We start from the raw sequence: 115,343 nt of genomic DNA on the forward strand, positions 1-115,343 counted from the left end.
AAAGCGGGTGTGTAGCTCAGTTGGGAGAGCGTCGCCCTTACAAGGCGAATGTCGGGAGTTCGAACCTCTCCACACCCACCACTTATTTAACAGTGGACTTACGAAGGTAAGTAAAAGTTAAAGAGGTATGGAGCGGTAGTTCAGTTGGTTAGAATACCTGCCTGTCACGCAGGGGGTCGCGGGTTCGAGTCCCGTCCGTTCCGCCATCTTCCTTAGAGGATGTAAAACGCAAAGCTAGAAATAGCTAAAGCGGGTGTGTAGCTCAGTTGGGAGAGCGTCGCCCTTACAAGGCGAATGTCGGGAGTTCGAACCTCTCCACACCCACCACTTATTTAACAGTGGACTTACGAAGGTAAGTAAAAGTTAAAGAGATATGGAGCGGTAGTTCAGTTGGTTAGAATACCTGCCTGTCACGCAGGGGGTCGCGGGTTCGAGTCCCGTCCGTTCCGCCATCTTCTTCCTCAGAAGGTGGATACGCAAAAGCTAGCGATAGCTTAAGCGGGTGTGTAGCTCAGTTGGGAGAGCGTCGCCCTTACAAGGCGAATGTCGGGAGTTCGAACCTCTCCACACCCACCATTCTTTATTCCTGATATAACCTTTCTTGTTTAATTCTTTATACTAATTAATCCTCTCTCATTCTCTGTGCATATTATTTGTATGTAATCTCTATCTCTATCTCTATCTCTATCTCTATCTCTATCTCTATCTCTATCTAAGTGATTTATTTATCTGAAACAGGAAATAAATCGGTATAAGTTGTTGATATTAATATTTTTATATCTATAATGCCTATCATCTTTTGAACGCAGTTCTTAAGGTATAATGGTTTATATAGCGTGTTCTAAATAAGCTATAGAAATGGAGCGGTAGTTCAGTTGGTTAGAATACCTGCCTGTCACGCAGGGGGTCGCGGGTTCGAGTCCCGTCCGTTCCGCCATTTCTTTTTATATTCTTCAAATATACCTACTTTTATTTTCATACAGTGTCCGATTGGCGCCTGCTGTGATTAATTCAATATTTTTTCATTTTGAACTGTCTAATCCCTCCCAATTATGTGATTTAATAAGTTAGATTTTCTTTACGGTATGGCTATATGAAGTTGCTTAAAAAATGCGGTGTGGTTGTGATTGTTACGAGCCTGAGTGTGTCAGCGTACGCAGGCGACTCCTGCACGCCAAAGCTGATGAAATACGTTGAAACGCTAACGAATAACACAAATAATCAGTATGTTTCTCAGAAGCAAAGAGAGACCTCTCAAAATCTATTGAATAAAATTGCTAGATTAAAATCTGATAAGCGCAACAGTGATTGTGCTGTGTTTGATAAAATGTTTCCTTGATGCAGGCGCTGGGCTTTTAAGTCGAAGTGAATCCATCAAAAATAAAAAAACGCTCGCCTTTTCAGCAAAGACGAGCGTTTTTTATTGTTTGGAAATTTAGAGCTTTTAGTAGATTAGAATGTCTTATTGACAGCTAACGAGAATACTTGTGCTGTTGTGTCATAGTCCGCATTAAGCTTTCCTCTGGCGCTATCTTCGGCCAGTGATCCGTCTCGCATGACATTGACCTTTTCGATTTCTACATAAGTGTATGCAAATGACATATTGAGTGTGTCTGAGAAGTTATATGTCCCACCTAGAGAATACCATTCACGGTCGCCGTCAGGCGTTCGAGCAGAGCGGTATTGATCAGAAGAAGGTGAGTTGTCCTGTGCGTAGCCAATGCGCATGGTGAGATTGTCAGTAAAATTATACGCTAAGCCTGTTGAATAAAACCATGTGTCGTCAAAGCCAAAGGTAAGTACAGAATCTTCTTGTTTGTTGCCGTCTTCACCGACATCAAAGTGGATTCTAAGCTCTGGCATCGAGCTCCAACCTGTTTTTATAGCTGAGGCGCCAAGAGTTAACTTGTCTGTTATATCTTGTTCTAGACTGATGGTTAGTAGATCTGGAAGCGTATTTTCAGAATAAATATAGGCATTATCGACACCATTAGCGGTCAATATTGTTCCCACATCATTGTAGGTAACGTTGCCTTCTATTGTTACATCGACCTCACTCCGATAGCCAACGCCAAATCGAGTGCCATCAAATGGAGTAACAATGAAGCCGATCGCGTAACCAGCACCTATGTCATCTCCTTCAATTGACCCGTAGCCATCACCGTCTCCTGTACCACCAGAAAGATCACTAACGGCTGCATCCAATTTTAAAGAAGCGCTGTGAAGCTGGAAACTTGCGCCAACTGAAAGCCACGACGTAGCATTGGCTGCAATCGAGAATGCGAGAGCGATGTCCTGAACAGAGGTTTCAGCTGAGTGATATCGTCCAGCCCAGTCATTCTTATAATCTCCCGCTAGTCCAAACGGAACATTTAAGGAAACACCGGTTACGATGTTGTTGCTGACCGGAATGGCCAAGTAGAACGACGGAATGTAGGATTCACCAATCACATCGCCGGATTCGCCGCTTATTTCATTGCCACCTGCATCTGAAGCAGAATTGACTGTGACATTCATATCAGGCACGACTGCAGCGCCTGAAAGAAATAAAGTTGTTTCTTTTGCGTTGGTTAATAGTGCAGGGTTCCAGAAACTAAACGAGATGTCTTCACGGCTTGCAGCTGCGCCTGCTAGGGCGTTGCCTGATGCCGTTGCACTGTGATCGTTTAATGCGAAGCCGGCTGCGATGGCTTGTTGGCTACTGATGAAAAGCGTTGCAGAAAGACAAGCGATCACGGATTTTTTAAAATTAAACATAAAGGATCCTCATATTTTTATTATTCCACAACATTTGAGTTTGTGATCGACAGTGTTGTTCCGCCTGTTGCCAGAAAGGTTGTCATCTGAGTTTGCATTTCTGTTGTCGCTGCCGCTGCTTGTCCTGTGGTTACTCCGGATTCTTCGGAGCTGCTCAATAAAGAACCGTGTTTACCGACTAAGAAGTTAGTGTAGGTATGAAGCCCTGATGAATTCATTGTACTTTGTGATGATTTTGTTAGATTGAGAGCGTTGATCCAAGGTGTGGTGCCACCCAGCGGAAACCCATTGCTTGAGATTGAGTTAGGGATGGTTTGGTCACTTAAATTGACGCCATTCCCTATAACTTGCATCGCCAAAATGGGAGTGGTGGTTATTTTAGAAGCCCATACCAATGAATCGCCCGCATCTAGAACCGTTTGCGCCCCGTTAGCAAACCCTTTTAGAAAGGAGTCATAGCCTAACGTTATCATAGTGTTAAATTTTGCCTTAGCTTGTGCTTGTGCGGCTGTCAGTGTGGTCGTAGTTTGAGCAGCAGCTGCCGCTGTCGCTTGTAAGGTAACCGCATTTGTTGGTGTGTAACCAAAGGCTGAAGCGATCGCGCGAGCAAAACCTGTAGTACTTGTAAGAGATGACTTAACAAGGCTTCCAAAACTGTTCGAGTAGCCCATAATAGGCGCGGTTTGTGAGCCGCCTACATTTAATACGGCAGCACTGTAGTTGTAATTGTCATCAGTACTTTTATCGTCGTAGCTTTCTGCCATTCCCAATACTTGGGTGGCGACAATCGAGCCAAGCGATAGGCCGATCAGGCCAGTTGTAGTATCGGAGCTGGATCCTCCATACGTGCTAAGGTCTGTATTGGCTAGTGCATACTTTAATGCAAGCTGATCGCTTGCTGCTTGGCGCAAATTATCCCGAGCGGTTAGTAAGCTTGATAGGTTGCCAAATACAGCGGCATTTCCGTTTATATACTTGGTGCTGCCATAACTCGATGAAGTCGCTGTGACTTCATATTCTCCGTCACTGTTTTTACCATACGAACGGCTACCATGTAATGGATGATCGATCATGACAGTAATAAACCCGGCTTTTGCAAGCGGGCCAGCAACTAAGAGCCCAGTTTCTTTAATGCCTGTAATGCCGTGAACAAACTGCGCGACTTTCATCGAAGTGAGAGAGAGGCTGGTTCGCAATGTGGCGTTAGGAACGGCCAATAAAACAGAGACTTGCCCAGGAGTTAGTCCAGTAACTGGCGTGGGGGCAATGGGAATAGGTGAGCTTTCCCAAGGGGCTTGATTGCTGCTATTTAACCAGTTGCCACAAAGAGAGCTGAAATTACAAGTTAAACTTGTGTTGACACTAGGCAATCCCGGGTAGGGTAAATAGTAGGGAAGAGTAAGAGTTGCCGTGTAAATATCGATATTATCGAGCAATGTAGCCGTATCACTACCGTCTTCAAAGGTAGCATCAAAGCCATTCATAAGTGCGGTTCTAAGTGTGTAACCGGCGCTGGTTATGCTGGATATTGAGGTCGTCGTCTTGATATCGTCCATTACCGCTTGAGCTACTGCATCTACATTTTGTGTGGTAAACGTTGCGGAGTACATAATATCGGAGATTTCAATACTACCTAATGCAGAAACTAATGTATTTGTACCTGCTAATAGAGAGTTGATGGCGACTTCGGTAGATGACCCTTGACCTGTTGACGTGCTATAGGTGTTGAAGGCAGTAGATCGGGTGACTGATTGACCAAGATTGTCTTTTACTTTGTTTGTTACAGCGAGAAAATATCCGGTATTGCTTTCAAATGCTTTTAGCGGTGTTACAACGATGCCGTCGTCAGAGACATCGGTTGAGAAATCAGTGCCGTAGCTGAGGTTAGAAATACCTGAAGTGCTGCAAGTGCTGGTTATTACAGATGTACCAGTAGGGCACTTAAAGAGTAAGACTGCACCGCTTTGTTGTACGCTGCTCATGTCCAATGACGTATTAAATTTCTTCTGATCGGGCAATTCAACTTTTATTGTAAAAGGTTGTCCAATGCCCCACCCGTCTAATTGAGCAGTGGCTACATAGACGTCGGCACTGTCATTGTTCGCTCTTTGTAGGCGGCCAACGGTAGTAGAAGAGGTGTCTGTATCGTATAGAAGATCGTTGGGAGTCGAAATTACCGCAGAGCTTCCTGCTGGCGTGAACGAAATAATCGGGCTATCAACATTCTGCGCTGACGCAGGCTGTGCTGTACTCGATACACTGTCGCTGTCGACAGCATCCGCAATGTCATTACAAGCAGATAGCACAAACGTGCTGGTCACGAGCGCCGTGAGCATTGTCTTTTTCATTATAATCTCTCTTTTTATTTTTATACTGCGTTGCTTAGTTGAGATTAGAGATATTACATTAATGTATCTCATAAGAACGATTTTATGCTCATGCAGTATAGGAATAAAACAATATTTTTGCATTTACAATATAGAGCGTTTTTACTATCAAATAACGTTATTAAATGTAGTAAAAATCAGTAATGCGTTGTCTATATGTAGGGTATTTTTGATTGGATTGTCGCGTAGTTACTTTATTAATCCCTTAGTAAACCATCCTTAGTTCTTTCGCTTTTTCGTGGCTGTTATCGGTCCACTCCTCAATAGGAGAAGGCTTTCCGAAGTAATAGCCCTGAAGCGTGTCACATCCTAGTGCTGTAAGCAATGTTGCTTGTTCTTTCGTTTCGATCCCTTCTGCAATCACCTTCATATTGAGTGATTTGGCTAAGGTAATAGTCGATTTAACGATGTCTATATGGCGAATATCATCAGGCAAGGGGGAAACAAAGCGACGGTCGATTTTGAGAATATTCGCAGGGATGTCGACAAGTTGGCCAAGAGAGGCCTGACCAGTACCAAAGTCGTCTATTGCGATTGAGTAGCCGTAGCTTGATAAGGCTCTTAATCGCTTATGAATGAGAGGGTTGGTCATAACAGGGCTTGTTTCCGTAATCTCCAGCTCTAGCATATCTCCAAGCCATGGGTGTTCGGCCGTGAGCGACATAAGCAACGCAAAAAATGCGTCGTTCATTAATTCTTGTCCTGCAAGGTTAAACGCCACAGGTGTTCGAATGTGTTCATCATGCCATTGAGCTAAGATCGATACAATTTCGCGAAGGAGGTTCTCAGCAAGTTTTGGAAGTAACCCAAGGTCTTCGGCAATTCGAATGAACACAACAGGAGAAACAAAACTGCCGTCGTCAGTACGCCAGCGAGCAAGTGCTTCAAATGAACGAATCTGTCCGTCGGAGTGCACCTGTGGTTGCAACCATAAATCGATCTCTTTGTTCTGAATCGCTTGAACAAGCTTTAATCCAATTTGATGTTCCTCCATCAAATTGTGCTCTAATTCTTTATCGTAGTAGGCGATTCGGTCGGCGCTCGTCGAGTATTCAAGTGCCATTTCACAGTGTTCTAAAAGCTCTTCTGCTGTCGCTCCATCATTGTTTAGATAAACGACCCCGACTTGGTAATCCATGTTCAGCTGATGGCCATCAATTCTAAGTTGTCCGGGTAATGCTGAATTGATCAAAGTAGACAGGTTTCTCTGAATCAAATAGGTCTGCCCGAGCGGCAAGAAACAGGCGAATTTAACGCCGCGTAAACGCGCTAAAATGGTCTGATCTGACAAACGAGATTTTAACGATTTAGAGAAGTTTAAAATAATTCGATTGGATTTGTCCTTGCCATATTGCTTATTCAATAGCTTGAATTGGCTTATTTTAATGATCGCTACAGCACCAGTGAAATGACTGTTTTGTGCTTTTAATCGCTCGTCAACCAACTTACTAAAGTAAAAGTGGTTAGGCAGTGAGGTTAATAAGTCCAGTTGAGATAAACGAGAGTTGGTTTGCTGCGTACTTTCCAGCTCTTGTGTTAATGCTTTTAAATGGGTGGTGTTTTGTAAATGAAGAACGTAGTGCCCGTGGTTGGTGAGCTGAGATCGATGTACTTCGACCGACATCTTGCTGTTGCTTTTTAATAGGCATTCAGAAGCGTTGCTCTGCCAGAAAAAGCGGTTTACTGAATCGCTAATGGGTTTTAGCCACTTGTCAATCGATGTACCTTCTAGCCGTTTCTTGCTGTTTGAATTTAAAAGATCGCTGGCTTGCTTGTTTAACCTAAGGATTCGACCGCGCTTATCACAGAGTAATGTCGGTGTGCCTGTGTGTTCAAAAATTTCTTCATAAAGCAAATTGTTGCGGTTTAAACGGCTGTACATCTTTTGCATGTGCTTTGCATTGACTTCAAGTGCATGTAAAACACGTGAGACAGCTAGAGGGAGCGTTACGTTCAGTATGCCAAATACGAGAATGTTTAGAAGAATGGCTACCTCAAACGGCAAAGTAACCAGATTGTCGTTAAGAAGGTCGATTGAATAGATGAGTGTGCCGATATTCAACAAACTTGCAACGAGAGCAAGTCGGAAACTGAAAAATAGTCGAATGATCAGTGGCAAGGAATACAGCGAAACGATGCCAAATTTAAATGCAACGACTTCATTTTCTTCTAATAAGAAAGACAAACCCGTGGCAAAGAGTAGTAAACAATAGCCACCTGCAGCGATTTGCGTTTTAGACCGGCTTAGATACAACAATACCAAAAGCACTCCAAAGGCAAGAGTGCTCGATACGGCATAGCAAAGTGACTCACTTAAGTCGCAGTATAGCCAGCTTTGTACACTAAGCCCTGCAAAAATAAGTGTCGTAAACGATAAAAAAATACGTAAAGCACTTTTCTCGAATGCGCTATTAATGCTTTGCAAGGACTGGTTATTCACCAAAAAAAAGCGTTTTAGATACTCGACAAACATTTATATACAGCTAATTCAAAAAAACAGCGTCTTCCTAAAAGGAAGGTGAAACTTACCATATCGAAAAAAATGCTGTGTGACTATCAATATTCAGCAATTTTTTCAGCTAAAGCGACGTGGATTAATTTTTTCTAAGTGGTTATCCCAAGAAATTCCAACATGTTGATTTATTTGGTAAATATTAGACTTTATCGGGTCGGAAATCCATTGTTTTCCTGTTCCACCGGTTAACATTAATACACCTGGTCGGTCTGTTTGGCTCACACCACACACATCGCGGCAATTATCGGCACCTAAAAATGAATGATCTTGCATATTCCAGTAAGCAACTAGGCCACCGCGCGGTGAACTAACGGCTAAGATTTGACCCGATTTATCAAAGCAAACACTGCCACAATATTGCTTGAATCTAAGGCGTATTTGCTCAGGCATTGGGAGGTATTCAATCGAGCTGCTATTCAAATTTGAGATACCAACCAATGGAACTTCATCCCATTTTTCACCCTTATACTGAAAGCCAAGCGCAACCACTCCTTGAGCGTTAACATCCAAATGTCGAATACTCAGTTGATGTTTGCCTTTTCCGTTATCGACCGAATGGACAACAGAGCCTGTATCCAGAGATAGGTAAGTGACATTGGGTGCCATCGTTTCTAAATTTAATATGTCTCTATCGTGATCTGGGTGTGTTTTTAGTCCACCATTTGCGATAACGAGCGTGTTCTCATCCATCAAAACGGATTCATGAGGACCAATACCATTACTGTCGTATTCCGCAATCACCTCAGCATCAGGCCAGCTTCGAATAACAATCCGGCCTTTACCGCTGGTGTAATGGTTTTCCTGTGAGATGAGTCTGTCGCCAGTCTTGTTGAAAATCGCGTGACCATAAAAGTGATGATCTTTTAAAGGCGCGATTCTCTTAAGACGTTCTCCAGATGTCAGCTCAAAAAAGTCCATATAGTATCCTGGCCTGCGGGCGATAATACCCACAATGCTGTGAACAGGATGAACAACGGGTGCATGTGCACGGTTAAGCAATTTACTTTCCCAAAGCATTTTGCCCTGAGCGTCGAACACGCCAAGATAATAGGAGCGCTCTAAGGTCTTATCTTGGCGACTGAATGCTGAGACGTATAGCTCGCTGCCTTGAGTCATCGATGCAAAAGCCGTTTGCCAAGTTGGCAACGCAGCGATACTCAATGCTCCGCCTTTTAACAGACAGCTTTTAAGAAAATCACGTCGATCAAGCATCGTGCTTAGTCTCCGTCACGACTGTTAAAACCAATTTGGAAACCCAAATTAGTGACGACTTTCGTGAGTAGCTTTTGAGACTGAGAGATGGAAGCGACCAGAGGACGGGCTAACTCAACTTTCTGCTCCTGAGAAAGCGTCTTAGAAAAGTATTGGCTCGGTAGATCATTAACTAATTCTTGGTTTTTTATAAGCTGTTCGTCTAACGCGTTGGCGTTTTCTGGATTTTGTTCGAGCGCAACGGCAAAAAGCGATGGGTTTCCGGAGTGATATAGCGCTTGGTAAGACTCCAAATTAGTGCGCATGGAGTCAAGTGACAAACTGCTGCGATAAAACTCGGCAAATTTAGGCTTAGCTTTGCCTTTATAACCAATCGGTGTTTCCAACTTAGCGTCTTTTACAACGGACATGTGTTCCAGCCATTGTTGGATAACTTGTTCCATGGCTAATTTTTCGGCGCTTTCAGAGCTGCCTTCTTCTAGATAAACCCAATCGGATACCGTGCTGTTCGTCCATTGGGTATACACAGATTGAGTTGTTTCAGCATGGTGCTGAGCAATGGACTTCAACAAATGACAATCAGCAGGCTTCGCAACCGGATCAAAATCTTTTCGGTACAAAAGGGATTCAATTGCCGTTAGACCGCGTACAGCGATACTGGCAGATTTCCAGAATTTCGGTTGATCCATCGAATCCGGATCTTTTTTCAACGAACGCAATTGGCGTTGTGTTACGCCTTTTTTATCGGGCCAATATTGAAAGGCGTAATACCGCATAAAATACGTAACAGGGCCAAAGTTTAGCCATTGTATCTTTTGCCAATCATCGACATTTTTAGCAAAAAGGTCTTTGCTTGTTGAAAGTGCGGTGCTAGAAGGCGAAAGACACAAAGCATCGATGCTTTTCGAGAGCTTTTCGCCGCTGTTTGAAAATGCTTGATAGCTGGGAAGAATTTGCCCGTCTTTGACACCAGCAAGGGTTGATTTCCAATCTTGGGCGTAGACGGAGGTGCTTAGAACAAGTGAGGCCGTCATCGAGGCTTTAAGAATATAGGATTGCATGTTTTTCTGTTGACTAAAACGCATCGTTACAACGACTCCAAAAACTTCATGAATAGATCTCTATTGGCTTTGCTAAGTGCTTTATAAGCATTTTTATGAGGCTCGGCCTCGCCTCCATGCCACAAAATGGCTTCTTCAATCGTCGCTGCTCGACCATCATGAAGAAAGCCTTTTCGTCCCGATACCGCTTCGGATAACCCTATCCCCCATAAAGGCGCAGTACGCCATTCTTGAGGCTCAGCGTTGAAAACGGGAAACTCATTTGCTAATTCTCTTCCCATGTCATGTAAGAGTAAATCCGTAAATGGGTAAAAACGACGATTTTTTAGCGCATCGTATTTCACATTTGAGCCAGAGGTCATTTTTGGTGTGTGGCAACTAGCGCAGGCCAATTTATCGAAAATAGCTTTACCCTCAATAAACCAAGGTTCCTGCAAATTTCTCATCGCGGGTGGGCGAGAAAGCGCTACAAACTCATCGACCCGATCTGATTGGAAGTGCCCAACTTCCAAGTCCTCAATATGCGCAGTATTGCCATTCGGAGCTTGAATGCACTTCAATTGTTTGGAAGTGCAATCGCCCGAAGGCTTAGGAAAAAGTGGAGTGGATAACCCAAGATCACCGTTAAAAGCAGACTGATTTTGGTGTGATAGATCGGAAACGTGGGCTTTGTGTCCAAATCGGCCTATTACACGACGCCCATTTTCATACACCCAATTGGCTTTCCCACTGATGCCATCGTTGTCTCGGTCGTCAGCGTCTTCATTGGCCAAAATGGTCTCAGGATCAATCGCATCGATGAGGCCCATACCCACGAGAGGTGGCGTCACACGTAATGAAATCCCCGTAGTGGGTTGAAACTCACCGTAGTGCTTCGCGCCCCATTCTATAGACGGCTTTTTGAGGGTGACTTGAGAACCATCTTTAAAGGTTTCAACTTTCGTTTCCCAATGGATCGTATAATCACCCTCCGAAGGAACCGAAGACGAACCAAGTTGTTGGAACTGACGTCCATATGTTTCATCTCCCATGATCTCAGTCAACGGGCTTGTCTTATTGCCCAATCGAACAAAAAACGAAGGCACTTCAGAACCCAATTGCCCTTCTTGTGGAGCATGGCCTCGGCCGCCGTTCATATGGCAACTGTGGCAAGAACGCGCATTAAAGATCGGCCCCAATCCATCGCTGGCAGTAGTAGAAGAGGGGGAGGGTACCCAAAAGCGCTCAAATATACTTCGACCTAATTCAAAATCTAACTTTTCTTCCGCTGAAAGCCCACTAAGAGGAGTGGTATAGGACATCTTATCAGCAACGGCTTGAATGGAAATCGAAGAAAGCACAACGCTTACCGCAATTGTGCATTGTCTAAAGTGAAACAAGCTGTTTAAGGAGCCAGAAAATCGATCGTGCATCTAACAATTCACTTAATTATGGAACACAGTAGTGGTGTCATGAATAACATAACACATCTCTAAAACGACAAAACCGCGAGCCAGACATTTATCTAACCCCGCGGTTTTAATTAGGAAAACGACGTTATCCACGTTTTCCTATAGCGTAAGTATCTTATTCAAAAACAGCGCTTGGGTTATCCAAGCTATCGGAACCTTCAAGAGAAATATCTTGTAGACCCAATGTTTGAATAATGTCTTCAGTGACACGAGTTTCCACAACCAATTGATCAACGAAAGTTTGAACCAAAGCATTACCTGCCTCGTTGTTCATCGCAATCAACACATCAAAGGTTTGACCTTGTGCTGCTGCGTCTGTCATTGCTTTACCAGCAGCGTCAGTTTTCATAAGCTGAGCTTGCATCTTAGCATCAAGCGCCGCATCTTTATTCGCTACAAGGTTAGAAAGAGAAGGGCCTTCTACCCAAGAACCGTCTACGCGTTGGTATTTGCCCAAGTAAACGTTTTGAATGCCTTTAGCATCGTAGTAATGTGACCAGTGCGTGTTATCAGAAAAACAATCGTGCTCTTCTTCTGGATCATGCAGCATAAGACCAAGTTTAGTACGCTCACCGCCTAATTCACCGTACGCCAAGCTACCCATGCCTGTTAGCATTGTTGCTAGACCGCCATCAGTACCTTTATCTGCAAGCTCGACACGAGCGGCGCCGCCAACTTTCCAGTTACCTGCCATTTCTTCAAGATCAGAAACAAGCAAATCAGTCGCTGCTTTTAGGTAATCACGGCGACGATCACAATTGCCGTTTGTGCAATTTGCTAAATCGTAGTCTGTCGCTTTACGTTCACCCGCTCCAGGGTTCGTACCGTGAAGATCTTGACCCCAAAGAAGAAACTCAATCGCGTGGTAACCGCTGGCTACGTTAGCTTCAACGCCGTCAGCTTCTTGAAGAACATCGCTGATCAAAGAAGGTGTAATGTAAGTTGTGTTTACTTTTTCACCGCCAATCATCAATGTTTTGTTGGCAATAACGTTTGCCGAGTAGAGATCGTTAACGTCAGATTCAGTGCCGTAAGCTTCTGTATCAACATAATCGATAAGACCTTCGTCTAGAGGCCAAGCGTTTACCTTGCCTTCCCAATCGTCAACGATGGCATTACCAAAACGGTAAACTTCACTTTGTTGGTATGGAGCACGAGACGCGATCCAAGCGTCTTTCGCCTTTTGAAGATTGGCTTCGCTAGGATCAAGAAGAAAAGCATTTACTTCAGATTGTAACGTCTTCGCGGTCGTTAAAGAGTCACCATAAATGGCTTCAGCGATATTGGCGTATTGAGTTACAACAGATTCAGCACTTACTGCTTTTGAAGAATCAGTAAGAGATTGGCTTCCACATGCTGTTAGTAAGGCACCCGCAATACATGCAGCAACCGGAGTAATTAGCTTTTTCATAGTACTTATCGCGCTCCATAGACTAAATTGTTTAGCCATAGTATTAAAAATGAAAACGATTATCAATAAATTAACGTTTTCAATTTCGCACTAATTGTTAAGAAATGAAATTACTCATAAATATTATTTATCTCTCCGGTTACATAGAGGGTGTTCCGCTACAAAGTCCTATAAACACTGGTTGTTAAAACTGCTCATCGCATTTTGTGGAAGCGAGTAATCACACGCTGCACCGCGCATCTTGTTTTGCTTTTCCCAAGAAATTGAAACCGATTCAGGTGTGCTTGCGCTGTAACCGGGAATGAAGCGATACGCAGCCAAGACCTCTATTTTGCTGTTTGGGCCAACTTCAACACTTTGGCCAATGAGACGTTGGCGTGTATTAGGATCGTAAAGAGAATAGTCCGTAGTGTATTCTTCCGCGCCACTTTCATGGGCAAAAGTAAGCCAAATTTTACGGTAGGTTATGACTTCGTTTGTAGGGTTTTCAAACACCAGCTTCGTAAAGATTTTTTGAGGGGAAGAAAGTGAAGCGCTGGCTTTCACAAATCCAACCTGCTGTGCGCTCTGCCAAGGGAAGGAATTACCAAACGAAATGCTCTTCAAAGAAATGCTCTCAGTCGCCACTTGTGTACGACCAAATTTTATTAAATCTTTTATCGGCGCATACAGCGCAGCAATAAGAGCAATAAGAAGAAGAGATGTTTTCACTTTGGGTAATTGGATAGAGCCAGTCATTGCAAACCTCACCTACAAAATATAAATACTGTTTGGATATACAGTACTGTAGCTTTATACAGTACTATTTGGCAACCAATTTGTTCATAATTTCTACAAAATTTTTTCTATCGATCTGTGTCAATAAGTAAAAATAAAAAATAAAAAATCCCTTGATTTAATTTAGTGCGCTGAAAAATAAAGAAAAAACAGAGATTCCCACAATTTTTTTCACTGCTTTTGTGGAAATGTAATAGAGAGGAAAAATTGTGCACATCTAACGTTATTTTACAGAGGTCAAATGTATTTAAAGCTCTGTTTAACTTAATAAAGTAGACGGGGTTCTGTTACTTTTGGATGGATTTTAGTCGTGTTTCAATTACTTTATCCGCGCTAATCTATATAATGCCGCCTTAATTAAAATTGGGGGTTATGTGGAAAAGTTTGATGTTGTGATCATAGGGGCTGGTGCGTCTGGACTATTTTGTGCGACTAACGCAGCGTATCGAGGAAGAAAAGTACTCATCCTTGATCATGCCAATAAAGCCGGTAAAAAAATTCTCATGTCTGGTGGAGGGCGTTGCAACTTTACCAATATGGATGCTTCCCCCAAACATTTCTTGTGCAACAACCCACATTTTTGTATCTCTGCATTAAAGCGCTATACCCCCAGTGATTTTGTTGAATTGGTAGACCGACACGCGCTCGACTATGTTGAAAAAACACCGGGACAACTGTTCTGTAAAGACTCAGCAAAAGACCTATTAAGCATCTTATTAACGGAACTGGAATGGTCTGGTGCAGATCTACGATTGAATACCAGCGTAAAGTCAATTGACTGGCAAGAGCAGGGTGCAAAGCTCACCATTAATCAGAACAACACGCAGTCAGAAATACAATGCGAATCGCTCGTTATCGCGACCGGTGGTTTGTCGATTCCCTCAATGGGTGCGACAGGGTTCGGTTACGAGATTGCCAAGCAAGTCGGGCACAGTGTCTACCCAACACGAGCAAGCTTAGTGCCGATCACCGCGCAACCTGATCGCAAGGCGCAATTGGCTGAATTGTCCGGTGTCGCATGCGACATTGAAGCAACCGCAGGTGGAGCCGTCTTTAAAGAGCCGATGCTTTTTACGCACCGAGGAGTTAGCGGCCCCGCTATATTGCAAATCACCAACTTCTGGCAACCGGGCGAACCGCTGAAAATTCACATCGCGCCTGAACTCACGCTAGAATCACTGGTTAAAACGCGTGAAGAGCAACCCAAAAAGACCGTCGAAAACTACCTCGCGAACGAGCTGCCCAAACGCCTAGTTGAACTCATGGGAAGCGAGCTTACATGGCTTAGCCAAAAGTTCGCACAAGTCTCCAACGAACAGCTAGAGAGCCTCGTGAATTATTTATCAAACTTCGATGTTGCGCCCAACGGCACCGAAGGCTACCGCACCGCAGAAGTGACCCTAGGAGGCGTCGATACCAACGAAGTGTCCTCGAAAACCTTCGAATCACAAAAACAAAAAGGACTCTACTTCATTGGCGAAGTCCTCGATGTGACCGGATGGCTAGGCGGCTACAACTTCCAATGGGCGTGGTCGAGTGGCTTTGCGGCAGCGCAGTTTGTTTAGAGTCAGTCGAGCGTAAACATTACTTTGACTAAAAAAGTCTCAGACTCCTTCCCCTTACCAAGGGGAAGGTTAGGATGGGGTTAATTACTTTCCTAAACCTACATAACTTGCTCTGCAAACGATCTTACCTCCAATCGTCACTACATTCTCCATAGCGAAACCCACACCTCAACCTAAAAACACGTCAAACGGAACAGGTCACTTTTACTACTGGTTAGGCTTGCCAATCACCTGTGATCTGGGTAAAACTACTAAGATGGACGATAAAAAAACGCACAGAAAAGAGTCTTTTTAGCCTGATTTAGGGGCTAGAGCACTCAAATATACACCGCAAAGACACAGGGAGGTTGCATCATGAAAAAAGCAAATCCCCTATATAATACGCGGCAGTTCAACAGACGGTTATAACTGCGGCTGCGCCGCCGTATAGCCCTTAATTGTTAGCACCCCACAAAACAAAGCAGGGAGTAAAAGTTGGGATTCAGGGATATAAAACACAACAATATGGATCTTACGGTTCATAAGGCTATTACAGAGCCGCGTTTCAACGAAAAGACTGTACTGGTTACAAGTACGTGGGATTATGTCGATTTATGGTTGAAGAGAGCCGGAAAGCATGAGGCAAGGTTTTTCTGGAATCAAGCGCATAGTTTCTATGATGCGACCATGTTACTACCGAAAACCTCTGCGCCACTTACTGGCTACTATTGCTTTCTAAATGCCACTAAAGCACTACTGCTAACTAAAGGAGTTGCATTCAGTGATGAGCATGGCGTTTCTGGATATACCATTGGAACACAAACATCTCTAAGCAATGAAAAGGTGAAGTTTAAGCGTGGAGGGATACTCCCGGCTTTATGTCAGCATTTAGGTGAGCCATCGGATGAAGAGATTTATTCCCTAAAAGACCTTCTTTACAATATGCCGATCATTCATAGGGCATTTGATCTTACGTATAGTGCAGATCCTGAGCTTTTCATTCCAATTAAAAATCCAAAGATAGTACGCTCGGATACAACCCACGAAGCATGGTTTTGCGGGGAACTTACGGATAAATACGCAACTCGGCGTACTATAAATAAACTCTCTAATTTGTATGAGCAGGATTTGAGCGAAGAAGCTAAATTCATAGTTCGATCAACTGCCCGCTTTAATTGGCGCCCTAGTGACAGGACGGCTAGCCTAAATCGTTACAAAAACTATCATAAAAGATTACGCACAGACCTTCTCTATATTAATGGGCCTTCAAGGTTGTGGTATTTGAAACGGTCTGGAAATAATGATGGCATCATATTGAGGAATACCATGGCCTTGATGTTTGCTGCAATGCACAAACTTTCAGAGATGGCACGATATACCCCAGACGTTTTATCTAAGCATTTCGATTGTCAGCACAACTGGTTGCTATCAGAGTTTATAACATCTGCTCCAACTCAGTTTATTGATGAAATATCATCAGAGTTAACGGGTCATGAATTCATGATTCCCGGCAGGAATTAAAGTGCTAACAAGCACGTCAATCAGGACGCTCGCTAGCTAGCTCGCGTCTATTACGCGGGCGTTGGTATGACTCCCCACGTCAAGTAAAACGCAGAGGTTCAGGCCTAATTTAATAGGCTAAATTTTCACTTCAAAATAGATGAATGAACACGTCAAAAGAAGCCAGTAATGTCGTCGGTTATCATGCTGGTATCCGTAGATTAAATGACATAAGCCATTCAGTATTTAACAAGACATTTATTCGAATTGAGATCATACAATTTGAGTGGTGTGAGGTCATTTCTTGCGTGAAAATTGAGAATAGTCTCCGGCTCACCGTGAACTTCTAAGATAGGCGGTTTAACCGCTGGTTATAAATCGATAGATTTGATTGTGGAGCTGGAAAGTGTTCCGTGATTCTATGTAGTGGGTGTATGTTAGTATGGCGTTTTGGGAGAAAACGATGGAATTCAAGCTAGAAATTTACGCACCTGAAACAGAAGTTATAGCTATTCGAGATGCACTTAACTCAGTTGGGGCAGGCGTTGTGGGTGACTATGACAGTGTTATTTCTATTGTGAAAATTTCAGGGTTCTGGAGACCAACGGAAAACTCGGAACCTGTTACTGGCGAGAAAGGTAAAATTAACTTTGGTGAAGAGGTCAGAATTGACGTTAGGTGCCAAGAGTCTTTAGTTCAAGCTACTCTTGATGCGGTTCGAAACATTCATCCTTACGAAGAACCCTTAATCAATATTTTACCTCTATACAATAATAAATTTATCTAGCCTCGTCTGCTAAAGCGTCGAGGCTCAGACCTAATTTAATAGGCTAATTTTCACTTCAAAATAGATGAGTGAAAACGTCAGAAGAAACCAGCAATGTCGTCGGGGTTATACAGAACCCCCAATTAATTGTTACTTCAACATAGTGATTCATCTACTTACTATGTTGGAGAGGCGAAGCAAATTCTTCGAAGCGACAACGGATAACGTTAGGTTAACCGGCGCTCACTAGTGTAATCATTCAAGTAATAGAAAAACCATGATCAGTCGAAAGGTTCTGAGGAGCCAGACTTGCCAATCACTTACGATATAGGTAAAACTACTGAGATGGACGATAATACACCGCAAAGACACAGGGAGGTCGCATCATGAAAAAAGCAAATCCCCTATATAATACGCGGCAGTTCAATAGACGGTTATAACTGCGGCTGAGCTGCTGTTATAACTCTTAATTTATATATTTCTCATGAGGAAGTATGCAAACTCAACCTAAAGGACTAATTTCAGTTTTGTTGAACGAACTTGCGGACTTTGGCGAAGGCTTAGTTTTTAAGAGAAACAAAAGGCGTTAAGCGAAATGATCACGTTCAAAAAATCATGCGACATATCCTTCGCTAAAGCCTTAGTAAAGCTAAACATGGCTTCTTACTATGAACAATATAATATCGTATGGAGTGATGAGCGCTTTGAGCAAAGTTGGAATGAGTTTGAGAACATTCAAATTCTAAAAGGCGGTGCTAAGGTGGGAGTTCTTAGATTATGGATAGCCGGAGATGCTCTATATATTAGGGATCTTCAAATATCTAAAGACCACCAAAGTAATGGAATTGGAACATCCGCAGTAAGCTATTCCCAGAACATCGCCAAATTAGAAAATTTAAAGTTCCTGAAACTTAGGGTATTTGAAAGCAACCCAGCTAAAGAACTTTATAAACGGCTAGGTTTTGTAGAAAGTAAGCGCGAAGGGTTCATCATCTCAATGGAGCAAGAAATTGCTTAAAAACGCAGGTAAGTGGAGGGTTACGCTAGAAAATATTGCAGACACGCCTGAAACCTCTCTCGCGTTAAAACTGAGAATAGTCTCCGGTTCACCGTGAGCTTCCAAAATAGGCAGATTAACCTCTGGTTTTAAATCGATAGATTGGATTGTAGAGCTGGAAAGCGTTTCCTTATTCTATGTAGTGGGTGTCTGTTAGTAAGTATGCGCGCAGTTTTGCGTCCGGCTTCCTGCGGACCAGACCTCATGGTCTAGCCCTTGCCATTCGCTAGTAGTTATCGTCTAATCAAAACATGGTTTTCGACAGTGATCTTCCTACAGAGGACTTTCACCTCATAAGTTCATGCCCATGATGGGCGTTTACAAACGCGTCAAATGAGACGCTCGTACCTCGCGAGCTTTACGCGGGCGTTATAACGATAAGGACAGTCAAGATGCTTATTACCTTTCACAATATTAAATATATACTAATCATGTGTTTTAAAATGTCCGTGGCAATATTTTTGTTTCGCGGGTTTTTTTCTGAAATCGAATTGAATATTGTCAATTTGATCCCATTTTTGTTGTCCTCAGTTATCGGAGCAACTTTAGCTTTTTTATATCTATATTTATTTCCTAGTCAGCGAAAATATAAGTTTCTTACATTTTTTATTCCGGGGGTTGTCTTAGAGGTGTTGATAATAACAACAGGGTTATCTAATTTCTGGCTGATTGATGAGTTAATATTAATGTTGTGTTTTATTATTGGCGGCCAAGAGCTTTCAAAGCCTGAGTCAAAATCGTTATAACAAGTGACTATGGTTCTGGAATTTAACAAGGAATTAAAATTTAACAAGACACTCATTCGAATTGACGGTGCATATATTTAACTATATTAATAAACAGTATTTTATCTGTTAAGGAAAAGGAGTTTCCGTATGCAGCGTCCAAGAAGTTAACAGGTCAGTTTATCTGACACCCCTTACTATCATAGTATTGCGAGATGTGTTCGCCGTGCTTTTCTTTGTGGGGAAGATGTCGTCACGGGCAAAAGCTTCACAGCACACACTGAAGACAGTCTGCATTACCTTAAATCGATGACGAGAAAGCACATCACTCATAAAGTATCGACGGTTTCTAAACACGTTTTTACCAGCATCGCACTTAATGTGTTTGACTTGCTCATCATGCCCTAACTCTTTTAATTCTTGAGCCGCATTAAAGGTAATATCTTGGATCACTTCTTCGTTTTGCTAGTTACCATATTTTTCTTTTTAACTGCTTCGTTTGCTAATGCAGAGAATGATTATATTTGCGCTCAGTCTGATAATTTGTTTTGCGGGAAAAACACTACATTTAGCCCGCTTGGTAAAGTAGCTGGTGCTTTTCAGGTTTATAACTATTCATTTGTTTTTGGTAGCGCTCAGCGTATGAGTAAACGGGTTATCTTTTTAGATTTGTCAGGCAAGCTCATAGGCATTTATGCAGTCCCTGAAGCTGCTATAGCAATTCAAGGTAGCTGTGTCATTTTCCCTTTCGAAGCCAGAACAGGCAATTCAATTTGCCTTAAACAGGGTGAGCTTCCACACGTAACATGGCTAGATGGCGAACATTTTGAATTATATCAGTAAGCAAATGTGGTGGCTGTTTTAGACCTCCCTGTCGCGATAATGTGTAGGCTTCACTAATAGACAATCTTGAATTTCTCAGCGAGCGGGGCTAGAAAGGCGATGGATGGCATGACTTATACCGACCCAAACTCTTTTTGTTGATGACAAATCGACAGCTCGCAAGTCCCAAATACTCAAACAATACAGCTAACCCATCACTCAGTTGTGTGGGTTAAACTGTCTTACTGATTAAAAAACACCGTTCTCGTTTTTAATATCACCACCGCTCATGAATGCATAGAATCTCATGAAGGTATCGAGCGCTTGAATTGAATCCCAATGTTCGACAATCCGTCCGTTCTCAAGACGCCATGTATCAATAATATTCATCCCTTTCTTTTCGTTCCCTCTGTCATCTTTCTTTAAGGTTGCGTGAGAGTGAAAAATGACAAAGTCTCCGTCAACATAGATGTGTTTTACGTCGTATGTGTAATCCGGGTAATCCTCAACGAATTCTTTTAAAAAGCCGACGAGCCCCGTGATTTTATCGGGTAGGTTGCGGTTGTGCTGCACATACGAACTGTCGTTATAGTGCTCTAGTATGTAGTCGAAACGATGGTCGTTCATTAGGTTTTGAACAAAATCTACCACTACGGTGGCGTTGGCCAGCTCTTTCTCTGTCCAGTTGTTTTTTTGTAGTGAATTAAGGTTTATGTCTAGCTTGTCAGGGTTTTGTGCGAAGGTTGAAGTGCATGCCCATAGTAGTAGTGTGGATACGATGATTTTCAACATGGTTTGGTCCTCTCGTGGTTTCTATTCTAAGTAGGTATTGGTTCTGCATTATGGTATTCATTAGTAACCTAGACTACAATAAGGCACTGGAATGTTATCTAGGCACATTTTGGTAACTCATAGAATAAGATCGATAGGGGTTGTAAAGTGGGGAGTAACGAAGTGAAAACGAAGGTTCAAAGTGGCGATAAATCCGAGAAAAGGGTATTTCACAACACTGATGACTGCCCCATTCGCAATGTGGTAACTCAGATTGGTGATAAATGGTCTGTGCTGCTTTTATTTGCGCTCGTTGAAGGGCCTGATAGGTTTAACGCTTTGAAAGCTAGGGTGGTCGGGATATCGCAACGTATGCTCACGCAAACTCTGCGTGACTTGGAACGAGAAGGGTACGTAAACAGAACGGTCTACCCTGAAGTGCCAGTAAAGGTCGAATACGAGCTTACTGCATTAGGAAGGAATTTAGTCCAACCCTTGTATCAGTTGGTTTCTTGGGCGGAGACGCATCATGATGAAATCAAACAGTCTCGAATAGAGTACGATAATCGGGGTTAAGGTTCTAAAGAATCTGCTTATAATTGGCTTATTAACACACAAGAGCAATTGGCGAACTTCTTGGGTGTTAAGGCTCAATTTCAGGATTTAGGGTACGATTCCTAGCACGCTGAAACACTCTGTGTGTCTTACCGAACTATATGAGGCGTGCGTATTACTGATAAGGCTATTAGACAATCTTGAACTTCTCAGCGAGCGTAAAATGTAGTGGGTGTCTAGTTGGCTATTGGTCGTGTTATTGGTCAAGAGTTGGCTAAATCCATCGCGGATGCATTTTTACAGGAAGCCTTTGATGAAAATGGACGTTCTGCGAATAATGTAAAAGCGATCAATGCGGTAGACAGTAAGTATCACGCGCTTTCTTAGGCATCTCTCATCGGCTTTAGATCTTTCTAAAAGAGCTTTAACTCTTTAGAAAGGTCTTGCCATCTTTTAGATCGTTGGTTGGCCTTTGTCGATTTATTCGCCACGGCATCAACCAGTACGTTTGAAGCCAGAACCAAGCCCCATGTGGATTCTAAAAACAAGCCAGACTTTGATTTCGCATAAATGGAACACGCATTGTATTGCCTTGCCCAATGACAGAATTCATCGGTGATGATGACTAACTGAATGCCCAACTCTTGAGCAAGTTGGCAGAGCTTTTGACTCTCTCCCGCGTAGGGAACAACGTCGAAGATAACGAGAGCATCGTACTTTGAGCCTCCTAATGTTGGATAGTCGATCCATTCCGCCAGCATACCGTCGTGCGGTGAAAGGTACTGTACGTTGCTTCTCGCCAGCAATAAGCGCCGAGCAAAATCCTCGGCGGCACCACGAATACTCTGAAAGCCGGTGACATAGACTTTATTCGCTGCGCTTACTCGTCGAACCAGTGTATCCCATTCTTCTGTTTCAAACTGTTCGTACAGTCGTACCATGGCTTGAAGTTCACTCTTGAGCTGCCCCGAATTTTTATTTCGGCTTTCTTTTAGGTTTGCCTCTGACGCATCGAGGTGAACGGGAATGAACTCTTTTTGCAGTGTGCTCTTTAGTGAAGCGATTCCTTTAAAACCGGCCCGCTTTAAAAACCGACTGACGGTTATCTGGCTAACGGAGGCTTTTTCTGCGATCGATGCGCCGGTTTCATAGGCAATGGAATCTAAGTTCAAGAGAATGTATTGCGCTACCCGCGCTTCAGAATTGCTAAGAGTGGGGATGAGTGCTTGTATGGTTTGCGCTGTTTTGGTCGCTATGTACTCAGGCTTTGACGAAAAAGTATTTTCCATATCTCCTCACTTTAGCTTCTGCATTTATTCGGTGCATTAAGTTATAACCTAATTCACTCTTTGGTGCATAAAATTCGATACAAAGATGCAATACCAAATAAATCGTTGTTTTTTATGAAAATATTTATGTTAGAAAACTAACATAAATTGATATTGTAAGAATTACAACATTCCTTAGAATAAAAATTAGTCAATGTTGATGTCACCTTAACCAACGAAGGATTATTTTATGAATAAGCTATGTTCCAAGTTAGTGAGTAGAAAAATCAAAAAATCAATCGCGATGGCGGGTTTAGCTGCGACGTCTGTTGCATTCAGTTCAATGTCCTATGCAGACGAAACGCTAAACCTATATAACTGGGGAGAATACATAAACCCAGAAGTTCTAACGAAGTTCACAGAAGAAACTGGGATAAAAGTGACGTTAGACACTTACTCTTCAAACGAAGAAATGCTGGCAAAACTGCAAGCGGGTGCTAAAGGATACGACATTGTTTTTCCGTCTGTTCACATGCAAGACATTATGGCTAAGTTGAGCCTTCTTGAGAAAACAGATATTAGCCAGTCTCCTAAATTTAAAAACATTGATGCCTCTTTTTTAACGGCAGAATCTGACCCTAAAGGCGAGTACTGCTTGCCTTATGCATGGGGTAACGTTGGGATTTTGTACAACAAGAACAAGGTGAGCGAGTTGTCGTCTTGGGAAGATTTTTTTGCACTTCCTGATCAAGGCCAAAACATTGCGATGCTGGATGACATGCGTGAAGTTATAGGCGTTGGCTTAATGATGGACGGTAAGAGTGTAAACAGCGTCGAAAAAGATGAGTTGAAATCCGCTCAAGAGTTTTTGATCTCTAAGAAAGACAAGGTGTCTGCTTTTACATACGACAGTATTCCAATGGTGCAATCTGGTGACATCGCAGCAGCTCAATGGTATGTAGGTGCGATGCTATACGTCTTTGATAACCCAGAAACATTGGCTTATGTTATTCCTGAAGAGGGTGCAACCATGTATCAGGAAAACATGTGTGTGCTTAAAGGCGCACCTAATAAAGCCAATGCGAAACGCTTTATGGAGTTTTTCATGACGCCTGAGATTGCCGCACTTAATACTAAGCAGCAAACCAACGGGTCGATGAACACCGAAGCGATCAAGTTATTGCCTTCTTATTTGCGTGACAATCCAAACATCAACCCACCAAAAGAAATGAAGGCTAAGCTGCAAATGTTTAAAGAGCTGGGTCGAGGCATTAAGTTGTATGATCGAGTGTGGACCAAAATTCGCACATCATAATCTTACTGTTGCCTTATATTTCCACCGCCCCTTTGGTGTTTGCTAAAGGGGCTTGAATTATTCAATGAGACATCCAACGAGACGTAAATGACAAACCGGCAGCCACTTCTCCAAATAAAAAAGGCATTCCGTCAATTCGTTACGCCGGAAGGCGGAATAATAAACGCGCTAGACGGCATAGACCTAACCATTGATGAATCTGAGTTCATTACGCTTCTCGGTCCATCTGGGTGCGGAAAAACCACGTTGCTCAATATTATCGCGGGCTTTGAGACTCTCGATGCCGGAGACATTGCGCTGGTTGATGAATCCTTATTAAAGTCGCCAGCCCATAAACGTCCTGTTAATACGGTGTTTCAATCTTATGCTTTATTCCCGCATTTAAGTGTGGGAGACAATGTTGGGTATGGGCTAGACATTGCGAAGGTCGAAAAAAATGAACGTAATAAACGCGTTGCCGCTGCGCTGACGTTAGTTGGCTTGTCTGGTATTGAAGCGCGTTCCCCAGAGCAATTGTCTGGTGGCCAAAAACAACGTGTCGCACTGGCGAGAGCGATCATTAATAGGCCTAAAATTTTGTTGCTCGATGAGCCTCTTTCAGCGTTGGATAAAAATCTTCGCTTGAAGATGCAATACGAGCTAAAAATGCTGCAACGCGAATTAGGCATTTGCTTTATCTTCGTTACTCATGATCAAGAAGAAGCATTGACGATGTCAGATCGTGTGGTGGTGTTAAACGGTGGCAAGATTGAGCAGGTAGATGCGCCTGCGAAGCTCTACAATACGCCAAAAAGTCGTTTTGTCGCCGAATTTGTCGGCGAAAGTAATTTGTTCGAAGTGACCATAACGAAAATGGACGATACGAGTGTTACTTTCTCAAGCTTTGAGTTAGGGACTGAAATCGCCATGGATCAGAGTATGTTAAATGGCGAAGTCGGAGATACCGTCGACGTTTTGTTACGCCCTGAGCACTTGTTCCCTAAACCCACAAATCCAGATGACGTATTTTTGGACGTTCAAGTTACAAAAAACACCTTTGTAGGAACGGATTTCCAAGTGGTGGGTGAGCTGGATAATGGCAAGACGGTAAAAGCACTGGTACGTGATCAAGATTTTGACGCACAAATCGGAGAACGTTTAAGGCTTTTCTTTTCTCGTTCGCGCCTTCATATCATCCCGAACAAAAAGAATCCCTAGAGAGGCTGATTATGAAACAGACAAAGTCTTATCTTACTCTTGCGTTTCTTTTAGCTCCGACCACATTGTTTCTCGGCATTTTCTTTGTCGGGCCTTTATTGATAATGGCGATCTACAGTTTGCTTGAGCCCGGTCTTTATGGTGGTGTGGAGTGGGCATTTTATCATTGGAATTACGGCCGAATCTTTGGTTGGGCAGACGGCTTTTACGAAGAGTTCGATTTTGTTTATTTAGAGATCTTCGGTCGCTCAATCGGGTTGGCGTTAATGACGGTCTTGGGAACGTTGATCATCTGCTACCCTGCGGCGTTTTGGGTCAGTACGCTTTCACCCAAGCGTAAAGCATTGTGTATGTTTTTGATTACATTGCCGTTCTTTGCAAGTATGGTTGTAAGGTTGTATGCGTGGGTTCTTATTCTGAGAGATTCTGGCTTTTTAAATCAGTTCCTAATGAGTACCGGATTGCTGTCTGAGCCTTTGCACATTATGTTTTCAAGCTCCGCGGTCATCATCGGTATGGTTTATATCTTCATTCCGTTTATGTTTCTCCCCATTTACACCAATGTTGAAAAAATAGACAAAGGCTTAATCAAAGCATCGCAGGATTTAGGTGCAACTCATCTACAGACTTTTTTAACGGTCATTCTACCGATTACGCTTCCCGGTGTTATTGCTGGCTCGATCTTGGTGTTCATCCCCAGTTTAGGAAACTTTGTTGTGCCCGATTTATTGGGCGGTGCCAAAGTGCTGATGATAGGAAATATGATCGAGCAGCAGTTCTTATACGCGCGAAATTGGCCATTTGGAGCGGCATTATCCATGATGATTATTCTCTTTATGTTGATCGTTCTGGCTTGGTATTTACGCAAAGCTAAAAACAGTGCCATTGCTCTGTAGGAGACATTTATGAACAAGAAATCCATATTGAGTCGCCTGTTATCTATCTATGGCGTTCTATTTTTTATCTTTTTATACGCGCCAGTTGCGCTGATTGTGCTTTATTCATTTAATGCAAACCCGATCAATATCATGATATGGGATGGGTTTACTTTAGATTGGTATCGCAGCATCTTTGGTTTTTCTACGTCTTTGAACGACAGTGCCAGCTATGTTGATTCAACCGATCAGCTGTTAAACGCAGTTGTGAACAGCTTAATTGTTGCGCTCAGTGCGACGGCCATATCCACGGTTCTTGGAACATCGACTGCGCTGGCGGTTGCTCGGTATCGGTTTAAGTTCCAAGGTTTTTATCGCATGTTGATGTTTGTTCCTATGGTGATGCCTGACATCGTACTGGGGATCGCGCTCTTGGTGTTTTTTATTGGCGCGGGATTTTCGCTTGGCAACACTACCATTGTTATTGGCCACTGTACGTTTTTGACGAGTTATGTGTTTATTGTTGTCAGTGCGCGATTAAGTGGGATGTCATCCAATATTGAATATGCCTCTTCAGATCTGGGAGCCAATGCAATAACCACGTTTAGAAAGGTGACATTGCCGCTAATTTTGCCGGGTGTCGTCGGCGGTGCCTTACTCAGCTTTATCATCTCGATGGACGATCTTGTTATTACTTACTTTATCAGTGGTGTCGATTCAACGACGCTACCTGTGTTTATTCTCAGTATGATTCGCCGAGGCATCAAACCCGAAATTAACGCCATCGCTACCATGATGTTGTTGTTCTCGGTGGTCGTCGCCAGTGCTGGAATCTACTTCCGTTCAAAGAAAGTTAATTGAATTCAGTTTTCTTGAGGATGTATCTATGAAAACGAAATTAAGAGCTCGTGAAATGGGTTTGCCTTTTTCAGGGAAAACAGGCGTGAATAACAATATTACCGATGTGGCAGGGGTCCAAGTCGGGTACAAAACTCTGATTGATCACGAAAACGCATCGCAAAAACAAACGGGCGTTACGGCCATTTTACCTCGCGGAAGAAGCAACACGCCGCAGCCGGTTTGGGCAGGAATGTATGCACTAAATGGTAATGGGGAAATGACAGGAACCCATTGGATTCAAGATGGGGGATACTTTACAGGCCCGATCATGATTACAAATTCTCATGCTGTTGGCATTACCCATCACGCTGCCGTGAAATGGACAATCAATCAGTATAAAGAAGCGTGGACAGAGCATCATTTATGGGCGATGCCAGTTGTAGCAGAAACCTTTGATGGGATCTTAAACGACATCAATGCGATGCACGTAACTGAACAAGATGCACAAGATGCCCTTGATGATGCGCAAAGTGGTCCGATTCAAGAGGGCAACGTTGGCGGTGGAACAGGGATGATCGCCTATGATTACAAAGGTGGCACCGGAAGTTCTTCGAGACTCATTAAGGTTGATGATCGTGAATACACCGTCGGGGCTTTGGTTCAGGCTAATCACGGGGTTAGAAAATGGTTTAACGTGCTCGGTGCTCCGTTTGGGCTGCATGACAACGAAAATCTTATTCACCCTTTGCATGAACAAGGCTCTATCATTGTTGTTATTGCAACGGATGCGCCCATGCTCCCTCATCAATTAAAACGCATGGCGAAACGTGCCGCGATAGGCATTGGGCGTAATGGCTCACCCGGCGGCAACAATTCCGGTGATATATTTTTAGCGTTCAGTACTGCAAACTCTAAAAACATGCCGCAATTGAGTGAATCACACCAAACGATGGATTACCTTAACGATGAGGTTTTTGACGATTTTTACCTTGCCGTGGTGGAATCCATAGAAGAAGCGGTCATCAACGCCATGTTCGCCGCCGACGATGTACCTGTCTTTAAAATGGCCGAAAGTGAAGTGTGCAGAGCCATCGACACACAAAAGCTCTGCGAATTTGTGTCCGCTTCCCGTGTGATGAGTTAGTTTTTTACTGAGATTTTCTTCTTTGAGTCGCCATAGGAATGGGGTAAGAAAACACTACCATTCCTTTTGGCTTGCCGATAGAATATCTGCCCATAAAGCAGGATGCTTTGATGCGATTTTATTATTTAGATCGCGATAGATTGTTTTCGATTCGATAAGGACATCACTTTGACAGATCATTCTCGCACCCAGATTTTTCTACATCTGGACTCTGGCGTTTTTCCTATTCAAACCTTAGAAGGCTCTGAAGCAGTCAATGACTGTCTGGACCTTTGCGTTACAACCTCCAGTCGTTTGACATCCGGTTTTACAGACTCTGAATCTCGCGCTTTGATTGGTACGTTTGCAACGCTCCAAATCCGTTCGGGCGATACGGAACGCTGGTGGTACGGTGATATCGCAGCTGTTCACGAATCGTGGGATCGAGGTCGTCATTTTTGGAAGGTAAAGATCACCAATAAATTGCAGCGTGGCACCTTACAAACTCGCACCAAACTCTGGATGCAGTTGTCTCGTAAAGAGCTGATCTATCGCTTGCTTGAAGATATGGGCTACTATCGATATGAGATTACGTGGTCTGTGGATGAGGTTTCTGCGCCTAATGGGCCATTTCTTCAAGCGCAAGAAAGCAATTATGATTTCTTTAAACGATTGCTTGCTGAAGTGGGCGCGAACTTTTGGTTCAACCACGACGCAGACATGCTTCATGAGCAATTGATTCTTTCCAATTCGCCTTATTTATCAAAGTACTTACCAAATATAGAATGGGTGCAACGTGTTTCTGGCTTGTCTCCTTCGCATAGACGCAATCGTATTGTGAGTGTGTTGCCTGAATTTAATGCGGTTTCTACACGTTACGGAGCGGCGACGAATGCGGCATTGCATCATTCAAATCGAGCGGATGCATCGCAAAATAGCCTTACGCCTACACATGTAAATCACGAACTGTTTACTCCGCCAAGACCTGAAGCCGAAGCGACACAGCGGGCTTTATTTGCCCAACAGCACGCTAATCAAAAAGCACTTTTATTAGAGATAGTCAGCCATCAGCCTCTTTTAACCGCGGGTCATAGTTTGGTGATGGAGAGCAGTCGATGTCTGGGCTACCAGTTAGAACAGGGCGATATACGCTTAGTCAGTGTGCAGCATAAAGCCAGCACGTTGAGTGATGGTTCAGGGCTTCAGTACTCTAATACTGCAGTTGCTCTTCCCAGAGAAACGCCGATTCGACCAGAGCGTATTGAACCACAGCACTTGCCTCAATTTTTTGCTGCTCGTATTGAAAGTCAGCATGAATACGCTCAACTTACTCAAAATGGCTATTACCGGTTCCGTCCAGAATTTGAAACACCGACCGAACGTTCTGAATACAGTCATGCGCAAGCGAGTCCATTGGTAGAGCGTATTTTGCCGTACAGCTCTCCGAAAACGAAAGAGGGCGAAGCGGTAGGGTGGCACTTTCCCATGCTGAATGACAGCAGCATCTTGGTTACGTGCTTGAATAATGATCCCAACCGTATGGCCATAGTGGGCTTTATCCCGAGTTTGGGGAAAGACGGCCCTGTCAGTGACAGCAACCAAACTCAACACCGTATTGTTACTTCATCGCAGAATGAACTTTTAATGGATGACAGTCCGAACAATCATCGGTTTGCGCTCTTCACTTTTGATGGCCAAACAATGCTCGACCTGTTTGGAAGTGACAAAGAACACTACATTCGTCTGACCTGCATATACGGGGGCATTAACCTTAATGCCAGCCTAACGGTACAAATGAGCGCTCAAGAATCCATCGTTTTCGAAGCAGGGCAGCAGATAGACATTAAAGCCAAACAACAGGCCAGCATCATTACTGAAAACGATGCGATAACGTTTCAATCTGCTGAAGAAATGAATTTGGAATCCAAAAATAACCTCTCCATTACAAGTACCGAAGGCGATGTTTCGATTTGGGCGCAAGCGAAACCGATTACTCAACACGCTAAAAATGGCCTAATGCAAACTGTCAGTGGCGGTAATGCTGAAACGTTGATACAAGGGGGCTCAACGACGGTTCAAGTTAACGGTGGCGAAATGCAGCTCGAAAGCCAAGGAGACATCGTTATCACCGATGGTACAGGCGGTATAAAAATCGATCAGCAAGGTAACATCAAACTGTGGGGAAGCAATGTCTATTTTGATTCTAACAGTGTCACATTTGATGGCGAGATCGAATACGACTCTGGCGGCAATGAATCAGAAAGCGCCCCAGAACTGCAAGTTACTGAATTGACCGAGACCGCTTTACTCGAATTGGAACCAGTGGAACACACTGAAGGAGAGCCTGCTCGATACGTGAGAAGTGCCCCGGTTGTGAATGAAAAAAATCAGTGGACTCCTTCTAGAACGGTTCGACCTCTGCCACCATCCAACACTCTAAAATCGTCACTTTTAAAGACGTCGACATACCTTGAAAAACTTGCCAATGAAAACGAAGCCTGCGTAAGTAGGGGAAGTAAGCGAAAAGGAGATGTTAAGCGCATACAAAGAGCACTTATCGCAATGAACTTCGACCTTGGTCGCGCAGGCGTCGACGGCGACTTTGGGCCGACAACTCAGAAGCGAGTTGAAGATTTTCAAAAGACATTCAAAGAAACTCATACCATCCACTTGGATTACCAAATCGGTGAAAGTAATGGCACGGTCAATAGAGGAACCCTTCTTGGGCTTGACGAAGCCTTAGTTGGTGAGTGGAAAAATAACGATGATGAAATGGATATGAAATGGTTAACCGTGCCGAAAGGGGCATTAACGTTTGATTCAGAAGGCGATGATATAGAGGGAAGTATTTACTTTACACGCGTCGCACACGTTCCCAATAACAATGGAAAAGTCATAGACAATTCTGGTATTACTATTGGCCGAGGGTTGGACATAGGGTGTCGTGATGCTAATGAGGTGGCTCAACTCTTTGCGGCCGCAGCGAAAAACGCCGAGCCAATTAGCGATAAACTATTAAATTGGCTAAAAGGTGGTGCAGGCAAGAAAAAGAATGCTGCGTATGATTACTGGCTAACACTGGACAAAAATGTGCCTAAAGATGAGCAAACAATCACGCGTAAAATGCAGCATTATCTGTTTTTAGAGATTTATGCGGATTACCAAAAAAAGGCCAAACACCTAACGACAAAAGCCGATGTCTGTAAAGAATACTTGGGGGATGAGAAGAAGAAAGTCGATTGGGATGCGTTGCCGCAAAATGTAAAAGACGTGCTTATTGATTTGACCTACCGAGGGGACTATACAGGCTCCAAGGATAAGCGTGGTAATACCAGAAAACAGATTGTTCCGGCGATTTATAAAGATCAACAGGAAGGACTCAGTGGTGAAACATCCAACTTTTATGGAGTGATGTTGAATAAAAAAGAATGGACTACAAAGTTTAAAGTGGATGAAAATCGTATTATTTCTAGAATAGGTACTTTAGAGTGAATATTTATATGTCGTCGTTTTTTTTGATTTTTTTCTCGATAGGCGTTTTTGCTGATGATATTGACCAATATAGATACTATCAGACAGACCAAATTTTACCGAAAAGAAAGTCAGCTCATTATATTGTCTATATAAAAAATAATGACCCCTGTATTTATACGTATAACTTAAGAGAGAAAAAGACAGTCCGTTTTTGTGAAATGGGTGATTCTGGGTTAAATTTAGAAAGAAATTACCCATCTATTTACCCCGTTGACTTGACTCTAAGATTAGGTGGATTTGATTTTAAGGTCGCAGCACCGTGGAGCGAACAAAAATGTCAAATTTACTTTCCCAGAATGAAATTAACCTGCGAACCAACTGGAAACTGACTTTTTATAATTGTTGAATAAAGAACTCTCAATCTCGGAAAAATAAAGGCGTTCCAGATGGCTTAGGGAACCTTCGAATAACTCAGTCTATTAGTCGCTCAGCTGTACTAGCTCACCGTTGATATTTTACATTTGCGCTCTATAAACATAAATTTCGAGCGCTTTTAACGCCATTTTGGGATTTTCACTCCCATTTTTGGAGCCGCTAGACGGACTAACCCCGTGCAGATCGTATCATTTGGTCGACTCGCAGTAAGTTTCCAAGCGCAAATAAGACGGCAAGCTTATTGTCATTCTTCGACAAGCCTTTGTAGACGACTTTTCGGAAGCCAAACTGGCATTTTAGTATTCTAAACGGGTGCTCGACTTTGGCTCTGATACTGGCCTTTAAATACTCTGTTCGGATGGGGTTCTTATTTATACGAGGACGTTTCTTCCAAGCTCGTATCTTACTGGGCATTTCAGCAATCATTCAATCCAGCTTCTTTCCTTTAGTTTCCTCTCGTTTTTTTACACCACATTAGGAGTCTTAGTCGGCTTAAGTCGTTGAGATTGTCTCATGTTGCCGACTTATTCGCAGGTTCCCTTACCCCTCACTCATTCCGAAGTGTTTTTTCCATTTCTCACTTTTAACGTTTTCTGATTTCTTGAGCCAGTCGATGGCTTGGGTTAAGTTGATCGTTTGATCTCTCGTGGAAGTGGTGATGTACTCACTTGTTGCGATATCTGTTAAACGCTGAGTATACCAAGCGGTGATGCCACCTGGAGGAGGTTGACGAAAGCTTGGAAATTCAGGATCTTTGATTGGGGTGTCGGTGTTTTTCCAATCATTCGCTAATTGTGGGTTTAATGCGAGCGCACGTGCGAGACCGACTGCATCGGTACTTTCATTAGCCAGAGCGTCGATGGCCTGTTGTCTGTTTTTGAATCCGCCGGTTACTACGATAGGAATGCTTGTTAGGTACTTGGCTTGCTTTGCAAATTCGACAAAGTAAGGGCCGCTAGATACCTTGTCGGAGCTAGATTCAGCACCCGGAAAGTATGAACCACCGCTGATTTCGATTAAATCCAGTGATGTTTTGTCGAGTAGCCGTATGGCACAGAGAGAGTCTTGTTGCGTTAGGCCTCCTTCTAGCTGATCGGAAGAATTTATTTTTATGCCAATTGGGAAGTTAGGGCCGACGCTAGCACGTACTTTTTCAATGATCTGTATGATGATCCAAAGTCGATTTTCAATTGATCCGCCGTATTCATCTTGGCGGCGATTGAAGAGGGGAGATAAAAATTGGCTGAGAAGAAAACCGTGTCCCGCATGGATTTGTACTCCAGTGAAGCCGGTCTTTTGTGCTATTAATGCTGCGTTTGCATACTGTTTTGGGAGATTTTGTATTTCTTCGTTGCTCAATGCGTCGCATTGTAACTCTGGTAGTTCAAGAGCCGAAGGGCCTTTGGTTGAAGGCGTTATGGATGCCGCAGACAAGCATCCCGCATGACCAAGTTGAGGCCAAATGTGCATTTGATTGGTTGAGGCTTTTTTTGTCAGCCGCTGAAGGGACTCGATATCTGTTTGTGCATTTAATACGAGATTGGCTGGGGATTCGGGAGCATCAGGTAGGATTTGAGCTTCTCCTATAAGAGCCAGACCTACGCCACCGAGTGCCCATCGCTCATAAAGTCTCGCTTGGGCTTCTGTCGCATTGCCTTCTCCGTCGCCTAAACAATCTGACATCGCAGATTTGACGATGCGGTTTTTTAAGACCGTGCCACATGGTAAGCACAGAGGCTGGTAAAGCAAGCGGATCGATTTACTCTGTGGCGTCGTAGTCATATCGAGTCCTACCTGTTTCAGATTGATGCACTCATGCTATCAGACTTACCAGTAAAATTGTAAATGAATCGGGTTAAGACATGATCAACCCGCCATCGACATTGATAGCTTGCCCTGTAATGTATGCTGCATCGGGTCCTGCTAGAAACGCAACGAGTCCAGCGACTTCTTTTACGCTTCCAGCGCGTTTCATGGGGATATTTTCCACCCAGGAAGCCATCAGTTCACCCGGTTTAAAATCGCCCATAAGTTCGCCCCATACTTTGTCATTGTAATCCCACATGTCTGTGTGGATGATGCCGGGGCAAATGGAGTTGACGGTGATGTGGTCGGCTGCGACTTCTTTCGCTAAGCTCTGAGTTAACCCCATAGCACCAAATTTACTGGCTGCGTAGTGAGGGGTGTAAATGAAACCTTCTCTGGCTTGCCCTGAGGCCGTGTTTATCAAACGGCCACCTTGGCCTGCTAGCTTCATGTAATAAATGGCTTCTTTACAGCAGAAGAACATGCCTTTTGTGTTCACGTCTAGCGTAATGTCCCAATCTTTTTCGGTGACTTCTTCAAGTTTGGATATGCGGATCACCCCTGCGTTTTGAACCGAGACATCGATTGACCCCATTCTTTCGTAAGCACTTTTGTAGAAGCTTTTTATGGACGCTACATTACTAACATCACATTGCACAAAGTGAACGATCTGCGTTGGATACTGTTCCTTCAGTTGTATTACTGTTTCATCGTAATTTTGGTCGATCGTACCGACAACGACGTTGTGTCCATCCTGTAAAAAGCGCTCTGTAATGCCTAATCCTATGCCTTTGTTACCTCCGCATACGACTACATTTTTGACGTCAGTGTGCATGGTTCGCTCCATTTTTTGTTTTATTTTATGAGTAAGGGTTCTAAAAACGATCTGTATTTTTCACGTTTAATCTTTCGGTTTTTTAGACTTTTATTGGCAAATTGAAGTTTCCTGTTTTTTTATCATCCCATAAGTTGACAAATAATAGAGTACAAACCAGAATGTTTAAAGAATAAAAATACTTGATTGAATAAATATTCAGTCGCAACATTGTAGTGCGTTAAAATAAAAAATATTAAACGCCTTTTAGGAGTGATATCCATGATGCGAAGCCGACAAGGTGCTCCATTATCTCTTGGTGGTACGTCTTTCTCATTCATCAGTGGTTCAACAGGCCCGTTGATTGGCTTGTTACTACTGTGTGCTTTCCTTTCTTTCTCAACAGAATCTTTTTTCTCACTAAGAAACTTCGTCAACATTCTCGATCAGATCACGGTTCTTGGCATCCTTGCGGTGGGAATGACGTTTGTCATTTTGATTGGCGGAATCGATTTGTCAGTGGGCTCGGTGCTTGCGCTGGCTGGAATGGTGATGGGGTATCTCGCTAAAGAAGCGGGGTGGCCGATGGGATCAGCCATCTTGTTTGGATTAATCGTCGCGGGTATGGCGGGATTGGTCTCTGGTTTACTCATCGCATTCTTTCGGGTGCCTGCGTTTATAGCGACGCTTGCAATGATGTCTGCCGCGCGTGGATTAGCCAATATGGTGACAGACGGCCATCAAATCATCAGTTTTCCTATTTGGTTTAACTTAATGGCGGTGATTCGTTATGGCGGTGTCATCACCATAACGGTTGGCATCATGTTAGCGATTTTCTTAATCTGCTGGGCGTATCTTAAATTTACGTCAGGCGGCCGCAGCTTGTACGCGATTGGTGGAAACGCTGAGGTTGCTCGTTTAGCGGGAATCAAAGTTAAGCTGCATACCGTTGGCGTCTATGTATTTGCCGCTGTGTTGTCAGGTGTTGCGGGAGTGTTACTCGGCGCACGGTTAGATTCGGTTCAGCCTCAAGCGGGTGTGTCTTATGAATTAGATGCCATTGCCGCAGTGGTGATCGGTGGTACGAGCCTATCAGGTGGTACGGGAAGCTTAGTCGGAACTATTATCGGCGTGTTGATCATTGGTGTCTTGAGAAACGGTTTGAATTTACTTGGCGTCTCTCCCTTCATGCAGCAAGTTGTGATTGGTTTTGTGATCGCTTTGGCGGTCGCAATTGAAGCGCTGAAAAAGCGTTAAAAAACGAATTTTATCATTGGCTTTTTAAGTAGCCATGCAGGGCGGATGTGATCTAAGCAAACCTTCGCCAATAGAAAACCAACCGATGAGTTTGAGTGTCGGATATCCTTAGAACCCGCAATTTTGTCGTACGCGGATTTTAATAAAAATAAAAACGTAGGAGGGTTGTACCCGATGAAGATCCAAAAATTGTTATTAGCTGGTGCTGTTGCTACTTCATTTGTTGCTGGTGGAGCGAGTGCCGCTGAAGTCACGAAAATTGGCTTAGCTGTACCTAACCTTTCAGCAAACTATTTTATCCAAATTAAGGAGTCGGTAGAGGAGTACGCAAGTAAAAAGGGAATTAAGGTTATCACGGTAAATGCAAACGATGACAGCTCGACTCAGGTCAGTCAGGTCCAAGATTTGATGACACAGAACATCGATGCGTTCTTATACATCCCTGCGGGTGCGGCTGCAGCGACTGTACCTCCTCGTTTAGCGCGTAGAGCGGGTATTCCGGTTGTCAATGTTGACCGAAATGCAGAAACGGAACCGGGTGATACTTTTATTGCTGGGGAAGGTGTGAAGTCTGCTTATAAAGTATGTAGTCACATCATTGATCTTGCTGGTGGTAAGGGCGAGATGATTATGATCCATGGGCAAAAAGGGGTGACACCTGAGGTTAACCGTACTAAAGGTTGTAATCAGGCCATCGCTGAAAATCCCGGCGTTAAATTAGTTGCGGATCAATGGAGTGAGCGTTGGTCACAGGATGAAGGTTTCTCAATCGCTCAAAACTTATTGCAAGCCTATCCTAATGTAAATTTGGTGTTTGGTCAGGCAGACGGTTTGGCAATGGGGGCTGCAAAGGCTGTTGCTGCATCGGGTGCAGATCATAGAATCTTTGTCGGTGGCTATGATGGTGATACGGGTGCATTAAAAGCCATTAAACAAGGCGTGTTTGATGTAACTGCGACTCAAAGTACACGTGCTATGGGACGTTTAGCGGTGGATTCTGCAATCAAACTTGCTGCTGGCGGAATGGTTCCAAAAGAGCAAATTATCGACGCTGTGCTGACGACTTCTGCAAACGTAGATGCGTTTATTAGCGATCACCCATAACTTCTAAGTTATTGGGCTCTACTGGCAGCTATTTGATATGGCTGCCAGTCAGTCTCTCTAGTTGATGAAGGTTTTAAAACCTAGCGTAATTTCAAATCACAAGACAGTCGAACGAATGGCTCGGTGAGAGACTGCATAACTTAAACGACGAAAGTTCTTTTGCAATGGATAAGTTTGCAAAGGATAAGAGAGAAGCCTGTTATGACAGTGAACAACAAACCCATACTCACGTTGCGAAATATCCGGAAGAGCTTTGGTCCAACTGAAGTGTTGCATGGGGTGGATCTTGAGGTTTATCCGGGCGAAGTCGTTGCTTTTTTAGGTGAAAATGGTGCAGGTAAGTCGACAACATCCAACATTATTGCAGGCGGATTTCATCAAACGTCTGGTGAGATGACTTGGTTGGGTGAGCCGTATGCGCCAAACAGCCCGCGTGAAGCGATCAACCAAGGTCTCGTCTTGATTCATCAGGAACTGCGATTATTGGAGCATTTGTCGGTTGCAGAAAATGTGTTTATCGGTAGGTGGCCGGGGGCCGGGGGCATCATTAGCCGGAAGAAGATGGAAGAAGAGGCTCAGCTTCAAATCGATAAACTTGGGTTGACGGTCTCTCCCTCCTCTTTAGTAAGAGGTTTGTCGACGGCCAATCAACAGCTAATAGAGATTGCCAAGGCGCTGGCATTGAATGCCAAGTTGCTTATTCTCGATGAGCCAACTGCTGCGCTTGGCGGCGCTGAAACAGAGCTGTTGTTTCAGCAGATTGAGCGTTTGAAGGCCGAAGGTGTTGGAATTATCTATATCTCTCACCGATTGGAAGAAATACGAAAAGTAGCTGACCGGATTGTCGTCATGCGCGATGGCGATTGCGTTAAGCAGTTTGATTCTGCGGACATTCCCGTTAAAACCCTGGTAGAGAGCATGGTGGGGCGTGATCTTGATCGCATGTTCCCTGCGATCCCAACGCCATCCGAAGAGATTAGTTTGGAAGTAAAACAACTCTCTTCACCGAGTGGTCGTTTTAGCGATATTAATTTCGCGGTGAAAAAAGGCGAAATATTTGGTATTGCAGGTTTGATTGGCGCGGGTCGTACTGAAGTGGTACGAGCTATTACAGGGGCGGATCCTATTGCCTCCGGGAAAGTGATTCTTGATGGTGTTGAAATTACGCCGAAAACACCAACGCGTTCTATAGAAAGTGGCGTTGTGTTGGTACCAGAAGATCGAAAACTACAGGGCTTAGTGCTTGATCACTCCATTGAAGACAACATTGCGTACGCTAATTTGTCGACTATTTCTCAGTTGGGAGTTCTGAACCCGAGGCGTATTAAAAAATACGCGAAGGACGGAATCGCACGTTTTGGCGTAAAAGGAACAGGTACTCAAAATGCGGGCGAAATGTCAGGCGGCAACCAGCAAAAAGTGATACTCGCAAAGTGGTTGGCAAAAGACCCAAAAGTTGTGGTTTTAGATGAACCAACAAGAGGGATAGACGTGGGTGCTCGATCTGCGATATACGAGATTATTGTTGAGTTAGCCCAGAAGGGCATTGCTGTGATTGTGGTTAGCTCGGATCTTGAAGAAGTGTTGGGTATATCGAACCGCATAATGGTCATGGCAGAAGGCAAAATGACGGGAATACTTAACCGAGAAGACGCAAACGACGTGTCGGTCATGGAACTGGCAACGGCGTTTGGATAACTTCTTCTAACGGACGATTTGATGAGGAAAGGTATGCAAAATTTCAGTGTAAATGCGGCGAAATTGTTCGACCTTACGGGACGTGTTGCGTTTGTAACGGGTGCCGGAAGCGGTATTGGTCAGTGTATTGCTCATGCTTTGGCCAGTGCTGGCGCAAAAGTAACCTGCTTTGATATGCGAGAAGACGGTGGCTTGAGTGATACGCTTAAAAGCATCCAAAGTATCGGTGGAGAAGCAATAGCCTGCACTGGTGATGTATGTGATGTAGCGTCTTTGGAAGCGGCGATTTCACAAACAGAGACAGCATTTGGTCGGCTTGATATCGCTGTGAATGCAGCAGGGATCGCAAATGCAAATCCTGCGCTGGCAATGGAGCCTGTACAGTGGCAAAAAGTCATTGATATTAATCTAACGGGCGTTTGGAATTCGTGTAAAGCGGAAGCGACATTGATGGAAAAAAGCGGCGGTGGTTCCATCGTCAATATTGGTTCTATGTCAGGTGTGATTGTTAACCGGGGCTTAGAGCAAGCTCATTACAATACGTCTAAAGCGGGCGTCATTCATATGACAAAAAGCTTGGCGATGGAGTGGGTGGATAAAAAGATTCGTGTGAATTCGATTAGCCCAGGGTACACGGCAACGCCGATGAATACGAGGCCGGAAATGGTTCATCAGACAAAAGAATTTGAGAGTCAAACCCCAATGGGGCGAATGGCGAGAGTGGATGAAATGGCTGGGCCAGCGATCTTTCTTGCTTCTGATGCGGCGTCCTATTGTACAGGTGTGGACCTTTTGGTTGATGGTGGCTTTGTCTGCTGGTAACGCAAATTTAAAAAAACACAGCGCTTAGACGCGTGTGTTTTTTTAAATTCTATGAATAAATATTCTTGATGGAAAATAAATTCCTGATGGTTTGCTGATAGGAGGATTTATGAATCCTTTTCAATTTAGTATCGACGAGTTAGAGAAGAAAGCTCGATCGATAAGGCGAAAAATTATACGGTTGAATGCTGGTAGCCCAGCAGGTGGGCATACTGGTGCAGACTTGTCTCAAGTTGAAATTGTCACTGCTTTGTACTTTCGTATATTGAATTGCGCACCGGATCGGACAGCGGACGATAATCGTGACATTTACATTCAATCCAAAGGTCATGCGGCAGGTGGTTACTATTGCTGTCTCGCGGAAGCCGGCTATTTTTCCCCCGATTGGTTACCTACCTATCAGCACAATGATTCACACTTGCCCGGGCATCCTGTTAGGCAAAAGACGCCCGGTGTTGAGCTGAATACCGGAGCATTAGGCCATGGGTTGCCCGTAGCAGTTGGCATGGCATTAGCGGCAAAACGTGATGGTAGCGCTAGAAAAGTGTTTGTTTTAACGGGTGATGGCGAGTTAGCAGAAGGCAGTAATTGGGAAGCAGCGCTAGTAGCTGCGCATTATCAGCTTGATAACCTCATTGTGATCAATGATAAAAATAGCCTGCAACTCGCGGGTGCGACGCAAGACATTATGAAGACAGATCCGTTAGAAGATAAGTGGAAAGCTTTTGGTCTAAACGTCACCCATTGTGAGGGGAACGACTTAAGCTCCGTGGTAAACACGTTGGAAAGTTTAAAAGCCGAGAGCAGCCCCAACGTCGTGATTGCCAATACGGTGAAAGGGGCGGGTGTGTCGTTTATTGCAGGTCGTCCTGAGTGGCATCATCGCGTACCAAAAGGCGATGAAGTTGAACGTGCATTAAAGGAGCTTGAAGATGTCTAATAGCGAACATTTTGCCAATATAATGGTTCAGTGTTTTATCGATGCGGTAAAAGCGGGCGTGGATCTTGTTCCTGTGGTGGCTGACTCGACATCAACGTCTAAAATTAAACCTTTTGTTGCCGAGTTCCCCGATCGCCTTGTGAATGTGGGCATTGCTGAACAAGTGATGGTAGGCACAGCAGCAGGGCTTGCATTATCTGGCAAGGTCGCGGCGACTTGTAATGCAGCGCCATTTTTGGTGTCGCGCAGTAACGAGCAAGTTAAAGTTGACGTGTGCTACAACAATACCAATGTAAAACTGTTTGGGCTTAATTCTGGTGCGAGCTACGGCCCGCTGGCCAGTACTCACCATGCCATTGATGACATCAGCACGATGCGTGGGTTTGGCAATATACAAATTTTTGCGCCCAGTTGCCCGATTGAATGTAAGCAAATTATAGAGCACGCCATTCGTGAAATGGGTCCAGTTTATATTCGAATGGACGGTAAAGCATTGCCTGAGTTACACGATACGGATTATCGTTTTGTTCCGGGTGAACCTTCGTTGCTAAGAAAGGGAAGTAAAGTGGCTATTTGTGCCCTCGGATCGGTCGTCCATGAGGCAGTAGCAGCGGCGGATTCTCTTATTGAAGCGGGTCTTGATGTCGCAGTGATCAACGTTTCGTCTATTCGCCCGCTTAATCGTGAGTTGTTAGGGAATATGTTGTCAGGTATGCCGCATGTCGTCACGGTTGAAGAGCACAATATAAACGGTGGGCTAGGCAGCATAGTAGCAGAAGTGGTCGCTGAACAAGGTTTGAAGTCTCAGTTAACTCGGTTAGGTGTTGCTGACGGTAATTACGCTGCCGCTGGCGATCGACCCTATACACGTAAAAACTTATCCATCGACAGTGCGGGAATTGCATTGGTTTGTCAGAACTTGATGGGGTAAGGCGTGATTTATTGTCACGTTCGTTAATAGCAATAATATAGTAAATACAGCGAGAGAGTTGATGCGAAAGGTCATTTTGGCAATAGATGAAGGTACAACGAATGTTAAGTCCTTACTTATGGATAAGCAGGGTGATGTGATTGGTAAGGGTTCTTCCCCTTTATCTATTAGTTACCCTTCTGCGGGGCATGTTGAGCAAGATCCGCTTGAAATGATCGAAAGAGTGAAAGCATCAATTGAGCTTGCGTTGAAATCCACTGCTGAAAAAGTGGATATAGAAGCCGTTGCTATTAGTAATCAGCGTGAATCTGTTCTCTTGTGGGATCGCCAAACAGGGAAGCCGCTATCTAATGTGATCAGTTGGCAATGTCGTCGTTCTGAATCTTTATGTGAGTCATTACGCGAAGATGAGATTTTTAGTCAGTATGTTCAATCCGCAACGGGATTGACGTTGGATCCTATGTTTCCCGCGACCAAGGTATCCATGGTTTTAAGTCAAATTTCGATGGGCGAAGAGCGTGCAGGGCAAGGTGAGATATGCATCGGTACGATTAACAGTTGGCTGATTTGGAATATGACCGATCAAACATTTGTTACGGATGTTTCTAATGCGTCTCGTACTCAGCTTTTCAATATTCGAGACCTCGTCTGGGAGGCAGGAATTCTTAAGAAGCTGCATATTCCTGCAAAAGCATTGCCCACAGTTGTTGGGTCTTCATGTGTGGTTGGAGTAACTCGTGAATTCGGTATGTTAAAGAGTGGCATTCCGATCGCGTCGCAAGTGGGTGATTCTCACGCTGCTCTGTTCGGCCACGGCGGTTTTAATAAAGGCGTTGTAAAAGCAACCTATGGCACCGGTAGCTCTGTGATGGCTGCGGTGCCGAAGCTTCCTGCGATTCGTAGTGAAATTAGTACAACGATTGCATGGCAAGACTGCGACCTATTTTATGGGCTTGAAGGCAACATTACGCATACAGGGTCGGGCATTGATTGGGTTCGACGCATGTTGGGTGTGGAAGACATTGAAGCTATGTGTGAGCTTGCTGCAGAAGCAGATAAGGATCACTCTGTGTTTTTTGTCCCAGCGTTATCTGGACTCGGTGCGCCGTATTGGGATTTAGATGCAACGGGAATTTTTAGCGGTCTAAAAAGTGGAACCGAGCGAGCGGACATTGCTCGTGCTGCATTTGAAGCCGTGATTTTTCAGGTGGCCGATGTATTCAATCTGATACAAGAAGAATTACCAGAGCCGATAGAGTATCTCAGTGTAGACGGAGGTCCCACACATAATGACTGGTTGATGCAAGCTCAAGCGGATTTACTAGGAGTGACAATAAGACGAGGCGATGTTGCTGAAGTGTCGGCGATGGGAGCTGGCTTTTTGGCCGGCTTAGAAATAGGTTGGTGGGGTGATAAAGAAGCATTAGCCAACCTCAAACGTCATGAAGTATTGTTTGAACCGAAAAGAGCGAAACATGAATACTGGCAAACGCGTTATCTCGGTTGGAAGGCCGCCGTGCTGAAATGCAGGATGCCTTCGTAAGGACAGAAAGACAAATTGTGCGTCATAGATGATGAGTCGAATTATTGGGCGATGGCTTCAGCTGTCACTCTATCCGTAATTAATACGTCTATGTAGCCTCCGCGCAGTGCGCCTTTAATCGCTTCAACTTTGTCTAAGCCGCCAGCAAGTGCAACGACATGCTCACAAGCATGGAGTTGTTCGAGTGTCATGCCAATAACAGGGTTGTTTTCATTTTCTAGAACGGGCTCACCTTGTTGATTGTAATAGTGTAAGCACATATCTCCCACAGCATTGCGTGTTGCTAACTCTTTCAGTGTTGTTTCATCGAAGTAATTTCCAGAGTTACGCAGCAGGTTTGATGGCTCCAACATGCCTATTCCGACAATCGCTAAATTAACCTTATTGAACATGCTGACGACTTCGGATACACCCATTGTTGCAAGAAGCTTGTCCTTTTCTGCAACGGACTGTTCGATACTTTGCGCGGGCAACATGTAGGCAGGACAAGAAAGTATGTCCGCCATGTTTTGTGTGAGAATCGTCGCTTGAATACTGCCATTGTGACCCACGCCACCTAAGAGTTGAATAACGCCGTCTGTTTTCGTTTTTGACGGTGTTAGGTAGCTGATCATAGAGCGGATCGTGTCGCTCCATGATGAAATACCGATTAAATCACCGTCTCTCAGAGTGGTATCAAGGTAATGTGCGCCAGATGAGCCAATTGCGCGTTTTACTTGCGTGTCGGATGGATTGTCTTCCACATCGACGACAATGACGTTTGATACACCAAAGGTTTTTTGGATATGGGACTCAAGCGCAATAAATACATTGGGCGGCTGCACGACGTTAATTTTGACAATACCTTCTTTTAGGCATCGTGTGACAGAACGTGACACCTGCGATTGTGACAGACGAAGTGTTTTTGCTATTTGGGCTTGTTTTAAACCTTCTTGATAATAGAGTGTGGCTATTTTTAGTAATAGCCGAGTTTCATCGTGTTTCGACATGTCTTTGTGTCTCTAATTTTTCACTTTGCGTTATTTCTTCGAACTGACGGGTTATGTAAAGCTAACGCCCGATCTATTATGTTTTAGATCATGTAATGTTTTGGCGAACTATTAATTCCATGTTGAATAATAATTCATGCGAGAAGATTGTGATAGCTTTACAGTCGGATAATTCATTTTGACTTAAAAAGGAATTCATCTTGAATGGGAGCATGAGGCAAGACTCAGCAGTCGTTGCAGACACTGCTGGTGAGTTTTTCTGTCTATAGACATGAATGAGCGCGCTTAAAATGTAAGGAAATATTTCAAATTAATGAAGCCTGCAACCACATTTGTCAAAAAAACGTGAAATCAAATCGTCTATTTCGCAAATAATTGATCCAAATCAATTATTTGCGAAATAGACGATTTGATTATTGTAAACTGAATGATAGTCTTCTTTATTTCTAGGAGGGCTAGAAAGGTATCTGCGCACACTCTCATCTTAATCATCATTTCCTTTATTGGCCGACGTTTTAATGGCTGATTTGCAGCTTATCTAGATTCAAACATGTTTCTTTAAACTCAAATATTAATAATTTCTTAGTCTAATGGAGTAATAATGGCAGTGAATAAGTGGTCCTTAACGCAGCAGTTGCGTTTGGGTGCGTTTTTGTTAGTGAGTACCGTAATGGCAGTTTTTATTGTTGTTGTCGGTTTTCAGTCTGTTGGTGTTCTTACCTCTTTGCAAAGTGACGAACAAAATCGAAAGGTTGATATGCTTTCGTCACAATTATCAACCATATACGGCTCATTTCTTAGAAGCACTGGCATGTTATCGTCTGTGTTTGAGAGTTACTACAGTCAAGGGTTTCAGTTGGATGAACGCAATCCAATATTGGTTGGTGCCAATAAAGCGCCCAGTTTATTCTATGAAGGAAAGCAAGTTGCATTGGATTTTTCCAAAGTGGATTTGTTTACTAGCGTAACGGGTGGCACAGCAACGGTATTTGCTCGCAGCGGCGATGACTTTATTAGGGTGACGACATCGCTTAGAAATGCACAGGGCAAACGCACCATTGGAACGTATTTAGGTAAGTCTCATCCAGCTTATGGGAAGCTGATGAACGGTCAAGAATTTGTGGGTGAAGCACAGCTATTTGGTAAAGCATATTTAACCAAATACGTTCCAGTAACAAATTCTTCTAACAAGGTTGTTGCTATATTGTACGTCGGTTTTCCGATTACGAAAATGTTGGCTGAGCTTCGGGACAACCTTGAAGAGGTTAAGTTTGGCAACAGTGGCTACGCTGCCCTTGTCTACAACGATACGTCGCTAAAAGGTATGTTGATTGCGCACAAAACTCACCACGACGGGTACCTTAAGGATTTGTATAGCAATAATAGCAATCTCGATGCAATGCTGTCTGATAAAAGAGGTTCATTTGAAACAGAGCGCTCGAAATACGGTGACATCTATGTAAGCTTTGAAAAAGTGCCTAATTCTCCTTGGACAGTTTATGGTGTCAGTATGAGGAATGAGAGGCTCGAACAAATGAAGCCCCTACTTTTAGCATTACTCGGATTTTCAGTGATTGCGGTTGCGGTATTGGTCTCGGCGTTAGGGTATTTTCTAAGTCGCTCGTTGAAGCCATTACAAGGTATTACTCAAATTTTGGAACGTGTGGCTCAGGGTGAGTTAACAGACCGTTTAGAATCGGATGACGATGAAGATACGCGTAATGAAGTGGCTCGCCTAAGATTGTCGACATCTAGAATGTTAAGCAGCTTTGTTTCTCTTATAAAGAATGTTCAGTCATCAGGCTATGAAATTTCATCCGCAGCGACTCAGGTAGTTGAGTCCAGCAAAGGAATGCGAAATGTTGCAGAGAAGAGCAATGAAGAGACGGAGCAAGTGTCTAGCTCGATTACGGAAGTTTCTCATTCCATCCAGCATGTAGCAAGCAATGCCTCTGTTGCATCTGATGAGACTGCTACGGCGACTACGCTTGCAGACAACGGGTCTGATGCTGTAAATGGCGTGTCGAATTCGATCATTAAGTTGAAAGACGAGTTTGAGCGGGCGACGCAAGCAATAAATCAAGTAGAGCAAGACAGTACGGACATCGGTAACGTGGTGGAAGTGATCAATACGGTTGCAGAACAAACAAACTTGTTAGCGCTTAACGCCGCAATTGAAGCTGCGCGTGCTGGAGAGCAGGGAAGAGGTTTTGCTGTTGTTGCAGACGAAGTGCGAGGGTTAGCTCAACGAGTGCAAGAATCAACCCAAGAAATTCGCGATGTGGTTGAAAAGCTTCAATCCAATACAAATAATGCCTCAGAGCGAATGGAGCGTGGCGGTCTTCAGGTGCAAGAAACGGTAACTCAGGTTGAAAATGCCAGTAAAGCACTTGATGATATTCGTTCTGCCGCTGAACAAGTCCGCGGTAGAATGCAAGAAGTTGCTAGCGCTACAGAAGAGCAAAGTGCTGTTGCTGAGCAAATTCGAGTAACCAGTGACTTGCTTAAAGAATCCTCAAAAAATACTGCAATTGAAGCAGGGCAGAATGAGGAGGCAAGCACCCAGATGTTGGGCTTTGCTACAGACCTACAAAAGCAGGTAAGTCGCTTTAAGTTACAGTAATGTTTGTTACTGACCTTTAGTTAGGTAAAAAAAGGGCGCTATTCTAGGCCCTTTTTTTTATGCTAAATAATAGTTCGTTGGTCATGTTCTTTTGGTCTTGTCTGTCTTACGTTATGACTTTTAAGTAGCTGCTGGCTATAAAGGTGATTTACTAAGTCAGAAACAAAGAAAAAGCATATCAATTGAAGGAGGGAGACGAGAAAGCTCAAATAGATAGGGGAAGTAGTTCTGTTTAGTAGGTCTGGCTATTGGATCGTATTAACGATCAGAAAGAAGCGCGGTGTTTTTGTTTTGATCGACGCTGTATATTGTCCAGCGTTTTACATTCGCAGTTTTTCTAGCAAAGATTTCGGCGACAACACGACGGTTCTGTTCACGGCCTAACACTGTATCATTGGAAGAAACAGGACGGCTTTCTCCGTAACCTACGCCTTTCACACGACTTCTACGAATCATAAAGCTGTCTGTTAGCACATTAGCGATAGCAGATGCTCGGCGTTGAGAAAGGTCTAAGTTCAGCTCTTCACTGCCTACGTCGTCAGTGTGACCTTCTATGACAATTGAAGAGTGAGAGTTCTTGCGCATAAAATCTGCAAGCTTTTTGACTTCCGAGAAATAGCGAGGCTTCACCACATCTTTACCTGAATCAAAAAGGATGTTCAGTTCAACAGAAAGCAGTTTTGTAGATTCTGCGCTACAGCCAACATTGTTTACATTGGCTCCGAGTGGAGTATTCGCGCATTGGTCTCTCGCATCAATAACACCATCGCGGTCACCGTCGGCTAAACGAGCAACAATATTCGGATTATATATAGACTCCGCAAATACAGATGCACCAAACCCTGCTAGAAGCAGTGCTGTTGCAATTTTGTATTTGAAAGAAGGTCTAGACATCTACATGTACTCGTTTATTTGACTATTCGGATAAGTTAATAATATTCCTTAGCGGCACTTAATGCTACCTTAAGTTTGTAGCTTTCTGCACAGGCAATTAATTTTTTGTAATTATGTGTAAAGACGCTACCAAGATCCGGTACTTTCCATGCTTGCCCAAGGCTCTTGTGGGGAAAGTGACTCTCCGGCCTGAAGCAGTTCAATGGATATACCATTAGGGTCTTTAACAAATGCCATGTGCCCATCGCGAGGAGGGCGTAATATGATTACCCCCATTGATTCTAAATTTGCACATACCGTGTAAATGTCGTCTACACGAAAAGCGAGGTGCCCAAACTGGTCTCCGTTTTTATAGTCTCGATCATCCCAATTGTAAGTGAGTTCGATCTCCGGAGCCCCTTCTTCGGACGCATAATAGATCAATGAAAACTTTCCTTTGTCACTGTCATAGCGTCGCGTTTGAATAAGGTTTAAGCCCTTGGTATAAAAAACGTGGCTAGCGTCAGGGTCTGTCGTTCTGATCATTGCATGTAAGTATTGAGTAGTCATGGCTCTCTCTCGAAGATTATAGGTTCCTTTTAAAGTGTGCGTTTATCTTGAGAGCCTAAAATCGATTTGTTGTGTCCTCTACAAGGCAGGCTCGTCTTAGGAGTGCTCTTCACACACTACTTTTCGCACTCTACTCTTCCCAAACCCAACGAATCGGATCGCCAAAATCATCGTAGATGATTTTTTTCTTCGGCTGTTTAGGTTTTGTTGGCGTTACTGGTGCTTTTTTGGCTGCGTTTCGTTGTTGCATTTCCACAATAACGTCATTTAATGGCGTACGTTCTTTTTTAGGCTCGATAAATCCTAGATGGCTCGTGTTATACTTGCCGTCTTGAAGGCCTGACTCTCCCATTTTTACCTGTTGAATTTCGCCTTTTTGTTGAAGGAATTGGTCTATTTGAGAACTAATCTCTTCACGCGTGTCGGCTTTCGACTTAGGTTTAGAAAATTTGTGTCGGCGTGATGCCATAATACGTGCTTTTTTAATCATTTAGAAAAAGTCGCTATTTTCTATTATGCGATCGTCGGCATCATTGCCAAAATCAAACGTCCAATATTTTCATTATAAGACGTGTAGGCGTTGAAATACCGAAATATTTTTTGTAACTAACCATTCATACTAAACGCAAGAGGTTGTGAGTGTCTATTGTCAACTTAATTGTACACGAAGTACAAAAGCCAGTGAACGAGTCTAAAGCCATGTTGGTTGCTCGCCCAAATGAAAACCCAATAGACGATGATGCCCTGTCTTTAGCGGCTCAGGTAACCAATTTGTTTAATCGCTCAGGTATGAACACTGGGCGTTTCAGTAACGAGGAAGGCAGCGACGAAGGCGCTAAATTACCCGCATTGCTTCATCGTCATTTTGATGGATCGTCTTTTGATGATTTTTCTGCTTTTACTAAAGCGGTTGCTACTGATTTTGTACGACATATTGAATCCGTTGAGGAAACAGAAGGTGGTTTACTTTGGTTTAATCACTATGAAGTGGAAGGAACTCACTTTCTGTTCATTGTACTTTTGAAGAGAAAGCAAGGATTAACGCTGGGTTCTGATTTAACGTTCGCGCAAGTAGAGCAATTAGAAACTGAAAAGTTGCATATGGCTATGCGGGTTAATTTAAGTGCCTATCATGACCGCGACGAATCCAGATACATCGCGTTTCGCTTTGGTCGAGCTCCAAAACAGGAAAGTGAGTACTTTACTAAATTTATTGGCTGCAATGAGCCAAAAGTGGCAGCGAAAGAAACTCGTCAATTGGTAGAAGCAGCAGCGGCTTTTTGTCAGGCTGCGTCGTTACCGACGAAGGAAGCCAATGAGTTTCGTAAGAGTGTTTCTGAGCAATGTATGGAGCGGGCAGAAGAACGTCAGCCTATTGAGATAAAAGAAATAGCGAAGCAAATTGAAAACCGTTTCTCTCCTGAACAAGCGAGTCAATTTTTAGAAATTGCTGAATCGGACGCATTTAATATAGAGAAGGAAGTCTTTGTAGAAAAAGCGGCGCTTAAAAAGCTTACACGAGTATCAGGTTCGAATAGAACGATGACACTGAGTTTCGATGCAGACCTTATTGGGCAGTCGGTAGAGTTTGATGAGCAAACCGGTTCCCTCACTATAAAGGATTTACCGCGCAGCCTGTTAAAGCAATTGCAAAAGCTATAGCACAAGACTTAACACTGCAAAAAGTCTTGTTAGCGAGGGGAGTCGTTTCCCCTTGCTGTTTCTGTTTTTTATGTCTTTTACTTGCTCGCTAGCCCGAGTAATGTTTCGAGTGCTTTCATTGAAGTGAACGTTTCTGCCGCCCCTGCATTTATCTGCGCTGAAGAATCTACCATTGCGCTGTATGCGTAGACCGTTGCTCCGGCTGCCACTCCTGCAGTAATACCTGCAATCGAATCTTCTATTACAATGCACTTGTTCGGTGGGATGTTAAGCGCTTCAGCCGCTTTTACGTACATATCGGGTGCAGGTTTCCCATGCACAACATCGTCTACACAAAAACGTGTTTTGAACTTCTCGATCAGACCAATTTTATTCAGCTTGTAATCCATTTCTTTACGAGTGGCGTTGGTCGCCATTGCGATGGGTGTCTGAATTTTGCTTAAGACTTCTGTAATTCCTTGAATCGGTTCTAAGTAGAGGTCGATGTGCTTTTGGAATCTTGCTTTATACTCGGATAAAAAATGATCAGGGACTTTCTTGTGAGTTAACGCTTCTATTGCATCGAGGTTATGTTGAGTCGTGTAACCTGTGAATTCTTTATGAATGGTCTCTAAACTCACAGCGATGTCACTTTCTTGAAGGAGTTCGAACATGACTCTGTTGGAAATAGTTTCGGTATCGACAATGACGCCGTCGCAATCAAAAATTATGGCGTGATAGTCAACTGGCATCGTATTACCTCATAACAAAAAAATGGAATTGCATAGTGGATACAATAGGAGAAAACCCTATTGAACGTTGTCAATGATAGTATCGAAGAAGAGTGTTACAAAGAAAGGAAAGAGGGGGTATTATTTTTTTTCTCCCCGCATAAACTAAGATTGGCTAAAAATTGCAGTATAATCGTTCATGCTGCGAATAATGCTGTAATGAGTCTATTGTTTAGTGCGTAGTTTGTAGAGAAGATGGTTTTACAGTCATGTGCAATGCACTTTTAATAAAACCCTTAAATAACGACGCTACGTTCGCTAACTGCTCTTTTTGTTTTTGACGACGTTTTTGTGTCTCTAGGCTGCGATCTTCAAAGCCCCAACGCGCTAGCAATGCTTCATATTTTTCTTGAGAGTCCATAGTTTGCTCCTAACTCAATTGAGTTGTTGATTTTGGTGATGTTGTTTTATTACAACAATTTAAGATTACTCCCCATGAATCGTGAGCACAAACGAAGGTTTTTCATCGTTTAGGTTATTTTTTTTCATCTATTTTTTAGGTTTGTTACATGTCGAATTACATACCATTATCTTCTTTTCCAAAATCATGGGTTTTTAATCGTCGTGATCCTTTTGTGTCCGAAGAGGATAAGCAGGAAATTAAGTGGTTGTCTGAGTCGAGCGCGGCGGATATTTGGCGAGATTACGTGAGTGCTGACCACCTTCATCCAGAGTTACTAAAAGAGAGCGATTGGGTTGTGGATTCTGCCAATGAAATTGGCCGTGAAGCATGGGAAGTTCGATGGGAATCCGACGACGAGACTCTTCCTGAATTTATCTTAGAGCATTTAGGAAACTGGGGTGAAGACACCAAAGTATTTTATTGTTGCAGCAATGAAATTGTGTTTGAAACAACTTGGGGCGTGTTTAAGCGAACCTGGAAAGCATTTTTATTCTTAGAAAATGGGCCTGTATTAATTGGGAGAAAGAAAAAACAAGCCGTTCAGTTCTGTACCGACGGTTTTGCAAGAACGCTTAACCGTCCTGTATAACGAGAAGCCGAGATGATCGTAACTTATAGATCATTTCCGCGCTTTCTACTTTTGAGACATTGCCTATTAAATGTTTGGTAGTAATGTAAAAGTTGATCACTCTGTTCGGTTAATTCCAATTGAGAAAGTAGCATACTTACGACTTCAGCCGTGGCGAATTGCATATCATGGCCAGAATGGCGAACAAGAAAAGTACGCTGAGAAGCTTCATTGATTGCCAATGTAGGTATCGAATCTAGCCAACGGCTTTGGTGGAGCATTTTGCTGGCTTGCTTCCAAGTGCCGTCAAGTACGATAAAGGTGTGCTCTGCGCGCCTTTCGAAAAAGGACGCCTTTTCGCTTTCGATTATCGTCTTGTTTAGAGTTCTTCGCTCCGTTTCGGGATAAAGAATAGTAACTTTTCCTTGCAAGTTACTTATGTGGTCGAGTAGCTTAATGTCCGGCTCTGTGCGACTCCATAAATACGCTTGAGTTTGCTCTGGGAAAAGATCTGCAATGAGCCTTCCGCTGTTGGTTGGCTTGAAAATTTCATCTCGATGATAGAGTAGAATGAAATTTATAGGGCTTGTTGTGGCTTTGCGTTCAAGACAAAAGCATGCGTTTTCTGCCATTAAGCATGTTGAGCATCTTATCGCCGAAGAGCCTCGTGCGAGAAAGGGACGTCTTGAAAGGGAAGTGCAGTGTTCTCGCAAAATATCGACAGTATGAGGTGTATGTTTCATTATTGTGCTGTAGTTGAGTTATCGTGCAATTTAGAAGCATTGTAAGGGATGAATAGGCGAAATAACTTAATTTTATTCGCTAATTATGCAAGAAACTAGGAATCAAAACAGAACGCCGATTTGTGCCTTGTTCATTACCGTTTGTGCAAGCTACAGTTGCATCAGCATTAACTTTTCAGGAACCTTATGAGTCGTTATATTTCTCCTTTCTTATACTTTTCGATGATTGTTGTAGGATGTATAGCGTTTTTTTCTATTGCGGGCGTGCGAGTTGGCATGATCGAACCCATAACAGGGTTTTCCTTCCTAAGAAAAAGTGTTTTTGCAGCACTTATTTTGTCGTGTATTGCTGCTCTATCAGCGCTCCTGTTTAGAAGACGTTCAGACGGCAGTAAGCTACGCTTTTGCAGTATGGTTTTAGTGGTGTCTCTTGCTTATAGCACTGTTTGGATCGCCTTTTATCTGCAAAAACTGGGTTTACCTAAAATCAGTGATGTCACCACTGATACTGAAGTTCCTCCTACCTATATTAATGTGCCCTTTATCCGTAAATCCTCTGATAATGATCTGACGTACAATGCGGAATGGGCAGAACTACAGCAAGCGTTCTATCCAAATGTAGAACCTTTATTCTTATCAAAACCAAAAACAAGAGTATACGCTGCGGTGCTTGCATTGATGGATGCAAATGGTTGGCAAATAGTGTCTGAGTTCCCAGAAGCCGGGATTGTTGAAGCAACCGCCCGAACACCTATTTTTGGTTTTAGAGACGATGTAGTCGTGCGAATCATAGAAGAAGACAACCATATACGTGTGGACATGAGATCGTGTTCACGTATGGGTGACCAAGATTTTGGTGAAAACGCTGAGCGTATTACAACTTTCCTTAAAGACCTTAAAAATAAACTCACAGTGAGGAAAAAAGTGGCATTGCGCTACTAATCGAGCTTTCACTTTTATTTTCTATTTCACAGCCCACTTAAAATTTACTTAAAAAAATCTCTTTATTGTTCTTATTTTAACCGCTTATAGATTCGTATAAACTCGTTCGTATCAAGACAAAGAGGCGAACCCGAGTGAATAAACGTACACGCCAAAAGCAGCAAACTAAGGAAGCTATAAAACGCGCCGCAAAGCGGTCGTTTTTTGAAAATGGAATAGACGGCACGACGACCCGCGAAATTAGTCGTGACGCTAATGTTGCAGTAGGAACTTTTTTTGTTCACTACTCGGACAAACTGGAATTGGTCAAAGAGATTTTCTTTGAAGAGTTGGAGGATGCGTTAACCCGACACGCAGAAAAAGAGGAGTTTACCGAGTCTCCAAGCAATTACTTGCAGCAAGTCGCTCAAACTCTGTTTCACTTCTTTGGTGACTTGGAAGAATTTACGAAAAATGTCGTATTGGACAGCCTTGTAACAGACGGCTTTCACAGCCAACAAATGAAGATTGTTTCATCTGGCATTGCGAGTCGATTTGAGCGCGTTGGCGTCAATTCTGAGATGGCTCAGCTATTTGCGGACAATATGATTGCCAACTATTGGTTTGTAATGATGTCTTGCCTGAGCAGTGGAGATTATCATTCAAAAGCCAATTTATCCCGTTTAAAGAGCTTAAACTTGCCGTTTGAAGTGTCCTATCAAAACGCAGCGAAATGATGCTTTCTCTGCTTTAATGTAAGCTTCGTTCTTTTATAGCTCGTTCGCTTTTCGGTACGGGCCAGCGTAGTCAAATAGCCGTTCTGTTATTTGCCAAAATGACCCTTTTTGCTTTTTTGCAATCACAAAGTCGGGTGTTGGAAGATAGTCTAAAAAGGGCGTAACGTCGCTTATTGTATCGAAGGTAACGGGAACCGATCCTTTACCTAATCTGCGGCCAAATTCGTCATTGAAGCGTTTAATGGCTTTTTTTGTCTTGAACTCAAAGGATTCTACTAACGTTTCCCCGTCTTCATCATGATAGGTAATGCGCACTTTACTGCCCTCTATTACCGCCGAGCTTGCTTGACATCGAAGTACTTTGTGGTCTTTTAGGTTAAGTGCTTTTCTTAGTATGTCATCAGGATCGATCAGCTTGTGTTGGCAATGCGCACAATTGCGTGCAGCAATGTCGTTTTCTTCATTGCATTGCGGGCAGCGTTTGAAGACAAACCGATAATCACATTGCAGTTCACCATCTAGTGTTTCAACTATGGCCTGACAACGGCGACCGTAGTGTTCGAGAATGTCTCCTTCCGCGTTTTTTTTGCCCCAAAATAGGTTCTGAAATTCACATTGAGGGCAGGCAACCTGAACCAACTTAACGTGTGGATTAGGTTTCTTGGTTCCGATTTCTGGTTGATAGAGATCATAGCCTTGATGAGTGTAATCCAGAATCAAGCAATCTTTTTTATGATCGCTAAGTCGTAGACCTCTTCCTACGATTTGTTGATATAGACTGACGGATTCGGTGGGTCGTAATATTGCAATGACATCTACGTGCGGTGCATCAAACCCTGTTGTTAATACGGAGACATTTACGAGAAATTTTAACTGTTTCTGTTTAAATTTCGCTATTATTTTATCGCGCTCTTTTGAGGCAGTTTCACCCGTGATTAAGGCTGAATCGCTTTCTGGGAGATAGCTCAATATTTCCGTGGCATGTTCTCTTGTCGCAGCAAAAACCATAACTCCAAGACGGTTTTTGCTCAGCTCGATGATTTGTTCACAGATGGCCTTGGTTACGCGTGGGTGCTTAGACACCAGCTTGTTTAAGGCTAGATCTGTTGAATCTGTCTCACCGTCGAGCGATTCAGAGAGAGCGCTAAAGTCGTATTGCTCTATTGCGGCGTCGTAAACGATCGGTTTTGTTAAATAACCGTCGGTTACCAAGCGGCGTAGCGGTAGCTCGTAGATACATTTTTCAAAACATGCTTTCGGAGCATCGCGATAAAACCCCCAATAATGTTTTTTGTAAATCCAACCTGCATCGAGCCGATAAGGCGTGGCTGTTAGGCCAAGTATACGAACGCGCGGATTTAGGCTTTGAAAATGTTCGATGACCTTTTGATATTGGCTTTCATTGTTGTTTGAAATTCTGTGGCATTCATCAACGATCAATAAGCTAATTGGATCAGAAAATAATTCAATATTAGGAGCCAAGCTTTGTACGCTGGCAAAGGTTGTTTTTTTACTTAATTCTCGCTGCCCTAATCCTGCGGAGAACACCCCTGTTTCAACGCCAAGTGCCGCCAATTTACTGTGATTCTGCTCTACCAGCTCTTTGACGTGTGCTAGACAGACTACTTTTCCTCTAGCAAGACGTCCCAACTCTGCGATTACAAGGCTTTTCCCCGCTCCGGTTGGCAGTACTATAACGGCACTGTCATCACTTTCACGAAAATGACTGAGGGTTGCATTGACAGCTTCTTGTTGATAATTACGCAGAGTGTACATGTGAGGCGTGTAAATATCCTGATTTTTAATTATACGCATTACAATATAGAACCGCAGGGCGAACATAACGGGTTCAATTTTTCGGTATGTAACGTCAGAAAAAACGGGTGAGTTGTTCGGCAAGCTACAGTAAGATGGCGCAATTATCAATATTGGCTTGAAGTGTCGCGAGGTTAGAGTGGATCAGTCGGTTATGTCAGAGAAGGTGTCATTGGATGAGATTGTTCACAATATTCGTCTAAGAGGCTGGTGTGTTTTGGATGAGTTCTTTAAAAGCGAATTGATTGAAGAGTTAATTCAAGAGGCGAAAACACTTAACCCTGAGACTATGAAGCAAGCAGGAATAGGCCGTTCATCGGATCATCAGGTTTCGCTTAATGCTCGCGGAGATCGCATTCAATGGATTGAGCCTGATACGCCAGCTACAAAGCAGTTTTTAGAGGTCATGGAGCAACTCCGTCTTGAGCTAAATCGTAAACTTATTTTAGGTTTGTGGGATTACGAGGCACATTTCGCGCGCTATGAAGAAGGTGCTTTTTATGAAAAGCACCTCGATTCTTTTATCGGGAAATCAAATCGCTTACTGTCCACCGTTTTGTATCTTAACTATGATTGGGAAGTGCCAAATGGCGGTGAATTTGTGCTGTACGACGAAGAGGACAATAACGCAGAAATCGGACGCTATTTACCTAAAAAAGGTCGTTTTGCTATTTTCCTCAGCGAAGCCTTCCCGCATGAAGTGAAGCCAGCAAAAAGAACGCGCCATAGTATTGCCGGCTGGTTTCGAATCAATAATACGACTGGAACACAACTTGATCCATATCAATAGACTCGTTTTTTGTGTGTGAATTCTCTATAATGCGCGCCGAGTTTAATTGCTCTGGTTTTACGTTCCAGATCGCATAGGAGAAGAATATGTCGAACGTTGTTGTATGTGCCCTTTATAAATTTGTTCAGTTGGATCACTTCGAATCCCTTCGTGAGCCTTTGTTAGACGTTTTAACCCAAAACGAAGTACGTGGCACTTTGCTACTTGCCAGTGAAGGGATCAATGGTACAGTCGCCGGATCTCGTGAGGGAATTGACGCGATGTTAACTTGGTTAGATCAACAGCCTGGTCTAGATAACATTGTGTATAAAGAGTCTTTTGATGAAGCGATGCCTTTCTATCGTACGAAGGTAAAGCTTAAAAAAGAGATCGTTACCATGGGCGTAGAGGGAATTGACCCGCGTGAAGTGGTAGGAACTTATGTAAAACCAAAAGACTGGAATGACCTTATCTCAGATCCAGATGTTGTGTTAATTGACACACGAAACGATTACGAATATCAAATTGGTACATTTGAAAATGCCGTAAACCCTGTGACAGATACATTCCGCGAGTTTCCTGACTATGTTGAGAAAAACATGGATCCGGCAAAGCAGAAAAAAGTCGCTATGTTTTGTACTGGAGGCATTCGTTGTGAGAAGTCTACCGCTTACATGAAAGAGCAAGGCTTCGAAGAGGTGTACCACCTAGAAGGCGGCATTCTTAAATACCTTGAAGAAGTGCCTGAAGACGAATCTATGTGGAAAGGCGAGTGTTTTGTTTTCGACAATCGCGTATCTGTAAATCACAAGTTAGAAAAAGGCGAATACGATCAATGCCACGCTTGTCGTATGCCGATTACCGAAGAAGAGAAACAGGACGAGCGTTTTGAGCAAGGCGTAAGCTGCCTTCATTGTTTCGATAAGTATACTGATGAGCAACGTAAGCGTTTCATAGAGCGCGAACGTCAGGTTCAGCTTGCTAAATCGCGTGGCGAAGCTCACATTGGTTCCGAAGTACTGGACGCAGTGGAAAAAAATCGTCGTGAAAAAGAGCTAGAACGCGAGCGCCAGCGCAGCATTCGAAACCAAGCACAGTCATAACGCTCTATATTATTTCGCTAAAAGCTCTGCGGTTGCAGAGCTTTTAGCTTTCTCTCCTTACTTATTCCCCCATCAAATTCGCTATTCTTTACAGCCCCTTATATTGAATAGGAATAATCCCGCCAGTTTAGTGGAAATGGTGTCCCATTCAGTCTATATAATAGTGAGAAGATAGCGCTCGAATAGGCGTTTGGCCGCGATACTTGAAATTTATTCTCGGCGCAATTTACTTGATAGAACATCCGTTTTTGCTTGAAGAGTGATATGGTTTTCTGTGGCTTCATCAGAATGAACAGCGAGAACAAAAAAAATTATTTACTCATGGAAGGTATTGAGCGTAAGCGTAACTTCCCTTTGAACTCTTCTAGTCGGACGGCTTTCGTTTTTATGATATTTGAGGGGATTTTTTGTTTTCATTTAAGGCACATTACGCCAATACTTGGTCAGCACTCGCTGCAATTTTATTAACCGGCCTGTTTTCGATGGGATGTTTGATTGCTTTAACCATGTATCAACTCGATACGCTTCTAAGGGACGAGCGTTATAAACATGTTCAAGCTCAAGTCTTAACAGCGAAACATCTTGTTGAACTGATGTCCTCTAAGCCTACTAACCTATCGAAGGACGAGTTGAAGGCACATGTACTAGAAATGCTGTCAGAACTTCGCTACCCAGAGGGGGGCTACTTTTGGGTCTTGGATAAACAGGGCACTATGATTATGCACCCATTTTCGCGAGGCGTAGTAGGAACCTCTACATTGGACCTGCTTGATATTAACGGAAAATTTTTTGTGCATGATATGCTAGTAACTGCTGAATCGGGTGGCGGTTTTGTGACCTACTCTTGGATGAAGCCAAATGGTGAGAAACATTACCCGAAGGTCGCCTATATTACACCGATTGAACAATGGGGCTGGGTTCTTGGGTCAGGGTCTTATATCGACGATTTGGAAGAAACAACAAAAAGTGAAGTCTATCGCAACACGTTTATTTCGTTGTGTTTGGTGCTTATAAACTGCTTTGTTTTATTGATGGTATCGCGAAAATTCATTAATCAATTTCATAACAATGCGATAAAAGATCCCCTAACGAGTCTATTGAACCGACGCTATTTGGATGAAATTAGCACTAAAGTGGAAGAAAAAGCCAAGCTGAACCGTTCCCCCATCTCCATTTTGTTTTTCGACATAGATCACTTTAAAGTGATAAATGATAAACATGGCCATCGTGCCGGTGATTTGGTGCTAAAACAATTGGGTGGTATCGTGAATGACTTTACTCGGATGAACGACTTGTCGTTTCGTTATGGTGGGGAAGAATTCATACTTGTATTAGAGAGCGCATTAAATGAAGCCGAGCGTATCGCAAATGATCTAAAAGCTTTGGTCGAAGAGACGCCGTTTGATATTGGAGTAGGGCATATCCACATTACACTAAGCATTGGCATATCTACGAATTTTCTAGACCAGACACAATCTCTTAAAGACCTTATTTTTAGATCTGATTCTGCAATGTATCAAGCGAAGGCCGCAGGACGAAACTGCATACGGGTTTATAACTAACTCGACTACCGATCGAACGAATACGTAACTATACGTACTCGTTCTTTTTAAAACCTTCTTTTCCAAAAAATGTTATTTCGGAATCGTTTTTCATATGAATACATGGCATTTCGTTGTAATAGATAGTTTTTTCGACCTTTTTTAACCGCGTCAGCGTATTTTTGAAGAGCGCTGTAGTCGTTGGCTAGGTATGACTCGACGATTTTTGGACATTGTGCTGCCGCCCAAAATGCGGTTGTCATTCCATGCGCAGAAAGCGGGTCAAACGATGCAGCTGCGTCACCTATGGCCATCCATCCTGCTTTGTACGCAGTACCTGCGGCTGGGGTTAACCAACGCGTTGCAGCGCTTGTAATTTTGGGGGGCGAGTCGATCTCAAACTCCGCGTCTTTAATCCAAAACGAGATGTGTTCTGTTTGATTGATTAAATTCCGCCATGTCGCAATATCGTCAGTGAGTCCTTTGGGCATAAGATCCGGGTCAGAGTAAAAATTGACAGACAGTGCGCCGTTAGCAAGTAAAGACGCGTACCACCACCCAGAGTCAACACTTTCTATTAGGGTCGCTTGTGTTGGAATAACGTTGGAATCAACTCGCTGTTTTAGAAACGCATATGCAGCAACCAGATGGTCATTTGTTTTCGTTTTAGTAATATTCAAATGCGCCAGTTTTTTACTGAGTATCTGTGATCTTCCTGTCGCATCGATAATAAAACGCGCAGACACGCGGTGTGGATCGTCGACATTGTTTGTTAACAGTAACCAAACGCCGTTTCTTTCTGATACATCACTGAGCCTTGCTTCAACGACCCTATCTGCCACGTTGGTTGCTTTCATGTTGAGGTCTGTTTCTAACGTTACTCTGTTTATAATATGGCCTGCGCCCTCTAAATGAATGGCACTGTTTCTCTCCACTAATTCAGTTTGACCCCATGCAGTAAATGTAGCGTTCGATTGTCGATGTTTGTGAGATTGAAGCAGATGTGACAAATTAAGCTCGGCAAGAATAGGGTTCGCAGCAGGAGCAAGCGATTCACCGACTTTATAATCGGTGACTTCAAACTTAGGGCGAATCCAAACGACAGAGTAACCTGCTTGTTTGAGAGCAATGGTTGCAGCCGCGCCCGAAAGGCCGCCTCCAACCACCGCTACATCATAGACAAACGGTGCCATCAATTAGGCAAATCTCCCATCTTAGGAGTCCAATCAAATCGGTTTTCTACATTACCGCGACCTACTTCAACATACATCTCTTTAGGGACGGCGGATAAGCCTGTGGTTCCTGCGCCTTTAGGACCTTCTCGTTTCACGACAAACCCCATTCTTTCCCAGAGGGTAATCATATTGGTAATACCATCCCAATAGCTTGCATTGGCGTGATAACCGATGCCTGCAACGCCTCTTTTCCAATCCGCTCTGTTTTCGTAGAATTTTACACGTTCAGAATCATCAAGTGATTCGTCCATTAATTGAGTGTAATTCTCTTCAGGTAATACATCTATCGGCAATAGGGCGGGCCACCATACCGCAGTCGGGAAATCTTCTTGCATGAGAACTTGCTGGCAACTGAAGGCGTCACATTGCCAAGGAAGCCCCATCCATCGCGTTAAATCTCCCGCCCATTGGTGTGCTAGAGGCGGTGGTGTACCTAAGGCAAGATCGCCATGAGTCGCTTTTTCTATGGTCAACAATCTGCCTACATTTTGGACAAGCATAATGCGCTTTCGGTGAGCAAGCCTAAATGGATCTGCCGCATTATCATAATTTCTAGCGAACATACTTGGGATCCGAAGGTAGTACGTCAGCTCGACTCCGGGGTGGAATGCGCCGCCTGAACAAGGTTCAAGCGCCGCCTCTGTTAACGCGTCGGGTTGAAGAGTTACGTCTATATCTTCAATATGATGAATATTATCTGCATGAGCATCTTCAAAATCGTCAATAAAATTACCCGCTGCCCAATACTCTAAAAATTGATATTGCTGGTGGGGGAACTGAAACCATTGAAGCGGGCTTCCGTCGTAGTTGATTCCGTCGCCTAACATCATCGGCATTTTCAGGCGTTCATCCAAGTAGGCTGTGTCGCTTTTATTGTTGGGGTTACGAAATTTGGAAAAAATGTCCTTTCTAAAAGCGCTGTTTTCGGCGCTAGGATCTGCCAACTTTGCAATGTAGGCTGGATCAGAAAAATCGCCCACACCTAACCAGCCTTGACGCAGATTAGCTGCAGAGCTTACCCATTCCATTAGCCCCAAACGGCGGAAAATAGGGTAAATGTATTTCCTAAATGAAATGGGGGTTTGGACAGGTGATGTCCAGCCTTGCTCAGCATTCATATTTGAAATGACGTCGTAAAGCGTTGTAACGGGGGGGATTTCTGGAGCAAAGTTCGGCCCGATACAGGCAACCCATGCGGTATCGGCTTCTAGGATCGTGCCGTCTTCTAATGTGACTTCGGCTTGTACCGGTCCATCACACCAATCGTCATGCCAACCATCGTTATCAGCAAAGCTTGTAATGGGCGCGTTGGTGGGGCTGTTTGATACCCCACTAGGTGGAATAACGATCAAGCGCCCTTGTTCATCTGTTTTAAGTTTGCCTAAATTAACGGTTTCTTTATTCCAAAACTTGCCTTCGAATTGATAGCAGGCGTTCTCACCTTCGCGGTTTTGATCCGAGCCTGAGATTTTTCGTTCTCCACCATCAATTACTAACATACGTTCTCGTTCTTTATCCGATACGAAGTATTGATTGCGTTTTTGCCCGGGAATTCCCGGAGCGAGTTCTCCGTTATCGAGCGGGTTATTGAATCCATACCAAGCGGCTTTCGTGTTGGCGAGGTGTACGCTCCATTCAATGGTTGCGTTGCTTTCGGTAATTTCACCAATGACGCGGTTTTGATCATCAAATGCATAGATTCGAAAGCGTTGAGCTTGTTTTTTTATTGCTTGAGTGCCGTCTTTAAAGCCGCCTTCAGGCATTGGTGGCAAGCCCGGAATTTCTGGCGCTAAGAAGTATTGATCGCTGCCACCGACACGACAGATACCAATAGTAGGGTAGATACCAATACGGTGTATTTTGGCTCCTTCAGGGGCTTTTTCCTTGTGTGTCGCGGCAACGGCGGATTTAGGAATAAGAGGAAACGCGCTCAGTGCCGTTACACTGCCTGCCATTGAAAGAAAATCTCGTCGTTTCATATCTTTGCCTTCACTATGCATCGTCTCGTCCTTTCATTTTCCATTTTGATAAGATATTAAATACGTCGTACGTTAGCGTATTTTTGACTAAATTAAAATTACACGGGATTACACTTAATATCAGAGTATAGGAATGACAAGGAAAACATCTATATCTGGTGGTTTTAAAGCTGTGTTTGAAAGGAGTCATGTAAGGACGGTTTATGAAGTGTATTTTTGTCTCGGATATCTTCGGGAAAACGGAAGTGCTGCAAGCGTTGGCGGCGCGTTGTGCCAAACATTACGACATTATCGACCCGTATCTTGGCGGTGTGACATTTGACGACGAAGAAAAAGCTTACGACTACTTTTCGACGTATGTAGGGTTAAGGTCGTATACACAGAGGCTACAACAACACATTGAGGCGCTTACCGAGCCCGTTATTTTGATTGGCTTTAGCGTCGGAGCGTCAGCGATTTGGGCATTGTCGAGCGAGCATAACAATGACCTGAACAGAGCACAGATTGTAAGAGCGGAATGCTTTTACGGCTCTCAAATTAGAAATGGGACTGAGATTATACCGAACTTCAATATTAGGCTGATTTTTCCGCGAGAAGAGGCACACTTTTCGGTCGATGAACTGATCAACGCGCTCAAAGGCAAGCCCAATGTACAGATTGAAAGATCGAACTATTTATATGGTTTCATGAACGCGTTGTCTAAGAACTATGATGAGAGAGGAAAAGACATCTACTGCTCAAGGTTCTTAGATGATCCAATTTAAATGGGTATACACGGCAGTAGTATTCGCGACAGTGGTATGAGCTGAAAATCGTTTAAGTGTCATTGCACAGTATGCGGTAAACTAAGATAGTACACTGCAAAATAAGAACTTGAGATGTTATTTAAAGAATACGAGCCTTTATTGCGAGATTACATCGCAGGTGAAATGGATCAGGATTTAGCGCATGATATGAATCACGTGCTACGCGTCGTGTCTACAGCAAAAACACTGTGTGACGCCGAAAAAGCGAATCGCTCAGTAGTGATTCCCGCGGCGTATCTACATGACTGTTTTTCATTTGGGAAAGGTCATCCGCAACGAAGCCAAAGTTCGCAATACGCCGCCGACAAAGCGATTACGTTCTTGAAAACCATAGACTATCCCCAAGACTACCTGGCTGATATCCACCACGCGATTGTTGCACACAGCTACAGCGCCAACGTTCCCCCTCGCACACTCGAAGCAAAAATTGTTCAAGACGCAGATCGGCTGGATGCCATAGGAGCGATGGGGATCGTTCGATGTATTCAAGTAGGTTCCAAACTAGACAGAACGTTTTACTCCCAAATCGATCCATTTTGCGAAGATCGAGCCCCTGACGATGGCGAATTTACCCTCGATCATTTTTACACCAAGCTGCTTAACCTAGAAGACTCTATGCATACGTTATCAGCGGGAGAGGAAGCAAGAAAGCGAACTGAATTTATGAAGCAATTTCTTGGCCAGCTATCGGTGGAATTGAGGTGCTAGCATTGTGATCTTGCCTTTAGATGGCCTTAGCTTTGATCCCTCAAAGTAACTTCTTAGCATCTCGATAGAAGTTTTCATGAGAACCAAAAGTTAGTAGCTCTAAAACGACAGCATCATCCTCATAGCAGTAACCTAGTAAGGTGAGCTGCTTAATCATTTTAAACTTGTAAACTCGCATAAATGCAAGATCACCTTTTTTAGGTTCGCCAAGCAGAGGGTTCTTTATTAGTTCTTTAACTGCTTTATCAAGATCACTCTTTTGGTTTTTGTGGAGTTTTTTGACGGCCTTTTTAAAACTTGGGGTTTGTGTAACGTGTGTGACTTTAGTCAAATTCGTAAGCCTCAAGTTTGCCAGCTTCTTTTTCTGCTTTGGCAATGATCGCTTGCTTTACAAATTCATAAGGTAAATCTGGATTATCTTCCATCATTTCGCCAATTTTAGCCCAGTGCTCAATCTGTTTAGGCGTAGTTCGGTTTAACGCTTTCGCCATAATGCTCGCTTTTTCTACTAAGCCCTCGTCTAATCTAATACTTGCTGTAGCCATGATTTTCTCCTGTTATTTCTGACTAATTGTAGCATTTTGCGACAATTGTGGTAGTAGACCTTCAAAAATTATAAAGAGAAATTTGGCCATTGGTCAGACTTACCAAGTATATTAAGCAAGGAGCTCAGGACTATTACGTAAAATTTCATCTACATTAATCGCATGTACCTTGTTCATCACATTTCGTTGATGGCATCGAGGCTTTCCGGCAGGATTTGGCCTCCATCAACTACGATTTGCTGCCCTGTAATGTAACTTGCTTCGTCGGTTTCACTACGGGCAGGATCATGATTTTAACGCCTTGGTTGGAAAATACCTTTGCGATGCCTTTGCCTATTCCTTTTGAAGCTCCGGTGACGATGGCGACTTTTCCTGCTCAACTATGTTTACTTCACGTCTTGCCAAAAGGTTTCATGCGAGTAAGACACTATAGCTATATGTTGAATGCGATCAGGCGAAAGAGCCTATTAAAAATACGAGAACAAGATCAAGATACGCCTCGTCCTGAAAAAGATAAAAAGGAGCCGGAAGAACAAAGCATCCAACAGGACTCTCCAGTAATGGGGTGTCATTGCCCCGCATGCGGTGATGTGCCGGCACACCATATAGGCGAAGTCACCTCGAACCGTTGGAAGCGAGAAAAGTTAAGAACAGGCTAGTGGAATAAAACGAACGTCAGTGAGAATAGAATCAGGTCAAAGACCCTGAGGTTTTAGGCTTGCCAATCGCCTAGGATCTGGGTAAAACTATAGAGATAGACGATCAAAAAACGATCAAAAAGAGTCTTCTTAGCCTGATTAAGGACAAGAGCACTCGAAAACACACCGCAAAGACACAGGGAGGTCGCATCATGAAAAAAGCAAATTCCCTATATAAAGACGCGGCAGTTCAACAGACGGTTATAACTGCGGCTGCGCCGTACTATAACCATTAATTGTTATACCTAAAAGGAAGTAGTCTTAAATTATGAAGTTTCTATTTTGGCTTTGGAAAACAATACGAACACTTGCCCCTTACTTAATTTTCTTAGGCTTCGGTATTTTATGTTGGTAATGGTTTTTTTTTACTAATCAAGCTCAAGCTAATTTAGCTGAACCAATTATAAATGGTGTTATAGCTGTTGTTGTCACTTCATTGCTGATTTTAATATTTTCAATTATCTGGCGATAAAATATCACACTTTGGATTGAAAATTCATTGTACAAAGACACAAAAATAGAAGGTGTATGGAATGGAGTTTTAGTTCCTTTTATTGGTATTGAGGAGGTCGACAATCGAAGAGTTAAAATGACATTCGGCATTGTTGAACTCAGATGACGTAGGAAAACGCAAGGCAGTGATACGGAGTCAAATAATTAGGGAAATGGCACTTCATTGCGTGTATCTTCATCGGCTCAAGAAAATGAAATTGATCGAGAGGTTGAAGCTGAACTAATAATTAAAGGCCTGAATTAAACCGTATAGTGACCATGTGGCTCTATTTTGTTGAAGATCAAGCTCAGCGGAAAAAACAAGTTTTCCTAAAAGACTGGGAAATCAAGCTCGACCAATTTCTTGAGTTTAATGATCGAGAAGTTCTAGTCGGTGCCGGTTGTATCTCCAAAAAACAAGCCAAAGCCAAAGCCAAAGCCAAAGCCAAAGCGGAAGCAGAGTATGATCGTTTTGCTGAAGAGCGTCGTCGCATCAAAGGAGACAGGATATTGAAGAATTTCTCAATTGGAAAGCTCCCACATAAATCGCAAGAATTATAAATGACACAGCCATTCCCAAAATTCCAGGAAGAATACAGTGTCAAGTTACCGGCGCTGACGTTATTGACGAACTTGGACTGGTTGTTTCTTAATCTTGAGCAAGCATTAGCTGAGCGCGGTGGTGAGGCCGAATAAGTATTACAGGAATTGATATTTTTATGAAAACAATTTTAATGACAGGTCATTTAGGCCTGATTGGGCGGTATTTAACGCCATTGTTGGTGCAACAGGGATATAGAGTTAAAGGCTTTGATCTCGCCGATGGTACTGGCGATATCTGTCGGAGTGAGCAGCTCAAACAAGCAATCTCTGGGGTAACAGGTGTTGTTCATCTAGCTGCGGTTTCCAGGGTTATATGGGGTGAACGGAATCCAGAGTTATGTTGGCAGACCAATGCGATTGCGAGCGAACAGTTACTGAAGACCGCTTGTGAGCAAGCCGATGTAAAACCTTGGGTGCTGGTTGCCAGTAGCCGTGAGGTATATGGAGATTCTGATGTTTTGCCTGTCTGCGATTCAGCATATGTGAGCCCCGTTAATATCTATGGTCAAGCAAAAGCCTATATGGAAAAAAAGGCGCTAGAAGCTAGGGAGTATGGGCTTAATACCGCTGTGATTCGGCTTGCTAATGTTTATGGCTGCACAAAGGACCATAAAGACAGAGTATTGCCAGCATTTTGTCTTAATGCTGTTAACAACGCAGACCTGCGTGTGGATGGCCGGAACCATTTATTTGACTTCACGCATGTATCAGACACCGTAAAAGGTTTGTCTTTAGTCATTGAACAACTCGAAAATAATGAGAGAAACCTTCCTCCTACCCACCTTCTTCCTGGCATTGGTACGACACTTGGTGAAGCCGCCGAAATGGCAATCAAATTCGCTGGGAGTCGCTCTCGAATTATTGAAGCACCATCTCGAAATTACGATGTAAGTCGATTCATTGGAGATCCGACTCAGGCCAAAGAATTGTTGGGCTGGCAAGCTAATATATCCCCCGAACAGGGTATTAAGCTTTTGGTTAAAGCATTCCAAGAACAGTTACAGGAAGTTCCTGCATGAAAATTGTAAAAGTCATTCATGGTTATCCGATGTTGTATAACGCCGGTTCGGAAGTGTATTCACAAACCATCTGCCACGGCTTAGCTAAACGCGGCCATGAGGTGCATGTATTTACCAGAGAGGAAGACTCCTTTCAGCCCGATGGCGCGATACGGATTAGTCATGACGCCGACGTACCAGAAATCACTCTGCATCTGGTGAATAACTCACGGATGCGTGATCGCTATCGTTTGGATATTGTTGACCAGCGTTTTGCTGAGTTGCTCGACCAATTACAGCCAGATTTGGTGCATATCGGACACCTGAATCACTTGTCTACCTCATTGGTATTTGAGGCTAAAAAACGCGGTATTCCGATTGTTTACACGCTGCACGATTATTGGTTGATGTGTCCGCGTGGACAGTTTATGCAGATGCACTCTGCGGATGACAATCTCTGGGCTGCCTGTGATGGCCAAGAAGACAAGAAGTGCGCAACGCAGTGTTATGCGCGCTATTTCTCTGGCTGTGATCAGGAAAGGGCGGAGGATTTAGCTTATTGGGAAAACTGGGTTAAGCGCCGTATGTCGCATGTGCGCGATGTCGTTGAGCAGGTTGATTTGTTTATTTCGCCGGCTAATTATCTGAAGCAACGTTATGAAAAAGACTTTGGCCTGCCAAAAGAGAAAAGTATTTATCTTGATTACGGCTTCGACCGTACAAGGATGATAGGACGTGTTCGCAGAAACGATGAACCGTTTACGTTTGGGTATATTGGTACCCATATTCCGGCTAAAGGTATTCACCAGTTAATCAAAGCCTTTGGCATGCTCAAGGGTGAGGCAAAGCTGAGAATCTGGGGGCGGGATCGGGGCCAGGATTCCAGAGCGCTTAGAGCGATAGCGTCATCTTTGCCTGTCGATAAAGCCAACGCTATCGAGTGGATGCCCGAATACAAAAATCAATCAATTGCAGTGGATGTGTTCAGCAATACTGATGCGATTGTGGTGCCATCAGTCTGGGTCGAAAACTCGCCCTTGGTTATTCATGAGGCTCAACAAGCTAAGGTGCCAGTTATTACTGCTGGTACCGGTGGAATGGGGGAATACGTTCACCATGAAGTGAACGGCTTAACCTACCAACACCGCGACACCGCAGATCTTGCAAAGCAAATGCAGCGTTTACTGGATGCCCCGGCATTAGCTAGCCAACTGGGACTGCGTGGTTATCCTTTCAGTGATGATGGCCAGATTCCTGATATTTATCAGCACATACTCGACTTGGAAGCATGCTACACGAGGGTTATAGGCTAATGGCACATGAATTTTGGCGTATCACATTGGATACCAATCCAGATTTTTGTAATCTCAATTGTGTGATGTGTGAAGACCATTCCCCTTATGCGGATAGTCGTGCGGAGAGAAAGAGCTCTGGTTCACTCAGGCCCCTGATGGATGCTGACCTGCTAGAACGGATTGTTCGTGAAGCGGCCGCGATGGGCATCAGAGAGATTATTCCTTCGACCATGGGGGAGCCCCTACTTTATCCACATTTTGATACCTTTCTCGATTTGTGTGCGGAATTAGGTTTAACCCTCAACCTGACAACCAATGGCACATTTCCAGCCCCTAAAGACCATCAAAATGTTGAGTATTGGGCCGAGCGTATTGTGCCGGTTACCAGTGATGTAAAAATCTCATGGAATGGCGTAAGTGAAAAGACCCAGTCAGAAATCATGGTCGGAACAACCCTTGAAAAACACATTGAAAATGCCAAGCGTTTTGTTGCAATAAGGGATAAATGGGCATCCAAGCATTATTGCTCAATGACCATGCAGCTAACCTTCATGCGCAGCAATCTGGAAGAAATTCCAGAGATGCTGGAGTTGGCACTTAATCTTGGCTTTGACCGATTAAAAGGCCATCAGTTGTGGACGCATTTTGACCAGATTAAGCATGAAAGCCTACGTAATGACCTTGTCTATGCTAGCCGATGGAATCAGATTGTTCGTCATTGTCATGAGCGTGTCACGGTCCATAACCAAACGTCTGAGCGTCGATTCCGTTTGGATAATTTCTTTGAGCTGGATTTGGTAAAACTCGAAGATATTTCGCCAGGTGGGGAATGTCCGTTCCTTGGAAAGGAGTTATGGGTAGATCCAACTGGAAGGCTCAATGTTTGTTGTGCTCCCGATCAGCAGCGTAAATCATTGGGTGACTTTGGCAATCTAAATACATCCAAACTATCGGAGCTGATAGCTAGCTCTTCCTATCAGAATTTAATGGCAACTTACCAGTCCCATGATCTCTGTAAGTCGTGCAATATGAGGCGGCCAGCATGAGCATTCTCGAAAAACCAATAATCTCGGAGTGTGGCCGGTATCATATTGAGGCTGATGGTAGCCCTTTATACACTGCTCGATTCGATGAGGTTCTCGCTTTTCACAAGGTTGGAAAACGTTGGATAGCCCCCGTCAGACTAGGTATTAAAGCATTTCATATCGATACGGATGGTTTTCCTATTTACGGTCAACGATTTCATCGTTGTTTTGGTTTTTATAATGATCTGGCTGCTGTTGTTGGTGAAGATGGTTGGTATCACATCGATGAAAGCGGGAGCGCACTGTATTCACAGCGCTATGAATTTGCCGGTAACTATCAGGAAAAGGTTTGCGTTGTAATGGATTCTGATGGTTTGTACTTCCATTTGAATGTTATAGGCGAACCGGTCTACGACAGCAGATGGGGATACTGTGGCGATTTTCGTGGTGGGGTTGCTGTTGTGCAGGCTGGCAACGGTTTGAGCACACATATTCTTCCAAACGGCTCTTTGCTTCATGATATCTGGTTTTCTGATCTGGATGTGTTTCACAAGGGCTATGCAAGAGCCAAGACCCTCCAAGGCTGGTGCCACGTAAATAAACAAGGTAACGCAATCTACTCCGAACGTTATGCATCGGTTGAACCTTTCTATAACGGCTTTGCTCGTTGTGAAACCGATGATGGGGCATTGCTAATCATTGACGAATCAGGTCATGTTGCTCGTCAGTTGCGAGGGCCAACTTGTGACATATTTGCTGAGTTATCCTCTGATATGGTGGGATACTGGAAGACTTGTACGATTTATACCAGTGTGAAGTTGGACATTTTTGAGCAACTTCCAGCGACGATTGAGCAGTTGTCGTTGTCTTGCCAATCTAACTCTGAAAGGGTTGTTCGATTAATGAGAGGGTTAGCTGAGCTTGGCTTAGTCTATCTGGAGGGTAATTGTTACGTCGTTTCAGAGAAGGGGAGTTATCTTTGCCTGAACCACAAAAAAACCTTGGCGGATGCCGCGATCGAATATGGTGAAGATCTTTTGCAACGTTGGAAGTCTTTACCGGCGCTGATTCAAGGGAAACGGCTGGAATCAGATATTTTCTATGCAGTGGCGGCTGATTTGGAGCGGGTAAAATCTCATCATCGCATGCTCGCGAGTTATGCCATGCATGATTACACTCAAGTTGTTCCCTTGCTACCAATTCAAAAGGGACAAAGGGTCCTAGATGCAGCAGGCGGAACAGGGACACTTGCAACCCTAATACAAGCTCATTTTCCTGAATCATCGGTACTTCTCGGCGACTTGGAGTCCGTTTTGAACGAGTCACAGTTTGATAAGAAGCTGGAGCTGGACTTGTTCAGTGAGTGGTCGGGAGCTTATGACGTAGTGATACTCGCTCGCGTTCTTCACGACTGGGACGATGTTGATGCTATAGAGGTTCTGAAACATGCCAAGCATGCACTGAACTGTTGTGGTGAAATATTTATTTTAGAAATGCTGATGCTGGAAAGTTCAAATTCTGGTGCTTTATGTGATCTACACCTTATGGCTGCTACCGGTGGGAAGGAGAGGACAGAATCTGAATTTGAGCGTCTATCCAAACAGGCCGGATTGCGTATTAAAAGGGTTACGAAGCTCCCATCCTTAGTATCACTTATTGTACTGGAACGAGGTGAGAACAATGGCTAAGTTGCTTTTGGTACGTCATGCAGAGCGCCCTGATATCCCTGCAAATACAGTTGGAAATGAAGTGCTTCTGACGGATAAAGGTAAAGAAGATACCCGAAATTTTGCCCGATCTATCTCCGACCCAGTTGTTTCTATTCAATCGAGCCCTATTGGTAGGTGTCTACAAACCGCAGAGATTATTGCGGATGTTGTTGGTATTGAGCGAGACGATATCGTCTCTAATCGAGACCTTGGTGACCCTGGATTTATAATAAATGACGCTCGAAGTGCATGGACTCATTGGCAAGAGAAGGGACATGAAAGAGTCAATCAGCACTTATTGTCAGGTGGAGAGCAATGGGAGGGATTTAAGGAACTGGACCATGCTGTTAAAATTTTTGATACCAGTATTCGAAAACAACTTTCTAAACAGAACGAAGGTGTCCATATTTGGATAACGCATGACACTATCCTAGCGACATACGCCTCTCGCATCATGCCGACTAGGTTGAAAATGACGCAATGGCCACGATATCTCGATTTTCTTGCATTAGAACTTAAAAATGGTGACTTCGTTTATAAGTACTTCAATCAGGGAGCGGATGACTAGTGGAACAGTTACCCATACCCGATATATTGTTTCCATTGTTGACGACTAAATTGACGCGTTAAATCGTACGCTTCCGAATGAATTATCGAATATTGTGCTTACGTGCTCGGGCAGTGAAGCAAATGATCTCGCAATGCGTCTTGCTTGTAAGGTCACCGGAGGCAGTGGTTTTATTGTGACAGAGTGTGCTTATCACGGAAATACCGCGTACGTCACCGAGGTGTCTCCATCTGCGATGAAAAATGGTGTGCTCCCTCCACATGTGATTGCCATTCCTGAGCCGTCTACTAGCAATTACGGCGTGGACATTGAGGCAGGCTTCGCCCATCGCGTCAAAACGGCGGTTGACGAATTGCGTGAGCGAGGCGTGAAAGTGGCAGCTCTGCCGTTGATGTTATTCGAAACGCAGGAGGCGTTTACATAGCGGATGAAGTTCAACCTGGGTTTGCTCGTACAGGGGAGGCATTTTGGGGCTTTGAAGCGCATGATGTGTTTTCAGATATCGTGACGATGGGCAAACCGATGGGAAACGGTTTTCCTATGGCGGGGGTTGCGACCAAACCGAGTTTCCTAGCAACGTATTGTCAAGGCGTTGGGTGTTTTAATACGTTCGGCGGAAACCTCGTGGCGGCCGCTGCGGGTCTTGCTGTCTTAAACACGATCGAGTCGCAAGGGTTACAAACTAACGCGTTGAAAATAGGTCGTTATATTAAAGATCGTTTGTTAGACATTGCTGGACAATCGAACATCATCGGTGAGATAAGAGGGTCTGGGTTATTTTTTGGGATAGACGTCGAGGAAAATGGTGTCCCAAGTGCAACGCTTTCGGTACAGTTAATTGATCAACTGCGTGAACAACGGATACTTGCTGGTGCCGCTGGAAAGCATGGTTCCACGTTAAAACTGAGACCGCCGCTTTGTTTGACTCCAGCGGAAGCCGATTTTTCATAGAGGGTTTTCAACGAGCTGTACGAGCGTTATGCGATAACCCAAATAGGGAAGGTGATCTTTAATGGATTGCGGTGATTAGATATATTTACTATGACTAGTAATTAGCGAGTCTTATCCCGCTCACCGTTCCTGATATCTGGCTTCAAATCCATATATGAGAGCGTTTCTCGATTCGTTGGCGGTCGACGTGAATATCTGACACAGTGTTTCCCTAAATTGTATTCTGCTTTTTTGGTGTAGATTACTCCGCTCGTTTTACGCCCTCCGTAATGTCTAATTCAGTGAGTAACCGATCATAAAAATGTTTGGCCGCACCAGATAAGGGGTTGAGGTTGGAGGTAATGACCTCTAAAGGTTCGATAACCGTGGGGCGAAATGGTCGCACTGCGATGTTCGGAAAATTGAAAACGTCGCTAAAATGGTGGAAGTTTAGAGCATCAACCAGAGTCGCTCCCATGCCTAAGTTTACAAACGACATCGCGTGAACTGTGGTGTGAACTTCAATTGAACGTGACAACTTTTTATCCATTTGAGCGTACACTTTTTTGAGTGTTTTTGTCGTCGCGTTTTCAGAATCCAGCGTAATCCAATCTAGCCCCACTAGGTCTTTGGGCTCTATTACATCAAGCCGTGCAGAGTGATGGTTTTTCGGAACCGCGCAATAGCACGTCAGATCAAAGGCGGCGGAATCATGTTTAGAAGAGCTTTGGGCTTTGTCTACCAAGCCAATTTGATACTGACCTGAGGCAACACCTTGTCGAATCGCGGAACACCCAGAGTGATGCAAGCTTACATGAGTGTTAGGGTGTTCTTCTTTAAATCGGGCAATGAGACTAGGGAGAAATTGATAGGAAGGACCGAATATACTGCAAATTCTTAAACGCCCCGCGTTATCATTTTTTGCTCGCTTGATGCTGTCTTCGAGATGATTTACACCCTGTAATAAGCCGTACACTTCTTCGTGTAAGAACACTGACTCGTCGGTGGGGGTGAGTTTTCCGTTATTTCGAACAAACAGTTTATAGCCAATTTCTTCTTCAAAGTTTGCCAGCATTTTACTCGCGGCGGGCTGGCTGACGCAGCAACGTTCGGCAGCTCGGGTAATGCTTCCCGTGACGAACACTTCATGAAAAATACGGAGCTTATTAATGTTCATTTGTGCATAACCTTATGTTATAGACCTATTAAAAATATTCAGTGTGATTATCAATATGCTTCACATAAGATCCTATAGGTTATGTGACTGAATGTGAAAATAAATTCAGCAGGATCCAACCAAACAAAAAATATAAATGTCCACGAAACAAAAGGAACCACGATACATGAAAAATGCAAAATCGTTATTCGTATTGGCATCTTCTCTTTTCTCGGCAGCGAGTTTTGCCGCAGACACACCCTCGACTTTAGATGAAGTTCAAAGTCGCGGTTATATGAACTGTGTGATTGGTAATTCTTTCCCCGGGTTCTATAGCCTAAATAAAGAAGGTGAATGGCAAGGAATGGACATTGATATGTGCCGAGGCGTTTCCGCCGCTGTTTTTGGTGATGTGAACAAAGTGAAATTCCTTCCTGTTCAGTGGGCGCAAAGTTTCACCTCCATCAAAAGTGGTAAGGGCGATATGCTGTCAAAAGGGATGACTTGGACGTTGTCTCGCGATACACAGCAAGGGCTCGATTTTTTAGATACGTACTTTTACGACGGTCAGGGTTTTATGGTGCGTAAAGACCTAGGTGTATCGTCTGTTTATGAGCTTGAAGGCGCAACGGTATGCGTGCTGACTGGCACATCTAGTGAACTCAATATTGCCGACTTTAGTCGAGCGAATAACCTAGATTTGAAAACAGTTGTTTTCGATGATTCTTCTGTACGTAACACCGCTTTCTTTAATGACAATTGCGATGCATTGACCAATGATAAATCCGGCCTCGCGGCACAACGTTCTGGCGCACAGAACCCTGATGACTATATTGTTTTGCCTGAAACTATTTCAAAAGAAGCTCTGTCTTTTGCTGTTAAACAAAATGACAGCGAATGGTCGAATGTCGTTAAGTGGACATTCGCAGCCATGGTTGCAGCGGAGGAATATGGAATCACATCAGAAAATGTTGAGGAAATGCGAGCACAGAGCAACAGCCCCATTGTGCGACGTTTATTGGGTGTTGAAGGTGATCTAAACAAAGGCTTGGGGTTACCTAAAGACTGGGCCTATCAGGTTATTAAACAAGTCGGAAATTATGGCGAAGTTTACGAGCGTAATGTTGGGGAAAACAGCATATTGGGTTTAAAACGCGAAGGCACGCTTAATGCGTTGTGGAAAGAAGGCGGAATGATGTACGCCAAATCTTACCGTTAATCAAATCGTAGGCGAAGTAAGACTTCGCCTACGTAGATACTTTCTCGTTTTAACTCAAGAGTTGGTGTAAACATGATTCAGTCAACTGCGGCTAAAAAGCTACAGGGTGAAGTGCCGAATGTGTATCCCTCGATACCTGATGACACTTCAGTAGCACTCGGTTCACCCCATTCCTTTTTTAGGTTTATGAATAATGACTCGTCGCGTGGGGTCGTCATTCAGGTATTGGTATTGGCGTTGTTTCTCTTCGGAATGTGGTATCTATTTTCGAACGCAGCCAATAATCTCGATCGCCTTAGCATGACCTTTGGTTTTGATTTTTTACAAGTAACATCTGGCTTTAACATCAGTTGGAGCATCATACCGTACGATTCGTCGATGACTTATTGGCGCGTCTTTCTTGTGGGTGTACTTAATACCTTAGTCTTATCTGCTTTTGTTATTGTTATTGGAACATTACTCGGAACGGTTGTCGGCATTTTGCGGTTATCACAGAACCCTTTGATCTCTCAGATTGCGCGCGGGTATGTCGAAGTTGTTCGGAATGTTCCTTTACTGATTCAAGTGATCTTTTGGTTTACGGTGGTTTTCTCAACGTTACCTGCGCCACGCAAAAGCTATTCGTTGGCTGATGTCTTCTTTTTAAATAACCGCGGTTTTTATATCCCAACGGTCGATCTTTCTATTTCTTGGTGGTGGATCACGCTTGCACTGGGTGTATGTGGGGCGTCGCTTTGGGGAGTTGTTAAGTGGGCAAAGCGTAGTCAACGTCAATCAGGGAAACGCCCTGTTGGTGTTTATGCGGCGTTGCTTCTATGGTCAGCGGTTGTATTGTCTTTAATCGCGTTTTTGTCTCAATGGATGAGCTGGAACGTACCAGTATTGAAAGGTTTTAACTTTCGTGAGGGCGCATTTCTTCCTGCGTCTTTTGGCGCTGCTTTTGTCGCTATGACGGTTTATCGTTCGGCAGCGATTGCTGAAACCGTACGTGCAGGTATGCAATCGATAGATAGGGGGCAACACGAAGCGGCGTTTACCATTGGTTTCTCTCGATTCCAGTCACTGCGTTTGATTCTTATTCCTCAGGCGGTGAGAGCCATTATTCCGCCCATGACCAATTCGTGGTTAGCCGCGACAAAAGACTCGTCATTAGCGGTGGCAATTGGCTTTCCTGAATTGGTTTCTGTTTTCATGCAAACCTCTATTAATCAAACGGGTCGGGCACTGGAGATCATTGCAATGGTTATGGGCTTTTACATTGTCATCAGTTTTGTCATTTCGTATTTGCTAAATAAATACAATGATCATGTTCAGTACAAGGTGCGTTAGGTATGGAAAAAATACACTCTGATACAGAACGAGACGATTACAAGCCGTTAAAAAAGTTTGTAGCGTCACCCGCTAGACCGCCAAAAAGGGAAACACACGGCGTTATTGGGACAATACGAAAGCGTTTTTTCAACAGCATAGGAAACAGCCTACTGACGTGTATAGCCCTCGCTGTGTTGTTTTATCTTGGTAAGTGGATCGTAAATTGGGCAGTAATAGATGCCGTTTTTGTAGCAGACACACGTAGGCAGTGCTTCGATACCAGCCCTGATGGAGCCTGTTGGGCGGGCGTGATCAGTTGGTTTAATGGTTTGATTTATGGGCGATTCCCAGTACAAGAACAATGGCGGGTTAATTTAGGGGTGGTAATAGGCATTGTTTGGCTACTGCCATTGCTTTCAAAACGCATTCCACTACGTGGTGCGATTTTATTGTCCTGGGTTGCGTTGTTTCCGTTTGTCGGCGCGTATCTTTTTCTTGGTGGACGGTTTGGGCAAGAGTTAGGCCTGTTTCACGGGATCATGACGTGCGCCGCATTCGGTTATCTGCTGTTAATTTATCTGAACTTAATCAAAGCTTTAATAGGGAGCAAAACAATTGCGGTAGCAGGCCTTCATTTGTTGTTTGTTCCGTTTCTGGAAAAACGTTTGAGCCGACGGGTGGTGGCGATAAGTTCGATGTTGGTTTGGGGTGGACTCAGTGCGATTGCTGCTTTGTTTTTGTCTTCGTTCGATCTGCCCCTTGTGCCGATTGAGCGTTGGGGAGGATTGTTTTTAACCTTCATTATAGCGGGCTTTTCTATCACGATGGCCATACCCGTAGGCGTGATTCTAGCGCTTGGTCGCCGTTCTAAACTTCGTGTCATTCATTGGTTGTCTCTCGGTGTCATAGAGATTGTACGTTCTGTGCCCTTAATTACTGTACTTTTCATGGCGGTCACATTACTACCGATCTTTATGCCATCCGACGTGGAGTTTAATAAATTATCTCAGGTGCTTGTTGCAGTGTGTATTTTTGCAGGTGCGTATATGGCTGAAAATATCCGTGGTGGTTTACAAGCGATACCAAAAGGACAATTTGAAGCCGCTACGACGCTCGGTTTTGGTTATTGGCAAACCATGTTTTTAATAGTGCTTCCTCAAGCGTTGCGCATGATGATACCTAACATTATGACGTCTTTTATAAGTCTGCTAAAAGACACCACGTTAGTATCGATCATTGGGCTTTTTGACATCATGTTAATGGCACGAAACATCGCAAATGATAAGGATTGGGTGGGGATGCATACTGAGCCGCTGGTTCTGATCGCCATCTTGTTTTTCGTGTTGTGTTTCAGTATGTCTCAATACAGTTTAAATCTAGAAAAACGCATAAAGGTGGATCGCTAATGACGTCTTCTAATCCAAACGTTCAATTACAACCCAATAAAGCGATTGAAATTAGCTCGCTTAATAAATGGTATGGCGATCACCATGTTTTACGCGATGTGACCTTGGATATATACGAGGGTGAGATCATGGTGATTTGTGGACCATCTGGGTCAGGCAAATCTACGCTTATTCGTTCTCTTAATCATTTAGAAGAGTATCAGGATGGTCATGTTGCGATTTTTGGGCAACCCCTTGCTCGGGATCGTCGAAGTGATCGTTTGATTCACAACACGATGGGGATGGTGTTTCAAAGCTTCAATCTATTCCCGCATTTAACGGTATTGCAGAACTGCACTCTGGGCTTAACGTGGTTGAAAAAAATGCCTGATCAAGCCGCTGAGAAGTTCGCCTTAACCTTGCTTGATCGCGTAGGCATCGCACATTTGGCGTCACGATATCCAGGGCAAATATCGGGAGGGCAGCAACAGCGTGTTGCTATCTCTAGGTCGCTCGCTATGGAACCTAAAATCATGCTGTTTGATGAGCCTACCTCTGCGCTTGATCCAGAAATGGTGAAGGAAGTGCTGGATGTGATGATGGATCTATCAAAAACCGGAATGACAATGGTGTGCGTCACTCACGAAATGCAATTTGCTCGACAAGTCGCAGATCGTGTTGTGTTTATGGCAGACGGTGAAATCGTAGAAGTCGGGCCGCCTGAACAAGTGCTGGTTAATCCCGAATGGGATCGAACAAAGGACTTTTTGCAGCATGTTTTATAACTTTGAGCGTTCAGTTGTGAACCATGAATTTAAAATTATGAACTATGGACGGACATCGTAACGTTATGATTTCAAAAACCATTTCAACATACAGTAATCTTCCCTATTGGTTATCAGACTCTTCATTTGTTCAGACAATAAACACAACCCCTCGCTACGCATTGCCGACGAAGGCGGATGCGGTGGTCGTCGGCGGCGGATTTACTGGGATGTCTGCCGCGATCACACTTGCCCGTGCGGGGTTGAGTGTCATTTTATTGGAAGGCGGACGTTTGGGGGAAGGTGCTAGCTCTCGTAACGGTGGGTTACTTGGCCCAAGTTTTAGCAAGCTGGGCGTAGATGGGCTTGAAAAAACGTACGGTCGAGACAAAGTTCATTCAACCATTAAAGAAAGTCTGCATGCGTTTCATTGGCTTGTAGACTTTATTAAAGAAGAAAAAATTGATTGCGATTTAAGTTTGTGCGGTCGGTTTCGAGGTGCAAGCCATCCTAGTCATTACGCAGGGTTAGTGGAGCAAGCCGAAGCGCTTTTGAAAGTAGTGGATTTCCCCGCGATAGAGGTATCGAAACAAGATCAGCATCAAGAAGTGGGTTCGGATGCCTATTATGGTGGAATGATATATCCGAAAGACGGCACATTGCACCCAGCGAAGTTGCTATCAGGGCTCAGTCAAATAGCTCAACGAGAAGGTGTGTTTCTTGCTGAGCATTCAATGGTGCGTAATATTCAAAAAAATGGAAACCGTTTTTCTGTGAGCTTTGATGGTGGAGAGATCAATGCGGAGCACGTACTGATTGCGACTAATGGCTATACAGGGAGTTCGTTTCGTCCATTAAAACACCGGCTGATTCCAATCCGATCTGCGATGGTAGCGACCGAAGAGTTGCCTAAATCCGTTGTTAGAGAAATTTTGCCTAAGCTACGCGGGCACGGCGGCACGGAAAGGTTAGTGGCCTATTATCGTCCATCGCCGGATGGTAAACGAATTTTGTTCGGCGGACGGGCATTTGGAAAAGGTGATCAACCGCAATTGTACAGTAAATACTTGCACGGTTTTATGACACGTATTTTCCCACAACTTTCTCATGTGAAATTGGATTATGCGTGGTCAGGTATGATCGCCTATACATTTGATCATGTTCCTCACATTGGTCAGCTTGAGAGTATGAACTACGCAATGGGTTATTGCGGTTCGGGCGTAGGAAGAGCGAATTACTTTGGTTATAAGGCGGCACAGCAGATCTTAAATTTGGCGGAAGGTAAAACATCGTTTGACGAGTTTCCTTTTAAAGGTCGCCCTTTGTATTACGGTAAGCCTTGGTTTCTTCCCGCAATAATGAAATGGCATGACTTCGCTGATAGGCGAGGCTGGTAATTTGTTATTACGGAAAAATAAATCATAAACACGGCAAACGGATAATTTCTCATCGCAAATCATGGAAACCTCGTATAAGGCTTGTTAGATTGTGTTCATGTGAGTGCTGGGCAGAGCACTTACAAGACATTTATTTGTGGGAGAAGGTTGTGATTTCTAGTCGTCGTAAGTTTATCAAGCGTGGTTTGCTGTCTGTTGCATCCATACCGTTGGTCGAGTTGAGTCTTTCAGAGGCGAAGGCCTCCAGTTTGCCGATGTTGGATCCAAACATCATTAACGCAAAAGCCTTAGCGTACACAAACGACTACAAAACTGTCGAATCGAAACCGGAATACAAACCGGGAAGCACCTGTTTAAATTGTTCGTACTTTAATAAAGAAACCGGAGCGTGTCCGATCTTTGCGGGTTTTGGTGTTGCCGCAGAGGGCTGGTGCAGAGCGTGGCGACCTGTAAGTTAACAACGCTTCTCGTTAGCGTTAAACGTTATTAGGGAAAAGCGGTCATTTTAGTTAAATGGTCGCTTTTTTAGTATTTGTCCTACGGTTTCAGTCAGTCCCTTCCGCTTATCCATTCCTTCAATGTGTTGAAACTATTTGCGACATGGTCAAGGTGTCGTATTTGGTACTTTGCTAGGCGCTTGTAAGCATAATGTAGCGGTGTTATATCCTTATTATCGAGTTAATTCAGTAGTATCTAGAGGTTCAATGGGCTAAGCCCTTTGCCCGAAGACACTTCCTGTCCTTATCATCCTTAGGGAGCGGAAATCGATGCAGCATTATTCTGGTTTCGGTCTGTTAAAGCACAGTCTTAGCCACCACGAAAACTGGCAACGCATTTGGCGTAATCCAACGCCAAAGAAAAAGTACGATGTAATTATTGTTGGCGGTGGTGGTCATGGTTTAGCAACTGCCTACTATCTAGCGAAGCAATTTGGCGTTACTAACGTAGCGGTCATTGAAAAAGGGTATTTAGGGGGTGGTAACACCGCTCGAAATACAACCATCGTTCGTTCAAATTACCTTTGGGATGAAGCTGCCCATCTTTATGAGCACTCCATGAAATTGTGGGAAGGTCTTTCGCAAGATCTAAACTACAACGTTATGTTTTCTCAACGTGGCTGTCTGAACCTTGGTCATACCTTGCAGGATATGCGCGATATTGAACGTAGAGTTAATGCGAACCGCCTTAACGGAATCGACGGTGAGGTATTGGACGCACAGCAAGTAAAAGAGATTGTCCCTATTTTGGATTGCTCTTCAGACCGACGTTATCCTGTTATGGGTGCCTCTTGGCAGCCTAGAGCGGGTGTAGCTCGACATGATGCTGTTGCGTGGGGATTTGCGCGTGGTGCAGATGCTCATGGTGTTGATCTGATTCAACAAACAGAAGTGGTGGACTTCATCATTGAAGACGGTACGGTCGTAGGCGTTAAAACGGATCGTTACGGTGAAATTAAAGCCGACCGTGTGGGTTGTGTGGTTGCGGGTAATTCGAGTGTCTTAGCGGCGAAAGCTGGGTTCGAATTGCCTTTGGAATCCCATCCGCTACAGGCATTGGTTTCTGAGCCGATTAAACCGATCTTAGACACCGTTGTTATGTCTAACCATGTACATGGTTATGCAAGTCAATCTGATAAGGGCGATTTGGTTATCGGTGCAGGCATTGACGGATACACAGGCTATGGTCAACGCGGCTCTTACGGAACGATTGAGCACACATTGCAAGCCATTGTTGAAATGTTCCCAATTTTCAGCCGTGTTCGTATGAACCGTCAATGGGGCGGCATTGTAGATACTTGTCCAGATGCGTGTCCAATCGTCAGTGAAACACCTGTTAAGAATCTATTCTTTAACTGTGGTTGGGGAACAGGTGGATTTAAAGCGACTCCTGGATCTGGCAACGTGTTTGCGGCATCCCTTGCAAAAGGTGAGATGCATGAACTTGCTAAGCCGTTCTCGATGTTCCGTTATCACAACGGCGCGTTGGTTGATGAACACGGTGCGGCAGGCGTCGCACACTAATTAAGGCAGCGGAACATGACTATGCTCAATGGTTTAGCGTTAAAAACCGATTCAAACTGCTCCAATATTGAGAGTGAACTCCGCTTTTTCGTCGCGTCTGGCATTCTACTTTCATCATGCGCGACGCTTTCCGACAGCCTTATGCTAAAGGAGACCTGTTAATGTTACATATTTACTGTCCTCATTGCTGCGAATATCGAGAAGAAGAAGAGTTCCATGCAAAAGGTCAAGCCCACATTGTGCGACCTCTTGATCCCGATGCTTGTACTGATCAGGAATGGGGCGAATTCATGTATTTTCGTAAGAACCCTCGTGGAATCCATCATGAACTTTGGGTTCATGCCGCGGGCTGCCGTAAATTCTTTAACGTGACGAGAAATACGCAGACATACGAAATAAAAGAAGTATACAAAGTCGGCGAAAAACCGACGATTGTTGCAGAGTAGGGGAGCGAATAATGACACAAAAAAACCGTTTAATGTCTGGTGGTCGTATCAATCGCTCCAAGCCTTTGTCGTTCACCTACAATGATAAACAATATTCCGGCTATGAAGGTGACACGCTTGCCTCTGCACTGTTAGCAAATGGTGTAGACATCATTGGCCGAAGCTTTAAATACAGCCGTCCACGAGGCATTGTTGCAGCGGGCGCAGAAGAACCGAATGCGGTGATGCAAATCGGTGCAACTGAAGCGACTCAAACTCCGAATGTCCGCGCGACCCAGCAAGAGCTTTATCCTGGCTTGGTTTGTGGTGCGACAAACGGTTGGCCGAACGTAGATAATGATTTGATGGGGTTGGTAGGTAAAATTGGTGGTAAAGCGATGCCACCAGGTTTTTACTACAAAACCTTTATGTATCCTAAATCAATGTGGGAAACATACGAATCGTACATCCGTAAAGCGGCTGGACTTGGCCGTTCTCCAAACGAATACGACGTTGATATATACGACAAAATGAACCAGCACTGCGATGTGTTGGTCGTTGGAGCAGGCCCTGCAGGTTTGTCAGCGGCTCTTGTTGCTGCAAAAGCAGGCGCACGAGTGATCCTTGCGGATGAACAAAATGAATTTGGCGGCAGTTTATTAAGCAGCCGAGAAACTCTTGACGGTAAACCTGCAACCGAATGGGTGAACAGTGTAGTAGAAGAGTTGTCGACGTTTGAGAATGTCGCTCTGATGCCTCGTTCAACGGTAAACGGCTACCACGATCATAACTTCCTTACTATTCACGAGCGTTGCACTGATCATATTGCAGATCGTGCGCCAAATGGTCAGGTTCGCCAACGTTACCATCGCGTTCGTGCAAAATGGGTTGTGTTAGCAACGGGTGCTCACGAGCGTCCTTTGGTTTATGGTAATAACGATGTACCGGGTTGTATGCAAGCGAGTGCGGTATCGACTTACATAAATCGTTATGGCGTCGTGCCGGGTAATGAGTTGGTACTTATGACAACCAATGACAATGCATACCATACAGCATTGGATTGGCATGACGCGGGCCGCAAAGTGATGGCCATCGTTGATACGCGTAAGAATCCATCAGGCGCTTTGATAGAGGAAGCACGTAACCGAGGCATCAATGTTATGGTGGGCTCGGGTGTCATTGAAGTGCAGGGTAGCAAGCGCGTTACCAGTGTAAGCGTTGCTCCACTTAATGAAGATGGCTCACGTGTAACGGGTTCCGTTATAAAGATCGGCGCGGACACTGTTGCGTCATCTGGTGGTTGGAGTCCCGTCGTTCACCTTTCTTGTCATACAGGATCTCGTCCAGTTTGGAAAGATGAAGCTCTTGGTTTTGTACCGGGATCAACGGTTCAGAATCAATTTACGGCAGGTGCAATCAACGGCGAATATTCGACTGAAGGTGCATTAGGGCAAGGTGTAGAGTCTGCGAATGACGTTCTAAAAGCATTGGGGCTAGACGCTGTGTCCATAGCGTTGCCAGACACGGATGAGCCTGCACAAAGCGAATCCATGGCTTTGTACCATGTACCTCATACTAAACCGACGTCACAGGCACCAAAACAATTTGTCGATTATCAAAATGATGTAACGGCAGCGGGTATCGAGTTGGCATGTCGAGAAGGTTTTGAATCGATTGAACATGTTAAACGCTACACAGCAATGGGCTTTGGTACTGATCAGGGTAAGTTGGGTAACATTAACGGCATGGCGATTGCTGCAAAAATGCTCAATCAATCCATTCCTGAAACGGGAACAACGATCTTTCGTCCGAACTACACCCCCGTTACTTTTGGTGCAATTGTTGGTCGTGATTGTGGTGAGCTGTTTGACCCAATGCGTTACACGGCGATGCATGCATGGCATGAGGAACGTGGCGCCGAGTATGAGGATGTAGGGCAATGGAAACGCCCATGGTATTTCCCTCTAAAAGGCGAAAGTATGCAAGATGCTCTAAATCGTGAGTGTTTAGCAACGCGTGAATCAGTGGGTATATTGGATGCATCAACCTTAGGTAAGATTGATATTCAAGGTAAAGATGCACGTGAATTCTTAGGGCGCGTTTATACCAATGCGTGGGCTAAATTGGCGGTTGGTAAGTGTCGTTACGGTCTTATGTGTGGTGAAGATGGAATGGTATTCGACGACGGGGTTACCTCTTGTCTAGGCGAAAATCATTTCTTAATGACAACAACATCAGGCGGTGCAGCCCATGTGTTGGAATGGCTAGAGCTTTACCATCAAACAGAGTGGCCAGAAATGGAAGTGTACTTTACTTCTGTGACAGATCACTGGGCTACTATGACAATTGCGGGTCCGAACAGTCGGAAATTGCTTGAAGAATTGACGGATTATGACGTCTCTTCCGAGAATTTTGGCTACATGGATTGGAAGAAAATGACGATTGCTGGAGTGCCTGCACGCGTTTTCCGAATTTCATTTACAGGTGAACTGTCTTACGAAATCAATGTACAAGCGAACTACGGTTTGCATGTATGGAAAGCCTTGTTTGAACACGAAGACAAGTACAACTTAACACCTTACGGCACAGAAACAATGCACATTTTACGTGCTGAGAAAGGTTTCATTATCGCAGGTCAAGACACAGATGGATCGGTTCATCCATTTGACCTAGGTATGCCTTGGGCGGTTTCTATGAAAAAGCCGTTTAGTTTCATCGGTAAGCGCGGTATGCAGCGTGAAGACTGTGTTCGCCCAGATCGTAAACAGTTAGTTGGTCTTAAAACTACAGATCCAAATATTGTTTTACCTGAAGGCGCACAGGGTGTATTCGACCCTAATGCTCCTATCCCAATGCCAATGGTCGGCCATGTAACGTCTAGCTATTGGAGTGCGAACTTGAATCGCTCAGTCGCGATGGGGTTTGTAAAAGGTGGGTCGGAAAGAATGGGTGAAAAAGTCTATTACCCATTGGTTGATGGCCGAACAGTAGAAGCTGAAATCTGTAGTCCAGTATTTTTAGATCCAAAAGGGGAGCGTCAACATGTCTGATACCGCAGTTGAAACACCAAACGTGATGGTAATGAATCAGCTTCCTTCATCGGAGATCGTAGGTGAATCGCCATTGCATCATGCTGATTTAGCAAGTGCAGCCGCAACAAAAAACGAAGGCGGTGTTCACCTTCGCGAAAACGCGTTGCAAGGCTTTTTAACGTTACGGTTGAACCCTGAAAACAAAGATTTACTGGCGTCAGCGAATGCTGTGTTGGGTCTTGAGCTGCCGACTAAACCGCTTAGCTCTGTAACCGAAGGGGCTACAACCGCTCGTTGGATGAGTCCGGATGAATGGTTGATCTCAGTGCCAGGTGAAGCCGCATTTGATCTAGAGACGGCGTTCCAAGAAAAAGTGGATGGCCATTTTTCTCTAGTGAACTCCAGCGGAGGCGTGACGACTTTAGTCGTGTCTGGTGAGCATGTTGTCGAGATGCTGAAAAAATCTGTGCCTTATGATTTTCATATTAGCGAGTTTCCAGCGGGTAAAGTGGTCTCTACGCTGTTTGCAAAGAGCAGTGCGGTGATTCGTCGTTTGGATGAGCAAGCATTCGAATTGATTATTCGCCGTAGTTTTGCGGATTATATTTGGCTTTGGATTCAAGATGCTAGCCGTGAATATGGCTTGGTCATTAAGAACGACTAAGTATCGCGTTCCGTATCTGGAAAACCTTTAGAAAAAGCCAGCCAACTTTGGCTGGCTTTTTTATTCATGACTAACTTCACGCTATTTTTGAAAGAGAATACCTATGAAATCGACAAAAAAACCATGGATTTTCACAGCCAAATGCCCAAGTGTTCTTGGAACGGTTGATGTGGTAACCCGCTATATGGCGGAATCAGGAAACTACGTTTCAGAGATCCATTCGTTTGATGATTACGAATCAGACCAATTTTTTATCCGTATTGAATTTATTCCAAATGGTGACGCTTTTAGCGAAGACGTGTTTGCAGCGGATTTTCAGGCTAGAGCAGATGAATTTAACATGGAGTGGGCGTTAACACCTCCAGACCATAAGCCTCGTGTCGCGATTTTGGTATCGAAATACGACCATTGTTTAAATGACTTGTTGTACCGATACCGTACTGGTCAGTTGAATATTGAAGTCCCCGTGATTATCTCAAACCACCCTGACCTCAAGGATTTAGCTGATTGGCATGGTATTCCTTATTATCATTTGCCTATTAGCGCAGAAACAAAGCCTCAACAAGAGGCTCAAGTAAAAGAGCTGATTGAAAAGTACGACGCTGAGTTGGTTGTGCTTGCGCGTTATATGCAAGTTTTGTCTCCCGATATGTGTCAGTACCTAGATGGTAAAGCCATCAATATTCATCACTCACTATTGCCAGGTTTTAAAGGTGCTAGGCCGTACCATCAAGCGTGGGAAAAGGGTGTGAAAATGGTTGGTGCGACGGCTCACTACGTGAATAACGACTTGGATGAGGGGCCAATTATCGCTCAAGGAATACAAACGGTAGATCACGCACATTATCCGGAAGATTTGGTCGCCAAAGGGCAAGATGTGGAACGCGTAACCTTGTTTAATGCAGTTAAGTATCATGTTGAAAAGCGTGTGTTTTTAAATGGCAGTCGTACCGTAGTATTCGGTCGATAACTAAGTAAGGCATCTAAGGTTGAGTAATGTTAGATGCCTTGTATAGACAATCTTTTAGAGACTTGTCTAAACTTTAACTTATTGAAGCTATTATGATTTCTATGCTGCTCAACTTAATTAATTTAATTGACATAGGTTAATTGTTGTATTCCAGACACTTTGCTCTAGAATACACAAAATTTTGTATGTTCTGGAGGCAAAATGTCCATCAGTGTTTTTGACTTGTTTAAAATTGGTATTGGTCCGTCAAGCTCGCATACTGTGGGGCCGATGCAAGCAGCGGCAGACTTTAGAGAAGCGCTATCCGAATCGGATTTGGCAAATGTTGCACGAGTCAAAGTAGAACTGTTTGGCTCTCTGAGCGCGACAGGGAAGGGACATGCGACTGACAGTGCGATTATTCTAGGTTTAATGGGAGAACGTCCCAGCACCATTAATCCCGAGATTGTCGATTCAACCGTCGCTGAATTAAAATCGACAAATCGATTAAAATTTGTGGATCAACGCGCGATCGAATTTATCTGGGATCGCGACATGTGCTTTCTTGAGGAAGTGCTTCCTTATCATCCGAATGCCATGTCTATTTCAGCGTTTGACATAAATGGCACGACACTCCATTCAAATACTTACTATTCAATCGGTGGCGGCTTTGTCATTGATGAAAGCCATGCGCACGAAGACGCCTACGTGGTTCCACAAGTTGCTGTCCCATATGATTTTAGCTCTGCCAAAGAGCTGCTCGCGTTGTGTGAAGAGCACAATATGCGTCTTAGCGAGCTGATGATGGCGAATGAGAAAACATGGCGAACAGAAGCTGAGATTCGTGATGGCCTGATGGATATTTGGGCAGCGATGAAGGAGTGCATTGCAAACGGCCTGCATAAAGAAGGTGTATTGCCGGGTGGTCTAAATGTTAGGCGACGTGCAATGAGCTTGCATAAATCGCTTATCAAAGCGACGCGCCCTAACATAATCAGCTCCACACTCTCTGCAATGGATTGGGTGAATCTGTATGCATTGGCTGTTAACGAAGAAAATGCAGGTGGCGGTCGTATGGTCACTGCACCAACGAACGGCGCGGCGGGTATTATCCCCGCAGTTCTTATGTATTTTATGGAATTCACCGACAAAGTAGGCGAAGAAGACGTAGTAGACTTTCTTCTCGCTGCTGCCGCAATCGGCGTGCTTTGTAAGAAGAATGCGTCTATTTCCGGTGCAGAAGTAGGTTGTCAGGGCGAAGTTGGCTCCGCCTGTGCCATGGCCGCAGCAGGTTTATGTGACGTGCTTGGTGGTACGCCGAAACAAGTAGAGAATGCAGCCGAGATCGGCCTTGAGCATAACCTTGGGCTTACCTGTGATCCGGTCGGTGGCTTGGTACAAGTGCCTTGTATTGAACGCAACGCCATCGCTGCCATGAAAGCCATAAACGCAACGCAAATGGCCTTAAGAGGCGATGGCGACCACTTTATATCCTTGGATAAGGTGATCAAAACCATGCGCGACACAGGGCGCGACATGCAAGATAAATACAAAGAAACCTCACGCGGCGGTTTAGCTGTTAACGCGATTGAGTGTTGATTTTCGTTTCTCTCATTCGATAGTTCATTTAGAAATCGAGAGTAGAGCTACTGTTACAAAAAAAGGCTGCGTTATTTTACGCAGCCTTTTTTTGTTCTCAGAGTTGCTGTATCTACAGGTTGCTCAATGGCCTATGAATGCGCAAAATTCGCTTCAGACTTTGTGTCGGTTCTATGCATTGTTCATAAACGACATGGTTGCTGAGTCGGTTTTAGTACGTGTCAAGTCGCTAACAGCCTAACCTTTATCCCCCCTAAAAATTACACTGAATTCATTGTTCTATGAACCACAAAGGATACGACGATGAATGCAGCTGACCTACATGACAAAGCCATAGTGATTGATGGCCTGATCTGCGCGAAATGGAATCGCGAGTTATTTGAAGATATGGCAAAAGGCAAGCTGACTGCCGCCAATTGTACGGTGTCTTTCTGGGAGAACTTCGAAGGTACGGTTCGCAATATCGTCGAAATGAATCAACTTATTGAAGAAAACAGCGATCTGATGACTAAGGTTTATACAACTAAAGACATTTATCGTGCCAAAGAAGAAGGCAAAACCGGTGTCATGATGGGCTTTCAAAATGCTCATGCTTTCGAAGATCAGATCGGTTATGTCCAGATCTTTAAAGACCTTGGCGTTGGAATTGTTCAAATGTGCTACAACACTCAGAACCTAGTAGGGACTGGATGTTATGAGCGAGATGGCGGTTTGTCTGGCTTTGGTCGTGAAATTGTGGCTGAAATGAACCGTGTGGGCATGCTATGTGATTTGTCTCACGTTGGGCCAAACACGGCAAAAGAAGTCATCATCGAATCGAAAAAGCCGGTCGCGTATTCCCATTGTCTTCCTTCTGGTTTGAAAGAGCACCCAAGAAACCGCAGTGATGAAGAGCTTAAGTTTATCGCGGATAACGGTGGTTTTGTGGGCGTGACCATGTTCACTCCTTTCCTGAAGGCCGGAATCAACGCCACTATTGACGACTACGTAGAAGCCATTCAATACATTTATAACATCGTGGGTGAGGATGCCATTGGCATTGGTACTGACTTTACGCAGGGACACGGCCACGATTTCTTTGAATATCTAACACATGACAAAGGCTATGCCCGTCGTCTAACCCGTTTCGGTGAAATCATTAACCCTAAAGGCATTCGTACTGTAGGTGAGTTTCCTAATTTGACCGAAGCCTTGTTACGTCACGGTTTTTCTGAACGACAAGTTTGCAAAATTATGGGCGATAACTGGGTCAATCTCTTAAAAGAAGTGTGGGGCGAGTAAGTCTCCCTGCGCTTTATTATCACGTTTTAGACGATATACACATTTATAGAATTAAGGGTCACAACAATGAGTACACATGCACCAGAAATGCCAATTGAAGTAAATGATGAAACCGGTGTTTGGACAACAGATGCATTGCCTATGCTGTATGTTCCTCGCCACTTCTTTGTAAATAACCATATGGGAATTGAAGAAGAAATCGGTGCAGAGCGTTACGCAGATATTTTGTATAAAGCAGGTCATAAATCTGCATTTTACTGGTGTGAGAAAGAAGCAGAGCTGCATGGCTTCAAAGGCGAAGAGATTTGGCACCATTACCTAAAACGCCTTTCTCAGCGCGGCTGGGGGATCTTTGTTACAGAAGAGCTGGATGTCGAAAAAGGCACAGCGAAAGTTCGTTTAGAGAACTCTTGCTTCGTTTATCAGTATGGCAAAGTTAACCGTAAAGTTGACTACATGTTTACTGGCTGGTTTGCAGGTGCATTGGATCAGGTTGCGGGTAACTTAGGTTTTGCTGTACGTACTAAAGCTGTGCAGACGCAAAGTGGTGCCGAAGACGGTTGCGACGTGGGTTACTTTGAAGTTACGCCTCTTTAAGTAGGTGTTCGAGAGTTAAGACTCCCTCCCAGCCTTGCTCATAAAGGGGGAGGGGGCGTAAGTAATAAACAAATGAGGTTGAACGCATCGTAATCAGTTAGCGTTCAATTAATAAGATGGAAGACTTATCGGGCAGAGCAAGTCTTCTTTAAAACAAAACACTTGAGTCTTTCTAAGTTTAAGTAAGTGGGAGTTCCGTACTATGTCCCAATTTGATGCGCTATTTCAGCCACTCAATATTAATAAACTCACTATTCGTAACCGTATCGTGAGTACAGCACACGCTGAAGTTTATGCAACTGACGGTGGTATGACCACGGACCGCTACGTTAAATACTATGAAGAAAAGGCCAAAGGTGGCTGCGGCTTATGTATCTGTGGTGGATCGAGCGTGGTTTCTATAGACAGCCCTCAAAGTTGGTGGGCGTCTGTCAATCTGTCAACAGATCGAATTATTCCTCATTTCCAAAATCTTGCCGATGCGGTTCATAAGCACGGTGGCAAGATCATGATTCAAATTACCCATATGGGTCGTCGTTCACGCTGGGATGGTGAAAACTGGCCTAACCTAATGTCTCCATCTGGTATTCGTGAGCCCGTTCACCGTGCGACTTGTAAAACGATTGAAGTAGAAGAAATTTGGCGAGTTATTGGTGATTTCGTTCAGGCTGCGCGCCGAGCGAAAGAAGGTGGGTTAGACGGTGTAGAGTTGTCTGCTGTTCACCAACATATGATTGACCAATTTTGGTCTCCTCGTGTGAACAAACGTACCGATGAGTGGGGCGGCACATTTGAAGGTCGAATGAAGTTTGGTATGGAAGTACTGAAAGCCGTCCGCGAAGAAGTAGGGCCAGATTTTGCTGTTGGTCTGCGTATTACGGGTGATGAGTTCCATCCAGATGGCCTTAATCATGACGACATGAAAAAAATCGCTCAATACTACGATGCAACTGGAATGGTTGACTATTTTGGTGTCGTAGGGTCAGGGTGTGATACGCACAATACGCTAGCAAACGTTATCCCGAACATGAGCTATCCGCCAGAGCCGTTCTTACATTTAGCGGCTGGTATTAAAGAAGTCGTAAGTGTTCCTGTTATTCATGCGCAAAACATCAAAGATCCAAATCAGGCTAAGCGTATTGTTGAGGCTGGTTACGTGGATTTTGTTGGGATGACTCGTGCACACATTGCAGACCCACACTTTATTGCAAAAATCAAAATGGATCAGGTTGATCAAATACGCCAATGTGTTGGTGCTAACTATTGTATCGACCGTCAATACCAAGGCTTAGACGTGTTGTGTATTCAAAACGCAGCGACTTCTCGTGAGTATATGGGTCTTCCACATATTATTGAAAAAACGGAAGGGCCAATTCGCAATATCGTTGTAATCGGTGGTGGCCCTGGTGGGATGGAAGCAGCTCGTGTAGCCGCTGAACGAGGCCATAAAGTCACTCTAATTGAAAAAGCCGAAGAATTGGGTGGACAGGTTACGCTTGCATCGAAAGCACCTCAACGAGATCAAATTGCAGGCATCACTCGCTGGTTAGCGATGGAGCTTGATCGTCTGGGTGTGGATGTTCGATTGGGAACGTCTGCCGACGAAGCGCTTATTCGTGAGTTCAATCCTGATGTATGTATATTGGCAACGGGCGGAATCCCATTCTTAGAACAGAATCCAGAGTGGGGGGCTGAAGAAGGTCTAGTCGTATCTTCTTGGGATATTCTAAGCGGTGCGGTTGAACCCGGCAAAAATGTGCTGATTTACGATACGATCTGTGAATTCTCAGGCATGTCAGCAGCGGATTATTTGGCGGCGAAAGGTTCGCTTGTCGAATTGGTAACGGATGATATTAAACCCGGTGTAGGGATTGGTGGAACGACGTTCCCAACGTATTACCGTTCTTTGTACGAAAAAGAAGTGATCATGACGTCTGACATGATCTTAGACAAAGTGTATCGCGAAGGCGAAAGCTTAGTCGCAGTGCTTGAGAATGAGTACACCGGCCAAAAAGAAGAGCGCGTTGTCGATCAAATTGTGGTTGAAAACGGAACTCGTCCAAACGAAGCGCTCTACTACGCATTGAAAGCAGAGTCTGTAAACAAAGGTCAGATTGATGTTGAAGCGTTATTCGACATCAAGCCACAGCCAATTCTTTCAGAAGCAGCGGATGGCATGATTTTGTGGCGTTTGGGTGATTGTGTTTCTCAACGTAATACCCATGCAGCTATGTACGATGCGTTGAGATTGTGTAAAGACTTATAGCGTTATTCTCCCCTCTCCTGTTTTGAAAGAGAGGGGAGAAAGCGCTTTATGCTGCACGATGGCTCGATCTGATGTTCCCTCTTTTTTAACGGCGGGAACACGTACAAAACCTGCTATGTTAATGGGGTAGGAAATGATTTTTGACTGGTTACCTTCTGTTTTAATTGCAATCGTGTTGATGTTGGCTGTCGTGGGCGCGGTACGCAGAATTTCTCTTTGGCGCGCTGGACAGCCTTCACCCGTGAATATTATTTCGGGTTTAATGGCAATGCCGAAACGTTATTTGCACGATCTCCACCATGTGGTTGAACGTGACAAATACATGTCCAGAACCCACGTTGCAACGGGTGGTGGCTTTGTATTAGCCATGTTTCTTGTATTGTGTGTTCATCTTTTCGGAGTGGACAGCAAACTGCTGGCTTGGGCACTGTTAGCGTCTTTAGTTATGATGTTTACGGGTGCTATTTTTGTTTTCAAGCGTCGTCGTAACCCGCCGTCTCGTTTGTCTAAAGGCCCTTGGATGCGTCTACCAAAGAGCCTGATGACGTTTGCAGTAACCTTTTTTGTACTGACCCTTCCAGCTGCTGGAATCTTGCCAGATGGCACAGGGAACGTCTTATTAACACTGGTTTTGTCTGCGTTGATTCTTGTTAGCCTTGGTGAAATGCTGTTTGGTATGACATGGGGTGGACCTATGAAACACGCATTCGCTGGTGCTTTACATTTAGCATTTCACCGTCGTCAGGAGCGTTTTGGTGGCGGGCGATCAACCGGACTAAAACCTGCTGATCTAGGCGTCGAAGTTCACGGTGTATCTAAACCAACCGATTTTAAATGGAACCAGCTTTTGGGCTTCGATGCCTGCGTTCAATGTGGTCGTTGTGAAGCAATGTGTCCGGCGTTTGCAGCTGGGCAACCGCTTAATCCGAAGAAATTGATTCAGGACATGGTCGTAGGGCTAGCAGGCGGAACAGATGCCAATTACGCAGGTTCACATTACCCTGATCCTCAAGGTAAAGGCCGTGAACCTGGCAGCGCGAAAGGGTCGCCAACCGAAGTAATTACGGCTGGTCTTGTCGATGCCGAAACGCTGTGGTCCTGTACTACGTGTCGTGCTTGTGTCGAAGAGTGTCCAATGATGATTGAGCATGTTGATGCCATTGTCGACATGCGCCGTTTTCTCACGATGGAAAAAGGCGAAACCCCTAACAAGGGCGCAGAAGTGCTGGACAACATCATCGCAACAGACAATCCAAACGGTTATGCGCCGGGCAGCCGTACAAACTGGGCGGCGGATCAAAACCTAAATGTCATGCGAGACGTGAAAAAAGCAGAGGTTCTATTTTGGGTTTCTGATGGCGCGTTCGATATGCGTAGCCAGCGTATATTGCGTTCATTTGTGAAGTTACTGAAAGCCGCGAATGTTGATGTTGCGATTTTGGGAGACGAAGAACGAGACAGTGGTGATGTTGCCCGTAGACTCGGTGATGATGCAACGTTCCAAAACTTAGCGAAACGCAATCTTCAGACTTTGTCTCAGTACGAATTTAAGACGATCGTAACCACCGACCCACACGCATTTCATTGCCTACGCAATGAATACGGGGATTTTGGATCAGATGCGCTTGATAATGTTGAAGTACTGCATCACACCACGTATCTAAATCGTTTGGTGCAAGATGGCAAATTGAAACTGGATACTTTTAAAGGTGGCACGGTTACTTATCACGATCCCTGTTACTTAGGTCGTTACAACGGTGAATATGAAGCGCCGAGAGAGTTGTTACGTTCAATGGGAATTGAGGTTGCCGAAATGGAGCGTTCAGGATTCCGTTCTCGCTGCTGTGGCGGCGGTGGCGGCGCACCTATTACCGATATTCCTGGTGAAAAACGCATCGCGGACATGCGTGTAGAAGATGCGAAAGAAACACAGGCGGATTTAATTGCGGTAGGGTGCCAACAATGTACTGCAATGCTTGAAGGGGTTGTTGAGCCGAGACCTGAAATTCGCGATATTGCAGAAATACTGGTAGATCAATTGATAGAGGAGGTTCACTGATGAGCGACATTATTCGTCGAGACCCTCGTACGGAGTGGATTGCACGCAATCGTTTACATCCTTTATATGAGTCTGTAATCAATGCAAACGCCGGAGAGGTGCGTGGGCCGACTGGATTACTTAGAAAGAACCCTCACAAAGTCGGATTTATTGGACCGAACGGTATCAAACGAATAGATCGACTTAAAGGCAACGGACAAGGTGCTGGCGCCGTTGGCAGAGGAAAATCAAGCGCTAACGAGCCTGTTCTTGCGTTGCATCAGATAGAAGCACCTGATTTTTATATCATGGTGGCACCCGATCTAGTGGGTGGCAGATTAACAAGCCATGATAAAGACGTTCTTGGGTTGGCTCATAAGCTATGTAGAACGTATGAAGCGGATGAAAGAGATCAAGGGCGAAGTTCACAGGGTGCCGTTGTCGCTGTGTGTTTTGGAGAGATGAAAGAAGAGTCTTTGGATCTAGCGGGTGTAGACCGTCTGATTCACCTTCAAAATGATGTGTTTGAAGGCTTTGCTCCCGAAGCTCGCCTAGAAGCTGTCGCTCAAATTGAGCAAATGTATCAACCTAAGCATTGGCTATTTCCGGACAGTATTCACGGTGGTGCGGATCTTGGAAGCAGGCTTTCTGCCCGCTTGGGCGAACGTCCAGCCGTGCAAGCTTGGCAAGTAGACACACAAAATACTGTCTGTCGTGGTGCTTCATCTAGTATTGATATCACTCGGGCAACACCGCGTATTTTGCTGTTATTGGAAGAATGCGGTGATGCGATAGATGAAACTCGTCACGAAGCAAAAGCATTGGATGTCGATGCCGTCGAAGTGAGCGCAGTTAACATCGTCGATCATGGCTTAATGGATGTTGATCCAAATGCTATCCCTCTTGCTGAAGCAGAATTTATTCTCTCAGCAGGTAATGGTATTCACAACTGGGAGCAATTTCACGACGCTGCGAAGGCTTTGGGCGCGACTGAAGGCGCAAGTCGTGTTGCTGTTGATGATGGCTTTATGCCAAGGTTCAGACAAGTTGGTGCAACGGGTACGTGGGTTACGGCTCGAGTTTACGTTGCTGTGGGGATTTCTGGAGCTATTCAGCATATGCAAGGCATTGGTCAATGCGACAAAGTCGTTGCGATTAACACAGACTCAGGATGCGACATGGTGAAACGTGCCGCTTTGAGTGTAATTGGTGATAGTGAAGAAATTCTCGAAGAATTAGTGAAAATTGTAAATGCCCATAAGGGGCAAGTCTCTCCTGAGGGAGAAACATTAGAAAAGGGGTCTGAGCATGCAGCCTAATGTAATCAGCCTTGTTTCGATTGGACGTCATCCTCAATCGGGAAGAGCTCGCCGCTCTGAACAGGATGGAAGAGCGTTGGAGCTCGGACTTAAGCTTTCAGGTAGTCATTTGCAGGTGGCTCACGCCGGTGCCTATGACAGTACTTTTTCTGGAAGTGCAGAAGAGACGGTATTGCGGCAATACGCAGGGATGGGGCTGAAACAAATGACTGTCTTAAAGCAGTCTTCTGATGCCGATGTCATTCCAAGCTTATCTCACTATCTTGAATCTCAGTCGGCGCAAGTAGTGTTACTGGGAGTTCGCGCTGAAAGTGGTGAATCGTCGGGAATGGTGCCTTATTTACTAGCAGAATCGCTGGGTTGGCCGATCGTCTCTCGAGTTGCCGACATTGTGTCTATCGAAAACGGCGAAGCCGAAGTTTTGTTAGCCTTACCTCGTGGACAAAGACGCTCAGTAACCGTAACGCTGCCCTTTATTGCTACCGTCGATAATGCTGCTCCTGAGCCACGTCAAACAGCATATGGCCCCGGCCAAAGAGCGCAATTTAATGCTGTAGATACACCTGAAGTACTTGATGAGCTTCGTATAAACTGGGTTGAAGCACCAGCTAAACCGAGACCAAAGAGATTAAAGGTGATTAAAGCTAAGACCGCTGCAGAACGTTTTAAAGCGGCGACCGCCAAAGCGCAGGGTGGATCTGGCAAAGTCATGAAGAATGAAAGTGCTCAAGAAAAAGCACAAGCAATCTTTGACCTACTCATTGAAGAAAAGGTAATAAGGTAGAGTTTCTGGGCTTTGTTTGCATTTCGTCTTACACAGATGTACAAAGTTAAAATGAGCTTATTTTATTACTATTCGAATAGAGAATGTGTCAATGATGATTGTTGATTTAGTCGACGAGGTCGATTTTAAAGAGATGCTAAAAGGTATCGGAGCACCGATTTCAGAAAGCATGACCTTAGAGGATGTACAGCACTTGGTAGCTGAGTGGAAAACACAGTCTAGTGAGAATGTTACCAAGTTAGATGAACTAATTGTAGAGCTTAATAACGATCAAATTACGGTTCTCCCAGAAGTCCAAAGCGTTATAGATATTTTCAAATCCCTTAGCTAATTCAGCTAAATCAATATCGCGAAACCACTTTGACGAGATACGTTGCGGTAGCAATGTATCTCGTCATTTATTAGGTGTTTTTTGTAACGATCAATTTGATCGCTAGTTAATCTATTTCTTTTTACTCCTTCGTGTTCATCCTTTTATTATTATAGTTTCCTAAATTTTGATCGTGTTGACATTGCTGCAGGCTATCTTTTCGAAAACTTGACGGTGTTATCGCAATATTTTTTCAAAACCCTTACGCAGCTTGCTCTTGAGCGTTTTTCTCTATAACCGATAATAGTTATATGAGTGCAATGTATTAATTTGTCGATGGTGCGCATGAATGCACGTAATTGAGTGTTAATCGTAGGAGTTTAGCAATATGACAGTATCGTCTTTGGGGGTTGGGTCAGGTTTGGATCTTCAAGAGCTGATGGAAAGTATGGTGAGTGCACAGCGCGATACAAAGGTTGAAGCTTATGAAGATAAAATTAGTGATTATGAATCGGAAGTGTCTGCCTACGGCGCGATTAAGTCAGCCCTTGAATCGTTTCAAAGCTCGGTAGAGTCTTTGAATGACGAAGACCTTTTCACAGGTCGGACCGCCACCACCACTCAGCCAGATTCTGGCGACATCGTCTCCGTAAGCGCTGATGAAGAAGCCTCTAATGGTGCCTATAATATTTCTGTCTCTCAGCTTGCGCAAGGTAGTCGAAGTGTATCCTCTGATGGATTGTTTTCGTCCAGTGACGATGTCGTAACGTCTTCTGGAGGCGATTTGACGTTCACCGCAGGCGACGAAACGTTTACGATATCGGTAGAGTCCGGCACAACGCTCTCTGAGTTACGCGAGCAAATTAATGATGCAGATGAGAATTTTGGTGTCTCCGCCAACCTAGTCGACGATGGTAATGGTAATGTATTTCTTACATTGAACTCAGACATAACGGGTGACGGTAACGATCTTGTAGTCACCAATACGGATGAATCGTTAGACGATGTCTCTTCTGTTGCAACGGGAACGGGCAGTGCAGGTCTAGTTATAGGGGCTGGAGACGGTGCGCAAGATGCCATCATTGATGTCGACGGTATTACGATAAACAGCGATACCAATACATTTGATGATGCGGTATCGGGTCTGAGCATCAAAGCACTCTCGTTATCTGCGGAAGATTCGGACGGTGAGCTCGAAACGGCGCAATCGGTAATTGATTTTGACACAGATTCGGTTCAAGAAACACTTGAAAGCTTCGTTTCGTCGTATAACTCGTTAAAATCCACGTTTGATAGTTACACAGCGGCTGGTGCGATTTTAAATGGTAGTAGCCTAGTTAGAGGGCTAGAAAGTGAGTTAAACTCTGATCTAATGACTTCATTTTCAGATGCGGGTGATTTGACATCGATGTTTGATATTGGTATTGAAATGGACGACGATGGTATGTTGTCGCTTGATACTACGGCTTTTAATGAAGCAATGGAAGACAGCTATGATGATGTAGTGACATTGTTTTCGGGCGATGATGGTGTCGCTAATATAATGGATGAATACCTAGATAGTTATACTGGCTCTAACGGTTTATTGCAGGAAATAGCAAATGCATCCCAAGAATCGGTTGATAACACAGAAGAGAGCCTTGAAAACTTCGAATATCGAATGGACTTATATGAAGAGCAACTTACCGAAAAATTTTCAAACTTGGATGTGCTATTAGCTAGCTTAAATAACAGTGGCGATGCGCTACTAGAAAGTTTAAGCTCATTGAGCAGTTCGTGAGTATAATAGCGAACACTATTTTGACATTAATCGTGATGGCTATTTTTAGTTTATGAACAATGCAGTTTGATCCCGCCTCTATTGAACAGTTAGACCGTGAACTCAATCAAATAATTATGTTGAAAGACGTTGCAGCACTAACTGAGTTAGACAAGCGTATTCGAGCTTTCAACAGTAGAGCGTTAACCGCTCAAGAATTAAAAGCCAACCAAGCACTATTGCAGCGTTTTGCTGATACGATAGCAAAAGCACAAGCCCTGATTAGAGAAGAGCGTCAAAAGGCTAGAGAGGCGCTCAATCAGTCTAAACGCAAGCGACCTCAAGTAAAACAGAACATTTCCAAGATGCGGCGCTACCACGAAGTAAATAAACTAGAATAATAGTCTCTCTGATTAACCTAATTTTTATCTGGTTGCCGCTGGAGTGTTGCATATCATACACATACAATTGATTCGAATTTTCTTATTCAAATTAAGTCTTTAAATTCTGTCTCAACGGATTTGTATTTGCGGATGCAAACTTTTAGTATGCACTCATAAAAGATGGAGTGTCATTATGATCGATATTGAAAAAGCAAATGCTGAATTAGAAGGCGCAACCCCTCAGGCGATTATCGAGTGGGCACTGGGTCAGGCAGACAAGCCAATTGTTACGACAAATTTTGGTCCGCATGAAGCGGTCATCCTACATATGGCTGTTCAGGTAAACCCTAATATCCCTGTTATTTGGATCGATTCTGGTTATAACGTGCGCGACACGTACAAAGTAGCTGAAGAGATTATTGCAAAGTTAAACCTAAACTTAGAAGTCTACACGCCAAAAGTCAGTGCTGCGCGTCGCGACGCAGCGTTAGGTGGGATTCCAAGTGTAGAAGATGATGCCCACGCAGAGTTCACTGAACAGTTCAAACTTGAGCCTTTCCGTCGTGCAATGGCAGATCAAGCGCCTGATATTTGGTTAACAGCGGTTCGTAGTGAGCAAACTGAATTCCGTAAAGACATGAGTGTAGTTGAAACAGGGCCTAATGGTGTTGTTAAAGTTGCGCCCGTCTTACATTGGAAAGAAGCAGATATGATGAAGTATCTTGAAGAAAATGGTCTGCCTACCCCGGATCATTATTTTGATCCGACTAAAGCGCAATTTGGCCGTGAGTGCGGCCTGCATACTAAACTTTAACCTCTAGACCAAACGGATTAAGAGCTTCATAGGCGATACGATGTATCGCCTTTTTTGTTTCTTCTCGCCTTTCAGTGCTCTTTTGAATCTTGTCGTCTTTTATGTACGATATAATAAGTTCATTGGAAGCAATATATGGGGAGCGACGTGTTGTGAGCGGGAGCGAAAAACGTGATTAACTTAGAACGTAGAAAGGATAGGCTGCGTCTTAGGCGACTTGTTTTGAATTCTCAAGGGTTACTTCAAAAGAACGCCTTCGGAAAAGGGTTAAGCGGCGCCATACACACGATTAATCATCTTGGGTATGTTCAGATAGACACAATTTCTGTGGTCGAACGAGCACATAACCATGTGCTGTTTTCTAGAATAGAGAACTTCAAACCCGAAATGATGAACCGTCTTCTCTACAAGCGTGAAGTGTTTGAATATTGGTCTCATGCCGCTGCTTTTCTTCCCATTAACGATTTCCGTTATTCTCTTCCTTATAAAAATGCACTTAAGAAGGGTCAAATTCATTGGTATAAAGATCCTGATCGTAAGTTAATGAGTGAATTGCTCGAACGAATTCGACTCGACGGCCCCATTCGCTCCCGTGACATTGAAACAGAGAAGAAAAACAATGGTGCCGGGTGGTGGGATTGGAAACCAGCCAAAAAGGCACTAGAACAACTCTTTATGGAAGGGGATTTAATGGTGAGCCACAGAGATGGTTTCCAGAAAGTCTATGACCTTACGGAGCGGGTGATTCCTGAATATATCGACATACAGCCTCCCTCAATGGCCGAATTTGCCGAACACCTATTGGATCAGCAACTAAGAAGCCAAGGCATTGCATCGTTAAAAAGTGCAACCTACCTTCGGCGAAATCCAGCACTGCGTAAGGCAGTGAAATCGATGATTGAAGAACGGATACTGGACAATAAGCTGGAACAGTATACCGATCAAAATGGTACGGAGTTTGTCGTCAACGCAGGTGCTTTTGATCAACGCGCTCCACGTGTATCGAATCGAGTACATATTCTTTCACCGTTTGATCCGTTGGTGATTCAGAGGGATCGTTTAAAAAGTGTTTTTCAATTTGACTATCAGATCGAATGTTATGTGCCTGAAGAAAAGCGTCAATACGGTTACTTTTGCCTTCCTTTATTGCACAAAGATCAGTTTGTTGGACGGATGGATTGTAAGGTTCATCGAAAGACGAAACACTTAGAAATAAAAGCATTGTTTCTAGAACAAGCGAATTTAGAGCCAGAAAATTCAAAACCAAAGAAGAATGAAATAGACGACTTTTTAGTTGGATTCTCAGATGCCATCGCTAATTTTTGTACCTTTCAGCAGTGTGATTCGGTATCAGTGAACCGCGTCGTACCTAATCATCTAGAAAACGCTGTTAAGAACGCGCTCGCCGTTTGTAATTTATAAATGGCGAGCATGCGCTACTGCCTATGAAGAGCTGCCTATGAAGAGTTCCTACCGAAATCTTAAATTCGCTCTCGAAAGTTGATCTACAGATGTTTTGCCCATCAGTTTCATATCGCGTTCTAGCTCGGATCGCATTAATCCCAGCGCTCGCTCTACACCGGGCTGCCCCGCTGCCGCAAGTGGGTAGAGGTACATCCGGCCAACTCCAACTGCTTTTGCACCCATTGAAAGCGCTTTGAGTACATGAGTACCGCGTTGTACACCGCTGTCAAGAATGACATCTACTTCATCGCCTACTTCGTCGACAATCTCTGCAAGCTGATCGAAAGAGCTTCGCGAACCGTCTAACTGGCGACCGCCATGATTAGAAATTACGATTCCTGTACAGCCTATATCAACTGCACGACGAGCGTCTTCACGGCTCATAATACCTTTTAAGCAGAATTCCCCGTCCCAGAATTTGATCATTTCTGCGACATCGTCCCAGTTCATGGAAGGATCCAGCATATTGGTGAAATATTCTCCGATGGAGGTCGCGCTGCCGTCCATGTCTATGTGCTCATCAAGCTGAGGTAAGCTGAACTTTTCATGAGTAAGGTAATTGATGCCCCACATAGGCTTGATAGCGAATTGCAGCATGCCCCCTAATGTCAGACGAAAGGGAATGGAGAAGCCGGTGCGTAGATCTCGTTCACGGTTTCCTCCCGTAATCGAGTCGACCGTTAGCATCATGACTTGAATGCCTGATGCTTTGGCGCGTTCCATCATGGCTCGATTTAGACCACGGTCTTTGTGGAAATAGAACTGATACACTTGCGGAGTCTTCACTTGTTTTGCTATTTCTTCTACGCTGACCGTACCAAATGATGATACTCCAAACATGGTGCCGTATTTCTCGGCTGCCGCAGCAACTGCTCGCTCGCCTTGATGGTGAAAGAGTCGTTGTAGTGCAGTAGGGGAGCAATAGACGGGCATATCGAGTTTTTGCCCCATCACAGTGACTGAAAGGTCGATGTCTTTAACTCCCGTTAACACGTTGGGAACTAAATCACAGGATTCAAATGCAGTTGTGTTACGCCGGTAGGTACTTTCATCGTCCGAACCTCCGTCAATATAATTAAATATGGGGCCGGGCAAACGCTTTTTCGCCAGTGTGCGAAAATCTTGGAAATTGTGGCAGTGTGATAGTCTCATGATGGTTCCTTGTCGCAAGATATCGAGTTGTTGTTACTGATTGAGCGCATCGAGCAAGCCTATATCAAAAAGAAGGACTGTTTTTCGCTAAACTATTGGATGATTTAGGGTTCCCTTTATACTTGTATATACATATAATGCGCGCCCAGTTTTTAGCTAACATATGTAATCGAGTCCATGATAACTGATTTTTCAATTCTTTCCGCTACATTGCTATTTTTGTTTGTCATCGATCCATTTGGCAATATTCCAATATTGCTGTCGGTCATGAAAGGTGTACCGCAAAAACGACAAGTACAGATAGTCATTCGCGACGGCCTGATCGGCTTGGTTATCTTGATGTTCTTCTTGTTTTTTGGGGCAGAATTCCTCAAATTACTTCACCTAGAGACAGAGTCGATCTCCATTGCGGGAGGTGTTGTGCTCTTTGTTATTGCGTTGAAAATGATTTTCCCAAGTGTTGCTAAACCCGATTCAGGGCCAGCTATGGAGCCCTTTATAGTACCTATTTCCATACCGATGTTGGCGGGACCTTCTACATTAGCGACGTTATTGGTGATGGTTAAAAGTTATCCCGAAAGTACCAATAATCTAATAATTGCCGTGATCGCAGCGTGGGGGATTTCTGTCGTAATTTTGGCGATGGCGCCTTTATTGAACCGATTGCTCAAAGAAAAGGGGTTGGCTGCGTTAGAGCGTTTGATGGGCATGCTGCTACTGATGATGTCCGTTCAAATGCTTGTGAACGGGGTAAGGAGTTTATTTACTCATACACTGGCATCGTTGTAGCGATAGAATCTCAATTATCGACTTCATACGGCATAGATTTCAGCGGTTTAATTATTCGGTTATGACGTTAATATAAAATTGACTAGTTATTAGTTAGGGAGCCGGCTAATAGTTCAGTCAATTTAGTTGCTCAAACTTGAAGGTTTGCTCTATACACATAAAATTCGAGAGTTTTTAGCCCTATTTTGAGATTTTTACTCTCATTTTTGATGAGCTAGACGGATGAACCCCATGCAGATCGTGTCATTTGGACAACTCTGAGTAGATTTCCAAGTCTGAACAAGGCTAAAAGCTTGTTGTCATTCTTCGACAATCCGTTGTAGGCGATTTCTCGAAAGCCAAACCGGCATTTTAGTATTCTAATTAGGTTCTCAAATTTTGCACTAATGTATACCTTCAAATACTCTGCCCGGATAGAGGGCTTGCCCTAGATCTCCACAATAGGCGTGTATTGCTTGTTGTGAGATCTAGGGTTCTTATCGAAAAGATTCGTTATTGGTTCATGTCAGCAAAACTACCGCGTGTTCCATAAGAATATTACTGCCAAATTAACGTACCCCATTCTGATTCATCCCATTTTTTTTGAGTTACAGGATTACTTTCGTCAGTACTGGTACCGTTTTCAATAGTCACGGTTTCTGAATCATCGCTTCCGACAGAGCTATTTTCAGTATTGAGTGAAGAGCTCTCTGAATCATCGCTTCCGACAGCGCTATTTTCAGTATTGAGTGAAGAGTTCTCTGAATCATTGCTTCCGACAGCGCTATTTTCAGTATTGGCTGAAGAGTTTTCTGAATCATCGCTTCCGACAGCGCTATTTTCAGTATTGGCTGAAGAGTTTTCTGAATCATCGCTTCCGACAGAGCTATTTTCAGTATTGGCTGAAGAGTTTTCTGAATCATCGCTTCCGACAGTGCTATTTTCAGTATTGACCGGAGTGCTTTCTGATGTAACACTTCCGCCTGGGCTACTTTCAACTATTGTGACATTCTCTTCACTGGAAGTATTCTCGCTACTTGACGAAGAGTTTTCAGAGCCTGAAGATCCTCCGCATGATGCCAAAAATGTAGCGGATAAAATCGCCAGAAATAAACGTGTTTTCATCACTGTACCTTCGTAATTTGTACATAGTCTACCAAGTTATCGAGTGCGTCTATTAATGCTTGATCAGTTGTCATATTATTTGTGTTGAAATCATCTGTAAAATCATAGTCACCTGGAGAAACAACCGGATCGGTTTCTGTTTTACTTACATTAAAAGAAAGGCTTAAATATGTTTCACCAATTTTGACGCCTAAACTATAACTTGCGCTAAGATTTGATTGAGATTTAGTGGTGCCGTTATTAACTATTGAGAAAGTACGGTTTACGAATAGGCTATTATCGGATACAGGAAAACTAGAAATATTAAAGCTGCTGCATTCACTAAAATCTGAAACATGTCTAGTTGAAAGGTACGCATATATACTATCTGATGATCTTTCTTCAGCAGGAAATCTAACTTTATAAAGATCGCCAGTGCCGAACTCTTTAAAAGGTACTTCCACAACTCTGTAGTTTGTTGAATAATAGTTCAATTGAAGACCAATTGTAGACGACTTCGGCTCATAAGATATTTTCTGTATATTAGCACTCCAGTAGTCCTCACTTTCACATTCATCTGCTTGTTCCGAAGCGTCTTCTAAAGCAGATATTCTTGAATTTGCAGACGTGATTTTAGAATCTAAAGCGTTAAAGTTTTGGTTTACCTCGGCAGCTTTTGCCGGTGAACCTGAAATAAATATATTAGGAACATCTGAAAACGCTAGTGGACTAATAATTGTACTTAAAATAAATATTATGTTTTTCATATTAAGCTATTTATCCTTATATAACTGTTAAAAATTAAAAAAAATATTTTTTTAAATATAGATTGGTGATCTGGGGTTAATTTTAAGGGATCACATTAAAGTTTGATTTTTATCGCTATATGACTGGTTGTTATCTAAATTAATCTCCTTTTTGTTTAGATTTAAAATGTTTTTTATGATTTTATATGTGTTTAAGATTGAAAAACATATATAAAGTGGAAAATGATTGAGGAGTCTTGAGTAGGCTGTTATTAAATAATGGGACCTCCATGTCAATTGCCTTATTTGAATAACACTAATAAATAAAACTGATATCTTGTTTTCTATAGCTTTTTAATTTACTAGAGTTTCATTTTTTTTTCAATGATGCCTTTAGGGTTCTGCGAATAAGTTGGCAACATGCGACAATTTAACCAATTCTAGATAGTGAAGGCTGTTTTTTCGATTGGAATCAACTTTCTTTCGATAATACTGAATTGCCATTAAACGCCATCAAAGACCTTTTACGAAGTAGTATGAATGAGCTGATTTTATGGTAAATACTCGAAGCTCAAATAAAGCCTCTCTACCACAGCCAATCCTCAATCACTGAGTTTTCTATTGGAGGCACTTTATTTTTTACAGTAACTCTTCAAAATCCTTGAGCGAGACTGGCTTGCTAAGAAGGAATCCTTGGTACGCGGAGCAGCCTTTTTGTTCCAGAAATTCTCGTTGAGCTTCTGTTTCAACGCCTTCTGCAATGACCGACAATTGTAAGCTTTGAGCCATAGTAATAATGGTTTGCGCGACAATGGCGTCATCATGGCTATTTGGTAAGTTGGCGATAAATGAACGGTCAATTTTGAGTTGCTGTAATGGCAAGCGCGTAAGATACGATAATGAAGAATACCCAGTACCAAAGTCGTCCAAAGAAAACCCTACACCGAATGACTTAAGAGCGTATATTTTATTGATGGAATCATCAATGTCTTCAATTAAAAGGCTTTCTGTCATCTCAATTTTCAAATGACTCGCGGGCGCTTGAGTTTGCTGTAGTATTTGGCGTACTTTTTCCACAAAGTTGCTTTGACGAAACTGGTATTGGCTCACGTTAACGGCTAAATCTAGATCTCTAGTTTTTGAATCTGTTGACCAGGTTTTGAGTTGTTTACACGCGTTTTCCAACACCCAATCACCTATAGGTACAATTAAGCCTGATTCTTCTGCCAGTGGAATAAACTGATTAGGTGGGATTAGGCCAAGTTTAGGGTGTTGCCAACGTATGAGAGCTTCAGCCCCGACGATGCCTATTTTGCTGTCATATTGAGCTTGGTAATGAAGGAAAAACTGCTGATCGTCAATTCCTTGTCGCATAGCCGCTTCAAGAGCCGCTTTTTCAGCGATGGCTGTCTGCATGTCAGGGCTGAAATGTAGAAAGTTATTGCGACCATTTTGCTTTGCTTGATACATCGCAATGTCAGCTTGTTTTTGCAATTCATGAGGATTGCTCTGCATTCCTGTAAATACGGTAATGCCAATACTAGACGTAATATGGTGTGTATGTTCGCCGATGATAAAGGGTTGGCAAATGGTCTCTGACACCGTGTTGGCAATCTGATTGATTCGGTCACTTACCTTGTCAGGGCAGCTACCCAAAGTCGTCAGCATAATCATAAATTCATCACCACCGAACCGTGCAACACAACCGTCTTTTTGTATTGTTAATTGAAGCCTTTTAGCAACTTCTTTTAACAATTGATCGCCTTTATCATGCCCGTGAGTATCGTTGAGGTTTTTGAAGTTGTCTAGACCGATAAGCATGAGTGCGCCGTGGTGTTCAGAACGTTGAACGTTAGTTAGGACATGATCCAGTTTCTTTATGAACAGTCGGCGATTGGGCAGCGAGGTGAGCAAATCATGGTAGGCAATATGTTCTATCTCAGCGGTTCTCTGTTTCAGGCTTTTAATACGAATACGGTAAATACTAATAATCACAATAAGACAAACGGCGATTACTAAGCTATTAAACCATCCTGTTTTCCACCACGGTGGCAAAATGACAATCGGCAGATTAACGCCTTGACTGTTCCAGACTCCGTCGCTGTTTGAAGCCTGAACATGAAATAGGTACTCACCTGCATCCAAATTGGTGTAGATGGCCAAGCGTTGTTTGCTGCTGACAGTATTCCAATGTTGTTCTAGTCCTTCCAGTCTATAGCGGTATTGATTGTTTTCAGAGTTTGCGTAACTTAACGCCGAAAACTCCATAGAAAAAATAGCATCTTGATGGGAGAGAGTGAGTGAATCTGTGTACTGAATCGCTTGCGTTAAAACTGATTCAACGGAGATCTCGACAGGTTTATTGAATATTTTAAGATCCGTAATTGCGACCGGTGGGACAAACGGATTATCTTCTATCTGCTCGGGGAAAAATGCATTTAGCCCTTTGCTACCACCAAAGAAAACTTGTCCATTGGGCGCATGCGCGTAGCTGTTTTGGCTAAAATCATTACTTTGCAAACCATTTTCGGCGGCGTAGTTTCTAAATGTGCCAGTTTGCACATTAAATTGAGATAGACCGTTTTTTGTACTGACCCAAAGGTGACCTCGAGAGTCTTCCAACACACCTTCAACATTGCTGCTTGGAAGCCCTTGGTTTTCCGTATAGCGAGTGAAACTTTGATGTTGCGGGTCAAATTTGTACAAGCCATCTGAGGCACCAACCCAGAGCATCTTCATCCCATCTAGGTGGAGGGATCGAATACTTCCTCCTTGTAACTTGTCTGGGGAGTGGTATTCCGGAAGGTAATTCACGAAGGTTTCTGATCGTTTGTCAAAGTGGCTTAACACACCGTCCCAAGTACCAATCCAAAGTGCATCGGTGCCATCAGGATAGATCGCCCTGACGTTTTTTCCTCCTATGCTGCTATTGTCATTTGAATCGTGGGTATAGTGAGTGAACTGCTCAGTTTCTGGATCAAATCGACTCAGGCCTCCGAATTGACCAAGCCACAAAATACCGTCTTGATCCTTATAGATTTCTAAAACATGGTTTGATAAAAGGCTGTTTGGATCATTAGGATCGTGTCGAAAGTGTTTGAACTCGCCAGTTGCTTCATCGTATCGATCTAATCCGCCTTCCCAGCCGCCCAACCAAAGAAACCCACGTGAATCTTTTTGTATGCTGCTGATATACAGCCCCGGACTGAGTGACTGGCTGCTGTCCTGATTAGGGAGATAATTGGTGACGGTTCCGGTGCGTTGATCAATCTTACTTAGGCCTCGAGGCCAAAATCCCACCCAAATAATGTCATTTGACTCAGCATAAACTTCGGCGACTCTGCCACTCAAAATACTGTTAGGGTTAGAATCTTGATTTTGGAGCAAACCAAATTGTTGCTGTCTAAAATCAACCAGATTGATTCCTCCGTTGACCGTACCTAACCACAACAAACCGGATGTATCTTTAAAAATCGAGGTAACGCTATTGTCGTTAAGGCCATGAGGGTTTGAGGCGTCGTGCAGGAATAGTTGGGAGAATTGGGTGGTTTCACGATCAAAATAATACAGCCCGCTCTTCGATGGAATCCAAAACCCTTTGTTGCCGTCTGCAAGCAGGTTTGCGCTAAATAAGCCAAGAGACTCAAGAGGGTATTGGGTAAATTCTTCTGCTTCTATATTAAATTTTACAAGTGCCGCGGGAGCCCAAGACAGTATCCAAAGATTCCCCGAATTGTCTGCATAAATATGATCGCCTGAGAGGCTTTCAATTGTCTCAGAGGGGCGAACTAACTCTCCAGTCATTGGGTCTAATTTATATAACCCTTTTGCTCCTACAAACCAAATGTTTCCTTTCACATCTTCAGTAATGTCGGTAATACGGCCTACAAAATGACCCGCAGTATCTGTACTAAAAAGTGTAAATTCATTGTTTACAGGGTCAAACTTATTCAGCCCGCTGTCCGATGTACCGAACCAAAAGTTCCCGCTATTGTCTTGAAAAATACTCTCAACAGAATTGCTGCTTAAACTGTTGGGGTTGGTAGGCTCATGCCTATATCGAGTGAAGCGTACAGTTCGAGGGTTAAATTTATTAACACCTGAGCTGTTTGTCGCCGCCCATAATTGCCCTTGATCGTCTTCGATTAAATCTTGAATGGAATTTGAGCTGATGGTGTTGGGGTTATCTGCGTTGTTTTTATAAACAACAAATGTATTGCCATCATATCGATTCAGGCCATCTCGGGTGGCAAACCACATGAAGCCTAGACGATCTTGTAAAATAGCTAGAACGTGGTTCTGAGAAAGTCCATCCTCTGTTGTGAGGTGATCTAGCTGGATGGTTGCTTGCGGAATATTAGAGAAACCATCATCAGCATATGCGGGGCAAACGATAAAAAACCAAAGTAGCAACTGACTTATTGGAATCAAAACTCTCTTTTTTACGATGCTAGCTTTCATGAGACCTCGATATCAATAGGAATAAAACGAGATAACTGTCCATGTTAGTTTGTAAAATTATAACTTTATTGCGGAATAGAGAAGGGCTTCACTACATAATATTACATTATTCATCGCAGTTTAACGCCGATGCATCTGCACACTAAATAATATAAACGGTCGAAAATTACTGGAATCGAAACTTGCTAAGGTCAAAAAATCTGCGTTTGGTAGCGTATTTACTCCAAAATCTCTTTACTGAGCAGGAATCAAATATGTTACAAATACCGTCACACGGAATTTATCGCAGTTACACACCGAAAACTCTTATGAGCTAAAGTTCAAATAGTAGGAATTATATGTCATTGAATGAACCCCAAAAGGAATTGAAATCGACAGTAGAAGCCTTGATTGACGCGGGCTGTAATTATCGACTTGATGACCTCGCAAACCTGTATGCACCAGAGCTGATCATTGTCATGCTGTTACCAGATGGAAGTGTTTTAAACTTCGACTACCAACAAAACATGGAATTCTTCCGTCGATTGCGAGATTCAGGAGCACCTTCACTCGATAAGACGGCTGAATTTAACTATATCGATGTGCGAGAGCAATCTGGTTATGTGATGGTGACACGACAGATGGATTTGGGAGATGGTCCCAAAAAAATCGTTTTTAATCTTATGCTTAAAAAGTCCAATGATTTATGGCAAATATATCGTGAGCAGGCCGTTGTAATAAACGAAGCATAAAAAGACAATCCAAAAGACGCATTCGATGTGCCTAACCCCCAGTCTACGCTAATAAGGAATTGACATGACTGACCCTACCGAAGCTTGTGTGTTTCACATTGTTTTAGAAAATCAAGCTTCTAAGATTCTTCAGAGCACCACATATACTGCCCCTAGCCTTAGCACAGATGGGTTCGTTCATTTTTGCAGCTTTCATCAGGTTGGATCGGTCGTTAAAGAATTTTATCGGGATCAAAAAAATCTTAAATTGTTGGTGATTGACGTGAGCTTATTACGCTCTGAGCTTCGCTATGAAATACCTGATGGAAATAAATTAAGCTATTCGTCTACGGAAGATCTGTATCCTCATTTATATGGATCTTTGAATGTCGATGCGATTATCGATGTGATGGAGCTTAACCGATTCAATCAAAAGCCTGTTCATCCTGATACAGCGAGCATGCTTCGTCATTACCGCTTTGAAAGACTGCCAGTTGAAGGGACTTTGTTCAAGAGTACTTGGAGAGCATCGCAACAAACAGCTGATGACAAGCCGAGCGGAACGGCAATGATTGGGCTTTATGCAAATGAACCTGAAAGTGTGTCGTGCTTTCATAAACTTGATTATGACGAAGTTTGGCATGTGTACGGTGGCGACCCTTTCACGCTTTATCTACTGTATCCAGATGGTCAGACAGAAGAAATTATAATGGGACAGAATGTCGCACAAGGGCAATATGTTCAATACGTTGTCCCTGCTGGAGTGTGGCAGGCGGGATGCCTTAATCAGGGAGGACGTTATGCATTATTCGGTTGTACTATGGCGCCAGGGTTTACAGGATCATGCTTTGAAGCTGGACAGGCTGCTAATTTGATAGAGCTATACCCTAGTAAAGCCGAAATTATTCAGAAATTGTCCGTGAATGGTGATGAGAAATATATGCCCGACGATTTTGCGAATTGATTTAATCGTGAATTATGCCGCAATAGCCGTCATGGATCTGAATTCTCCCATTTTTTAAAGTACATTACTTCGTAACAGATTTTGTGCAACTGTTGTTTGCTATATCCACCTGATTTTTTAAACCTTTTGCGAGGCATTGATCAAACTCAATAATGAAATAACACTTTGTCAGGCTCTGTTTTGAGTCGATTGTTTGTTGATAATCGCAGTAGCTGCGTTACTGTATTACTCTTAAATTTTCGGATTTCTGTTCACGATAAAATGAGGTGTTGCTCTATGGAATTATTGTCCGTTCAAATAATAGAAATATTAGCGGCTTCTGTAACAGGGATGATTTTAGGTGCATTGTGGTACAGCCCAATAGCGTTCGGCCCTAGATGGATGGCCAGCATCGGTAAAACGCCAGAAAATATCGGCAATCAAACTTTACCCATGATAGGCAGTATCGTTGCCTGTATTCTTAGTGCTTTTGGTGTGTCTTTTCTTTCTGAGAATCTCGACATTTCAAGTGTGAACGAGGCGGTGATTTTAGGCCTTGTATTGGGTTTTCTGATTATTTTTCCTGCGTTGCTTTCGGATAATTTGTTTTGTGGCTGGGGGAAGGCGCTGTTACTCATCCAAGCGGGCTACCGTCTTGTCACAATCATACTCATGTCCATCGTAATCTACCTTGTATAAACTGATGCTAAACAATGGGCGATTATTCTTTGTCTTATTCTTGAGGAGATAAACACCGTGGCCACTCGACGCACAGTCATTAAATCACTTAGCTTTTTAGCAGCATCCACTGTAATTGGAGGAGCGAAAGGGGCTTTTGCTGTGTCCAAGGGTGAAGAAATTTGGATTATGCCAGATGAAAGTGATCCGCATCAGCGTACATGGATGGCCTTTGGAGCGAGTCGAGATATTTGGGGCCACGAGCTTTTGTTTGACGTTCAACGTAACTTGGCAACCATTGCTTTGAGCATTGCTCAGTATGAACCTGTCTCAATGTTGGTTCGTCAATCAGACTTGGCTCTGGCTCGACGTTTAATGGGGAACAAGGTTGATCTCATCGTTAGTCCTCTTGATGATTTATGGATTCGTGATTCAGGGCCTGTTTTCGTTGTCACAAAGAGTGGCGACAAGGCCGCCGTTGATTTTAATTTTAATGGCTGGGGCGATAAGCAAGATTATGAACATGACGCAAAGGTCGCTGCGTTTGTTGCTAGAAACGCTGATGTGCTTCGTATCCAGACGGATCTCGTTCTTGAAGGCGGCGGGATTGAGGTTGATGGGCATGGAATAGCTATCATAACCGAGAGTTGTGTGCTCAATGAAAATCGCAACCCTGGTGTAAGTAAGCGTGAATGCGAACAAGAACTGAAGCGTTTACTTGGATTGAACAAGATCATTTGGTTGCCCGGCATTAAAGGCAAAGACATTACCGATGGGCACACTGATTTTTATGCTCGTTTCGCTCGTCCTGGGGTGGTTGTAGTGGGATACGATCCCGATCCTTATTCGTTTGATCACGCTGTTACCAAGCAGCATCTGGAGATTCTACGTAAAGCGACGGATGTAGAAGGTCGAAAACTGGAGATTATTACATTAGAAGCACCGACAAGGATCCGTGAAGAGTATGCTAGCGACGATTTTGCCGCAGGTTACATCAATTACTACGTTTGTAATGGTGCGGTGATTGCTCCTGAATTTGGTGATCCACGAACGGATGCCGCAGCAAAACGCCAACTTCAAAAAGCGTTTCCTGAACGAGATGTAATCCAGATCAACATCGACGCTATAGCGGCGGGGGGTGGAGGCATTCATTGTACGACTCAACAAGAGCCAAAGGTTTTATGACCGCTCCGTTAAGAGTGTGGTTTTCAATAAAATAAAAGGCTTCGATTGGCTCTACCAACAGTGAGGTTGTCATAATTATGGCAAATAGTTACTATTTCTATATAGACTTTGAGGAGAGACTGCGATGAAAGGTCATGGTAAATGCATGTGTGGTTCGGTTGCTTTAGAAGTTGAGTACGCCAGTAGCGAAGTTGCAGCATGTCACTGTAGCATGTGTCGCAACTGGGGAGGCGGGCCAATGCTAGCGATTGACTGTGCCGATTCTGTAAAAATATCAGACGAGAGCAGTGTCACTCGTTATGCATCATCAGAATGGGCTGAGAGAGGTTTTTGTAGCAAATGTGGAACTCACCTATTTTACTTCCTTAAACCCGCCAATCAGTACCATCTTCCTATTGGTTTACTGCAAACGGATAACAAATTTACTTTTACTCATCAAATATTCATTGACGAGAAACCTGAGTATTACGAGTTCAAGAACGAAACTCACAATATGACGGGTGCAGAAGTCTTCGCTTATTTTGAAGCAGAAGATTGAACCACCAATAGACGAATTTAGGTCAAGCTCAATCGGAAACTTACATCACAGTGAAGCAAATGTGTGATGTAAGTTCTATTCATAAAATCTTCGCATTGACACAGATTGCTCATTCTAAGCGTATCAATCGTGGTCACGGTTTGTCTGCTATTTACCTTTGACGTAATAGAGACAACAAGGCAGCCGAGTTACGGTATAACATAGTGAAAGAGCGCTTGTATTGACGCATGAAATAGTTTCGTTCATTTCACATTTCCTTTCCTGATTCTTATTTTCGTAATTCCAGAGGTAGAAGAGATGCTTAGGCTGATAACAGAGCAAGATTTCAAAGAATTTTGGCCAGTTTTTCGATCCATTGTTACCGCTCAGGAAACCTATGCGTTTGATCCCGAGATGCGTTTCGAGGATGGGTATTCGTTGTGGTGTGTTTCACCCATTAAGACATTTGTTTTTGAGGGTGAAGATGGCTCGATTTTGGGATCTTACTATATTAAAGCAAACGCAATGGGGCCAAGTAACCACATTTGTAATTGCGGATACATGGTAAGTGAAAAAGCGCGTGGGCAAGGGGTGGCGAAAAAGATGTGTGACCATTCACAACAAATCGCGTTAGAGCTTGGGTTTGAAACGATGCAGTTTAACTCAGTCGTTTCAACAAACGACATTGCTGTAAAACTGTGGCAAAAGTTGGGTTTTGAAATCATCGGAACCATTCCTAAAGCGTATCGCCATAAGCGTTTAGGGTATGTAGATAGCTATGTAATGTATAAGCAGTTGGTTCAGTAGTATCTTAAAAAATCATGAAATAACCGGTGTGTTCAATTTAGATATAATTTTTTACATTTGGTCAACTTTAACTGCAATCGACTTCTGTTAAGGTGTGTTCTGAAAGCGATACTTGTAATTGCAAGAATTTAGGACTATTCAAACATAAAAGGGTTAAGGTATGCAGGATGTAATTCAAGAACTGGATATAAACCAATATTTGCCAACAGCGATTGATTGGGCGACGAATGTATTGCTCGCGATCGTCATATTGTTGGTAGGTATGTGGATTGCAGGACGAGTTAATGCGCTTGTAGTTGGTGTGAGCAAGAAACACGATAAGCTTGACGATACGTTATTTCGCTTTTTAGGCAGTGTGGCTCGTTATGTTGTCATGGCGTTTGTTCTTATTGCTGTCTTGAATCGCTTTGGTGTGCAAACTGCGTCGATTGTGGCGTTGTTAGGCGCAGCGAGTTTGGCGGTTGGTCTTGCGCTACAAGGTGCAATGTCTAACTTAGCCGCCGGGGTTATGTTGCTGATTTTCCGACCTTATAAAGTGGGAGACTTTATCGATGCCGCGGGAAGATTTGGTAAAGTGACGGAAATCGATTTGTTTACAACGGTTTTGCAAACATTCGATAACCAACAGATTATCGTGCCGAACAGTCAAATTTGGGGCGACCAGATTATCAATCACTCGCATCATCCTGTTCGTGGGGTAGATATGCGATTTGGTGTGGCTTATGGTGAAAATACCGACGCAGCGCGCGCGGTGATTGAAGAGGTGTTGTCTTCACATCCTCATATCCTAAAAGACCCTAAGCCGTTTGTAGAAGTCGAAACCTTAAATGACAGTTCTGTTGATTTTCTTGTCAGACCGTTCTGTAAGGGTGAGCACTACTTCGATGTTTTATATACCGTGCCT

At 43.8% G+C, this 115,343-nt stretch carries 101 protein-coding genes, 6 tRNA genes and 3 pseudogenes (1 of these 110 running past the window's edge); 79 read left to right on the forward strand and 31 right to left on the reverse strand.

Features of this window, described 5'->3' with window-relative positions; translation table 11 throughout:
* Positions 1–5: 5 nt before the first annotated feature.
* From DFP79_RS03590 to DFP79_RS03620, 7 genes are all read left to right on the forward strand, one after another.
* Positions 6–81, forward strand: a tRNA-Val gene (locus tag DFP79_RS03590).
* A 48-nt stretch (positions 82–129) separates the two neighbouring features.
* Positions 130–206, forward strand: a tRNA-Asp gene (locus tag DFP79_RS03595).
* Positions 207–251: 45 nt separating this feature from the next.
* Positions 252–327 (forward strand) — tRNA-Val (locus DFP79_RS03600).
* Between the two features lie 48 nt (positions 328–375).
* Positions 376–452 (forward strand) — tRNA-Asp (locus DFP79_RS03605).
* Between the two features lie 48 nt (positions 453–500).
* Positions 501–576: transfer RNA gene (locus tag DFP79_RS03610), tRNA-Val, on the forward strand.
* A gap of 284 nt (positions 577–860) precedes the next feature.
* A tRNA-Asp gene (locus DFP79_RS03615) sits at positions 861–937 on the forward strand.
* 156 nt (positions 938–1,093) lie between these two features.
* Positions 1,094–1,339 (forward strand): hypothetical protein, encoded by a 246-nt coding sequence (locus DFP79_RS03620; RefSeq protein ID WP_133502573.1) that lies wholly within the window; start codon positions 1,094–1,096, stop codon positions 1,337–1,339.
* 113 nt (positions 1,340–1,452) lie between these two features.
* Here DFP79_RS03620 and DFP79_RS03625 read toward each other — a convergent pair whose 3' ends face one another.
* The 8 genes from DFP79_RS03625 to DFP79_RS03660 form a co-directional block, all read right to left on the reverse strand.
* Positions 1,453–2,757 (reverse strand): OmpP1/FadL family transporter, encoded by a 1,305-nt coding sequence (locus DFP79_RS03625; RefSeq protein ID WP_133502574.1) that lies wholly within the window; start codon positions 2,755–2,757, stop codon positions 1,453–1,455.
* 20 nt (positions 2,758–2,777) lie between these two features.
* The gene (locus tag DFP79_RS03630; RefSeq protein WP_166637629.1) at positions 2,778–5,105 is read right to left on the reverse strand and encodes a hypothetical protein; all 2,328 of its coding nucleotides are present in this window, start codon (positions 5,103–5,105) and stop codon (positions 2,778–2,780) included.
* 244 nt (positions 5,106–5,349) lie between these two features.
* Positions 5,350–7,617: a putative bifunctional diguanylate cyclase/phosphodiesterase gene (locus tag DFP79_RS03635; RefSeq protein WP_133502576.1), complete on the reverse strand. Its 2,268-nt coding sequence runs from the start codon at positions 7,615–7,617 to the stop codon at positions 5,350–5,352.
* A gap of 102 nt (positions 7,618–7,719) precedes the next feature.
* A complete protein-coding gene (locus DFP79_RS03640; RefSeq protein ID WP_133502577.1) occupies positions 7,720–8,871 on the reverse strand; it encodes a DUF1513 domain-containing protein in 1,152 nt (383 codons plus the stop codon).
* Between the two features lie 5 nt (positions 8,872–8,876).
* A complete protein-coding gene (locus tag DFP79_RS03645) occupies positions 8,877–9,956 on the reverse strand; it encodes an imelysin family protein (protein ID WP_133502578.1) in 1,080 nt (359 codons plus the stop codon).
* A 2-nt stretch (positions 9,957–9,958) separates the two neighbouring features.
* A complete protein-coding gene (locus tag DFP79_RS03650; protein WP_133502579.1) occupies positions 9,959–11,344 on the reverse strand; it encodes a di-heme oxidoreductase family protein in 1,386 nt (461 codons plus the stop codon).
* A 154-nt stretch (positions 11,345–11,498) separates the two neighbouring features.
* Positions 11,499–12,794 (reverse strand): imelysin family protein, encoded by a 1,296-nt coding sequence (locus DFP79_RS03655; protein ID WP_133502580.1) that lies wholly within the window; start codon positions 12,792–12,794, stop codon positions 11,499–11,501.
* 168 nt (positions 12,795–12,962) lie between these two features.
* Entirely contained in the window at positions 12,963–13,532 is a 570-nt protein-coding gene (locus DFP79_RS03660; RefSeq protein WP_133502581.1) for a hypothetical protein, read from the reverse strand.
* A 413-nt stretch (positions 13,533–13,945) separates the two neighbouring features.
* On the opposite strand from DFP79_RS03660, the gene DFP79_RS03665 reads away from it, so the two are divergent.
* From DFP79_RS03665 to DFP79_RS03690, 6 genes and pseudogenes are all read left to right on the forward strand, one after another.
* Positions 13,946–15,136: a BaiN/RdsA family NAD(P)/FAD-dependent oxidoreductase gene (locus tag DFP79_RS03665; protein WP_133502582.1), complete on the forward strand. Its 1,191-nt coding sequence runs from the start codon at positions 13,946–13,948 to the stop codon at positions 15,134–15,136.
* 474 nt (positions 15,137–15,610) lie between these two features.
* Positions 15,611–16,636, forward strand: a complete 1,026-nt coding sequence (locus DFP79_RS03670; protein WP_133502583.1) for a YaaC family protein — start codon at positions 15,611–15,613, stop codon at positions 16,634–16,636.
* Positions 16,637–17,078: 442 nt separating this feature from the next.
* Positions 17,079–17,402: a YqfO family protein gene (locus DFP79_RS03675; RefSeq protein ID WP_133502584.1), complete on the forward strand. Its 324-nt coding sequence runs from the start codon at positions 17,079–17,081 to the stop codon at positions 17,400–17,402.
* A 574-nt stretch (positions 17,403–17,976) separates the two neighbouring features.
* Positions 17,977–18,399, forward strand: a complete 423-nt coding sequence (locus tag DFP79_RS03680; RefSeq protein WP_133502585.1) for a GNAT family N-acetyltransferase — start codon at positions 17,977–17,979, stop codon at positions 18,397–18,399.
* Positions 18,400–19,313: 914 nt separating this feature from the next.
* Positions 19,314–19,433, forward strand: a pseudogene (locus tag DFP79_RS18015) (transposase); the annotation flags it as partial.
* 174 nt (positions 19,434–19,607) lie between these two features.
* Positions 19,608–20,006: a hypothetical protein gene (locus DFP79_RS03690; RefSeq protein ID WP_133502586.1), complete on the forward strand. Its 399-nt coding sequence runs from the start codon at positions 19,608–19,610 to the stop codon at positions 20,004–20,006.
* A gap of 228 nt (positions 20,007–20,234) precedes the next feature.
* On the opposite strand, the gene DFP79_RS03695 is transcribed toward DFP79_RS03690, so the two are convergent.
* Positions 20,235–20,777 (reverse strand): nuclear transport factor 2 family protein, encoded by a 543-nt coding sequence (locus DFP79_RS03695; protein WP_133502587.1) that lies wholly within the window; start codon positions 20,775–20,777, stop codon positions 20,235–20,237.
* Positions 20,778–20,939: 162 nt separating this feature from the next.
* Here DFP79_RS03695 and DFP79_RS03700 point away from each other — a divergent pair, with 162 nt between their 5' ends.
* A complete protein-coding gene (locus DFP79_RS03700) occupies positions 20,940–21,332 on the forward strand; it encodes a winged helix-turn-helix transcriptional regulator (protein WP_133502588.1) in 393 nt (130 codons plus the stop codon).
* 219 nt (positions 21,333–21,551) lie between these two features.
* The gene (locus DFP79_RS03705; protein WP_243730183.1) at positions 21,552–21,698 is read left to right on the forward strand and encodes a hypothetical protein; all 147 of its coding nucleotides are present in this window, start codon (positions 21,552–21,554) and stop codon (positions 21,696–21,698) included.
* 26 nt (positions 21,699–21,724) lie between these two features.
* Here the strand turns inward: DFP79_RS03705 and DFP79_RS03710 are convergent, their stop codons facing one another.
* Complete coding sequence (locus DFP79_RS03710; protein ID WP_133502589.1) at positions 21,725–22,600, reverse strand: MurR/RpiR family transcriptional regulator; 876 nt, start codon at positions 22,598–22,600, stop codon at positions 21,725–21,727.
* Between the two features lie 229 nt (positions 22,601–22,829).
* Here DFP79_RS03710 and DFP79_RS03715 point away from each other — a divergent pair, with 229 nt between their 5' ends.
* From DFP79_RS03715 to DFP79_RS03740, 6 genes are all read left to right on the forward strand, one after another.
* Positions 22,830–23,894, forward strand: coding sequence for a polyamine ABC transporter substrate-binding protein (locus DFP79_RS03715; protein WP_013660769.1), 1,065 nt, complete (start codon positions 22,830–22,832; stop codon positions 23,892–23,894).
* Between the two features lie 87 nt (positions 23,895–23,981).
* Entirely contained in the window at positions 23,982–25,091 is a 1,110-nt protein-coding gene (locus tag DFP79_RS03720) for an ABC transporter ATP-binding protein (protein ID WP_133502590.1), read from the forward strand.
* An 11-nt stretch (positions 25,092–25,102) separates the two neighbouring features.
* Positions 25,103–25,987 (forward strand): ABC transporter permease, encoded by an 885-nt coding sequence (locus tag DFP79_RS03725; RefSeq protein ID WP_133502591.1) that lies wholly within the window; start codon positions 25,103–25,105, stop codon positions 25,985–25,987.
* 9 nt (positions 25,988–25,996) lie between these two features.
* A complete protein-coding gene (locus DFP79_RS03730; RefSeq protein WP_013660772.1) occupies positions 25,997–26,827 on the forward strand; it encodes an ABC transporter permease in 831 nt (276 codons plus the stop codon).
* Between the two features lie 25 nt (positions 26,828–26,852).
* On the forward strand, positions 26,853–27,950 hold the full coding sequence (locus tag DFP79_RS03735) for a DmpA family aminopeptidase (protein WP_133502592.1): 1,098 nt from the start codon (positions 26,853–26,855) through the stop codon (positions 27,948–27,950).
* 168 nt (positions 27,951–28,118) lie between these two features.
* Complete coding sequence (locus DFP79_RS03740; protein WP_133502593.1) at positions 28,119–31,421, forward strand: pesticin C-terminus-like muramidase; 3,303 nt, start codon at positions 28,119–28,121, stop codon at positions 31,419–31,421.
* A 585-nt stretch (positions 31,422–32,006) separates the two neighbouring features.
* On the opposite strand, the pseudogene DFP79_RS03745 reads toward DFP79_RS03740, so the two are convergent.
* From DFP79_RS03745 to DFP79_RS03755, 3 genes and pseudogenes are all read right to left on the reverse strand, one after another.
* A pseudogene (locus DFP79_RS03745) lies at positions 32,007–32,309 on the reverse strand (transposase); the annotation flags it as partial.
* Between the two features lie 69 nt (positions 32,310–32,378).
* Complete coding sequence (locus DFP79_RS03750) at positions 32,379–33,620, reverse strand: NADH:flavin oxidoreductase/NADH oxidase family protein (RefSeq protein ID WP_133502594.1); 1,242 nt, start codon at positions 33,618–33,620, stop codon at positions 32,379–32,381.
* A gap of 73 nt (positions 33,621–33,693) precedes the next feature.
* Positions 33,694–34,479, reverse strand: a complete 786-nt coding sequence (locus DFP79_RS03755) for an SDR family oxidoreductase (RefSeq protein WP_133502595.1) — start codon at positions 34,477–34,479, stop codon at positions 33,694–33,696.
* Positions 34,480–34,740: 261 nt separating this feature from the next.
* Here DFP79_RS03755 and DFP79_RS03760 point away from each other — a divergent pair, with 261 nt between their 5' ends.
* The 7 genes from DFP79_RS03760 to DFP79_RS03790 all read left to right on the forward strand — a co-directional run bounded on the left by DFP79_RS03760 (position 34,741) and on the right by DFP79_RS03790 (position 42,753).
* The gene (locus DFP79_RS03760; RefSeq protein WP_013660780.1) at positions 34,741–35,715 is read left to right on the forward strand and encodes an ABC transporter permease; all 975 of its coding nucleotides are present in this window, start codon (positions 34,741–34,743) and stop codon (positions 35,713–35,715) included.
* Between the two features lie 174 nt (positions 35,716–35,889).
* Positions 35,890–36,819, forward strand: a complete 930-nt coding sequence (locus DFP79_RS03765) for a substrate-binding domain-containing protein (protein ID WP_013660781.1) — start codon at positions 35,890–35,892, stop codon at positions 36,817–36,819.
* 201 nt (positions 36,820–37,020) lie between these two features.
* Positions 37,021–38,517, forward strand: coding sequence for a sugar ABC transporter ATP-binding protein (locus DFP79_RS03770; RefSeq protein ID WP_133502596.1), 1,497 nt, complete (start codon positions 37,021–37,023; stop codon positions 38,515–38,517).
* 33 nt (positions 38,518–38,550) lie between these two features.
* Positions 38,551–39,339: an SDR family oxidoreductase gene (locus DFP79_RS03775; protein ID WP_133502597.1), complete on the forward strand. Its 789-nt coding sequence runs from the start codon at positions 38,551–38,553 to the stop codon at positions 39,337–39,339.
* Positions 39,340–39,448: 109 nt separating this feature from the next.
* On the forward strand, positions 39,449–40,279 hold the full coding sequence (locus tag DFP79_RS03780) for a transketolase (RefSeq protein WP_133502598.1): 831 nt from the start codon (positions 39,449–39,451) through the stop codon (positions 40,277–40,279).
* Positions 40,272–41,210, forward strand: a complete 939-nt coding sequence (locus tag DFP79_RS03785) for a transketolase family protein (protein ID WP_133502599.1) — start codon at positions 40,272–40,274, stop codon at positions 41,208–41,210. The genes DFP79_RS03780 and DFP79_RS03785 overlap by 8 nt, the downstream gene beginning before the upstream one ends.
* Before the next feature lie 61 nt (positions 41,211–41,271).
* Entirely contained in the window at positions 41,272–42,753 is a 1,482-nt protein-coding gene (locus tag DFP79_RS03790; RefSeq protein ID WP_133502600.1) for an FGGY family carbohydrate kinase, read from the forward strand.
* A gap of 41 nt (positions 42,754–42,794) precedes the next feature.
* Here the strand turns inward: DFP79_RS03790 and DFP79_RS03795 are convergent, their stop codons facing one another.
* On the reverse strand, positions 42,795–43,742 hold the full coding sequence (locus DFP79_RS03795) for a sugar-binding transcriptional regulator (protein ID WP_133502601.1): 948 nt from the start codon (positions 43,740–43,742) through the stop codon (positions 42,795–42,797).
* Positions 43,743–44,343: 601 nt separating this feature from the next.
* Between DFP79_RS03795 and DFP79_RS03800 the strand changes: the two genes are divergently transcribed.
* On the forward strand, positions 44,344–46,365 hold the full coding sequence (locus DFP79_RS03800; RefSeq protein ID WP_133502602.1) for a methyl-accepting chemotaxis protein: 2,022 nt from the start codon (positions 44,344–44,346) through the stop codon (positions 46,363–46,365).
* A 258-nt stretch (positions 46,366–46,623) separates the two neighbouring features.
* Here DFP79_RS03800 and DFP79_RS03805 read toward each other — a convergent pair whose 3' ends face one another.
* From DFP79_RS03805 to DFP79_RS03815, 3 genes are all read right to left on the reverse strand, one after another.
* Complete coding sequence (locus DFP79_RS03805) at positions 46,624–47,259, reverse strand: OmpA family protein (RefSeq protein WP_133502603.1); 636 nt, start codon at positions 47,257–47,259, stop codon at positions 46,624–46,626.
* A 126-nt stretch (positions 47,260–47,385) separates the two neighbouring features.
* Positions 47,386–47,808, reverse strand: a complete 423-nt coding sequence (locus DFP79_RS03810) for a VOC family protein (RefSeq protein ID WP_133502604.1) — start codon at positions 47,806–47,808, stop codon at positions 47,386–47,388.
* A gap of 130 nt (positions 47,809–47,938) precedes the next feature.
* Positions 47,939–48,277 carry a hypothetical protein gene (locus DFP79_RS03815; protein ID WP_243730184.1) on the reverse strand — a complete coding sequence of 113 codons (339 nt, stop codon included), beginning with the start codon at positions 48,275–48,277 and terminating at the stop codon, positions 47,939–47,941.
* A 170-nt stretch (positions 48,278–48,447) separates the two neighbouring features.
* On the opposite strand from DFP79_RS03815, the gene DFP79_RS03820 reads away from it, so the two are divergent.
* The gene (locus DFP79_RS03820; protein ID WP_133502606.1) at positions 48,448–49,470 is read left to right on the forward strand and encodes a nucleoid-associated protein; all 1,023 of its coding nucleotides are present in this window, start codon (positions 48,448–48,450) and stop codon (positions 49,468–49,470) included.
* Between the two features lie 77 nt (positions 49,471–49,547).
* On the opposite strand, the gene DFP79_RS03825 is transcribed toward DFP79_RS03820, so the two are convergent.
* Positions 49,548–50,201, reverse strand: a complete 654-nt coding sequence (locus tag DFP79_RS03825; protein WP_133502607.1) for an HAD family hydrolase — start codon at positions 50,199–50,201, stop codon at positions 49,548–49,550.
* Between the two features lie 211 nt (positions 50,202–50,412).
* Complete coding sequence (locus DFP79_RS03830) at positions 50,413–50,601, reverse strand: hypothetical protein (RefSeq protein ID WP_133502608.1); 189 nt, start codon at positions 50,599–50,601, stop codon at positions 50,413–50,415.
* A gap of 148 nt (positions 50,602–50,749) precedes the next feature.
* Between DFP79_RS03830 and DFP79_RS03835 the strand changes: the two genes are divergently transcribed.
* On the forward strand, positions 50,750–51,232 hold the full coding sequence (locus DFP79_RS03835; protein WP_133502609.1) for a DUF2947 domain-containing protein: 483 nt from the start codon (positions 50,750–50,752) through the stop codon (positions 51,230–51,232).
* A 23-nt stretch (positions 51,233–51,255) separates the two neighbouring features.
* Here the strand turns inward: DFP79_RS03835 and DFP79_RS03840 are convergent, their stop codons facing one another.
* The gene (locus tag DFP79_RS03840) at positions 51,256–51,954 is read right to left on the reverse strand and encodes a tRNA-uridine aminocarboxypropyltransferase (RefSeq protein WP_166637631.1); all 699 of its coding nucleotides are present in this window, start codon (positions 51,952–51,954) and stop codon (positions 51,256–51,258) included.
* A gap of 186 nt (positions 51,955–52,140) precedes the next feature.
* On the opposite strand from DFP79_RS03840, the gene DFP79_RS03845 reads away from it, so the two are divergent.
* Together DFP79_RS03845 and DFP79_RS03850 are read left to right on the forward strand one after the other, a co-directional pair.
* Positions 52,141–52,896 carry a DUF1499 domain-containing protein gene (locus DFP79_RS03845; RefSeq protein WP_133502611.1) on the forward strand — a complete coding sequence of 252 codons (756 nt, stop codon included), beginning with the start codon at positions 52,141–52,143 and terminating at the stop codon, positions 52,894–52,896.
* A 134-nt stretch (positions 52,897–53,030) separates the two neighbouring features.
* On the forward strand, positions 53,031–53,612 hold the full coding sequence (locus DFP79_RS03850) for a TetR/AcrR family transcriptional regulator (RefSeq protein ID WP_133502612.1): 582 nt from the start codon (positions 53,031–53,033) through the stop codon (positions 53,610–53,612).
* A gap of 33 nt (positions 53,613–53,645) precedes the next feature.
* On the opposite strand, the gene radD is transcribed toward DFP79_RS03850, so the two are convergent.
* Positions 53,646–55,427 (reverse strand): DNA repair helicase RadD, encoded by a 1,782-nt coding sequence (gene radD / locus DFP79_RS03855; protein WP_243730186.1) that lies wholly within the window; start codon positions 55,425–55,427, stop codon positions 53,646–53,648.
* A 139-nt stretch (positions 55,428–55,566) separates the two neighbouring features.
* Here radD and DFP79_RS03860 point away from each other — a divergent pair, with 139 nt between their 5' ends.
* The 3 genes from DFP79_RS03860 to DFP79_RS03870 all read left to right on the forward strand — a co-directional run bounded on the left by DFP79_RS03860 (position 55,567) and on the right by DFP79_RS03870 (position 58,861).
* Positions 55,567–56,217, forward strand: a complete 651-nt coding sequence (locus tag DFP79_RS03860; protein ID WP_133502613.1) for a 2OG-Fe(II) oxygenase — start codon at positions 55,567–55,569, stop codon at positions 56,215–56,217.
* A gap of 86 nt (positions 56,218–56,303) precedes the next feature.
* On the forward strand, positions 56,304–57,299 hold the full coding sequence (trhO, locus tag DFP79_RS03865) for an oxygen-dependent tRNA uridine(34) hydroxylase TrhO (RefSeq protein ID WP_133502614.1): 996 nt from the start codon (positions 56,304–56,306) through the stop codon (positions 57,297–57,299).
* A gap of 407 nt (positions 57,300–57,706) precedes the next feature.
* Entirely contained in the window at positions 57,707–58,861 is a 1,155-nt protein-coding gene (locus DFP79_RS03870; RefSeq protein WP_133502615.1) for a diguanylate cyclase, read from the forward strand.
* A 47-nt stretch (positions 58,862–58,908) separates the two neighbouring features.
* Here the strand turns inward: DFP79_RS03870 and goxB are convergent, their stop codons facing one another.
* Both goxB and goxA read right to left on the reverse strand, forming a co-directional pair.
* A complete protein-coding gene (gene goxB, locus DFP79_RS03875; RefSeq protein ID WP_133502616.1) occupies positions 58,909–60,033 on the reverse strand; it encodes a glycine oxidase maturase GoxB in 1,125 nt (374 codons plus the stop codon).
* A complete protein-coding gene (gene goxA / locus DFP79_RS03880) occupies positions 60,033–62,075 on the reverse strand; it encodes a CTQ-dependent glycine oxidase GoxA (protein WP_208111387.1) in 2,043 nt (680 codons plus the stop codon). The genes goxB and goxA overlap by 1 nt, the downstream gene beginning before the upstream one ends.
* A 182-nt stretch (positions 62,076–62,257) precedes the next feature.
* On the opposite strand from goxA, the gene DFP79_RS03885 reads away from it, so the two are divergent.
* Together DFP79_RS03885 and DFP79_RS03890 are read left to right on the forward strand one after the other, a co-directional pair.
* Entirely contained in the window at positions 62,258–62,818 is a 561-nt protein-coding gene (locus tag DFP79_RS03885) for a hypothetical protein (protein WP_133502617.1), read from the forward strand.
* A 114-nt stretch (positions 62,819–62,932) separates the two neighbouring features.
* Complete coding sequence (locus DFP79_RS03890; protein WP_133502618.1) at positions 62,933–63,568, forward strand: HD domain-containing protein; 636 nt, start codon at positions 62,933–62,935, stop codon at positions 63,566–63,568.
* A 40-nt stretch (positions 63,569–63,608) separates the two neighbouring features.
* On the opposite strand, the gene DFP79_RS03895 is transcribed toward DFP79_RS03890, so the two are convergent.
* The 3 genes from DFP79_RS03895 to DFP79_RS18220 all read right to left on the reverse strand — a co-directional run bounded on the left by DFP79_RS03895 (position 63,609) and on the right by DFP79_RS18220 (position 64,474).
* Complete coding sequence (locus DFP79_RS03895; RefSeq protein ID WP_013660826.1) at positions 63,609–63,899, reverse strand: type II toxin-antitoxin system RelE/ParE family toxin; 291 nt, start codon at positions 63,897–63,899, stop codon at positions 63,609–63,611.
* A complete protein-coding gene (locus DFP79_RS03900; protein ID WP_013660827.1) occupies positions 63,892–64,113 on the reverse strand; it encodes a TA system antitoxin ParD family protein in 222 nt (73 codons plus the stop codon). Before DFP79_RS03900 ends, DFP79_RS03895 begins: the two co-directional genes overlap by 8 nt.
* A 229-nt stretch (positions 64,114–64,342) precedes the next feature.
* Entirely contained in the window at positions 64,343–64,474 is a 132-nt protein-coding gene (locus DFP79_RS18220) for a hypothetical protein (protein ID WP_133502874.1), read from the reverse strand.
* A gap of 25 nt (positions 64,475–64,499) precedes the next feature.
* Between DFP79_RS18220 and DFP79_RS18225 the strand changes: the two are divergent.
* The 10 genes and pseudogenes from DFP79_RS18225 to DFP79_RS18030 form a co-directional block, all read left to right on the forward strand.
* Positions 64,500–64,702 (forward strand): annotated as a pseudogene (locus tag DFP79_RS18225) (hypothetical protein); the annotation flags it as partial.
* 880 nt (positions 64,703–65,582) lie between these two features.
* Complete coding sequence (gene rhuM / locus DFP79_RS03915; RefSeq protein ID WP_133502619.1) at positions 65,583–65,864, forward strand: RhuM family protein; 282 nt, start codon at positions 65,583–65,585, stop codon at positions 65,862–65,864.
* Positions 65,865–65,999, forward strand: coding sequence for a hypothetical protein (locus tag DFP79_RS18160; protein ID WP_279526493.1), 135 nt, complete (start codon positions 65,865–65,867; stop codon positions 65,997–65,999).
* A 23-nt stretch (positions 66,000–66,022) separates the two neighbouring features.
* Complete coding sequence (locus DFP79_RS03920; protein ID WP_133502620.1) at positions 66,023–66,925, forward strand: NAD-dependent epimerase/dehydratase family protein; 903 nt, start codon at positions 66,023–66,025, stop codon at positions 66,923–66,925.
* A complete protein-coding gene (locus DFP79_RS03925; protein ID WP_133502621.1) occupies positions 66,922–68,217 on the forward strand; it encodes a glycosyltransferase in 1,296 nt (431 codons plus the stop codon). The genes DFP79_RS03920 and DFP79_RS03925 overlap by 4 nt, the downstream gene beginning before the upstream one ends.
* Positions 68,217–69,245, forward strand: a complete 1,029-nt coding sequence (locus tag DFP79_RS03930; RefSeq protein ID WP_166637632.1) for a radical SAM protein — start codon at positions 68,217–68,219, stop codon at positions 69,243–69,245. The genes DFP79_RS03925 and DFP79_RS03930 overlap by 1 nt, the downstream gene beginning before the upstream one ends.
* A complete protein-coding gene (locus DFP79_RS03935) occupies positions 69,242–70,912 on the forward strand; it encodes a methyltransferase (RefSeq protein ID WP_133502623.1) in 1,671 nt (556 codons plus the stop codon). Before DFP79_RS03930 ends, DFP79_RS03935 begins: the two co-directional genes overlap by 4 nt.
* Positions 70,905–71,501, forward strand: a complete 597-nt coding sequence (locus tag DFP79_RS03940; RefSeq protein WP_133502624.1) for a histidine phosphatase family protein — start codon at positions 70,905–70,907, stop codon at positions 71,499–71,501. Before DFP79_RS03935 ends, DFP79_RS03940 begins: the two co-directional genes overlap by 8 nt.
* 94 nt (positions 71,502–71,595) lie before the next feature.
* The gene (locus tag DFP79_RS18025; RefSeq protein WP_243730188.1) at positions 71,596–71,925 is read left to right on the forward strand and encodes a hypothetical protein; all 330 of its coding nucleotides are present in this window, start codon (positions 71,596–71,598) and stop codon (positions 71,923–71,925) included.
* Entirely contained in the window at positions 71,922–72,452 is a 531-nt protein-coding gene (locus DFP79_RS18030; RefSeq protein WP_243730201.1) for an aminotransferase class III-fold pyridoxal phosphate-dependent enzyme, read from the forward strand. The genes DFP79_RS18025 and DFP79_RS18030 overlap by 4 nt, the downstream gene beginning before the upstream one ends.
* Positions 72,453–72,693: 241 nt before the next feature.
* On the opposite strand, the gene DFP79_RS03950 is transcribed toward DFP79_RS18030, so the two are convergent.
* Positions 72,694–73,608, reverse strand: coding sequence for a LysR family transcriptional regulator (locus tag DFP79_RS03950; RefSeq protein WP_133502625.1), 915 nt, complete (start codon positions 73,606–73,608; stop codon positions 72,694–72,696).
* 166 nt (positions 73,609–73,774) lie between these two features.
* Between DFP79_RS03950 and DFP79_RS03955 the strand changes: the two genes are divergently transcribed.
* The 23 genes from DFP79_RS03955 to DFP79_RS04065 all read left to right on the forward strand — a co-directional run bounded on the left by DFP79_RS03955 (position 73,775) and on the right by DFP79_RS04065 (position 101,326).
* Positions 73,775–74,806 carry an amino acid ABC transporter substrate-binding protein gene (locus DFP79_RS03955; RefSeq protein ID WP_133502626.1) on the forward strand — a complete coding sequence of 344 codons (1,032 nt, stop codon included), beginning with the start codon at positions 73,775–73,777 and terminating at the stop codon, positions 74,804–74,806.
* Between the two features lie 72 nt (positions 74,807–74,878).
* A complete protein-coding gene (locus tag DFP79_RS03960; protein ID WP_133502627.1) occupies positions 74,879–76,135 on the forward strand; it encodes an amino acid ABC transporter permease in 1,257 nt (418 codons plus the stop codon).
* 2 nt (positions 76,136–76,137) lie between these two features.
* On the forward strand, positions 76,138–77,523 hold the full coding sequence (locus tag DFP79_RS03965; protein ID WP_133502628.1) for an amino acid ABC transporter permease: 1,386 nt from the start codon (positions 76,138–76,140) through the stop codon (positions 77,521–77,523).
* Positions 77,523–78,287 carry an amino acid ABC transporter ATP-binding protein gene (locus DFP79_RS03970; RefSeq protein ID WP_133502629.1) on the forward strand — a complete coding sequence of 255 codons (765 nt, stop codon included), beginning with the start codon at positions 77,523–77,525 and terminating at the stop codon, positions 78,285–78,287. The genes DFP79_RS03965 and DFP79_RS03970 overlap by 1 nt, the downstream gene beginning before the upstream one ends.
* A gap of 65 nt (positions 78,288–78,352) precedes the next feature.
* Positions 78,353–79,663 carry an NAD(P)/FAD-dependent oxidoreductase gene (locus DFP79_RS03975; RefSeq protein WP_133502630.1) on the forward strand — a complete coding sequence of 437 codons (1,311 nt, stop codon included), beginning with the start codon at positions 78,353–78,355 and terminating at the stop codon, positions 79,661–79,663.
* A gap of 149 nt (positions 79,664–79,812) precedes the next feature.
* A complete protein-coding gene (locus DFP79_RS03980; RefSeq protein ID WP_133502631.1) occupies positions 79,813–80,121 on the forward strand; it encodes a high-potential iron-sulfur protein in 309 nt (102 codons plus the stop codon).
* Positions 80,122–80,430: 309 nt separating this feature from the next.
* Positions 80,431–81,684 carry a sarcosine oxidase subunit beta family protein gene (locus DFP79_RS03985; protein ID WP_133502632.1) on the forward strand — a complete coding sequence of 418 codons (1,254 nt, stop codon included), beginning with the start codon at positions 80,431–80,433 and terminating at the stop codon, positions 81,682–81,684.
* A 161-nt stretch (positions 81,685–81,845) separates the two neighbouring features.
* The gene (locus DFP79_RS03990; protein WP_013660850.1) at positions 81,846–82,130 is read left to right on the forward strand and encodes a sarcosine oxidase subunit delta; all 285 of its coding nucleotides are present in this window, start codon (positions 81,846–81,848) and stop codon (positions 82,128–82,130) included.
* 11 nt (positions 82,131–82,141) lie between these two features.
* Positions 82,142–85,159 carry a sarcosine oxidase subunit alpha gene (locus DFP79_RS03995; RefSeq protein WP_133502633.1) on the forward strand — a complete coding sequence of 1,006 codons (3,018 nt, stop codon included), beginning with the start codon at positions 82,142–82,144 and terminating at the stop codon, positions 85,157–85,159.
* Positions 85,152–85,805 carry a sarcosine oxidase subunit gamma gene (locus DFP79_RS04000; RefSeq protein WP_133502634.1) on the forward strand — a complete coding sequence of 218 codons (654 nt, stop codon included), beginning with the start codon at positions 85,152–85,154 and terminating at the stop codon, positions 85,803–85,805. The genes DFP79_RS03995 and DFP79_RS04000 overlap by 8 nt, the downstream gene beginning before the upstream one ends.
* 103 nt (positions 85,806–85,908) lie before the next feature.
* Entirely contained in the window at positions 85,909–86,775 is an 867-nt protein-coding gene (purU, locus tag DFP79_RS04005; RefSeq protein ID WP_133502635.1) for a formyltetrahydrofolate deformylase, read from the forward strand.
* Between the two features lie 201 nt (positions 86,776–86,976).
* A complete protein-coding gene (locus tag DFP79_RS04010) occupies positions 86,977–88,353 on the forward strand; it encodes an L-serine ammonia-lyase (protein WP_133502636.1) in 1,377 nt (458 codons plus the stop codon).
* A gap of 303 nt (positions 88,354–88,656) precedes the next feature.
* Complete coding sequence (locus tag DFP79_RS04015) at positions 88,657–89,634, forward strand: dipeptidase (RefSeq protein ID WP_133502637.1); 978 nt, start codon at positions 88,657–88,659, stop codon at positions 89,632–89,634.
* A gap of 66 nt (positions 89,635–89,700) precedes the next feature.
* Complete coding sequence (locus tag DFP79_RS04020; protein ID WP_133502638.1) at positions 89,701–90,231, forward strand: DUF5943 domain-containing protein; 531 nt, start codon at positions 89,701–89,703, stop codon at positions 90,229–90,231.
* A gap of 202 nt (positions 90,232–90,433) precedes the next feature.
* Entirely contained in the window at positions 90,434–92,497 is a 2,064-nt protein-coding gene (gene dgcA, locus DFP79_RS04025) for a dimethylglycine demethylation protein DgcA (RefSeq protein ID WP_133502639.1), read from the forward strand.
* Between the two features lie 133 nt (positions 92,498–92,630).
* A complete protein-coding gene (locus DFP79_RS04030; protein WP_133502640.1) occupies positions 92,631–94,556 on the forward strand; it encodes a (Fe-S)-binding protein in 1,926 nt (641 codons plus the stop codon).
* A complete protein-coding gene (gene etfA, locus DFP79_RS04035; protein WP_133502641.1) occupies positions 94,556–95,854 on the forward strand; it encodes an electron transfer flavoprotein subunit alpha in 1,299 nt (432 codons plus the stop codon). The genes DFP79_RS04030 and etfA overlap by 1 nt, the downstream gene beginning before the upstream one ends.
* A complete protein-coding gene (gene etfB, locus DFP79_RS04040) occupies positions 95,844–96,638 on the forward strand; it encodes an electron transfer flavoprotein subunit beta (protein ID WP_133502642.1) in 795 nt (264 codons plus the stop codon). The genes etfA and etfB overlap by 11 nt, the downstream gene beginning before the upstream one ends.
* A gap of 91 nt (positions 96,639–96,729) precedes the next feature.
* Positions 96,730–96,969 (forward strand): hypothetical protein, encoded by a 240-nt coding sequence (locus tag DFP79_RS04045; protein WP_133502643.1) that lies wholly within the window; start codon positions 96,730–96,732, stop codon positions 96,967–96,969.
* A gap of 367 nt (positions 96,970–97,336) precedes the next feature.
* The gene (gene fliD / locus DFP79_RS04050; protein ID WP_133502644.1) at positions 97,337–98,728 is read left to right on the forward strand and encodes a flagellar filament capping protein FliD; all 1,392 of its coding nucleotides are present in this window, start codon (positions 97,337–97,339) and stop codon (positions 98,726–98,728) included.
* A gap of 59 nt (positions 98,729–98,787) precedes the next feature.
* Entirely contained in the window at positions 98,788–99,108 is a 321-nt protein-coding gene (locus DFP79_RS04055) for a hypothetical protein (RefSeq protein ID WP_133502645.1), read from the forward strand.
* A 175-nt stretch (positions 99,109–99,283) separates the two neighbouring features.
* Positions 99,284–99,904, forward strand: a complete 621-nt coding sequence (locus DFP79_RS04060) for a phosphoadenosine phosphosulfate reductase domain-containing protein (protein ID WP_133502646.1) — start codon at positions 99,284–99,286, stop codon at positions 99,902–99,904.
* Positions 99,905–100,075: 171 nt separating this feature from the next.
* Complete coding sequence (locus tag DFP79_RS04065) at positions 100,076–101,326, forward strand: winged helix-turn-helix domain-containing protein (RefSeq protein WP_133502647.1); 1,251 nt, start codon at positions 100,076–100,078, stop codon at positions 101,324–101,326.
* Between the two features lie 48 nt (positions 101,327–101,374).
* Here DFP79_RS04065 and DFP79_RS04070 read toward each other — a convergent pair whose 3' ends face one another.
* The gene (locus DFP79_RS04070) at positions 101,375–102,520 is read right to left on the reverse strand and encodes an alpha-hydroxy acid oxidase (protein ID WP_133502648.1); all 1,146 of its coding nucleotides are present in this window, start codon (positions 102,518–102,520) and stop codon (positions 101,375–101,377) included.
* A gap of 177 nt (positions 102,521–102,697) precedes the next feature.
* On the opposite strand from DFP79_RS04070, the gene DFP79_RS04075 reads away from it, so the two are divergent.
* Complete coding sequence (locus tag DFP79_RS04075; RefSeq protein WP_133502649.1) at positions 102,698–103,309, forward strand: MarC family protein; 612 nt, start codon at positions 102,698–102,700, stop codon at positions 103,307–103,309.
* A 537-nt stretch (positions 103,310–103,846) separates the two neighbouring features.
* On the opposite strand, the gene DFP79_RS04080 is transcribed toward DFP79_RS04075, so the two are convergent.
* From DFP79_RS04080 to DFP79_RS04090, 3 genes are all read right to left on the reverse strand, one after another.
* Complete coding sequence (locus DFP79_RS04080) at positions 103,847–104,413, reverse strand: hypothetical protein (protein ID WP_133502650.1); 567 nt, start codon at positions 104,411–104,413, stop codon at positions 103,847–103,849.
* Positions 104,413–105,159 carry a hypothetical protein gene (locus DFP79_RS04085; protein WP_133502651.1) on the reverse strand — a complete coding sequence of 249 codons (747 nt, stop codon included), beginning with the start codon at positions 105,157–105,159 and terminating at the stop codon, positions 104,413–104,415. The genes DFP79_RS04080 and DFP79_RS04085 overlap by 1 nt, the downstream gene beginning before the upstream one ends.
* A 618-nt stretch (positions 105,160–105,777) precedes the next feature.
* The gene (locus DFP79_RS04090) at positions 105,778–109,599 is read right to left on the reverse strand and encodes an EAL domain-containing protein (RefSeq protein ID WP_133502652.1); all 3,822 of its coding nucleotides are present in this window, start codon (positions 109,597–109,599) and stop codon (positions 105,778–105,780) included.
* A 338-nt stretch (positions 109,600–109,937) separates the two neighbouring features.
* On the opposite strand from DFP79_RS04090, the gene DFP79_RS04095 reads away from it, so the two are divergent.
* The 7 genes from DFP79_RS04095 to DFP79_RS04125 all read left to right on the forward strand — a co-directional run.
* Complete coding sequence (locus DFP79_RS04095) at positions 109,938–110,330, forward strand: nuclear transport factor 2 family protein (RefSeq protein WP_133502653.1); 393 nt, start codon at positions 109,938–109,940, stop codon at positions 110,328–110,330.
* 64 nt (positions 110,331–110,394) lie between these two features.
* Entirely contained in the window at positions 110,395–111,273 is an 879-nt protein-coding gene (locus DFP79_RS04100) for a cupin domain-containing protein (protein ID WP_133502654.1), read from the forward strand.
* A 276-nt stretch (positions 111,274–111,549) separates the two neighbouring features.
* Positions 111,550–111,951, forward strand: a complete 402-nt coding sequence (locus tag DFP79_RS04105) for a DUF1761 domain-containing protein (RefSeq protein WP_166637633.1) — start codon at positions 111,550–111,552, stop codon at positions 111,949–111,951.
* Between the two features lie 57 nt (positions 111,952–112,008).
* Positions 112,009–113,115: an agmatine deiminase family protein gene (locus DFP79_RS04110; RefSeq protein ID WP_133502656.1), complete on the forward strand. Its 1,107-nt coding sequence runs from the start codon at positions 112,009–112,011 to the stop codon at positions 113,113–113,115.
* Positions 113,116–113,239: 124 nt separating this feature from the next.
* Positions 113,240–113,653 carry a GFA family protein gene (locus DFP79_RS04115; RefSeq protein ID WP_133502657.1) on the forward strand — a complete coding sequence of 138 codons (414 nt, stop codon included), beginning with the start codon at positions 113,240–113,242 and terminating at the stop codon, positions 113,651–113,653.
* Positions 113,654–113,950: 297 nt separating this feature from the next.
* On the forward strand, positions 113,951–114,439 hold the full coding sequence (locus DFP79_RS04120) for a GNAT family N-acetyltransferase (protein WP_133502658.1): 489 nt from the start codon (positions 113,951–113,953) through the stop codon (positions 114,437–114,439).
* A gap of 160 nt (positions 114,440–114,599) precedes the next feature.
* Positions 114,600–115,343 carry the 5' portion of a mechanosensitive ion channel family protein gene (locus DFP79_RS04125; protein ID WP_133502659.1) on the forward strand. Its footprint extends 87 nt past the window's final position, so only the first 744 of its 831 coding nucleotides appear in the window; it begins with the start codon at positions 114,600–114,602; the stop codon falls past the right edge of the window.

This window comes from Marinomonas balearica, from assembly GCF_004362145.1.
In the GTDB taxonomy this organism is placed as follows: Bacteria; Pseudomonadota; Gammaproteobacteria; order Pseudomonadales; family Marinomonadaceae; genus Marinomonas; species Marinomonas balearica.

Coding starts and splice junctions, on each gene's coding strand:
- DFP79_RS03620 (WP_133502573.1), top strand. CDS start 1,094: ATGAAGTTGCTTAAAAAATGCGGTGTGGTTGTGATTGTTACGAGCCTG.
- DFP79_RS03625 (WP_133502574.1), bottom strand. CDS start 2,757: ATGTTTAATTTTAAAAAATCCGTGATCGCTTGTCTTTCTGCAACGCTT.
- DFP79_RS03630 (WP_166637629.1), bottom strand. CDS start 5,105: ATGAAAAAGACAATGCTCACGGCGCTCGTGACCAGCACGTTTGTGCTA.
- DFP79_RS03635 (WP_133502576.1), bottom strand. CDS start 7,617: ATGTTTGTCGAGTATCTAAAACGCTTTTTTTTGGTGAATAACCAGTCC.
- DFP79_RS03640 (WP_133502577.1), bottom strand. CDS start 8,871: ATGCTTGATCGACGTGATTTTCTTAAAAGCTGTCTGTTAAAAGGCGGA.
- DFP79_RS03645 (WP_133502578.1), bottom strand. CDS start 9,956: ATGCGTTTTAGTCAACAGAAAAACATGCAATCCTATATTCTTAAAGCC.
- DFP79_RS03650 (WP_133502579.1), bottom strand. CDS start 11,344: ATGCACGATCGATTTTCTGGCTCCTTAAACAGCTTGTTTCACTTTAGA.
- DFP79_RS03655 (WP_133502580.1), bottom strand. CDS start 12,794: ATGAAAAAGCTAATTACTCCGGTTGCTGCATGTATTGCGGGTGCCTTA.
- DFP79_RS03660 (WP_133502581.1), bottom strand. CDS start 13,532: ATGACTGGCTCTATCCAATTACCCAAAGTGAAAACATCTCTTCTTCTT.
- DFP79_RS03675 (WP_133502584.1), top strand. CDS start 17,079: ATGGAATTCAAGCTAGAAATTTACGCACCTGAAACAGAAGTTATAGCT.
- DFP79_RS03680 (WP_133502585.1), top strand. CDS start 17,977: ATGATCACGTTCAAAAAATCATGCGACATATCCTTCGCTAAAGCCTTA.
- DFP79_RS03695 (WP_133502587.1), bottom strand. CDS start 20,777: ATGTTGAAAATCATCGTATCCACACTACTACTATGGGCATGCACTTCA.
- DFP79_RS03710 (WP_133502589.1), bottom strand. CDS start 22,600: ATGGAAAATACTTTTTCGTCAAAGCCTGAGTACATAGCGACCAAAACA.
- DFP79_RS03715 (WP_013660769.1), top strand. CDS start 22,830: ATGAATAAGCTATGTTCCAAGTTAGTGAGTAGAAAAATCAAAAAATCA.
- DFP79_RS03720 (WP_133502590.1), top strand. CDS start 23,982: ATGACAAACCGGCAGCCACTTCTCCAAATAAAAAAGGCATTCCGTCAA.
- DFP79_RS03725 (WP_133502591.1), top strand. CDS start 25,103: ATGAAACAGACAAAGTCTTATCTTACTCTTGCGTTTCTTTTAGCTCCG.
- DFP79_RS03730 (WP_013660772.1), top strand. CDS start 25,997: ATGAACAAGAAATCCATATTGAGTCGCCTGTTATCTATCTATGGCGTT.
- DFP79_RS03735 (WP_133502592.1), top strand. CDS start 26,853: ATGAAAACGAAATTAAGAGCTCGTGAAATGGGTTTGCCTTTTTCAGGG.
- DFP79_RS03750 (WP_133502594.1), bottom strand. CDS start 33,620: ATGACTACGACGCCACAGAGTAAATCGATCCGCTTGCTTTACCAGCCT.
- DFP79_RS03755 (WP_133502595.1), bottom strand. CDS start 34,479: ATGCACACTGACGTCAAAAATGTAGTCGTATGCGGAGGTAACAAAGGC.
- DFP79_RS03760 (WP_013660780.1), top strand. CDS start 34,741: ATGATGCGAAGCCGACAAGGTGCTCCATTATCTCTTGGTGGTACGTCT.
- DFP79_RS03765 (WP_013660781.1), top strand. CDS start 35,890: ATGAAGATCCAAAAATTGTTATTAGCTGGTGCTGTTGCTACTTCATTT.
- DFP79_RS03770 (WP_133502596.1), top strand. CDS start 37,021: ATGACAGTGAACAACAAACCCATACTCACGTTGCGAAATATCCGGAAG.
- DFP79_RS03775 (WP_133502597.1), top strand. CDS start 38,551: ATGCAAAATTTCAGTGTAAATGCGGCGAAATTGTTCGACCTTACGGGA.
- DFP79_RS03780 (WP_133502598.1), top strand. CDS start 39,449: ATGAATCCTTTTCAATTTAGTATCGACGAGTTAGAGAAGAAAGCTCGA.
- DFP79_RS03785 (WP_133502599.1), top strand. CDS start 40,272: ATGTCTAATAGCGAACATTTTGCCAATATAATGGTTCAGTGTTTTATC.
- DFP79_RS03790 (WP_133502600.1), top strand. CDS start 41,272: ATGCGAAAGGTCATTTTGGCAATAGATGAAGGTACAACGAATGTTAAG.
- DFP79_RS03795 (WP_133502601.1), bottom strand. CDS start 43,742: ATGTCGAAACACGATGAAACTCGGCTATTACTAAAAATAGCCACACTC.
- DFP79_RS03800 (WP_133502602.1), top strand. CDS start 44,344: ATGGCAGTGAATAAGTGGTCCTTAACGCAGCAGTTGCGTTTGGGTGCG.
- DFP79_RS03805 (WP_133502603.1), bottom strand. CDS start 47,259: ATGTCTAGACCTTCTTTCAAATACAAAATTGCAACAGCACTGCTTCTA.
- DFP79_RS03810 (WP_133502604.1), bottom strand. CDS start 47,808: ATGACTACTCAATACTTACATGCAATGATCAGAACGACAGACCCTGAC.
- DFP79_RS03815 (WP_243730184.1), bottom strand. CDS start 48,277: ATGGCATCACGCCGACACAAATTTTCTAAACCTAAGTCGAAAGCCGAC.
- DFP79_RS03825 (WP_133502607.1), bottom strand. CDS start 50,201: ATGCCAGTTGACTATCACGCCATAATTTTTGATTGCGACGGCGTCATT.
- DFP79_RS03830 (WP_133502608.1), bottom strand. CDS start 50,601: ATGGACTCTCAAGAAAAATATGAAGCATTGCTAGCGCGTTGGGGCTTT.
- DFP79_RS03835 (WP_133502609.1), top strand. CDS start 50,750: ATGTCGAATTACATACCATTATCTTCTTTTCCAAAATCATGGGTTTTT.
- DFP79_RS03840 (WP_166637631.1), bottom strand. CDS start 51,954: ATGAAACATACACCTCATACTGTCGATATTTTGCGAGAACACTGCACT.
- DFP79_RS03845 (WP_133502611.1), top strand. CDS start 52,141: ATGAGTCGTTATATTTCTCCTTTCTTATACTTTTCGATGATTGTTGTA.
- radD (WP_243730186.1), bottom strand. CDS start 55,427: ATGCGTATAATTAAAAATCAGGATATTTACACGCCTCACATGTACACT.
- trhO (WP_133502614.1), top strand. CDS start 56,304: ATGTCGAACGTTGTTGTATGTGCCCTTTATAAATTTGTTCAGTTGGAT.
- goxB (WP_133502616.1), bottom strand. CDS start 60,033: ATGGCACCGTTTGTCTATGATGTAGCGGTGGTTGGAGGCGGCCTTTCG.
- goxA (WP_208111387.1), bottom strand. CDS start 62,075: ATGCATAGTGAAGGCAAAGATATGAAACGACGAGATTTTCTTTCAATG.
- DFP79_RS03885 (WP_133502617.1), top strand. CDS start 62,258: ATGAAGTGTATTTTTGTCTCGGATATCTTCGGGAAAACGGAAGTGCTG.
- DFP79_RS03890 (WP_133502618.1), top strand. CDS start 62,933: ATGTTATTTAAAGAATACGAGCCTTTATTGCGAGATTACATCGCAGGT.
- DFP79_RS03900 (WP_013660827.1), bottom strand. CDS start 64,113: ATGGCTACAGCAAGTATTAGATTAGACGAGGGCTTAGTAGAAAAAGCG.
- rhuM (WP_133502619.1), top strand. CDS start 65,583: ATGTGGCTCTATTTTGTTGAAGATCAAGCTCAGCGGAAAAAACAAGTT.
- DFP79_RS18160 (WP_279526493.1), top strand. CDS start 65,865: ATGACACAGCCATTCCCAAAATTCCAGGAAGAATACAGTGTCAAGTTA.
- DFP79_RS03920 (WP_133502620.1), top strand. CDS start 66,023: ATGAAAACAATTTTAATGACAGGTCATTTAGGCCTGATTGGGCGGTAT.
- DFP79_RS03925 (WP_133502621.1), top strand. CDS start 66,922: ATGAAAATTGTAAAAGTCATTCATGGTTATCCGATGTTGTATAACGCC.
- DFP79_RS03930 (WP_166637632.1), top strand. CDS start 68,217: ATGGCACATGAATTTTGGCGTATCACATTGGATACCAATCCAGATTTT.
- DFP79_RS03935 (WP_133502623.1), top strand. CDS start 69,242: ATGAGCATTCTCGAAAAACCAATAATCTCGGAGTGTGGCCGGTATCAT.
- DFP79_RS03940 (WP_133502624.1), top strand. CDS start 70,905: ATGGCTAAGTTGCTTTTGGTACGTCATGCAGAGCGCCCTGATATCCCT.
- DFP79_RS03950 (WP_133502625.1), bottom strand. CDS start 73,608: ATGAACATTAATAAGCTCCGTATTTTTCATGAAGTGTTCGTCACGGGA.
- DFP79_RS03955 (WP_133502626.1), top strand. CDS start 73,775: ATGAAAAATGCAAAATCGTTATTCGTATTGGCATCTTCTCTTTTCTCG.
- DFP79_RS03960 (WP_133502627.1), top strand. CDS start 74,879: ATGATTCAGTCAACTGCGGCTAAAAAGCTACAGGGTGAAGTGCCGAAT.
- DFP79_RS03965 (WP_133502628.1), top strand. CDS start 76,138: ATGGAAAAAATACACTCTGATACAGAACGAGACGATTACAAGCCGTTA.
- DFP79_RS03970 (WP_133502629.1), top strand. CDS start 77,523: ATGACGTCTTCTAATCCAAACGTTCAATTACAACCCAATAAAGCGATT.
- DFP79_RS03975 (WP_133502630.1), top strand. CDS start 78,353: ATGATTTCAAAAACCATTTCAACATACAGTAATCTTCCCTATTGGTTA.
- DFP79_RS03985 (WP_133502632.1), top strand. CDS start 80,431: ATGCAGCATTATTCTGGTTTCGGTCTGTTAAAGCACAGTCTTAGCCAC.
- DFP79_RS03990 (WP_013660850.1), top strand. CDS start 81,846: ATGTTACATATTTACTGTCCTCATTGCTGCGAATATCGAGAAGAAGAA.
- DFP79_RS03995 (WP_133502633.1), top strand. CDS start 82,142: ATGACACAAAAAAACCGTTTAATGTCTGGTGGTCGTATCAATCGCTCC.
- DFP79_RS04000 (WP_133502634.1), top strand. CDS start 85,152: ATGTCTGATACCGCAGTTGAAACACCAAACGTGATGGTAATGAATCAG.
- purU (WP_133502635.1), top strand. CDS start 85,909: ATGAAATCGACAAAAAAACCATGGATTTTCACAGCCAAATGCCCAAGT.
- DFP79_RS04010 (WP_133502636.1), top strand. CDS start 86,977: ATGTCCATCAGTGTTTTTGACTTGTTTAAAATTGGTATTGGTCCGTCA.
- DFP79_RS04015 (WP_133502637.1), top strand. CDS start 88,657: ATGAATGCAGCTGACCTACATGACAAAGCCATAGTGATTGATGGCCTG.
- DFP79_RS04020 (WP_133502638.1), top strand. CDS start 89,701: ATGAGTACACATGCACCAGAAATGCCAATTGAAGTAAATGATGAAACC.
- dgcA (WP_133502639.1), top strand. CDS start 90,434: ATGTCCCAATTTGATGCGCTATTTCAGCCACTCAATATTAATAAACTC.
- DFP79_RS04030 (WP_133502640.1), top strand. CDS start 92,631: ATGATTTTTGACTGGTTACCTTCTGTTTTAATTGCAATCGTGTTGATG.
- etfA (WP_133502641.1), top strand. CDS start 94,556: ATGAGCGACATTATTCGTCGAGACCCTCGTACGGAGTGGATTGCACGC.
- etfB (WP_133502642.1), top strand. CDS start 95,844: ATGCAGCCTAATGTAATCAGCCTTGTTTCGATTGGACGTCATCCTCAA.
- DFP79_RS04045 (WP_133502643.1), top strand. CDS start 96,730: ATGATGATTGTTGATTTAGTCGACGAGGTCGATTTTAAAGAGATGCTA.
- fliD (WP_133502644.1), top strand. CDS start 97,337: ATGACAGTATCGTCTTTGGGGGTTGGGTCAGGTTTGGATCTTCAAGAG.
- DFP79_RS04055 (WP_133502645.1), top strand. CDS start 98,788: ATGCAGTTTGATCCCGCCTCTATTGAACAGTTAGACCGTGAACTCAAT.
- DFP79_RS04060 (WP_133502646.1), top strand. CDS start 99,284: ATGATCGATATTGAAAAAGCAAATGCTGAATTAGAAGGCGCAACCCCT.
- DFP79_RS04070 (WP_133502648.1), bottom strand. CDS start 102,520: ATGAGACTATCACACTGCCACAATTTCCAAGATTTTCGCACACTGGCG.
- DFP79_RS04075 (WP_133502649.1), top strand. CDS start 102,698: ATGATAACTGATTTTTCAATTCTTTCCGCTACATTGCTATTTTTGTTT.
- DFP79_RS04080 (WP_133502650.1), bottom strand. CDS start 104,413: ATGAAAACACGTTTATTTCTGGCGATTTTATCCGCTACATTTTTGGCA.
- DFP79_RS04085 (WP_133502651.1), bottom strand. CDS start 105,159: ATGAAAAACATAATATTTATTTTAAGTACAATTATTAGTCCACTAGCG.
- DFP79_RS04090 (WP_133502652.1), bottom strand. CDS start 109,599: ATGAAAGCTAGCATCGTAAAAAAGAGAGTTTTGATTCCAATAAGTCAG.
- DFP79_RS04095 (WP_133502653.1), top strand. CDS start 109,938: ATGTCATTGAATGAACCCCAAAAGGAATTGAAATCGACAGTAGAAGCC.
- DFP79_RS04100 (WP_133502654.1), top strand. CDS start 110,395: ATGACTGACCCTACCGAAGCTTGTGTGTTTCACATTGTTTTAGAAAAT.
- DFP79_RS04105 (WP_166637633.1), top strand. CDS start 111,550: ATGGAATTATTGTCCGTTCAAATAATAGAAATATTAGCGGCTTCTGTA.
- DFP79_RS04115 (WP_133502657.1), top strand. CDS start 113,240: ATGAAAGGTCATGGTAAATGCATGTGTGGTTCGGTTGCTTTAGAAGTT.
- DFP79_RS04120 (WP_133502658.1), top strand. CDS start 113,951: ATGCTTAGGCTGATAACAGAGCAAGATTTCAAAGAATTTTGGCCAGTT.